The 115,343-nt window shown below is 38.5% G+C and carries 110 protein-coding genes, 3 tRNA genes, 2 pseudogenes and 3 riboswitches (1 of these 118 cut by a window edge); of the genes and pseudogenes, 32 read left to right on the top strand and 83 right to left on the bottom strand.

Annotated elements, in window-relative coordinates; all coding sequences use genetic code 11:
• Positions 1 to 135: 135 nt before the first annotated feature.
• The 6 genes from OXPF_RS02735 to OXPF_RS02710 all read right to left on the bottom strand — a co-directional run bounded on the left by OXPF_RS02735 (position 136) and on the right by OXPF_RS02710 (position 3,601).
• A complete protein-coding gene (locus OXPF_RS02735) occupies positions 136 to 546 on the bottom strand; it encodes an RNA polymerase sigma factor (RefSeq protein WP_083479663.1) in 411 nt (136 codons plus the stop codon).
• 292 nt (positions 547 to 838) lie between these two features.
• The gene (locus tag OXPF_RS02730; RefSeq protein WP_054873672.1) at positions 839 to 1,201 is read right to left on the bottom strand and encodes a hypothetical protein; all 363 of its coding nucleotides are present in this window, start codon (positions 1,199 to 1,201) and stop codon (positions 839 to 841) included.
• Positions 1,202 to 1,468: 267 nt separating this feature from the next.
• Positions 1,469 to 1,786 carry a hypothetical protein gene (locus tag OXPF_RS02725; protein ID WP_054873671.1) on the bottom strand — a complete coding sequence of 106 codons (318 nt, stop codon included), beginning with the start codon at positions 1,784 to 1,786 and terminating at the stop codon, positions 1,469 to 1,471.
• Between the two features lie 20 nt (positions 1,787 to 1,806).
• Positions 1,807 to 2,085 (bottom strand): RNA polymerase sigma factor, encoded by a 279-nt coding sequence (locus OXPF_RS02720; RefSeq protein WP_054873670.1) that lies wholly within the window; start codon positions 2,083 to 2,085, stop codon positions 1,807 to 1,809.
• Positions 2,086 to 3,039: 954 nt separating this feature from the next.
• Complete coding sequence (locus OXPF_RS02715; RefSeq protein WP_054873669.1) at positions 3,040 to 3,348, bottom strand: type II toxin-antitoxin system RelE/ParE family toxin; 309 nt, start codon at positions 3,346 to 3,348, stop codon at positions 3,040 to 3,042.
• A complete protein-coding gene (locus tag OXPF_RS02710) occupies positions 3,341 to 3,601 on the bottom strand; it encodes a type II toxin-antitoxin system prevent-host-death family antitoxin (RefSeq protein WP_054873668.1) in 261 nt (86 codons plus the stop codon). Before OXPF_RS02710 ends, OXPF_RS02715 begins: the two co-directional genes overlap by 8 nt.
• Positions 3,602 to 4,047: 446 nt before the next feature.
• Between OXPF_RS02710 and OXPF_RS02705 the strand changes: the two genes are divergently transcribed.
• Complete coding sequence (locus tag OXPF_RS02705; RefSeq protein ID WP_054873667.1) at positions 4,048 to 4,527, top strand: hypothetical protein; 480 nt, start codon at positions 4,048 to 4,050, stop codon at positions 4,525 to 4,527.
• 156 nt (positions 4,528 to 4,683) lie between these two features.
• Here the strand turns inward: OXPF_RS02705 and OXPF_RS02700 are convergent.
• The 10 genes from OXPF_RS02700 to OXPF_RS02655 form a co-directional block, all read right to left on the bottom strand.
• Positions 4,684 to 4,759: transfer RNA gene (locus OXPF_RS02700), tRNA-Ala, on the bottom strand.
• Positions 4,760 to 4,775: 16 nt separating this feature from the next.
• Positions 4,776 to 4,851: transfer RNA gene (locus OXPF_RS02695), tRNA-Val, on the bottom strand.
• A gap of 148 nt (positions 4,852 to 4,999) precedes the next feature.
• Complete coding sequence (locus OXPF_RS02690) at positions 5,000 to 6,391, bottom strand: glycine--tRNA ligase (protein ID WP_054873666.1); 1,392 nt, start codon at positions 6,389 to 6,391, stop codon at positions 5,000 to 5,002.
• Positions 6,392 to 6,740: 349 nt separating this feature from the next.
• A complete protein-coding gene (locus OXPF_RS02685) occupies positions 6,741 to 6,929 on the bottom strand; it encodes a CooT family nickel-binding protein (protein WP_054873665.1) in 189 nt (62 codons plus the stop codon).
• Positions 6,922 to 7,344 (bottom strand): DUF3842 family protein, encoded by a 423-nt coding sequence (locus OXPF_RS02680; RefSeq protein ID WP_054873664.1) that lies wholly within the window; start codon positions 7,342 to 7,344, stop codon positions 6,922 to 6,924. The genes OXPF_RS02685 and OXPF_RS02680 overlap by 8 nt, the downstream gene beginning before the upstream one ends.
• A gap of 71 nt (positions 7,345 to 7,415) precedes the next feature.
• Complete coding sequence (locus OXPF_RS02675) at positions 7,416 to 8,153, bottom strand: PEP-utilizing enzyme (protein ID WP_054873663.1); 738 nt, start codon at positions 8,151 to 8,153, stop codon at positions 7,416 to 7,418.
• A gap of 150 nt (positions 8,154 to 8,303) precedes the next feature.
• The gene (gene polX, locus OXPF_RS02670; protein WP_054873662.1) at positions 8,304 to 9,986 is read right to left on the bottom strand and encodes a DNA polymerase/3'-5' exonuclease PolX; all 1,683 of its coding nucleotides are present in this window, start codon (positions 9,984 to 9,986) and stop codon (positions 8,304 to 8,306) included.
• 130 nt (positions 9,987 to 10,116) lie between these two features.
• Positions 10,117 to 11,394: an ABC transporter substrate-binding protein gene (locus tag OXPF_RS02665; RefSeq protein ID WP_054873661.1), complete on the bottom strand. Its 1,278-nt coding sequence runs from the start codon at positions 11,392 to 11,394 to the stop codon at positions 10,117 to 10,119.
• Between the two features lie 110 nt (positions 11,395 to 11,504).
• Entirely contained in the window at positions 11,505 to 11,882 is a 378-nt protein-coding gene (locus OXPF_RS02660) for a hypothetical protein (protein ID WP_054873660.1), read from the bottom strand.
• An 80-nt stretch (positions 11,883 to 11,962) separates the two neighbouring features.
• Complete coding sequence (locus OXPF_RS02655; RefSeq protein ID WP_160317130.1) at positions 11,963 to 12,802, bottom strand: glycosyltransferase family 2 protein; 840 nt, start codon at positions 12,800 to 12,802, stop codon at positions 11,963 to 11,965.
• A 104-nt stretch (positions 12,803 to 12,906) separates the two neighbouring features.
• On the opposite strand from OXPF_RS02655, the gene OXPF_RS02650 reads away from it, so the two are divergent.
• Both OXPF_RS02650 and OXPF_RS02645 read left to right on the top strand, forming a co-directional pair.
• Positions 12,907 to 13,890: a hypothetical protein gene (locus OXPF_RS02650; protein ID WP_054873658.1), complete on the top strand. Its 984-nt coding sequence runs from the start codon at positions 12,907 to 12,909 to the stop codon at positions 13,888 to 13,890.
• Between the two features lie 89 nt (positions 13,891 to 13,979).
• Positions 13,980 to 14,540, top strand: coding sequence for a hypothetical protein (locus tag OXPF_RS02645; RefSeq protein ID WP_054873657.1), 561 nt, complete (start codon positions 13,980 to 13,982; stop codon positions 14,538 to 14,540).
• A 222-nt stretch (positions 14,541 to 14,762) separates the two neighbouring features.
• On the opposite strand, the gene OXPF_RS02640 is transcribed toward OXPF_RS02645, so the two are convergent.
• From OXPF_RS02640 to gdhA, 5 genes are all read right to left on the bottom strand, one after another.
• On the bottom strand, positions 14,763 to 15,737 hold the full coding sequence (locus OXPF_RS02640; RefSeq protein WP_054873656.1) for an acyl-CoA dehydratase activase: 975 nt from the start codon (positions 15,735 to 15,737) through the stop codon (positions 14,763 to 14,765).
• Entirely contained in the window at positions 15,734 to 16,822 is a 1,089-nt protein-coding gene (locus OXPF_RS02635; protein ID WP_054873655.1) for an acyl-CoA dehydratase activase-related protein, read from the bottom strand. The genes OXPF_RS02640 and OXPF_RS02635 overlap by 4 nt, the downstream gene beginning before the upstream one ends.
• The gene (locus OXPF_RS02630) at positions 16,764 to 17,771 is read right to left on the bottom strand and encodes an acyl-CoA dehydratase activase-related protein (RefSeq protein ID WP_054873654.1); all 1,008 of its coding nucleotides are present in this window, start codon (positions 17,769 to 17,771) and stop codon (positions 16,764 to 16,766) included. The genes OXPF_RS02635 and OXPF_RS02630 overlap by 59 nt, the downstream gene beginning before the upstream one ends.
• 169 nt (positions 17,772 to 17,940) lie before the next feature.
• A complete protein-coding gene (locus tag OXPF_RS02625) occupies positions 17,941 to 18,438 on the bottom strand; it encodes a hypothetical protein (protein ID WP_054873653.1) in 498 nt (165 codons plus the stop codon).
• Positions 18,439 to 18,668: 230 nt separating this feature from the next.
• Positions 18,669 to 20,003, bottom strand: coding sequence for an NADP-specific glutamate dehydrogenase (gene gdhA / locus OXPF_RS02620; protein ID WP_054873652.1), 1,335 nt, complete (start codon positions 20,001 to 20,003; stop codon positions 18,669 to 18,671).
• A gap of 439 nt (positions 20,004 to 20,442) precedes the next feature.
• On the opposite strand from gdhA, the gene OXPF_RS02615 reads away from it, so the two are divergent.
• Positions 20,443 to 20,889, top strand: a complete 447-nt coding sequence (locus OXPF_RS02615) for a bactofilin family protein (RefSeq protein WP_054873651.1) — start codon at positions 20,443 to 20,445, stop codon at positions 20,887 to 20,889.
• Between the two features lie 119 nt (positions 20,890 to 21,008).
• Here OXPF_RS02615 and OXPF_RS02610 read toward each other — a convergent pair whose 3' ends face one another.
• The 15 genes from OXPF_RS02610 to OXPF_RS02540 all read right to left on the bottom strand — a co-directional run bounded on the left by OXPF_RS02610 (position 21,009) and on the right by OXPF_RS02540 (position 37,451).
• Positions 21,009 to 21,380, bottom strand: a complete 372-nt coding sequence (locus tag OXPF_RS02610) for a hypothetical protein (protein WP_054873650.1) — start codon at positions 21,378 to 21,380, stop codon at positions 21,009 to 21,011.
• A 72-nt stretch (positions 21,381 to 21,452) separates the two neighbouring features.
• On the bottom strand, positions 21,453 to 21,875 hold the full coding sequence (locus tag OXPF_RS02605) for a hypothetical protein (RefSeq protein WP_054873649.1): 423 nt from the start codon (positions 21,873 to 21,875) through the stop codon (positions 21,453 to 21,455).
• A gap of 180 nt (positions 21,876 to 22,055) precedes the next feature.
• Positions 22,056 to 22,661: a ribosome biogenesis GTP-binding protein YihA/YsxC gene (yihA, locus tag OXPF_RS02600; protein ID WP_054873648.1), complete on the bottom strand. Its 606-nt coding sequence runs from the start codon at positions 22,659 to 22,661 to the stop codon at positions 22,056 to 22,058.
• Between the two features lie 7 nt (positions 22,662 to 22,668).
• Entirely contained in the window at positions 22,669 to 24,963 is a 2,295-nt protein-coding gene (lon, locus tag OXPF_RS02595) for an endopeptidase La (RefSeq protein ID WP_054873682.1), read from the bottom strand.
• Between the two features lie 195 nt (positions 24,964 to 25,158).
• Complete coding sequence (gene lonB, locus OXPF_RS02590; protein ID WP_054873681.1) at positions 25,159 to 26,817, bottom strand: ATP-dependent protease LonB; 1,659 nt, start codon at positions 26,815 to 26,817, stop codon at positions 25,159 to 25,161.
• A 125-nt stretch (positions 26,818 to 26,942) separates the two neighbouring features.
• Entirely contained in the window at positions 26,943 to 28,244 is a 1,302-nt protein-coding gene (clpX, locus tag OXPF_RS02585; protein WP_054873647.1) for an ATP-dependent Clp protease ATP-binding subunit ClpX, read from the bottom strand.
• A 26-nt stretch (positions 28,245 to 28,270) separates the two neighbouring features.
• Positions 28,271 to 28,855, bottom strand: a complete 585-nt coding sequence (gene clpP, locus OXPF_RS02580; protein WP_054873646.1) for an ATP-dependent Clp endopeptidase proteolytic subunit ClpP — start codon at positions 28,853 to 28,855, stop codon at positions 28,271 to 28,273.
• Positions 28,856 to 28,961: 106 nt separating this feature from the next.
• Positions 28,962 to 30,251 (bottom strand): trigger factor, encoded by a 1,290-nt coding sequence (gene tig / locus OXPF_RS02575; RefSeq protein WP_054873645.1) that lies wholly within the window; start codon positions 30,249 to 30,251, stop codon positions 28,962 to 28,964.
• A 197-nt stretch (positions 30,252 to 30,448) separates the two neighbouring features.
• Positions 30,449 to 31,339 (bottom strand): hypothetical protein, encoded by an 891-nt coding sequence (locus tag OXPF_RS02570; protein WP_054873644.1) that lies wholly within the window; start codon positions 31,337 to 31,339, stop codon positions 30,449 to 30,451.
• A gap of 164 nt (positions 31,340 to 31,503) precedes the next feature.
• Positions 31,504 to 32,298, bottom strand: a complete 795-nt coding sequence (locus OXPF_RS02565) for a sugar phosphate isomerase/epimerase family protein (protein ID WP_054873643.1) — start codon at positions 32,296 to 32,298, stop codon at positions 31,504 to 31,506.
• A 114-nt stretch (positions 32,299 to 32,412) separates the two neighbouring features.
• A complete protein-coding gene (locus OXPF_RS02560; RefSeq protein WP_054873642.1) occupies positions 32,413 to 33,750 on the bottom strand; it encodes a hypothetical protein in 1,338 nt (445 codons plus the stop codon).
• Between the two features lie 122 nt (positions 33,751 to 33,872).
• Complete coding sequence (locus OXPF_RS02555) at positions 33,873 to 34,772, bottom strand: hypothetical protein (RefSeq protein WP_054873641.1); 900 nt, start codon at positions 34,770 to 34,772, stop codon at positions 33,873 to 33,875.
• A 120-nt stretch (positions 34,773 to 34,892) separates the two neighbouring features.
• Positions 34,893 to 35,981 carry a hypothetical protein gene (locus OXPF_RS02550; protein ID WP_054873640.1) on the bottom strand — a complete coding sequence of 363 codons (1,089 nt, stop codon included), beginning with the start codon at positions 35,979 to 35,981 and terminating at the stop codon, positions 34,893 to 34,895.
• 11 nt (positions 35,982 to 35,992) lie between these two features.
• Positions 35,993 to 36,793 carry a TolB-like translocation protein gene (locus OXPF_RS02545; protein WP_054873639.1) on the bottom strand — a complete coding sequence of 267 codons (801 nt, stop codon included), beginning with the start codon at positions 36,791 to 36,793 and terminating at the stop codon, positions 35,993 to 35,995.
• Between the two features lie 133 nt (positions 36,794 to 36,926).
• The gene (locus OXPF_RS02540) at positions 36,927 to 37,451 is read right to left on the bottom strand and encodes a hypothetical protein (protein ID WP_054873638.1); all 525 of its coding nucleotides are present in this window, start codon (positions 37,449 to 37,451) and stop codon (positions 36,927 to 36,929) included.
• 175 nt (positions 37,452 to 37,626) lie between these two features.
• Here OXPF_RS02540 and OXPF_RS21575 point away from each other — a divergent pair.
• A pseudogene (locus tag OXPF_RS21575) lies at positions 37,627 to 37,770 on the top strand (MerR family DNA-binding transcriptional regulator); the annotation flags it as partial.
• Positions 37,771 to 37,800: 30 nt separating this feature from the next.
• Here OXPF_RS21575 and OXPF_RS22275 read toward each other — a convergent pair.
• The 15 genes and pseudogenes from OXPF_RS22275 to OXPF_RS02475 all read right to left on the bottom strand — a co-directional run bounded on the left by OXPF_RS22275 (position 37,801) and on the right by OXPF_RS02475 (position 49,532).
• Positions 37,801 to 37,992 carry a hypothetical protein gene (locus tag OXPF_RS22275; RefSeq protein ID WP_160317129.1) on the bottom strand — a complete coding sequence of 64 codons (192 nt, stop codon included), beginning with the start codon at positions 37,990 to 37,992 and terminating at the stop codon, positions 37,801 to 37,803.
• 101 nt (positions 37,993 to 38,093) lie between these two features.
• Positions 38,094 to 38,169 (bottom strand) — tRNA-Lys (locus tag OXPF_RS02535).
• 93 nt (positions 38,170 to 38,262) lie between these two features.
• On the bottom strand, positions 38,263 to 39,228 hold the full coding sequence (locus OXPF_RS02530) for a patatin-like phospholipase family protein (RefSeq protein ID WP_054873637.1): 966 nt from the start codon (positions 39,226 to 39,228) through the stop codon (positions 38,263 to 38,265).
• A gap of 144 nt (positions 39,229 to 39,372) precedes the next feature.
• Positions 39,373 to 39,759, bottom strand: a complete 387-nt coding sequence (locus tag OXPF_RS23275; protein ID WP_054873636.1) for a DUF8180 domain-containing protein — start codon at positions 39,757 to 39,759, stop codon at positions 39,373 to 39,375.
• Between the two features lie 34 nt (positions 39,760 to 39,793).
• Positions 39,794 to 40,648, bottom strand: a complete 855-nt coding sequence (locus tag OXPF_RS02520; RefSeq protein WP_054873635.1) for a bifunctional 5,10-methylenetetrahydrofolate dehydrogenase/5,10-methenyltetrahydrofolate cyclohydrolase — start codon at positions 40,646 to 40,648, stop codon at positions 39,794 to 39,796.
• A 22-nt stretch (positions 40,649 to 40,670) separates the two neighbouring features.
• Entirely contained in the window at positions 40,671 to 41,297 is a 627-nt protein-coding gene (locus OXPF_RS02515) for a cyclodeaminase/cyclohydrolase family protein (protein WP_054873634.1), read from the bottom strand.
• 26 nt (positions 41,298 to 41,323) lie between these two features.
• A complete protein-coding gene (locus OXPF_RS02510; RefSeq protein WP_054873633.1) occupies positions 41,324 to 43,000 on the bottom strand; it encodes a formate--tetrahydrofolate ligase in 1,677 nt (558 codons plus the stop codon).
• Positions 43,001 to 43,381: 381 nt separating this feature from the next.
• On the bottom strand, positions 43,382 to 45,421 hold the full coding sequence (locus OXPF_RS02505; RefSeq protein ID WP_054873632.1) for a thioredoxin domain-containing protein: 2,040 nt from the start codon (positions 45,419 to 45,421) through the stop codon (positions 43,382 to 43,384).
• 265 nt (positions 45,422 to 45,686) lie between these two features.
• Positions 45,687 to 46,088, bottom strand: a complete 402-nt coding sequence (locus OXPF_RS02500; protein WP_054873631.1) for a VOC family protein — start codon at positions 46,086 to 46,088, stop codon at positions 45,687 to 45,689.
• Between the two features lie 100 nt (positions 46,089 to 46,188).
• A pseudogene (locus OXPF_RS21565) lies at positions 46,189 to 46,336 on the bottom strand (DUF255 domain-containing protein); the annotation flags it as partial.
• Positions 46,337 to 46,408: 72 nt separating this feature from the next.
• Complete coding sequence (locus tag OXPF_RS22270; protein WP_054873630.1) at positions 46,409 to 46,876, bottom strand: hypothetical protein; 468 nt, start codon at positions 46,874 to 46,876, stop codon at positions 46,409 to 46,411.
• A 66-nt stretch (positions 46,877 to 46,942) separates the two neighbouring features.
• Positions 46,943 to 47,320, bottom strand: coding sequence for a hypothetical protein (locus OXPF_RS02490; protein ID WP_054873629.1), 378 nt, complete (start codon positions 47,318 to 47,320; stop codon positions 46,943 to 46,945).
• Between the two features lie 309 nt (positions 47,321 to 47,629).
• Positions 47,630 to 48,367: an ABC transporter permease gene (locus OXPF_RS02485; protein ID WP_054873628.1), complete on the bottom strand. Its 738-nt coding sequence runs from the start codon at positions 48,365 to 48,367 to the stop codon at positions 47,630 to 47,632.
• Positions 48,364 to 49,098: an ABC transporter ATP-binding protein gene (locus OXPF_RS02480; protein ID WP_054873627.1), complete on the bottom strand. Its 735-nt coding sequence runs from the start codon at positions 49,096 to 49,098 to the stop codon at positions 48,364 to 48,366. The genes OXPF_RS02485 and OXPF_RS02480 overlap by 4 nt, the downstream gene beginning before the upstream one ends.
• Entirely contained in the window at positions 49,095 to 49,532 is a 438-nt protein-coding gene (locus OXPF_RS02475) for a helix-turn-helix transcriptional regulator (RefSeq protein ID WP_054873680.1), read from the bottom strand. The genes OXPF_RS02480 and OXPF_RS02475 overlap by 4 nt, the downstream gene beginning before the upstream one ends.
• A gap of 405 nt (positions 49,533 to 49,937) precedes the next feature.
• On the opposite strand from OXPF_RS02475, the gene OXPF_RS02470 reads away from it, so the two are divergent.
• The gene (locus tag OXPF_RS02470; protein WP_242854300.1) at positions 49,938 to 50,327 is read left to right on the top strand and encodes a response regulator transcription factor; all 390 of its coding nucleotides are present in this window, start codon (positions 49,938 to 49,940) and stop codon (positions 50,325 to 50,327) included.
• Between the two features lie 198 nt (positions 50,328 to 50,525).
• On the opposite strand, the gene OXPF_RS02465 is transcribed toward OXPF_RS02470, so the two are convergent.
• From OXPF_RS02465 to OXPF_RS02415, 11 genes are all read right to left on the bottom strand, one after another.
• Positions 50,526 to 51,560, bottom strand: a complete 1,035-nt coding sequence (locus OXPF_RS02465; protein WP_054873626.1) for a uroporphyrinogen decarboxylase family protein — start codon at positions 51,558 to 51,560, stop codon at positions 50,526 to 50,528.
• A gap of 120 nt (positions 51,561 to 51,680) precedes the next feature.
• Positions 51,681 to 53,075, bottom strand: a complete 1,395-nt coding sequence (locus OXPF_RS02460; RefSeq protein WP_160317128.1) for an MFS transporter — start codon at positions 53,073 to 53,075, stop codon at positions 51,681 to 51,683.
• 729 nt (positions 53,076 to 53,804) lie between these two features.
• Entirely contained in the window at positions 53,805 to 54,464 is a 660-nt protein-coding gene (locus OXPF_RS02455) for a TetR/AcrR family transcriptional regulator (RefSeq protein WP_054873624.1), read from the bottom strand.
• Between the two features lie 198 nt (positions 54,465 to 54,662).
• Complete coding sequence (locus tag OXPF_RS02450) at positions 54,663 to 55,811, bottom strand: cysteine desulfurase family protein (protein WP_054873623.1); 1,149 nt, start codon at positions 55,809 to 55,811, stop codon at positions 54,663 to 54,665.
• Between the two features lie 104 nt (positions 55,812 to 55,915).
• Positions 55,916 to 57,058 (bottom strand): SpoIIE family protein phosphatase, encoded by a 1,143-nt coding sequence (locus OXPF_RS02445; RefSeq protein ID WP_054873622.1) that lies wholly within the window; start codon positions 57,056 to 57,058, stop codon positions 55,916 to 55,918.
• A 57-nt stretch (positions 57,059 to 57,115) separates the two neighbouring features.
• Positions 57,116 to 58,834: a [Fe-Fe] hydrogenase large subunit C-terminal domain-containing protein gene (locus OXPF_RS02440; RefSeq protein WP_054873621.1), complete on the bottom strand. Its 1,719-nt coding sequence runs from the start codon at positions 58,832 to 58,834 to the stop codon at positions 57,116 to 57,118.
• A gap of 104 nt (positions 58,835 to 58,938) precedes the next feature.
• A complete protein-coding gene (locus OXPF_RS02435) occupies positions 58,939 to 60,921 on the bottom strand; it encodes a [FeFe] hydrogenase, group A (RefSeq protein WP_054873620.1) in 1,983 nt (660 codons plus the stop codon).
• Positions 60,922 to 60,934: 13 nt separating this feature from the next.
• Positions 60,935 to 62,824 (bottom strand): NADH-quinone oxidoreductase subunit NuoF, encoded by a 1,890-nt coding sequence (locus OXPF_RS02430; RefSeq protein ID WP_054873619.1) that lies wholly within the window; start codon positions 62,822 to 62,824, stop codon positions 60,935 to 60,937.
• On the bottom strand, positions 62,814 to 63,311 hold the full coding sequence (gene nuoE, locus OXPF_RS02425; protein ID WP_152967677.1) for an NADH-quinone oxidoreductase subunit NuoE: 498 nt from the start codon (positions 63,309 to 63,311) through the stop codon (positions 62,814 to 62,816). Before nuoE ends, OXPF_RS02430 begins: the two co-directional genes overlap by 11 nt.
• A 270-nt stretch (positions 63,312 to 63,581) precedes the next feature.
• Entirely contained in the window at positions 63,582 to 64,238 is a 657-nt protein-coding gene (locus OXPF_RS02420; protein WP_054873617.1) for a redox-sensing transcriptional repressor Rex, read from the bottom strand.
• Positions 64,239 to 64,634: 396 nt separating this feature from the next.
• On the bottom strand, positions 64,635 to 65,549 hold the full coding sequence (locus tag OXPF_RS02415; RefSeq protein WP_054873616.1) for a 4Fe-4S double cluster binding domain-containing protein: 915 nt from the start codon (positions 65,547 to 65,549) through the stop codon (positions 64,635 to 64,637).
• A 110-nt stretch (positions 65,550 to 65,659) separates the two neighbouring features.
• On the opposite strand from OXPF_RS02415, the gene OXPF_RS02410 reads away from it, so the two are divergent.
• A complete protein-coding gene (locus OXPF_RS02410) occupies positions 65,660 to 66,202 on the top strand; it encodes a CGNR zinc finger domain-containing protein (protein ID WP_054873615.1) in 543 nt (180 codons plus the stop codon).
• Between the two features lie 55 nt (positions 66,203 to 66,257).
• Here OXPF_RS02410 and OXPF_RS02405 read toward each other — a convergent pair whose 3' ends face one another.
• Both OXPF_RS02405 and OXPF_RS02400 read right to left on the bottom strand, forming a co-directional pair.
• Positions 66,258 to 66,614 carry a DUF4363 family protein gene (locus tag OXPF_RS02405; protein WP_054873614.1) on the bottom strand — a complete coding sequence of 119 codons (357 nt, stop codon included), beginning with the start codon at positions 66,612 to 66,614 and terminating at the stop codon, positions 66,258 to 66,260.
• 17 nt (positions 66,615 to 66,631) lie between these two features.
• Positions 66,632 to 67,330 (bottom strand): DUF421 domain-containing protein, encoded by a 699-nt coding sequence (locus tag OXPF_RS02400; protein WP_160317127.1) that lies wholly within the window; start codon positions 67,328 to 67,330, stop codon positions 66,632 to 66,634.
• Positions 67,331 to 67,567: 237 nt separating this feature from the next.
• Between OXPF_RS02400 and OXPF_RS02395 the strand changes: the two genes are divergently transcribed.
• From OXPF_RS02395 to OXPF_RS02370, 6 genes are all read left to right on the top strand, one after another.
• Positions 67,568 to 67,774, top strand: a complete 207-nt coding sequence (locus OXPF_RS02395; protein ID WP_054873612.1) for a DUF1657 domain-containing protein — start codon at positions 67,568 to 67,570, stop codon at positions 67,772 to 67,774.
• Positions 67,775 to 67,787: 13 nt separating this feature from the next.
• The gene (locus OXPF_RS02390; protein WP_054873611.1) at positions 67,788 to 68,645 is read left to right on the top strand and encodes a DUF421 domain-containing protein; all 858 of its coding nucleotides are present in this window, start codon (positions 67,788 to 67,790) and stop codon (positions 68,643 to 68,645) included.
• An 11-nt stretch (positions 68,646 to 68,656) separates the two neighbouring features.
• Entirely contained in the window at positions 68,657 to 69,136 is a 480-nt protein-coding gene (spoVAC, locus tag OXPF_RS02385) for a stage V sporulation protein AC (protein ID WP_054873610.1), read from the top strand.
• Positions 69,137 to 70,141, top strand: a complete 1,005-nt coding sequence (gene spoVAD, locus OXPF_RS02380) for a stage V sporulation protein AD (RefSeq protein ID WP_054873609.1) — start codon at positions 69,137 to 69,139, stop codon at positions 70,139 to 70,141.
• 14 nt (positions 70,142 to 70,155) lie between these two features.
• A complete protein-coding gene (gene spoVAE / locus OXPF_RS02375; RefSeq protein ID WP_054873608.1) occupies positions 70,156 to 70,509 on the top strand; it encodes a stage V sporulation protein AE in 354 nt (117 codons plus the stop codon).
• 93 nt (positions 70,510 to 70,602) lie between these two features.
• Positions 70,603 to 70,809, top strand: coding sequence for a DUF1657 domain-containing protein (locus tag OXPF_RS02370; protein ID WP_054873607.1), 207 nt, complete (start codon positions 70,603 to 70,605; stop codon positions 70,807 to 70,809).
• A gap of 361 nt (positions 70,810 to 71,170) precedes the next feature.
• Here the strand turns inward: OXPF_RS02370 and OXPF_RS02365 are convergent, their stop codons facing one another.
• From OXPF_RS02365 to OXPF_RS02345, 5 genes are all read right to left on the bottom strand, one after another.
• Complete coding sequence (locus OXPF_RS02365) at positions 71,171 to 73,528, bottom strand: PEP/pyruvate-binding domain-containing protein (RefSeq protein ID WP_054873606.1); 2,358 nt, start codon at positions 73,526 to 73,528, stop codon at positions 71,171 to 71,173.
• The gene (locus tag OXPF_RS02360; protein WP_054873605.1) at positions 73,525 to 74,154 is read right to left on the bottom strand and encodes a TetR/AcrR family transcriptional regulator; all 630 of its coding nucleotides are present in this window, start codon (positions 74,152 to 74,154) and stop codon (positions 73,525 to 73,527) included. Before OXPF_RS02360 ends, OXPF_RS02365 begins: the two co-directional genes overlap by 4 nt.
• 249 nt (positions 74,155 to 74,403) lie before the next feature.
• On the bottom strand, positions 74,404 to 75,180 hold the full coding sequence (locus OXPF_RS02355) for an AraC family transcriptional regulator (protein ID WP_054873604.1): 777 nt from the start codon (positions 75,178 to 75,180) through the stop codon (positions 74,404 to 74,406).
• Positions 75,181 to 75,186: 6 nt separating this feature from the next.
• Positions 75,187 to 75,783, bottom strand: a complete 597-nt coding sequence (locus OXPF_RS02350; protein ID WP_054873603.1) for a LysE family translocator — start codon at positions 75,781 to 75,783, stop codon at positions 75,187 to 75,189.
• Positions 75,784 to 76,031: 248 nt separating this feature from the next.
• Complete coding sequence (locus OXPF_RS02345; RefSeq protein ID WP_083479656.1) at positions 76,032 to 77,744, bottom strand: collagen-like domain-containing protein; 1,713 nt, start codon at positions 77,742 to 77,744, stop codon at positions 76,032 to 76,034.
• 262 nt (positions 77,745 to 78,006) lie between these two features.
• On the opposite strand from OXPF_RS02345, the gene OXPF_RS02340 reads away from it, so the two are divergent.
• On the top strand, positions 78,007 to 78,780 hold the full coding sequence (locus tag OXPF_RS02340; protein WP_083479655.1) for an alkaline phosphatase: 774 nt from the start codon (positions 78,007 to 78,009) through the stop codon (positions 78,778 to 78,780).
• 236 nt (positions 78,781 to 79,016) lie between these two features.
• Positions 79,017 to 79,184: a hypothetical protein gene (locus OXPF_RS22265; protein ID WP_160317126.1), complete on the top strand. Its 168-nt coding sequence runs from the start codon at positions 79,017 to 79,019 to the stop codon at positions 79,182 to 79,184.
• Positions 79,185 to 79,226: 42 nt separating this feature from the next.
• Here the strand turns inward: OXPF_RS22265 and OXPF_RS02335 are convergent, their stop codons facing one another.
• Together OXPF_RS02335 and OXPF_RS02330 are read right to left on the bottom strand one after the other, a co-directional pair.
• Positions 79,227 to 81,059, bottom strand: a complete 1,833-nt coding sequence (locus tag OXPF_RS02335) for a UbiD family decarboxylase (RefSeq protein WP_054873601.1) — start codon at positions 81,057 to 81,059, stop codon at positions 79,227 to 79,229.
• 128 nt (positions 81,060 to 81,187) lie between these two features.
• Complete coding sequence (locus tag OXPF_RS02330; RefSeq protein ID WP_054873600.1) at positions 81,188 to 81,508, bottom strand: hypothetical protein; 321 nt, start codon at positions 81,506 to 81,508, stop codon at positions 81,188 to 81,190.
• A gap of 257 nt (positions 81,509 to 81,765) precedes the next feature.
• Between OXPF_RS02330 and OXPF_RS02325 the strand changes: the two genes are divergently transcribed.
• From OXPF_RS02325 to OXPF_RS02280, 11 genes are all read left to right on the top strand, one after another.
• Entirely contained in the window at positions 81,766 to 82,797 is a 1,032-nt protein-coding gene (locus OXPF_RS02325) for a rod shape-determining protein (protein ID WP_054873599.1), read from the top strand.
• Positions 82,798 to 83,263: 466 nt separating this feature from the next.
• Complete coding sequence (locus tag OXPF_RS02320; RefSeq protein ID WP_054873598.1) at positions 83,264 to 84,982, top strand: flavin monoamine oxidase family protein; 1,719 nt, start codon at positions 83,264 to 83,266, stop codon at positions 84,980 to 84,982.
• Positions 84,983 to 85,177: 195 nt separating this feature from the next.
• The gene (locus OXPF_RS02315; protein WP_054873597.1) at positions 85,178 to 85,495 is read left to right on the top strand and encodes a hypothetical protein; all 318 of its coding nucleotides are present in this window, start codon (positions 85,178 to 85,180) and stop codon (positions 85,493 to 85,495) included.
• 33 nt (positions 85,496 to 85,528) lie between these two features.
• Positions 85,529 to 85,954, top strand: a complete 426-nt coding sequence (locus tag OXPF_RS02310; protein ID WP_054873596.1) for a hypothetical protein — start codon at positions 85,529 to 85,531, stop codon at positions 85,952 to 85,954.
• 260 nt (positions 85,955 to 86,214) lie between these two features.
• On the top strand, positions 86,215 to 86,925 hold the full coding sequence (locus tag OXPF_RS02305) for a response regulator transcription factor (RefSeq protein WP_054873595.1): 711 nt from the start codon (positions 86,215 to 86,217) through the stop codon (positions 86,923 to 86,925).
• On the top strand, positions 86,922 to 88,493 hold the full coding sequence (locus OXPF_RS02300; protein WP_054873594.1) for a sensor histidine kinase: 1,572 nt from the start codon (positions 86,922 to 86,924) through the stop codon (positions 88,491 to 88,493). Before OXPF_RS02305 ends, OXPF_RS02300 begins: the two co-directional genes overlap by 4 nt.
• 154 nt (positions 88,494 to 88,647) lie before the next feature.
• On the top strand, positions 88,648 to 89,688 hold the full coding sequence (locus tag OXPF_RS02295) for a rod shape-determining protein (RefSeq protein WP_054873593.1): 1,041 nt from the start codon (positions 88,648 to 88,650) through the stop codon (positions 89,686 to 89,688).
• A gap of 340 nt (positions 89,689 to 90,028) precedes the next feature.
• Complete coding sequence (gene pgsB / locus OXPF_RS02290) at positions 90,029 to 91,216, top strand: poly-gamma-glutamate synthase PgsB (RefSeq protein ID WP_054873592.1); 1,188 nt, start codon at positions 90,029 to 90,031, stop codon at positions 91,214 to 91,216.
• A 24-nt stretch (positions 91,217 to 91,240) separates the two neighbouring features.
• On the top strand, positions 91,241 to 91,693 hold the full coding sequence (gene pgsC / locus OXPF_RS02285; RefSeq protein WP_054873591.1) for a poly-gamma-glutamate biosynthesis protein PgsC: 453 nt from the start codon (positions 91,241 to 91,243) through the stop codon (positions 91,691 to 91,693).
• Between the two features lie 14 nt (positions 91,694 to 91,707).
• The gene (locus OXPF_RS23270) at positions 91,708 to 91,833 is read left to right on the top strand and encodes a hypothetical protein (protein ID WP_278308334.1); all 126 of its coding nucleotides are present in this window, start codon (positions 91,708 to 91,710) and stop codon (positions 91,831 to 91,833) included.
• A gap of 68 nt (positions 91,834 to 91,901) precedes the next feature.
• On the top strand, positions 91,902 to 92,789 hold the full coding sequence (locus OXPF_RS02280) for a poly-gamma-glutamate hydrolase family protein (protein WP_054873590.1): 888 nt from the start codon (positions 91,902 to 91,904) through the stop codon (positions 92,787 to 92,789).
• 155 nt (positions 92,790 to 92,944) lie between these two features.
• Here OXPF_RS02280 and OXPF_RS02275 read toward each other — a convergent pair whose 3' ends face one another.
• The 6 genes from OXPF_RS02275 to gcvH all read right to left on the bottom strand — a co-directional run bounded on the left by OXPF_RS02275 (position 92,945) and on the right by gcvH (position 101,125).
• Positions 92,945 to 93,643 carry a poly-gamma-glutamate hydrolase family protein gene (locus tag OXPF_RS02275; RefSeq protein ID WP_054873589.1) on the bottom strand — a complete coding sequence of 233 codons (699 nt, stop codon included), beginning with the start codon at positions 93,641 to 93,643 and terminating at the stop codon, positions 92,945 to 92,947.
• A gap of 209 nt (positions 93,644 to 93,852) precedes the next feature.
• On the bottom strand, positions 93,853 to 96,501 hold the full coding sequence (gene gcvT, locus OXPF_RS02270; RefSeq protein WP_054873588.1) for a glycine cleavage system aminomethyltransferase GcvT: 2,649 nt from the start codon (positions 96,499 to 96,501) through the stop codon (positions 93,853 to 93,855).
• Between the two features lie 17 nt (positions 96,502 to 96,518).
• Positions 96,519 to 97,925 (bottom strand): dihydrolipoyl dehydrogenase, encoded by a 1,407-nt coding sequence (gene lpdA, locus OXPF_RS02265; protein WP_054873587.1) that lies wholly within the window; start codon positions 97,923 to 97,925, stop codon positions 96,519 to 96,521.
• Between the two features lie 6 nt (positions 97,926 to 97,931).
• Positions 97,932 to 99,380: an aminomethyl-transferring glycine dehydrogenase subunit GcvPB gene (gene gcvPB, locus OXPF_RS02260; RefSeq protein WP_054873586.1), complete on the bottom strand. Its 1,449-nt coding sequence runs from the start codon at positions 99,378 to 99,380 to the stop codon at positions 97,932 to 97,934.
• Between the two features lies 1 nt (position 99,381).
• A complete protein-coding gene (gene gcvPA / locus OXPF_RS02255; protein WP_054873585.1) occupies positions 99,382 to 100,740 on the bottom strand; it encodes an aminomethyl-transferring glycine dehydrogenase subunit GcvPA in 1,359 nt (452 codons plus the stop codon).
• 1 nt (position 100,741) lies between these two features.
• Positions 100,742 to 101,125, bottom strand: coding sequence for a glycine cleavage system protein GcvH (gcvH, locus tag OXPF_RS02250; RefSeq protein WP_054873584.1), 384 nt, complete (start codon positions 101,123 to 101,125; stop codon positions 100,742 to 100,744).
• Positions 101,126 to 101,188: 63 nt separating this feature from the next.
• A riboswitch (glycine riboswitch) is annotated at positions 101,189 to 101,263 on the bottom strand.
• A 3-nt stretch (positions 101,264 to 101,266) separates the two neighbouring features.
• Positions 101,267 to 101,369: riboswitch (glycine riboswitch) on the bottom strand.
• A gap of 142 nt (positions 101,370 to 101,511) precedes the next feature.
• Between gcvH and lplA the strand changes: the two genes are divergently transcribed.
• The 3 genes from lplA to OXPF_RS02235 all read left to right on the top strand — a co-directional run bounded on the left by lplA (position 101,512) and on the right by OXPF_RS02235 (position 106,104).
• Positions 101,512 to 102,498 carry a lipoate--protein ligase gene (gene lplA / locus OXPF_RS02245; protein WP_054873583.1) on the top strand — a complete coding sequence of 329 codons (987 nt, stop codon included), beginning with the start codon at positions 101,512 to 101,514 and terminating at the stop codon, positions 102,496 to 102,498.
• A 293-nt stretch (positions 102,499 to 102,791) separates the two neighbouring features.
• Entirely contained in the window at positions 102,792 to 104,357 is a 1,566-nt protein-coding gene (locus OXPF_RS02240) for a methylenetetrahydrofolate reductase C-terminal domain-containing protein (RefSeq protein WP_054873582.1), read from the top strand.
• A 178-nt stretch (positions 104,358 to 104,535) separates the two neighbouring features.
• The gene (locus tag OXPF_RS02235; RefSeq protein ID WP_054873581.1) at positions 104,536 to 106,104 is read left to right on the top strand and encodes a methylenetetrahydrofolate reductase C-terminal domain-containing protein; all 1,569 of its coding nucleotides are present in this window, start codon (positions 104,536 to 104,538) and stop codon (positions 106,102 to 106,104) included.
• A 12-nt stretch (positions 106,105 to 106,116) separates the two neighbouring features.
• On the opposite strand, the gene OXPF_RS02230 is transcribed toward OXPF_RS02235, so the two are convergent.
• Genes OXPF_RS02230 through OXPF_RS02215 form a run of 4 tightly spaced genes read right to left on the bottom strand, consistent with a single transcriptional unit; the run spans position 106,117 to position 109,439 of the window.
• Entirely contained in the window at positions 106,117 to 106,809 is a 693-nt protein-coding gene (locus OXPF_RS02230) for a heparan-alpha-glucosaminide N-acetyltransferase (RefSeq protein ID WP_054873580.1), read from the bottom strand.
• Between the two features lie 58 nt (positions 106,810 to 106,867).
• Positions 106,868 to 107,626: an exodeoxyribonuclease III gene (locus OXPF_RS02225; RefSeq protein ID WP_054873579.1), complete on the bottom strand. Its 759-nt coding sequence runs from the start codon at positions 107,624 to 107,626 to the stop codon at positions 106,868 to 106,870.
• Between the two features lie 18 nt (positions 107,627 to 107,644).
• On the bottom strand, positions 107,645 to 108,511 hold the full coding sequence (locus tag OXPF_RS02220; protein ID WP_054873578.1) for a DegV family protein: 867 nt from the start codon (positions 108,509 to 108,511) through the stop codon (positions 107,645 to 107,647).
• A gap of 28 nt (positions 108,512 to 108,539) precedes the next feature.
• Positions 108,540 to 109,439, bottom strand: coding sequence for an MBL fold metallo-hydrolase (locus tag OXPF_RS02215; protein WP_054873577.1), 900 nt, complete (start codon positions 109,437 to 109,439; stop codon positions 108,540 to 108,542).
• A gap of 268 nt (positions 109,440 to 109,707) precedes the next feature.
• Positions 109,708 to 109,890: riboswitch (Lysine riboswitch) on the top strand.
• Between the two features lie 293 nt (positions 109,891 to 110,183).
• Between OXPF_RS02215 and OXPF_RS02210 the strand changes: the two genes are divergently transcribed.
• The 3 genes from OXPF_RS02210 to dapB are packed head-to-tail and all read left to right on the top strand — an operon-like array spanning position 110,184 to position 112,860.
• Positions 110,184 to 111,173: an aspartate-semialdehyde dehydrogenase gene (locus OXPF_RS02210; RefSeq protein ID WP_054873576.1), complete on the top strand. Its 990-nt coding sequence runs from the start codon at positions 110,184 to 110,186 to the stop codon at positions 111,171 to 111,173.
• Between the two features lie 25 nt (positions 111,174 to 111,198).
• On the top strand, positions 111,199 to 112,086 hold the full coding sequence (dapA, locus tag OXPF_RS02205) for a 4-hydroxy-tetrahydrodipicolinate synthase (protein WP_054873575.1): 888 nt from the start codon (positions 111,199 to 111,201) through the stop codon (positions 112,084 to 112,086).
• 6 nt (positions 112,087 to 112,092) lie between these two features.
• On the top strand, positions 112,093 to 112,860 hold the full coding sequence (dapB, locus tag OXPF_RS02200; protein ID WP_054873574.1) for a 4-hydroxy-tetrahydrodipicolinate reductase: 768 nt from the start codon (positions 112,093 to 112,095) through the stop codon (positions 112,858 to 112,860).
• A 155-nt stretch (positions 112,861 to 113,015) separates the two neighbouring features.
• Here the strand turns inward: dapB and OXPF_RS02195 are convergent, their stop codons facing one another.
• Positions 113,016 to 113,693: a hypothetical protein gene (locus OXPF_RS02195; RefSeq protein WP_054873573.1), complete on the bottom strand. Its 678-nt coding sequence runs from the start codon at positions 113,691 to 113,693 to the stop codon at positions 113,016 to 113,018.
• Between the two features lie 341 nt (positions 113,694 to 114,034).
• A protein-coding gene (locus OXPF_RS02190; RefSeq protein WP_054873572.1) for a sodium:neurotransmitter symporter family protein crosses the window boundary here: on the bottom strand, positions 114,035 to 115,343 show its 3' portion. 269 nt of this gene lie beyond the right edge of the window; the window shows 1,309 of its 1,578 coding nt (coding positions 270-1,578); its start codon lies off the right edge, out of view; the stop codon is at positions 114,035 to 114,037.

Raw genomic sequence — 115,343 nt, 5'->3', positions numbered from 1 at the left:
TTCATTTAACTGATTACGCTGGCATTAAATTTCCCAGTCTTTTCGCCTACGGCATTCCATCATCTATAAACATAGCGTTCAGGTTTTCCTTGTTGAAAAGAACCGTTCAAACCAAGCCGTAAATTTTGCCTTTCTTTATTTGAAGGGAAACATCATTTGAGAAAATGACAGTTCTCCGAATACCCGTAAGGTAAAGACCTCTTTGTATGGCTCATTCAGATTATGAAGCAGAACGTGTAATCGACTTGCCGTTTCTTTATTAAAATAATCTCTTTCTAAGTCTGATGTTATATCCGGGAAATCCGCATCTATATCTGGAGCCATCCGTTTTTGTTTTTTAGAAAGCGAGAAGTAAGTATTTTTAGCAATCTGGCAAAGCCAGACATATAATTTGCAGCTTCCTTTAAACTGGTCTATATTCCGCATTGCTTTGAAAAAAGTTTCCTGGGCAACTTCTTCCGCAATGGCCTCGTTTCGGCATAGAGTCAGCACATATTTATATACATCGGAAAAGTGCTCCGTATATATTTCTCCGAAATCTGTCACTTTCTCACCTCCTGTCCATAAGACTTCGTTATTATGAAATCGTTTCAAAAATTTTTATCTTTTTCATCTTGCATTTCGGGATAGCTTCAATATAAAAATAAAAGCACATATAAAAAGGGAAGCGTAGTCGAGCTTTTATCTGCCATAAGCTCCCCTTTTTATACAGGCTTCTTGTTTCAAGATAAAGAAAGCTGACGGTAGTTGACGCCTGCTTACAAGATAGCATGGTCTGCTGCAAGGATGTAAGCAGACGGGACAGAACATCCCTGCATTAACTGTCATCTGGAATTGTTTACTCGATAGCTATATATTTTGAATATTGCTCTTGAGAAGTGTCCGAAAGTTTCACATAAATTACATTTGGGTCTGATTCGCTATAATAAATTTCACTACCCGCTGATAAAGTATTTGATACAAAATTCTCTCGTACCATTGGCTCGTTTTGTGGAACAACCTTTTCAACTGTTCCGATGTAAACCGCTTCGTCTGGTAAGATACTGATAACATCGGCAGTTCCACCGTATAAAGCATCTTGCACATAAATCATCGGCCTATAATCGGATAATTCATTCTTGGCTGTGCCTTTTTCAGAAAAGCAAGCTGAAATCATAAGAACCATACTTACACCTATAAGAAACAAAGCTATTTTTTTCATATTAACTCCTCCCACAAATGTCATTCCCAATTATCAACATTGGCTCATAAAAGCAGTGGAATCAGTTGTCTGCAAGGGCAGGATATGATTTTACTTTCGCAAGCTCTACGGTAAAAGCATCTTCTTTGTCCTGCTTAACTCGAAGTGTTACAACGGCCCGGACTTCTCTTTTATCGTCATAGGCTGTAATCGTCAGCTCTGTAACTGAATTGTCAGGGACCCAATAAATCGTATTTGATCCCAGTGACGGTTCCTTGAAGTCTGCTATCAGATAAGCGACTTCTTCATTTCCCTCTGAGCTATCCAGGCGGCCTCATCCTGCTCATTGGTTTTTGCCTGCAAACGTATAAAACTAAATTTCTTCAAAAAATCAAGGGTAAACGCATAGGCCATTTTTTTATTCCCTGGCGGCACCGGCATTAATGTCATCTCCACTTGATTACCTTCTTGTAGTATCACAGGAACAGGTTCATCATTTCCCATCGCATATGTTGTTATGGTCAGTCCGGCCAGCGCAATATCGGTCCCGCCATGATCGTTCGGTATGAGGATGGGTAAAAGACTCAGGCCAAATGCTACAACCAATATTATTGCACAGGCTGCTATTACAGGCTTCCTGCGCTGAATAAGAAACCTCTTATTTTTCTTCTCAATATGTCCCGGCAGCAGTTTCTGGCCGTAACAATGAACCATGCCTTCTCATGTTCACGATCACGGAATGTAACAATAGACCTTATGTATTTTAAGAATACGGTTTGAACGGCATCCTCTGTATCAGCATGGTTTTTCAGGTGCATATAGCATATTCGATACACCATATCCATATTGCGCTCATACAGCTCGGACAACTCTTTATCCGTACGCAATAAAGAATTGTTTTCCAATGGCTCACCCCTTTCAATCAGTAACACGATTGAGAAAGCTAAAAAGTCTTATTTTATAAAAAAATCTTTATAAAAATCATCCGACAGACTGTTTTCCTATTTTAGATGATGCGAAATAAATAAGCAAGTATGTCAGAATCCACAGCAGAAGGGCTGAAAAGACTCGAGAAAGGAGCTTCCGACAGCTTTGCTTGTACTCTGTCTGCTTTAGAAGGAGCATATCAGGTTGTTTCAAAACCGTTGTTTTTTTAAACGACGAAGACGATTTTTATTTAGTCTGTATGGTTCTATTTAGATAGTCAGTTACATCAAGGTCAATTGTCGCCTGTCTTTTGTTTCTCGGGAATCTGCCTTTTATAGCGTTTTGCCAATAAGCCAATAATGAAACACAAGGTAAAGGTTAACATCATGAATTCCATCGTTCAGGCTCAAATCATCTTCAATAAAAAGTATTTTGTTCGTTAATTTTCTCTCCCATCTACCATAAATAAGAGCTGTGCATCAATGCCACACAGCCTTTATTTAATCCTTAAACTCCTGTCGTTATTCCTTGTAAAGCAGTTCTACGTGCAACTTAGCCAAAAAATCTGTTGCTGTCCATTTTTGACTCCTCCTTTGCTTTTAAAAAATATAGGCCGTATATCAAAATTGGGAATACAGCCTTCAAGTTGCCGGTAAAAATATATGTCCATAATGAATTTATGAAAGAAATAAGAAAATACGCCCTCCTGTTTTTTTGTTATAACCAGGGGGCGCTACTTTTTATTAGTTTTGTTTGTACGAGTGTTCATGTCTCTCCAGATTGCCGAAAGAGGGAGCATTATAGTTAGTCCAAAAAATATGCCATGATCAATATCGTCTTTAATTATGTATTTAGAGTTGATTTTACGAATAACAGTAATAAATAGCAAAAGCTAACCATACACATACTTCAATTAAGAAAGCTAAATTTTTTTATATCAGTTTCACATAGTCCTGAGCGCCATAGAAAAAGCGGTAAATGATAACCACTCTAACCGGCTCATCAACCTTATAAACTAACACATAGTTTTTGATAGCCGCTTTGCGGTAGGCTTCTTTTTCCAAGTGAGCATCATGACACCGTTCATACATAAGCGGATTGCTTTTCAAATAGCCATAGCATTTTTCCACTTCGTTGAGGAAATTTGTAGCTGCCATAGGGTTCGCGAGCTGGACGGCAATGTATGAGACGATATTGTCCAAATCCTTATGGGCAATCTCCGATACAACCAGCTTATACATTGTATTTTTCTCTTATGCTTTTCAAAGAAGCATCTCCATCAAACACCTTTCCCTCGGCTATTTGCATCTCGGCCGCAGCAAGTTTGTTATATACATCCAACATAAACAATTTTTCCTCGTACATTTTTACGCTCATGATAACCATATCGCCATAGCCGTTTTTGGTAATATATATCGGCTCAGTTGCCTCCTGACACATTTGAGAGATTTCACTAGTATTTTTTAAGTCTCGAATCGGGATAATTTTTGGCATAACCGTCAGCTCCTTTCTGTGGTATTATTATACCACAATTATACCTTAGTATCAAAAATATAACTTAGTATAACTCAATTTATTTGGTTTTCTTCATAGTTAATTTTTTTATCTTAAAAAAATTCTAATTTGGTTGTATATAAAAATCGTTTTCTACTTGCAATTCTCATATTTGTGAAAGAGATACGAAGATAATCAAAAAATTTTGTTTCAACCTTATATTTATCAAACCTTTCAATGTTAATTCTATTTCATTTTAAGTTTTTATTTTCAAACATACGTTCTTATCATATAATAAAAATAGCATACATGCACATTCTGTAAAGCTTTTTAGTATAAGCCCTGAGGAAAAAAGAAAATACTTTAATACCGAATACATTGCAGGTATAGAGTATTTAAACATTGTTAAAGAGTTAGTAAGCATTGATTTTATTCTGAGTAATGAAGTGTTAAATTGGAAAGATTTCTTTAAATATAAAGCATTATACAACTTGTTTACAGAATCCGATACTTTCGAGATTGTTCTAACCTCTGACAATTATATCTACAAAATTGATAATACCGCTTCTTTTACTATTCCTAACTTTTCTATAGATATGCTGGGAATTGATATCGATTTCAAAGGTTCTAATATAAAGGAAAAAATAGCTGAACAAATTCTTAAACAATTACAAGATAATAGAGAAAATCGAAATTTGTTTGACTTCGACTACGATTATAAGCAAATTTCAGAAAAGTATGGAAAGGAGTATCTAAAATATTATCTCCAACCATTCCATGATATTCAAGACATAAAAAAAGATTATATAGACGACTTTTTAAATACCTTGTGCTATATTTACCCAGATTTCTTAGGTGAATACTATAGACAATATATAGACATTATCAAATTACGAGCCAGAGAGTATTTGAAAAATAAAAACTAATTAATATACCTCTTTCCACAGTGTCCGGGTCATATAGTGGCGAGTAAAACGAGTTGTATAATTCTATTCCTAAAACATTGTACCCTTCCAGACCTTGTCAAACCCTAAAAACGACAAAAGCTCTGAATCGTTGAATTCAGGGCTTTTGTCGTTTTGTGGTGGAGATAAGGGGATTCGAACCCCTGGCCCCTTGAATGCCATTCAAGTGCGATCCCAGCTTCGCCATACCCCCATATTTATGTTTTTGGTGGTGGGGCGTATAGGACTCGAACCTATGACTTTCACCACGTCAAGATGACACTCTACCAGCTGAGTTAACGCCCCAATAATACATGTATAGTTTTCCTTTGCCAAAGTGGCTGTATACATTATTCTATATAATATTCTGAAAAAAAGCAATACTTAAATTAATCTAAAAACACAAAAGATACCCCCGTTATGGAGGTATCTTGCATAATCTATATAGATTTATTTAAAACACCATTTTTTCTTCAAGGAATTTTTCCAGCTCATCAATGCTGATTCTCACCTGCTGCATAGTGTCTCTGTCCCTTACAGTGACAGAATTGTCATTTAAGGAGTCAAAATCAAAGGTTATGCAGAAAGGTGTTCCGGTTTCGTCCTGCCTTCTGTATCTTTTCCCTATACTTCCTGCTTCGTCGTATTCAACGTTGAATTTCTTCTGAAGCTTTTCATAGAGACTTAAAGCCCCTTCATTTAATTTCTTTGAAAGCGGTAAAACTGCTGCCTTAATTGGTGCCAATGCCGGGTGAAGTTTTAATACCACCCTTGAATCTCCGTCGCCTAGGTCTTCCTCGTTATATGCATCCAATAAGAAGGCAAGGGCAACCCTGTCTGCTCCTAATGATGGCTCAATACAATAAGGCACATATTTTTCGTTTGTGAAGGGGTCAAGATAGCTTAAATCTTCGCCTGAATGCTTTGCATGCTGCTTTAAGTCAAAGTCGGTCCTGTCAGCAATACCCCAAAGCTCTCCCCAGCCAAAGGGGAAAAGGTATTCTATATCGGTTGTTGCGTTGCTGTAGTGAGATAATTCCTCTTTGTTGTGGTCTCTTAAGCGCATGTTCTCCTGTATCATCCCTAAGCTTAACAGCCAGTTTTTGCAGTAATCCTTCCAGTATAGGAACCACTCCATATCTTCGCCGGGCTTGCAGAAGAATTCCAGTTCCATCTGCTCAAATTCCCTGGTTCTGAAAGTAAAGTTTCCGGGAGTGATTTCGTTTCTGAAGGACTTTCCTATCTGTCCTATTCCGAAAGGAACTTTCTTTCTTGTAGTCCTTTGAACGTTTTTGAAATTAACGAATATACCCTGTGCTGTTTCCGGCCTTAAAAATATTTCTGCCTTCGCATCTTCTGTTACACCCTGGAAGGTTTTAAACATAAGGTTGAATTTCCTTATATCTGTGAAATTTTGGGCTCCGCACTCAGGGCATTTTATATTGTTATCTTTAATGTACTGAAGCATCTTTTCATTGCTCCAGCCATCCACCAGCGCGTCTTTATTTCCTGTTTCAACGAAATGTTCTTCGATTAACTTATCCGCCCTGAATCTTGCCTTACATTCCTTGCAGTCCATTAAGGGATCGCTGAATCCGCCTACGTGGCCGGATGCAACCCAGGTTTGCGGGTTCATCAATATTGCACAGTCCACACCTACGTTATAGGGGGATTCCTGTATGAACTTTTTCCACCAGGCTTTTTTGATGTTGTTTTTAAACTCCACTCCCAGAGGGCCGTAATCCCAGGTATTAGCCAATCCGCCGTATATCTCCGAGCCCGGATATATAAATCCTCTGGCCTTGCATAGTGCTACTATTTTTTCCATTGTCTTTTCTGTTGCCATACTTTCAACTCCTATTCAATGTTAGGTAACACATCGCCTTTTATCATTTGCGAGCCTGAGGCAGGCGAATATGTCCCCAAATAAAATAAAAAAACCTTACATCCCGTAAGGGACGAAAGGTTACTTCCGCGGTTCCACCCTAATTGACACAAGGTCCTCTTGAATTCACGTGCTCAAAGGCTCCTAATCAAAAGCTATATGCTCCCGGGCTCCCACCAACACCTAGGTCTCTTAAAGCAGTGATAACTGATACTTTTCCCTGTCATTGCACATATGAACATTTATCTAATATCATATCAAAATGAATAATTTTGTCAAGCAAGTTGTCCTATACTTTATTTTATCCAGATTAATTTTTTTCAATAATTATTTTATGGTCTAAAAGTATTATTTCTTTTATTTTTCCTTTGACCATTTTTCTGTCACCGAATATGTCTTCAATAATCAGAATATCGCCATCGGGTGTTATTTTATTTACATCCTGCAAGAGCAATTCATCTTTATCGCCATTTCTTAGATATGCACTGGCTTCACACATTTTTATCATCCTCCATTATCTTTAATTCTTCAATTATATAATCCACAAGATGGGGAAGAGGCTCGTTTTTTACTCCTACTATCTCCACATTATTCCGATTTAATGGTATCAGTATCTTTCTAGCAGGTGATTTTGCCACAGCCTCCGCCATTTTTGGAGTCAGCTCCCCTAACATGGAATAAGCGAGTACGATTGCAATGGGGCCTATTATTATATCTACCTTGTCGCTGTTAAAAACTATTGCGCTCTCTCCTGTTGCTCCTTCGTTAGCACCTGCCTTCAACATGGCTGATGTGGCAAGGGCATTGGTACCAAGTGCAAGTATTTCATTTTCAATGCTCAGTTTGGACCTCAATTTTTCTATTATATGCTTGCCTATTCCTCCGCCTTGTCCATCGATAACGGCTATTCTCATGCTGCTTCTCCTTAAAATCATTAGTTTGTCTTCTTATCTTTATATTACCCTTAAAAGGTGTCGCAATCAATCTATAAATTGTCATATATTCTTATGCCATAAGATGTTAATTCCCTTTCATCGGGGTTTATTATAACTCTTCCCCTGTTTCCGTCGACTATGAGTATATCACCGTTTTTTATGCTTCTTCCTTCACGGCCTGTTCCTGTTACGGCAGGTATGTTCATACGCCTTGCCATTACCGAAGTGCTGGATGTAGGTCCGCCGTTTATGGTAACAATGCCTTTTACAAAGGTGGGATTCATATTCAGTACATCCCCCGGTGTAAGGTCTTCTGACACAACAATGCATTCTTCTGTAATCTCCGAAAAATCAATAAAATTATACCCGGTAATTTTATTTAAAAGGCGGCATTTTATTTCTTCTATGTCCTCCGACCTTTCGCTTAAATACTCGTCATCCAAGCCTTTGACTATTTTGTTTATGTCCTCCATCATGCTTGTAATCGCACATTCGGCACTTATCCCCTCTGCCGCAATTCTTTCCTTTATATCATTTACAAGATGGGGACTGTTTATTGCCGATATATATTTGGTAAGCACTTTATGAACGGAATCACTCTTTGCCTCACCTAAAGCCAAATAGATGGAGTTTAACTCTGCGCTTGTCTCTTTAATGCAGTAATCCACTTTATCAAGCTCTAAACTTACATTTACGGTATTATAGATGTTAAATTTCATCTGATTTTTTATAAATACTTTTGCCTTTGATACTCCTACTCCTAATGAAACCCCGGAAGCTATCAGCATAATTTTCACTCCACAGTATAAATTTTGTTAGTATAATTATACCACAAAAGCTTATATTATGTATAATTATGAATACATATAGCATGCTTTAATTATTATTCCCTATATACACTTATTAATTAATTGGGTATACAAAAACTCCGGTCTGGTTTATGACCGGAGTCTCTTGTTTTTAAACAACATATCTACCTTTGAAACATCCATTGTATTTATTAAATCCGAAGGCTCAAGCCCTCCTTTTCGTGCCATGTTAAGCCCAAATAATGTGTCGTAGATACCTTCAATACTGTGAGCATCGGGGTTTATAGCAAATTTGGCACCGTATTTTTTTGCCTCTTTAATCATCTTCCAATCCAAATCCATCCTGTGGGGATTTCCGTTTATTTCGAGAATTACACCATAATCTACCGAAGCCTTTATAATTTTTTCAAAATCCATTTTATAAGGTTTCCGAGATAAAAGCAGCCTGCCTGTAGGATGTCCCAATATGGTTACATATTTATTAGACATAGCTTTTATTATTCTATCCGTCATTTTTTCCTCACTCATGGAAAATCCGGAATGGACCGAAGCTACCACATAATCAAAAAGCTCTAATATACTATCATCATAATCCAAGGCGCCATCCTCCAGAATATTGCATTCAATTCCTTTGAATATCCTCATATCTTTGCTGCTATCATTTAAAAGACTTATTTCATAGAGCTGCTTTCTGACATCCGACTCACTTAACCCCCTGGCATAAAAGGAGGATTTGCTGTGGTCCCCAATGCCTATATAGAAATATCCCATCGCCTTTGCCATAGAAGCCATTTCTTCAATAGTATTTATTCCGTCGCTGTAATTTGTATGTACATGAAATATTCCCTTTATATCCTTTAGAGTGACCAGCTTGGGAAGCTTATTATTTTGGGACTTTTCTATTTCACCTTCATCTTCCCTTAATTCCGGCTCTATGTATTCCAACCCACAGCTTTTATATATTTCCGCTTCGCTTCCTGCATTTAAAATCATTTCCTGGGAAACTTGAGATTTAATTTTATTTACATGAGTATTGCAGCCGGTGGTTTCAAAGAGTTTATATATGTATTCATCCGGGGATGCCATATATATATTAAGCATTATTCCCTCATTTGTCATACCGCTTATTTTATCGGATTCCTCTTGAAAGGATGAATAGAAATTCAGCTCTTTTATCCGGTTTAAAAATTCCTTTTTATTCTCCGTACAGATAACTATATCAATTTCTGAAATCCATTCCCATTTCCTTCTCAAAGTCCCCGATAGCTCCATGGTCTTTACTGCATCAAGCTTTTTTATTTCATTCATAATATTATGGGCTATATCATAGGCATTGCTGTATAAAAATTTACCCTTGTTTTTATTCAGGGTTTTTAAGCCTTCCATTATTTTGCCCTGACTCTTTTCTCCAAAGCCCTTGTAATTTAATAATTTGTTTTCGACACAGGCATACTCCAGCTCACCTAATGTTTTAATGCCCATGTTATAATGAAGGTCTCTTATTTTTTTAGGCCCCAGTCCCGGTATTTTTAAAAATTCAAATATTTCTTTCGGGGTGTCGTTCACCAGATTGTTATAATATTGAATCTCCCCCGTATTTACATATTCGCTTATTTTATCGTTCAAGGCCTTTCCTATGCCCTTCATATCCTTTAATCTATCTTCCTTTACGAGGGTTATAATATCCTCATCCAGGTTTTCAATTATTTTTACGCCGTTATAGTAAGCTCTAACCTTGAATTCATTCTCACCCTTTATTTCAAGGAGCTCTCCAATATTCTTAAGAAGTTTCGCCACTTCCTTCTTATTCAAAGCATTTCCCCCCTATATACAACTACATCTAATTACAAAGAGCTTTCCGGCCGGAAAATCTTCCTGATTTTAACGGCGGCGCTCCTTTGTAATTAGATGTCTATATCTGGTTCGTATTATAACCAAATCACTATTCTGCAACAGACTCGTTTATAACTTGCTTCCACAAAGTATCAGCTTTAACGGATTGACCTTTAATGATTCGAAGAAGATTTGCTGCTGTTGATTCCATCATCTTTTTTGATATATCGTCAACGTACATTACCGAGTCTTCATTTGTCTTGTTAAGCTGCTCTATAGTTATTTTATCGAGCTGGCTCTTAGGATTTGTATTTACGGATTTTAAACCGGATATTACATTATAATCCCTGAATATCTCCTGAGCTTTGTCGCTTATTAAAAAGTCCATAAACTCCATTGCTTCCTTTTCATGCTTTGTTTTGGAGTTCACTGTTATAACCTGTATAGCTGTCGCACTGTATTGGGATACCGGGCTTTCCACAAATATCGGAGCAATGTCAAAGGCTTTATAGCTGAAGTTATCCGGCTTTGTTTTTTCAATTTTTTCAACAGCCCAGGAACCCATAGGCAGTATTGCGGCCTTGCCTTGTACAAAAGCTTCGATTGAATCATTGTAAGTGTAATCAGCTACCCTTTTATTTATAGCTCCCGACTTTACAAGCTGACTTACAATATCAATGGCATCAACATAGCCTTTTATGTTTGTAAAATCCTCCCTGCTATTGGCAATAACAGCCTTCGTCAATTGCCCATTTCCTGCAGTCTGGGCTGCAATCATGCCAAAGAAAGTATTGAGAGCCCAGGGGTCCTTTGCTCCTATGGCAATGGGAGTCTGGATATTTTTCTTTAACTTATTGCAGACATCTATAAGCTCATCGAGGGTTTTAGGCTCTTCTATTTTAGCCTTATCGAACATGTCCATATTATAATACCACTGGGTTACATAAGGAAGATCGCCTAAACCGTAATATTTATCATCAACTTTACCGTAGCCCAAATTAACACCGTAATAATTATCGCTTATATTATTTGAATTTACCCAATCTGTAATGTCCTTTAAATTTCCGGCTGAAGATAATTCCATGACCTTGCCTCGCTGCAGGCCTATTATATCCGGCGGTGTTTCGGAATTCAATGCATTTAAAACCTTTGTATCATAATTGGAGCCGCCGGCGTTTAAGATAACTTTAATATTTTCATGGCTTCGTTCAAATTCTTCTATTATTTCTTTATAGGCAACAGCCTGTTCATCTTTTTCATAGAAGGTATAAAAGCTTAAAGTAACGGGCTTTGAACCCACGATAGGTGAATTTTCTATTTTATTCATACAGGAAGTCAGCGTCATTAACGCTGCCACAAGTATGGATATTAACTTTATTTTTTTCATTTGCTCATCCTCTTTCCACAGTTCTTTAACCATTATAATATTTTGGATTTGGTTTTAAAAGTTTTTTCAAGCTATTTAATATATAATTTATATTTTTATCCTTTGAATGCTCATATAATTATGGCAAGGACAGAACCCATAAGCATGCCGAAAAGCACTGACGAACCTGCAATAAGCTTAACGCTGCCGGCGGATATGGAAACAAGAGAAAATATTCCGCAGATTATAAAAATAATCAATATAATGAATTTTACCGACTTCCATTTATCCTTGTACTTTAATGCCAGGCTTATGAAGAAGTATATGATTGACACAAATATTAAAAACAGGCTTATGGAGTAATCCCTTATATTGCTTTCGTTTACTTCATATAATGTTCCTTTTGGACAAATGGACAAACCTATAATTAAAATAACGATAAAAACAGCAGTGATTATAATATCGGGTTTTTTATTTTCCTCTGTGTCTTTATGATAATAAAGCCGCATTAAGCTCACCTCTTTATTGCATATATAATAATATATAGAGGCTCTATATGCTTTGTTACAAAAATAATATTAATTGTTTGTCACTTTTGCTTATTCGGGAGCAATACGGGTTTATTAATAGGCTTGGGCCTGTATTTTTTTGTGGTCCTTAATAGAAAAAAATATCTCCTTATGGTTTTTATAACCTTCATTTTGCTTTTGCCCATCTTTTGGTCATATCTTAATATCAGGGGAACCTCCTTTATTATTAAGCCTATGTGATTGAGCTTTATAAGTATTTCAGCCATACATGTAAAGCCGCTCTCTTCTATAAAGCTGTCGGAATAATATGCATAAGCTTTCTTTATGGCAGTTGCACTGTACATCCTGTAACCGCAGGTGTAATCCTTTACATTTTTTATATTAAAAAAAGCATTTAAAAGAGTATTTGCTCCAAAACTGAACATTCTTCTTAAAAGTGATAAGCCAATCTCTTCTCCCCCTTCTTCATACCTTGATGCTATGACCACATCGCAGCCGGATTTCATTTTATCAAGCATTGAGTCTATAATCATGGGGTTATGGGTGTTGTCAGCATCCATAACAACGGCATAATCACCGCTATTGCAGATATTCAAAAAATAAAACAGCCCTGTATGGACGGCTTCTCCTAAGCCTTTGTTCCCTTCATGATTAAGTATTTTTATATTCAGATCCCCTTGCCATTTTTTCGCTTCTGACAGGGTACCATCTGTGCTGCCGTCATTAATTATGACGATTTCATACTTTAATTTTCTTATCTTAAAATAATCATTCATTGAATTTAATAGTTTGGGAAGGGCCTCACCTTCATTATAGCAGGGCAGCAATGTATATAGCTTCAAATTTATCATCCTTTCTTTAAACTTCAATGCATTTAATATTATTTGTAAATTTTCCATCATATATTAATACCAGCAATTAAAAACAGCAGTTTAGCTTGAATTAAACAAACGCTTTTATCCTGCATCCATATTCAAAACTACTTTAAGGGAGGTATCAAACCATGTTTATATCCTACAGAAGATTGAGCTATTTCATACTATTGACCTTCTTTTGCCTGATGATAAGTTTTTTTTACGACTCCGTCCTGAGGCTTTCTGAAAGCAAAAGCCCCACTATATTTACAATGAGCAGCATTATAGATACATATAGGTCAATATCTATTGATACCAATGGAAACGGTAAAAAGGATATTATAAACATATATATAGATAATAAAAAAAAGGAGTATAGCATCGAGATATTGAATGATGACGGAACAAGGCACAATATATCCAAAAGTCCTGAAGCAAAGACCTTTGGGCATTACATATCCTGGTGGCCTCTTAAGGTGACGGTAGCCGACATAAACATTGATAATATGCCGGAAATTATATTCCAGCTGTCCGAGGCTAACGATTCAAACCTTTCATATATTTTCAGATGGGATGGCCGAAGATATTCAAATGTATTGTCCGGCTCCTTTATGGGTATTTATCTTTTGGATGTAAACAAGGACAGCATTCCCGAAGTGGTGACAGAAGAGAAAGCATCAGGCAGGGAAGATGCATACAGCGCTTATACCTGGTCCGCTGAAAATTACAGTAAGGTAAATACAGACCTTGACATCATTCCGCGAGGATATGATAAAGTAAAAGTCCTCATTGACATGTTAAATACTTCATATGATGATAAAACCTATGACTTAGAAGTTTTAAGAACCTGTTTTACCGACGATTGGCTTAATAATTCTAAAAATATTCTTTACTTAAAAAGCTTTGCGAAAGATATTTTAAGCATTCAACTTCAGGATTACATAGGTGAGGATAAAGTGCCGGACGTTAAAAATAATCCTAAAGCTGTCCGTTGGGAACTAAGATTAATAGTATTCAGAAAATCCGGAGCTGAAATAAAGGTTGAAAATTATATAGCTGAAATAGAGACGCAAGTAAGCATCTCTTCCGGTAATACACATAAAATTGATACTATAAAGTTCAAGGGGCAGTAATTGCCCCTTTTATTCTGTGCTTCTACAGGCTGTATAAAATAAATGGTCAAACCGCAAAATCCTTTGAAACTATTACATTTTTAGATGGAGTGGCAAGTAAAACCCATATCTTTGATGGTGATAAGTATCATGTATACTTTGAAGAAGAAAAGCAATCAGTAATTACACCAGCAGTAAAATATAGTGCAGAGGATTCAAAGTATATAAAGGCTAAAGATAGATATAATAAAGACATTAATGGAAACAAAACAATATTATTAAGGGTAGACCAGGCTCATATGGGAATAGCACAAAGAAGTTTATTTCCTCAAGATATAGCTGCTTCGTTTTTACAAGACTATAGTAAGTGGGATATTACAGGAGAAGAAAAATACCTCAATTATGACGTTTATAAGGTAGAGGGAACATTAGAGTCATATTTATCTGAAAAATTAGGCGGTAATAGATTTAAAATGTTAGTTGAAAAAAATACGGGCATACTTTTAAAATATGAAGTATTCGGTGAGGACAATATATTAAATACAACACTCGAAACAACTTTATTTAAACTTAATGCTGATATAGATGATAAAGATTTTGTAAAGGAAAATGCTGCAGAATATACAGCAAAGAAAATGCCTGAACCTTCAGCAAAAAATAATTACAGATAGTCATTATGTAGCAGTAATAATGAGATAAAATCAAGTATTTTAGGGGGTGACCTTAATCTGAAAAGCAGCCCCTTTGTTATATCTATATAATTTATAAGTTAATAACATACTATAATGACGGTTAAAAATAACATTAAAATGATGTGTATTTAAGCGTCACTAAGATACAGGTAGGAGACATCCATAAATGTGATTCCAGTATATCAATGGATGCCTCTTGAATTATGCTTCTATTTTTTCTTTTTCTGCTGCCTGGTTCCACTTGCCGCAGCGCCCGCCCCATCTTGCTCCTACACGGTCATTTATGTAAATCTCCACCACTTCGCAAAGGTTTGAACAACCGCTGCATTCAAAGCTTCTGGTTTTATAATCAAAATCTATCATGTTAAAGCCATAAAAGCTTGTGCTCTTTTTCTTGCTTGCATTGGATTTTGCAATAATAGCAGCACCAATGGCACCCATCACATCATGATTTTCAGGTATATAAATTTCCTGGCCCAATTCCTGTTCAAAGGCTTTTTTCATGCCCTTGTTAGCTGCTACGCCGCCCTGAAAGATAATGGGAGACAATATTTCCTTACCTTTGCCCACATTGTTAAGATAGTTTCTCACCAGTGCTTCACAAAGCCCGTTTATTATGTCCTCTTCACTGTAGCCCAACTGCTGTTTGTGTATCATGTCAGACTCAGCAAATACTGCGCACCTTCCTGCTATTCTTACGGAAGTTGTGGATTTTAGGGCTCTGTCACCGAATTCCTCTATAGGTATGTTAAGCCTTGAAGCCTGCCTGTCAAGAAAGGAACCGGTGCCTGCCGCACAGACGGTATTCATTGCGAAATCCACAATTACCCCGTCTCTTATAATTATTATCTTGGAATCCTGGCCTCCTATTTCAAATATGGTCTTAACGTCAGGGTTTATTTTTAATGCTGCCACTCCATGGGAAGTAATTTCATTCTTCGTAACATCGGCTCCTACCATGACCCCTGCCAGTTGTCTGCCGCTGCCTGTTGTGCCCACACCCTGTATGTTTATATCTCCCAGTCTTCTTTTAATCTCTGCCAGGCCCGATTTAACTGCATTTATGGGTTTGCCTGCCGTTTTTAAATAAAGCTTCTCTACCGCATTTTCATTTTCATCCAGAACTACGATATCGGTACTCACAGATCCTACATCCAAGCCTAAATAGTATTTCATAAACCAATCACCTCTTTTTTTCTGCCTATCATATCTATAAAAGCCTCCAGCCTTGTCACATATCCTGATTCTCCCGTCAATTCATCCACTACAAGAGTCATACAAGGTATATCTTCCTTCTTTGATAACGTGGGCAATATGCTGCTGGCTACAATTTCCGGCATGCAGGAGAAGGGTAAAAGCTGTATTACTCCGTCATAGCCTTGTTTTGAATATAAAACTGCATTGCCTATGCAAATTTGTGCATGGCCCCCTATCATGGCTGGAAGATATGGTTTTGCGGCATCTATTATGGCTTTTTCCTCATTAAAGCCTACAAGCTTGGCAAATAGATTGGTCTTGATCCAGCCGCTGACGGTCATGGACCGATCAACCTCCACCCCTAAATCCCCCAGCTTTTCTTCTATATAAAGATTTACAAAAGGCTCAATGACTGTGTAAATCTCGCCTATTATTCCTATTTTTACAACATCTCTTTCACTATCTACCTCTACTTTTTCAAGCCTGTTTTTAGTCTCTTTTATCAATTCAAGAATTCTTTTGCTTCCATGTACCTTGAATACTTCCCTTTCGTATTCGTTGAATATGCTTTTTACCTGGCCTTTTTTAATTTCCCGGGGCCTTAGATAATACATGAGTTTGTTCATATCGTCCAGCTCTTTTGCAATCTCGTAGCCTTTTAAAAGGGCTTTGACACTTTTGTAAAAGGAATTTCCGTTAGTAAGCTTTTTAATTCTCCTTTTAAATTCCTTCATGTCCTCCCCGGGAGGATCAAAAACTATGACATCCACATCATAGCCCATATCCTTTAAGATTTCTTTTTCCACAATTCCGTAATACCCAAACCTGCAGGGTCCGCAGCTCCCTGTTATGATAACGGTATCCGCTCCCATTTTTATGCTCTGTACATAATTGCCTATATTAACTTTCAGGGGCAGACAGGCGGATTCAGGAGAATTTTTGGTGCCTATCTCCAGTGTTTTTTTGTTGCAGGCAGGCGGAATGACTATATCCACTCCCAAATCTTCAAGAAAACCTTTTATTGCCGCATATGCTTCCCCCATATGGGGAAATGTTGCTTTCATAATCTTCCCTCCATTTTACCATATCCATAAAGGCTTCCAGCCTTGTATCCACTCCGGCTTCGCCGCTGTGCTCATCCAATGTGATTTTCATATAGGGTATTGATCTTTCTCTTCTTATATATCTTTCTATGTAATCTTCCATTAAAGAATCAATGCCGCAGCCAAAGGAGGATAAATATATTATTCCGTCTACGTTTTTTTCTTCGAGAAAGGTTAAGCCGGTGCCCAGGATTTTTCGTCCGAAGGTCCAAAAATGCCTTTTGGGCATTTTGGATGCATTTAAATTTATCTTATCTTCATTTACCATTTCAGGAGTTATGGGCATAAAGCCTTGAAAAATAAGCTTGTTTCTTATACCCATGTTAGCAAAATCATCATAAATATTATAAGGATGACCCAGGATACCTATTTTTCTCCTGTTATCCTTTGTTTTAATATTTAATTTGTCCAGCGACCTTTCAAAATCACCGGTGGATTTTAAATTTTCTTCAAATACTCTGTGTCGTAAAAGGGCATTATAGTATGCTCTCATAACCCTTGCCCTGTCTTTTGTTATAAGCCTTGCAGCGCTCATTAAAGAGCTTTCAATGGTACCGGTGGTTCTTCTTATGTCTATTGTTGTATCTATAATCACCGGCAGATTTGGCACTGAATTTTTTATCATCTCAGGCAAGCCGCAAAATTTAGGACAAATATATTCATTTTTTGATATGCTGACAATTCTGGGAATGAATATACAGTCTACCTTGTTTCTCAATTCCATGACATGACCATGAAAAATTTTAACAGGCAGACATGCTTCATCAACACAGGTCTTTACACCGTAATTCAATATACTTTTATTGGTGCCGCCGCTTATAACAACCTCTGCTCCTAAATCTTCAAAAAAAGTTTTCCACAGCAAGTAAAAGCTGTAATACAATAATCCGCATGGTATGCCTATCTTCATGTTAACCTCCGGAAGGTTTTTTAATTACCTTATAAGTGTTTTCATAAAAAACATTAGTATTCTTTACTTTGCAGATAAAAAATATACCTTGTTATTCTTTACAATGTTCAATAAAAAACCCCATATATAAATGGTACAACCATTAATATATGGGGAGATAAGTATACTTTTATCTTTTAACATTTATTACTTTCCAGGTATTATCAATCTTTTTAAATCTCACCGTTTCGGATAATCTCTTACCTTTTTTTGTGAATACCGCTTCTATTCCTACATCATCTTCGGAGACTTCCTTAAAATTAATCTCTTCTATGGATATATCCGCAGCAGTTAAAGACCTTATGCTTTTAAGAAGGGTGTTGTAATAATCCAAATCAGACAGTGAGGCCAATTTCTCAGCTTTTTTATTATGCTCTGCTGCAACAAATTCAGTGATGATGGCAGTTAAAGATACCATGTCATCTTCGGATAGGTTTTTCGTATTGCCTGCATTGCTTTCCCCCGTAAATCCTGAAAGCATGCTTTCATTTTCCCCAGAAGGATTTGTAAGCTTGTATGCCATATACTCACCGCTTTTAACCCCTATGAATACGGAAAGTATTGAAAGGCATATCAACAAAATAAACATCCTGAATTTATTCCTGCGTTTCTTTGTTTTTTTAGCCATTTTATTAACCCCTTATGTGCATTCGCTAATAAATCTTAAAAATTTACCCTGTATTACAAATTTCGAAAAATTCATGCTAAAGATAAGTATATCAGTTTTTGTACAAAGTTACAAAAAAATAGGGATGCACTTTGCATCCCTGGGATGGGGGGTTTATTACAAAAAGCTTTTAATTTATTTAAAAATATTATTAGCCAAAATTAATAAACTTATACGGATTTTATTAAAATTTATACTACACCCTGTTTGTACATGGCATCTGCTACCTTTAAGAATCCGGCGATGTTTGCTCCTACTGCCAAATTGTCACCGAAGCCGTAATCATTAGCTGCCTTTATGCAGTTTTTATAAATATTTTTCATAATTTCCTGAAGCTTAAAATCCACCTCTTCAAATGTCCAGGACATCCTCATGCTGTTCTGACTCATTTCCAGTGCTGATGTGGCAACTCCGCCGGCATTGGCAGCCTTTGCAGGTGCAAAAAGTATGTTGTTAGTCTGAAATACCTTAATAGCCTCCGGTGTACTTGGCATATTTGAACCTTCACCGACAGCAAAGCACCCATTCAAAGCCAGCTGCCTGGCCGAATTTTCGTCTATCTCATTTTGAGTTGCGCTGGGCAGGGCGATATCGCATTTGATATTCCATATGCCTCTATGGCCCTCATGATATTCGGCATGGGGGTGTTCCTTCACATACTCGGATATCCTCTTTCTTTCAACCTCTTTAAGTTTTTTAATGGTTGCAATATTTATGCCCTTTTCATCATATATATAACCGTTGGAATCACTCATGGCAATTACCTTTGCGTTAAACTCCTGAAGTTTTTGAACAGCATATATGGCAACATTGCCCGAACCCGATACTACGACCTTTTTATCCTTTAATTCATAGCCTTTGGCTTTTATCATTTCATTTACGAAATAGACCAGTCCATAGCCCGTTGCTTCTGTCCGAACTAAGCTTCCTCCAAAGCTAAGACCCTTTCCTGTGAGAACTCCTTCGTAAGAACCGGTGATTCTTTTGAATTGTCCGTACATATATCCTACTTCTCTGGCTCCGACACCAATATCCCCGGCAGGAACATCAACATCCGCACCTACATATTTATAAAGTTCCGTCATGAAACTCTGACAAAATCTCATAACCTCTCCGTCGGATTTACCTTTAGGGTCAAAATCCGAACCGCCTTTTCCTCCGCCTATGGGGAGGCCTGTTAAGGAATTTTTGAAAATTTGTTCAAAACCTAAAAATTTAATTATTCCTATGTAAACCGAAGGATGGAACCTTATGCCGCCTTTATAAGGTCCTATGGCGCTGTTAAACTGTACTCTGAAACCCCTGTTAACCCTGACAATTCCTTTATCATCCACCCAGGGCACCCTGAAAATTACCTGTCTTTCGGGTTCCACCATTCTTTCAAGAATTCCTGCATCTTTATATTCTGGGTGCATTTCGATAACTGGCTCCAATGATTCTAAAACCTCCTGAACAGCCTGCAGGAACTCAGGTTCATTCAGGTTTCTTTTTTTTACATTCATAAGGACATCACTAACAATTGCCATGGTCCTTCTCCCCTTTCATATGTCTTATAAAAACACACATTAATTGTCACAAAATTTATATTTTTTATAACAATTATACATCATTTATCTTTATTTTTACACTATGCAAAAACCTTGTGAAACATTTTCTTTGCATGGATTTTGCTTAATTGAAACTGAAAATTAATTTTCTTGAATATACTCTTATTGAATAGTATCTTAAAAGTTCAATTCTTTAATGCATATTCTTGCAATCTCAGAAAAGCATTGATTTTGCGTTAATATTTTAAAAAATCATTTACAATTATGGTTAAGAAAACTCTTTAGTATAGGACAAGATTTGTGATATTATATATTATGTACTCTTTATACATATACAGGAATTACATATAAGATCAACGAAATTTTGTCTTTATATTTGATATTAAGCTTAATATATAAATTTTTTAAGGAGGATACCATGTTTAACAATAAAAAGAACCCTCAGACTATTGTTGATATTAATCCCGGCAGCAGAGCCGACACAACTATAATAGGGGCAAATTCATCCTTTGAAGGAAAGCTTGTCTCAACCGGTATAATCAGAGTGGACGGACAAATCAACGGTGAATTAAGCGCCGATGAAAGCATAATCATAGGAGAAGGCGGCAGCGTAAAAGGAAACATAAAGTCCAAAAAAGTAACAATTGCCGGCAAGGTGGAAGGAAATGTTGTTTGCAGTGATAATTTAGAGCTTACTTCCAACGGGAAATTATACGGTGACGTGGAAGTCAAGTCAATAAACATAGAAGACGGAGCTGTTTTCCACGGAAAGTGTTCCATGATGGAGCCTTCATTAGCCATTGAATCCGGCAAGGTAAAGCTGCTTCCCGATGATCCCGCCAAGAACGACAATTCTTCAAAATAATTACTTAAACTGATAAGAGCTCCCAGAATAGGAGCTCTATAATTTTATGATTATTATTGAACAATAACAAGATTCTAAGGTACCGCTAGCAATCTCTGAGTGCTATGGTGATGGGACTCTTATTTTTTAAAACTTCTTACTAAGCTTGCTATGGTGTAGAGCTGGCCGATATTATCAATAAGACCGCTCCTTCTCTTGCTTAAAAAGGGTTTCATAGCCTGAAGGAGTTGAAGACGCGGATCCCTCGGTGCCGCCCTAGGTGGCTGGAATCCCATGGGCTGCCCTTGAGGAGCTCCCGGCGCCGGACCTTGCTGCCCTCCGGGGAATCCGCCCATCTGACCTCCCATCATTTGTGAAACCTGGGACATCAATTGATTTATGTCCAGTCCATTTAATAATTGCCCTAAATTATTCATATTAAAATCACCGCCTGGATTGACATTATTCATATTATTTTCAGGATGTACGTCTTTGCTCGTACGGCTGGTCAATCCCACGCCTCCTTCCCACCGCATATTATATATGTACAGATTGGGTGCAATTTTATACACCCAAATGGATATTTAACAGCATACATTTGCATTTATATTAGCAGCGTTGTTATTATCGTTTGCATTATCTTCACCTAACAGGAACAACAGACCTATTATTGCTATTATAAACCACCAGTCATTTCCGAAAAATCCGCCATAAGGGGAAGCAAAGCCTGAAAGCGGTGCTCCAGCACCCGGATATCCATATTGGCCATAACCGAAGGAGTAACCGTCATCGTGCCTTCTTCTGGATCTTTTGCTTTTAGGATCGATAAATCCATATGCCTGAAAGCCTTTAGCTGCCGGAGACCCTCCAAAGCCAAACATGCCTCTGCCATAACCAAAGCCGAATATTACAACGACGACAATTAATATAATAAGTATTGTCTTGTTGTTACCGAATAACCCATTATTACCGCTATTATTTGTTGAAAAAAAACTGCCCAGATTCATACAAGAATCCCCCCATTCTAGGAGTTATGTATCTTATAATTCCATACTATGTTGCTTCTTTTTTATTGTGACAAATGATTATACATATACTTTGCATTGTACTAATATAACATATGCAGAAAATTTAGCCTTGGTATCATTTTTGCAAAAGAAAAAAGGCTTAATAGCCTTTTTTCTTAATTATACTCTGAAGGGTTCATCTATGCCCAGCATATTATCAAACAAACCCCACAGCTCTTCACGCCCATATTTAGTTTCGGATGAAAATAAAATCAATGTATCCTCTGCATCCATTACAAGCTTCTTTTTGATGATTGAAATATGCTTCTGATACTGGCCCTTCGATATTTTGTCAGCCTTGGTGGCAACCACAACTACCTTTTTATCCCTGGCTTTAATCCAGTCATACATAATTTTGTCATCGTCAGTGGGTTCATGCCTTATATCCACCAAAAGCACCACGCAAAAAAGGTTGTTCCTGGTATATAAATAATCTTCTATTATTTTGGACCAGGATGCCTTCTCCGTTTTAGATACCCGGGCATAACCATATCCCGGCAAATCCACAAAATATAAAAAATCGTTTATGTTAAAAAAATTTATTGTCCTGGTCTTGCCCGGGTCAGAGCTGGTCCTTGCCAGCCCCTTCCTGTTTACCATACTGTTTATCAATGAAGATTTACCTACATTGGACCGGCCTACAAAGGCAAATTCCGGACGGTCATCCAAAGGGTACTGGGATTTAAGTACGGCTGTCAAAAAAAAATCAGCTTTTCTTATTATCATCCAACCTTTACCCCTTTAAAATAGTATTTTTAAGAACGGTATCTATATTGTCTGCCAGTATGAAGTTAAGCTTTTTCCTTACATTATCCGGAATATCCTGTATATCTCTTTCGTTATCCACGGGAATTATTATAGTGTTTATTCCAGCCCTTTTTGCAGCTAGAGCTTTTTCTTTAAGGCCTCCTATGGGAAGCACTCTGCCTGTTAGTGTAATCTCCCCTGTCATGGCAACGTCTCCCCTTACAGGGTTATTGGATAATGCCGATACCATGGCAGTAACCATGGTCACTCCGGCTGATGGGCCGTCCTTTGGTACGGCGCCTTCAGGAACGTGTATATGAAGATCGTAATTTTTATGGAATTCCTTATCGATGTTCAATATGTCCGTATGAGCCCTTATATAGCTGTAACCTGCCCTTGCGGATTCTTTCATAACATCGCCTAACTGTCCTGTAAGCTCCAACTTGCCGTTTCCGGCTGCTACACTTACCTCCACAGGCAGTGTATCTCCGCCGTAGGCAGTCCATGCAAGTCCTGTAACCACCCCTATTTTATCCTTCTTTTCGGATACATCATATCTGTATCTTGGAGTGCCTAAGAACTTCACAAGGTTTTTAGGATTAACCTTTATGCTGTTTTTGTTTTCTTCCACTATCATGGTGGCAGCTTTCCTGCATATGGTGGCTAACCTTCTCTCAAGAGTTCTGACTCCCGATTCCCTTGTATATTTGTTTATAATATCCCTCATGGCAGCTTCGGATATTTCTAAGTTTTCTTCCTTCATGCCATGTTCTTTTATCTGTTTAGGAAGCAAATGCTTTTGTGCTATGTTGAGCTTTTCTTCCTCAGTATATCCTGAAACCTCTATTAATTCCATCCTGTCTAAAAGAGGCCGCGGGATGGTATCGGCATTATTAGCAGTTGTAATAAACATAACCTTTGACAAATCAAAAGGAAGTTCAAGGTAATGGTCTCTGAAGGTATTGTTCTGTTCCGGATCTAATACTTCCAGCATAGCATCCGCAGGGTCCCCTCTGAAATCCGAGCTCATCTTATCTATTTCATCAAATAAGAATACGGGGTTTTTTGAGCCTGCATGCTTCATGCCGTTAATTATTCTTCCTGGTATGGCACCGACATAAGTCTTTCTGTGGCCTCTTATCTCGGCTTCATCCCTGACGCCTCCAAGTGACATCCTTACAAAGCTCCTGTTTAACGCCGTGGCTATGGACTTCACAATAGAGGTTTTTCCTACTCCCGGAGGTCCTATAAGGCATAAAATTGGGCCCTTCATTCCTTCATTCAGCTTTCTTATAGCTAAATATTCTATTATTCTTTCCTTTACGTCTTTTAATCCGTAATGCTCTGATTCCAATATATCCCTAGCATTTTTAATATCCAGATTATCCTTTGTTTCCTTGCTCCAGGGCAAATCCAATATCCAGTCAAGATAAGTCCTTATTACTCCGCTTTCGGCAGACATAAGGCCCATTTTTTCAAGTCTCCCCAATTCTGATAGCGCTTTTTCCTTTACCTCTTTAGGAAGCTTGGCTTTATCTATTTTTTTTCTGTACAGTTCAATTTCTGCCTGCTGTCCGTCCTTGTCGCCCAATTCTTCTTGGATGGCTTTCATCTGTTCTCTTAAATAATATTCCTTTTGAAGCCTGTCAATTTGTTTTTTAACTTTGACTCCGATTTTTCTTTCAATTCTTAACACATCAAGCTCGTATTGTATCATTCCATACAGCTTATTCAATCTGTCCTTGGGTGAAAAGGCCTCTAAAAGCTCCTGTTTCTGTGCCTGCTTTAAGAAGATATATGAACTGATGACATCTGCCATCATTCCCGGCTCTTCAATATCAGATACGGTTACAACAACTTCGGGAGATATTTGGTTGCTGAGCTTTACATAATCTTCAAAAGACTCCATAAGCTTTCTCATTAAAGCGTCGCTTTCTGCATCCTTTATAGATGTGTCCTCTCTTTCAAGCACATCTACCTGAAAATAGGGCTCATGTTGTGTTATTTCAATAATTTCAGCTCTGCTTATTCCTTCTACCAGCACTCTGATGGTGTCTCCGGGGAGTTTTAATATCTGTTTTATTTTAGAAACAGTACCCACATGATAGATATCCTCTTCAATAGGATTGTCTATTTTTGCATCCTTCTGGCTGACCAGAAAAATGAGCTGTTCATTTACCATGGATTGTTCAAGTGAAAGAATAGATTTTTCTCTTCCCACATCAAAATGCAAAACCATATGGGGGAATATAGAAAGTCCTCTCAGAGGCAATAAGGGCATAGTTTTTTTATTTATTAGTTCAAGTTCTTCCAATGTATCCTCTCCTCCTTCCGAATTCCATATTATTCATAATAATTTAAATTCGGGCTTTATATATTATAACTTTAAAACCATTATTTTTCAATTATATACATCATTGTATTCATGAACCAGACAAATCTTTCAATTTACTTAATGAAATATTGTTAAAATCCTCTATTGCTGCTCTGCCGATAAAACGTCAACGCCTTGTATAGGGGTATTTATATTGGATATAAAATTACCTCCGTTGACTATGGAATAATTTATTACCTCTTTTATATTCGTCACGGGAATTACTTCAATATCCATATCCTTAAAGCTCGCCTGGTAATTGTCCTTTGGAATTATTACTTTTTTAGCCCCTGCCTTTATTGCAGCCTCGATTTTTGCGCCTATGCCGCCTACAGGCTTTACCATGCCCCTTATGGAAATCTCGCCTGTCATAGCAACCTTGTTGTCTACGGCCTTGTTGGTTATGGCACTGTATATGGCAGTTGTTATGGATATTCCCGCTGAAGGTCCATCAATTGGGACACCTCCCGGAAAGTTGATATGAATGTCATAATTTCTCGGGTCTTCACCCAAATATTTTCTTATAACGGTAATTACGTTGTCAACAGAACCTTTGGCGGTGCTTTTCCTCCTGAATTTTCTGCCGTAGGAACCGGTTTCTTCCTCTTCCACAATTCCCGTAGTTATTATTTTTCCTTCCATATCATTGGCTTTAATAGCTGTGGCTTCTATTTCAATTAAAGTTCCCATATTTGTTCCATATACTGCCAGTCCGTTTACATATCCTATCTGGGGATTATCCTCAATTTTCTTTTCCGGTCTTCTGTTATACTGCCCGCTCTCAATTACCCATTCGATATCATCGGCGGTAATATCCTTGCGGCGGTCATTTAAGGCAATTCCTCCTGCATTCTGAACTATATTAACAGCTTCGCGTCCATTACTGGCATATTTTGAAATTATCTTTATACCTTCTTCTGATAAGTCAAAGCCGCCTTTTTTAGCAGCATTTTTAGCTATAACTTCAATCTCATCAGGTAATAAGGCTCTGAAATATACTTCAACGCTTCTTGACCTTATGGCCGGAGGTATGTCTTCCGACGTCTTTGTAGTAGCACCAACCAGGCGAAAGTCAGCCGGCAGCCCGTTATCAAATATGTCTTTTATATGCACAGGCATGTTTGGATCTTCAGTATTGTAATATACGCTGTCCAAAAACACCTTTCTGTCTTCCAAGACCTTTAAGAGCTTATTCATCTCAACAGGGTGCAATTCCCCTATTTCATCAATGAATAGAATCCCTCCATGAGCCTTGGTCACAGCACCTGCTTTAGGCTGAGGTATACCTGCTACTCCCATAGGTCCTGCCCCCTGATAAATTGGATCATGGACTGAGCCTATAAGGGGGTCTGCAATACCCCTGTCATCAAATCTCACGGTAGTAGCATCTATTTCTACGAATTTTGAATAGGATTTAAAAGGCGATAGGGGATTTTTCTTCGCTTCTTCCAATACCAGCCTTGCCGCTGCCGTCTTCCCCACACCCGGCGGTCCATATATTATAACATGCTGGGGATTTGGGCCGCATAGAGCAGCTTTTAATGCTTTGATACCCCTCTCCTGGCCTATGATCTCATCGAAAACTGAAGGCCGTGTTTTTTCTGCTAAAGGTTCCGATAGTGCTATAGCCCTCATGCGCCTTAATTTATCTATTTCCTTTCTGCTTTCCTTCTCAACAGAAATTTTAGTGGATTGCTGGCTTCTTAATAAGTTGAGAAAATACATTCCTATAACCACTGCAAAGAATAAATTAACTATCATATATATATTTCCTGCCAAAACTATACCCTCCAACCATTTAGTGATTATTCTTATTATGCTCAAGGAGGCTTAATTTATCCCTAAATTAAAAAACTCTTCCAATTTTTTTGGAAGAGTTTTCATCTTTATGATGCTGATTCTGTTCCTTTTTTAAGTTTACCCGTCTTCTTAACAGGCTTTTTAAGCGACTTTCTGGTTCCTTCACAGAATTTCAGTTCGGGAGACTGCAATTTTAGGACTGTATCCTTGGTTATAGTGCATTCTTCTATATCTTCTCTTGAAGGAATATCAAACATTACTTCAAGCATCAATTCCTCAAGTATCGCTCTTAAACCTCTGGCGCCCGTCTTTCTCTTCATCGCCTCATCAGCAATGGCATCCAAGGCCCCTTCGCCGAACTCCAGCTTAACATTATCAAGCTCAAAGAGTCTCTGGTACTGTTTAATAAGAGCATTTTTAGGCTCTGTCAGTATATTGATTAAAGCTACCTTATCTAAAGCTCCAAGTGTAACAACTATTGGAAGCCTTCCCACAAACTCCGGAATAAGGCCAAATTTAAGCAAATCTTCAGGAAGAATATCCTTTAATATCTCACCGATATCCTTTTCGGTTTTGCTCTTTATTTCAGCTCCAAAACCCATGGAGCTCTGAAGGGTCCTTCTCTCGATAATCTTTTCAATACCGTCAAAGGCTCCGCCGCAAATGAACAGAATATTAGTGGTGTCTATCTGGATAAATTCCTGGTGAGGATGTTTCCTGCCGCCCTGGGGAGGTACGCTGGCAACTGTGCCTTCAAGTATCTTTAACAGAGCTTGCTGGACACCTTCACCCGATACATCCCTCGTTATGGAAGGATTCTCGGATTTTCGGGCTATTTTATCCACTTCATCGATATATACAATGCCTTTTTCGGCTCTCTCAATATCGTAATCTGCATTTTGAATCAACTTAAGCAATATATTCTCAACGTCTTCACCGACATAACCAGCCTCGGTAAGAGAGGTTGCATCAGCTATTGCAAAAGGTACATTCAGCATTTTTGCAAGTGTCTGGGCAAGTAAGGTTTTACCCGAACCTGTTGGGCCAAGGAGAAGTATATTACTTTTCTGAAGTTCAATATCTTCGTCTTTTCCGCTTAAATTTATTCTCTTATAATGGTTGTAAACAGCAACAGCGAGGGAAATTTTAGCTCTATCCTGACCGATTACATACTGATCGAGATATTCTTTTATTTGCCTGGGCTTCGGAACATCTGTCAGATCTAATTCAACATCTTCTTCAAATTCCTCCGCAATAATCTCTGAACAAAGTTCAATACACTCGTCGCATATATATACTCCTGGCCCTGCAATCAGCCTTCTGACCTGATCCTGGCCTTTACCACAGAAAGAACACTTTAGCTGTTTTTTGTCATCAAACTTTGACATTTCAACACCTCTCTTGGCTTAATTTGCTATCTATTGGTTATTACCTTATCGATAATACCATATGCTTTTGCTTCTTCTGCAGACATAAAATAGTCTCTTTCAACGTCTCTTTCAATTTTCTCAAGAGGCTGACCTGTTCTCTCGCTCAATATGGAATTCAGGCGTTTTTTCATCCTGATTATATGTTCAGCATGTATAGCAATGTCCGTAGCCTGACCTTGAAGGCCGCTTAATATCGGCTGGTGGATCATTACTTCTGCATTCGGGAGGCAGTAACGTTTCCCCTTGGCACCTGCATTTAACAGGAATGCACCCATAGAAGCAGCCATACCCACGCATATGGTGGAGACATCAGGTTTTATATACTGCATTGTATCATAAATTGCAAATCCTGCAGTGATAGAACCACCAGGACTGTTTATATATAAGGATATGTCCTTATCTGGATCCTCTGCTTCAAGAAATAAAAGCTGGGCTACAATCAGACTGGCAGAAACATCATTTACATCTTCTCCCAGGAATATAATCCTATCCTTCAGAAGCCTTGAATAAATGTCATAGGACCTTTCTCCGCGGTTTGTTTGTTCAACAACAATAGGTACTAAACTCATTAGTAATCCCTCCTAATAACAATAAGGATTTTTATTACCCGGTCGTTATAACTATTTTAGCACTCTTTTTTAAATACTCAAATATTATTTTCTCTAATTTATCAATTTATGCAGCCGTTACAGCATTTTGAATAAGAAAATCTACTGTTTTATTAGCCGCAACATCACTCTTTATAATATTTCTTTCTCTTTCCTTGATGGTAGCCTTGAATTTATCGGCCTGCTGACCGTACTGCGCAGCCATTTTTTCAAGTTCAGCCTGTATTTCTTCTTCAGTAACATCGAAGTTTTCTATTTTGCTTATTTTTTCTATAACCAGGGCTGTCTTAACCTTATTAAAACATGTCTCTCTATATTCTTCCCTTATTTGCTCTTCCGTAGTATTCAAATACATAGCATACTGTTCAAGAGTAATGCCCTGATATCTTAACCTATATGATAATTCTTCTATCATATAATCTATTTCTTTTGTCACCATGACTTCGGGAATATCAGCCTTTGCATTTTCAACGACTTTTTTAATAACAGCATCCTCAAAATCCCTTTTTGCCTTTGCATCGTTGGTTTCCTGAAGCTTTTTCCTTATATCCGCCTTTAATTCATCTAAGGTTTCAAATTCTGAAACATCCTTTGCAAATTCATCATCCACCGGAAGAAGTTCCTTGTATTTTATTTCATTAATTTTTACTTTGAAAACAGAAGGCTTTCCTGCCAGGTTTTCCGCCCTGTAATCTTCAGGGAAAGAAACGTTAACCTCCACCTCTTCACCTGTCTTTTTTCCGATAAGCTGCTCTTCAAATCCGGGAATGAAAGTACCGCTTCCTATTTCTAAGGAATAGTTTTCACCCTTTCCGCCTTCGAAAGCCACATCATCAACGAAACCTTCAAAGTCAATGACAGCTGTATCGCCGTTTTCTGCAACACCATCCTCTTTTGTAATAATTCTGGCATTCTTTTGTCTCATGGCATCAATCTGCTTATCTATATCTTCATCTGTCACCGGATATTCCACTTTGGCTACTTCCACGCCTTTGTACTGTCCTAATTCAACTTCGGGCTTCACGGTAACAGTTGCTGTATATACAAAATCCTTTCCCTTGCCGATTTCCTTTACATCTACCTGTGGCCTGTCAACAGGTTCAATCTTGCTGTCATCAATTGCCACAGGGTAACTTTCTTCAACGGCAAGTTCCATGGCATCCTCATAAAATACTTCCTCACCGTACATCTTCTCAATTATTTCCTTTGGCACCTTGCCCTTTCTGAATCCGGGCACATTAAACTTCTGCACGTTCTTGCGATAAGATTTATCAACATATTTTTTAAAATCCTCGGAAGGTACAGTTATCTCCAGAGTAGCAGTATTATTTTCTAATTTTTGCATATTTACGCTCATTTGTTCTTCCTCCTTTACATAAGCGGGGTGGATTCTACTGGGTTTATAACTAGATAATTATATCATAATTATTGACAATTGCCAATTTATAATACAAAAAACAGCAGTAAACCGCTGGTTTCAGAAAATATAAGATAAAGGGAGTACAATAATTATATATGCTTGATGAAAGGCTTATATATTCATTTTTATTTTAATTAATCAATAGACATGCAAAAAACACTGTCCCTGTCTTTTTTGCCGTCAATCCATAATAAATGTCTTTTTGATGCTGTGGGAATAATTAAACTGCTGTAATCCTGCAGGGTTTTTATAGTTTTCATATTATTTATATCATAGATGTGGATATCAAACATATAAGTTTCATGGCCATCTTTTTTTACTGTCCACACCAGGGTATTATCTTTTCCCTTATATAATTCTATCCATTTATTGCTTTCATAAATCTTTATAAGCTGTCCATTTAATATATTATATGAATAAATATAGTGTTTATTATTTACGCAGCTTTGGTAAACTATATAACCGTCTGCCATAATGATTTTGTTTATATAACCTCTTGAGGTTATGACCAGCCTGTTGTTTTTCTTTATATCATAAATTACAATCAGGCATTTATCTCTGAATATCTGCAGCCAGCCGCAGTAGCCATATCCTATTACCGGAGTTCCGAAAATATGATGGTAGTTTCCGATTGACTTTTCCTTATTTTCATTTATATCAAACAGTATTATTTCGTAACCGCGCTTTAATACTATATTATTTTCCCATATTCCGCCCAGGATTACATTGGAGCTTGATAATTCTATCTCATCAAGTTCCATGGTGTTGGTATCCATTATCCCAATTCCTCTCTTGTTCCCTGAGTACTCAAAAACTATTTTGTTATCGTAGGAATGGACGTTAAAGCATATGAGGTTTTTCATATTCAATATTCTGGTTTTGTGCGTAATAACGTTATAAACTGTAATTTTACTGTTATTTAACGAGTTTTGAATAAATACCGCATTATCAGCCGATAGCACCGGCTCTTCGATTTCTTTCATAAGCCTTGCGGGAAGAATCCTGTTAAAGCTTAAGTTCCACATTTTTTCACCACCCATTAGCGTTATTAGCCCTCGGCATAAAATAACTTGTGTTTTCTCACTGCAATATATTCTATAAAAGTTTTACCTGTGAATTTAAGTTTTAGACAAAATAATAACCCCCTTGTAAAAACAAAGAGGTTAACCGAATATTCCCATATATTTTATTATAAGGCTTCGTAAGATAGGCGCAATAAATTTCCCGCATCCCTTAGTTCGGCATGATTTAAATAATTATTTCTATATACTTCAATTATGTAATTTCCGCTATACCCGTAACTTTCAACAGTTCTGAAGAAGTCCGCAAAATTCATGTCTCCATTGCCCGGCAAAAGACATGAATTTTCACTGTTGCTGTCGCTAATATGAATATTTATAAGCCTATCTTTATATATCTTTAGATAATCTTCAAAGTCAAAATTGCTTTTTCTGGCCTGTTTGACATCCAATGTAAACTTAAGATTATCCGATTTTATATGCTCTAAAACCCTGCCTATAAAGTCAGGATCATGGGAGCTGCACCAGGCCACATTCTCCCATGCAAGGATAATGCCGTAATCCTTCGCCGTCTCAGACAGCATATCCATATGTTCTGCTATTTTTTGGTAATCAGTTATTTCATCGGCAAACTGCCTTAATCCATGGAAAACATAGGATTTAGCCCCCAATATTTTTCCGGCATTGCATATACTTTTAAATATTTGGTACATATCATCTGCCCTTCGTTTATAGGCATCAAAAAGATGGGGCTCAAAGGTACCGGCAAAGGCATGAACGGAATTAACGCTTATATTATATTTATCGCACTTTTCCCTTAATGCCTTGCAATAATCTTCTTTATATTCATAGTAGGATTCCAGGAAAAATTCCATAATATCAAAGCCTAAGCTTTTGCATATTAAAACAGTATCTTCGGTAACTACTTCAGGATAAAAACATGCAGATGATATTCCTATATCCATAATTTTTCCTCCGATATTATATATAAATACTTCCATTTATATTCTTTTAAGCAATCCTTTATGCTAATTATAGTATTCTATATATAATACCATATCATTTTATTTACAATTTATCTATCTCATCCTGCTGAATACATATTCTTCGTCACCAAAAAACATATTGTTTATTCCCTCATCCATGCTGCATTGAAAAGCTAAAGCCGCCCAGCAAGAGGAGGATACGGATTCCAAATTAACAATATCTATTTTATTGTCCAGATTGGAGCTGTGGGGCACCCCCCGTGGCAGAAGACTTGTGGATACAGTATTTTGAAATTCCTCGATGTTTTTAAGTATTCCACCGGCTCTTTCTGCTTCATTGAATTTCAATAGAGCTATAGATGCTTTGCTGGTCCCCTGACCCCATATATAGCCTCCGTTTCCCTCAGAGTCATCTATTCTATATCCTTCTGTCGCACCTATGTCCTTATTTAACTTATCCAGAGCTTCAATTAACTGTGCCGCCTCATAGCTTATTTTATCACTTTGGTTTAAAGACAGCACCGTCATGGCGCCTAATAGTTGGGAGTCTAAGTTTAATCCGCTTAATTTTTCCTTCCCTGAGTAGCCCTTTATAAAGACTCCGTTATCATAGCAATTACTTATGATCCAATCCATTATATTATATGAAGCAAAAAGCTTTTCCCTGTATTCGTCGTAATTGGTATTGATATTGCAAAGGGCATAATCCCGCAGTGCAAAATATCCGTAAACGTTGGTCCTCATGGTGCGGGTTCCATCTTCTCCCACTATTGTATCATACAGGCCTTGACTTATATTATCCGTTTTTTTCAATATGTAATCTGCCGACTTTTTCATCGCATCTAAAAAACGTTCATCCTTATTTTTAATGGTATAATACGAATAGGCATATAAAATAAGAGAATTGTTGCCTGTATCAGTTGATATGTAATCCTCTCCGTTTACCTTCATTACTTTACCTGCGGTATCGTAAAAATCATACCAGGAACCGTCGCTGTTTTGAATTGAGGATAATCCCTCCAGAATACTTAAAGCTCCATTATTCGCTTCTTCAGTGCCATGATTAATTAATGTGATGGCCGCAATTGCATTATCTGTTGCGTAAGATCTTCCTTTTAATGCTCCTCCAATTGCATCGTCTACAACCCTGTAGCTTTCTATTAAGCTTCTCTCCTTTTTTTGATTTATAATAAAATTTATTATTTCATCGTAGGCTCCTCCCTCTTTTATTGCCGGTACCTCTTCATTATTTTCAGGAAATGTAACCGAGCTATTATCAGCTTCACTTTCATTTGAATCTGGGTTTATTATGCTGGAAACCTCTTTGTTCTCAATAAGCTGTGTAATAATTTCCTTGACGTTTATATCAAAGTAATAGCAAATACAGGCTATAAAAAAAATAACAATAAAAATCTTTGTCAGTGCTTTCATTTTTTCATCCCCCTTTTATTCTCATAGTATCTTATACTCGGTTTTGAAAAAAATATGACTGTTTTAAATTTTTTATACTGCTCCAAAAGCTTAAGCTCAAAGAAAAAGGTGCCAATGGCACCTTATTGAAGTTCGCTTAATGGCAGTGCAACATATTTGCTGCAGGCCTTATGCTGGTCAACTTTGATATTATTCTTTTGGCATTCTCCTTCGACATTGTCAAAGGTTTTAAAATAGGCACAGCTTTTACAGGTTCCATAAGCTATGGATTCGCCGGATAGCGTCGGCCTGTTTTCCAGATAAAACTTTAGATAATAAGTATAAGCGTTTTTATAATCTCCGCTTTTTTCACACTTTTTTCCTTCAAGGTAATCATTAGTTATTGGTATTCTTGATAAATACCTGAGTGCCGTTTTAATAAAAACAACAGCGTGTTTTATATCTTCCGTATTTCTGCACATATAGCTTGAATATTCAAAGCAATCTAAGAGGTATACATCCCTTATTGGCGTTTCACCTGTTGCAGGATAGGCTTTTTCATATAATTCATACCGGGACGTCATAACCTTGTCGATTATCTTTTCAAATTCACTTTTTCTTCCTTGGATAAGATATCCAAAGGCTCTTCTTAACCACAAATCCTCTATATAAGGTATTTTTGAAATTCCGGTATTATCGGCTAAGATTAAGTCTTTGGACCAGTATCTTTCTGCAATATCCAATGCCCTGTATGCTTTATTAAACTTTTCCTGTTCAATGTAAGTTTTGGAAAGTACATATAAATTCCAAACACCAATGCTGGTTTCCTTTATGTCCTCCTTGCTTAAATTGGCCTTTTCAGCTATATCCTCACTGATACGTACGCTTATATCAAAGCTTCCGCAGCTTCTGTGCAGCCCTCCTATAAATGAAATCATTTCCATGTTCTGCGGATCTTCCAGATATATATCTAATAAAACAGAAGGTACCTTGCCTCTTAGTGCAGTTATATCATAAAGTTTAAACCTTCTAGATGCCCCCAAATATATCACTCCTTCAAGAAATTAGATAAAAAGATTGTATATACTACTATAGTATTCAAAAGATACGAAAATGCGAAACCCTGCCTTAAATTTAGGCAGGGTTTATTTTTGAATTTTAAATTAATGAAACTCGACTGAAATCACATCATCACCTATATCCACTAAAACCGCATTGTCGGCAGTCCACTCCACATTGCTGTTTTCTGGAATGGATACTGCTGAATTGATTGGATAGCTCAGGGTTTCCACAGAATCTTCATGGAAATTTATGACTGCGATTATGTATTTCCCGTCAGATTGTGACCTTGCAATATATGCGTATTTTTCACTGTCCTGATACCATTGACCATAGCCTATATAGTTATAGCCGCTGAGCCTTGGTATTGACCGTATTCTTTTGCCTGTCCCATCCATAATATAAAGCCTGCTGTAATCGGGTTTACCATCGCTCGCCGTCTCAGTACACATTATTTTCGTTCCGTCAGGTGTCATACCTATTATGAAACTATTCTTTACTTCTATATTTTCATATGAGCCGTCGGCAGTATTAATGGCAGCCATAATATCTGCATCAAGTACCAATAACTTCCCGTCATCTCTGTTTCCCAATACCTTGAAATCTTCATTTAACGGGGTATATACCTTTGTCATTCTTCCTGTCTCAATCTCTATTTCCCATATGGATATTTTAGGATTGTTCGAAGCATCGGGTAAATTAGAAAAAAATCTTATTTTTCCATCGGAAGTAAACTCCGGTTTGTCAGCCCATATGTATACAGGATTATTTCCTGTAACAATGCTCTTATTAATTCCTTCATATACATCGGGAGTTATTTTACTGTTGGTGCCGTTGTTAAAAAACGCCCAGATATGGCCATCTTTGCCTATGTATGCGGCAGTAGTACCGCTTGACAGTATGTCATATTTGCTTTTATTGCTCACGGGGTGGATGGCGTATATTTTCACTATATCGCCGGTTTTTAAATATTCAACAGTTATATTGTCATCCCCCGGCAAAGTGAGGTTGTATTCTCCGAATCTGGTATCCTGGGAATTATTGACGGCGCTCTCACCATCTTCGCCAATTTCAGACAGTTCTTCACCATTATCATTCAATTTTGAAGGATTATATAAATTGCTTACATATACCATCCCTATTATTGCAATTAAAACCATGGTAACGGCAATTGCAATGGAAGACTTCTTCATATTATGCCCCCTTAGCTAATCTTTTGGATACCCCTTGTTTTGGCATTCAATATATACTTCTGTCCGCCAAATTCAATAATCAAATCCCCCTCAGGAGTAAAATCCCCGTAAGTCGCAGGTTCTTGCTCACCTTTTTGAAGAATCAATCTGTTGTTGCTGCCATCGCTGTTAACAACCCACAAATAATATGAGTTTACCTTCTTAAACCATGGCAGATTAGACTGGTATAAAATCCTGCCGTCCTTTAAAAATTTAGGCCGCGACGCCCAGCTGTAATTGTTGTACACAGCCATTATATCAGCTTTTTTGTATTCCCTGTAATTGTCTGGATTAAGTTTCAAATGCTTGCCGTCAACATGATATAACCAGATGTCGCTGGTTCTCGGATTTTCAAATACGATAGCTTTACCGTCCTCGCTTATGTCGTAATAAATTCCGATATTTACAGAGTTGATTTCTTTGAATTTGATATTATCCCCCAGTTTTTCATATATCAAAAATATGTGCTCTGTATCCGTCAATTGAAAAATAAATTCTCCCTGGGAAGTTTTAGGTTCTTCCGGTAAAACCTGCGGACTTTCCTCTAATTCCGTATCTTTATCTTGTTTTTTTTCCTCTGCATCATTTTCAACATCGGCTTTTGAGAATAAGTTAATATTGCTTACCATATTCTTAAAATTTGTAATGATAGATCTGTCATAAGTTACTATAATAATTACCAGAGCAACAAAAATAATACCTAACCGAAAAAACATCCTTCTTCGTCTCATTATCTTATGGTAATTATTATTAAAGATACTGGGCTTTCCCATTGTATTTCCTCCTGACTGTTATCGTTATAAAGTAAAGAGTACTAATTAAAAATATCCTTATTATATATTATACCTTAAATTAGCATAATCTCCTACTTCATTTAGCATAAGTGCCAGGAAATATATAGCAATTCTAATTGAAGCTCTTAAGCCCTATGTTTACCCTGCCTATATTATCTATATATAATGATGCATGTATTATACCTACGCCTCTTTTTATGCAAAAGCTGTTATCCTGATTGGATAAATCTTTAAGATGAAGAAGTATGCAATCGGGTATAACTCTGGTTCCGTTCTTAAAGGTATAATCGGAATTTACTATTTTAAATGTTCCGAAATTATTAGACCATTCAGTCCCTGTCACCACCGGGCCTTTAAGTATCTCACCATTTTGAACCTCCTGAAATTCCGCCATATCATTCAGTGAGCCTTCATGACCTTTACCCAATGCTATGACGGATAAATCAACATTGCTTTTTATTATCACCGTAGTTTTTAAATTATTAACCGACAGCCTTAAAAGATATATATTATTGTTTCGCTCCGTAATCTCCATTGTAACGTCGCCGCCCAATAAACTCATCAGCGTGCTCTGGGGCTTGTAAACCCATTTCCTTCCTACTTTAAGAGGTATAATATCCGAAATAAGGTTGTTCACCATTATTCCTCCCAAAAACATGATTATACTATCATAATATTTATGAATAATATTAATGCTACTTATATGAGCATAAAATATTTTATATGCATGGAAAAATTAAAACTCTCCATTATATCACCAGACCTTTATATTATGATATTATTTAGGAGCTGAATGGTGGTGATACGGTTAAATGAATATATATAAAACCTCAGAAATTTCGCACCGTATTGGAACTCATCCCAATACGGTGCGTCTTTATGAGAAGCTTGAACTTATTCCCAAACCTGAGAGGAAAGCAAACAGCTATCGCGTTTTTACAGATTTTCATATAAAATAGCTGACATATTACCACTTACACAGGGCATTAAACTTCTGAAGGGCGCTTCCTGGGTTTGCCTATGGATAGTGTTTTCATTCCCGCCATTGTTATGATTGCTCTTGCGGTGATACGTATAAGAATTTTCCTCGGCTTTTTCAAATGGAAATAACAAGTTACTTTCTCCGCCGGGGCTATATCAATGATATTCTTTCTGAATGACATTATATTCATTCTCAATTTGCAGAACAAATATTATTGCAATATCACAGACTTTTACCCGCCGGGCGCACCACCACATGAAAGGCGCCCATATTTTCCGCAGAAAATATGGGCGCCTTTGGTGGGCCATCAGGGACTCGAACCCGGGACACCCTGATTAAGAGTCAGGTGCTCTACCAACTGAGCTAATGGCCCAAATATTGAGACATATTATATTTTAATATAATTGCCCCATATTATCAATATCAATGATGAAATTATTTTTGAAATGTATTTGGTACATATACTTCATTTTGACCTGAATGCCTGTATATAGTTATTGAAATTCCATTTTTCAAAGAAGTGCTTTGCTGCCTTATAACCTGAATTATAAAGCTCTGATTCCTTTTCCTTGCTTAAATTAAAATCCGTGGTTTTTACTCCCAAGGTTGGTATAGCAATGGTCCTGTTAAAATTGCTGATTTCGATATATCTCTGATCGAAGGCTTCCATCATGGTGGATAATATGCTTAAAATATAATTGATTGTGCTTTTTCCCTCTTTATTTTCCTGCAATTCAGGGTCCACCAGCTTAAAACCAAAGGTAGGCCAGGATGGTATGCCTTCTTCATCAAAGAGCCACACCGGGAAATTGCTTAAAAGTCCGCCGTCCACAATAAAGCTTTTGCGATTTCTGTTTCCTTTTTTATAGCGAACTACTACAGGCTTATAATAAAGAGGTATACCCATGCTCATTCGAACTGCCTTTGCTATATCCAGTTCATCAGGATCAATACCATATAAGATTATATCCTGGGGCAGGACTAAAAGCCTTTTCTGGCTGATATCCGATGCTATTACCCTCAGTTTATATTTATACATATCATCCTCATCCTCTGTCCTTATATCCTTGAACTTCTCTTTGCCCTTTGCCTTATACTTCTCTCTAAGCCATTGCTCAATATAGTCCCCTTTGTATACTCCCCTTACGCTCATGATGGATAATATGGGTCCTATAATTGGTATATTGCTCAGCATTGTCTTATCATTAAACGCACTGAAGTTAAGCTCGCAGATTATATCCTTTATTTCCTTTGAATTATAGCCAACAGCAATGAGGGAAGCGACAATTGCTCCGGCTGAAGTCCCCGCCACATTAACCCATCTGTATCCTACCTCTTCTGCTGCAAGCAATGCACCGGCCAACGCTATTCCCTTTACTCCGCCGCCTTCGAAAACGGCATCGGCATTTGTAATTCTAACTGATACTGGCATAATCCACCCCATACATAATTAATAACAAATACATACTTTTACATTATATTATAATTCATACCTTTATGTGCTTTTCTGCAGCTTTTCAATGCAAAAAATTAAAGATGAGCCTGCTTAAAAATATTTATGCAGGCTCATCTTCTTTTATTCTAAACTGATTTGGGCGCTTTTCAGGGCTTCGTTAGCCTTACTGACCAATTCAACGGCTTCCATAATAAGCTGTGCCGTATCTTTTTTGTTCATAGCTTCAGCTTTTTTTGCCCAATCCTCATAGCTCTTCTGATGCTCCTGGTTGTGTTCTATCCAGTGAGGTAAGAGTATTTTGATTTTATCCAAATCGTTCTTTTCATCATTAGAATATGATTCACCGTGCTCATGCTCATGATTATCATCATGCACATGACTGTGATCATGGGTATGAATGTGGTCGTGATCATGATTATGGCTGTGGTCATGGTTATGTTCATGTTCATGCATATACTTGTGCTCATGTTCATGTGTATGGCCGTGATCGTTGCCGTGGTTTTCCATAGTGTCACTCCCATTCTTATTTTAAAGTTTGTTTTTAGAGGTTATTTAAAGCTTTGCAAGCTTTTATAACATGCTTAGCGAGTATGGAAGTAGTAACTGAACCAACACCGCCTGGAACAGGTGTTATTAATGAAGCCTTTTCAACGCAAGCTTCAGTATCAACATCTCCGCAGAGGTTACCGTTTTCATCTAAGTTAATGCCTACGTCCATAACTACAGCGCCTTCTTTAATGAAGTCTGCTTTTACCATCTTTGCTTTACCGATACCTGCAACGACGATATCTGCTTCGCTTACTACTTTAGGAAGGTCCTTTGTCCTTGAATGGCAGATTGTAACTGTAGCATTTTCGTTTAAGAGCAATAACGTTGCAGGTTTTCCAACAACCATTGATCTTCCGAGAACAACAGCTTTTTTGCCTTCCATTGGTACGTTATAATATTTTAAAATTTCGATAACAGCTGTAGGAGTGCAGGGCGGGAATCCGCTTTTATCCCCTTCGAGAAGCTTTGCAGCATTTACAGGGCTGAAGCAGTCAATATCCTTTTCCGGAGCAATTTCATATTTGATTACTTCTTCGCTTAATTGTTTTGGTAATGGTCTGAATATCAATATACCGTGTACATTTGAATCATTGTTGATTTTTCTTAATTCAGCGATAAAATCATCCTGAGTAATATCTAAGGGTAATTCTTTTACCTCAGTTGCAAGGCCAACTTTCTGGCATTTGCTTAAAGCACCCTTTTCATATGCCAAGTCATCAGGTCTTGCTCCAACTCTTACTATAGTAAGCTTTGGTGTAATTCCTTTTGCATTAAGGGCAGCAACCTCTGCTGTCAAATCATCGGTCATTTTATCTGCGACCGGTTTTCCTTTAATAATTTCGCCCATTTTTTACACCTCCAAAACTTAATTAAAGTATTTCTAATACTCTTTCATACACTTTATCAGCAATTTTTACGCCGTCATTTACCAACCTGTCCGTTTCTTCCTTTACTTTGCTTACGAATTCCTGGTCTTTTATCATATTAATATTGATTATTACATTTAACTGTCCGCTTATAATAGCTGCCCTTAAGCACTGTACTCCAACGCCTACGTCGCTTATGGCAAGCTTAGAGCCTTTCTCAACCAGTTCTTCATGAAGCTTTATTGCTTCATAGCATTTCCTTACTATTTTAATTGGTACTCCACAGGCATTTTTCAATGCTTCCTGCAATACCTTTTCTTTTTCAGCCTTTTCTGCATCGGTTTCTGCTGGAAGGCCGTATGCTTTTGAAAGGGGTAAAAATTCTTCAGCATCTTCATCAACCATATCAAGAAGCTCCTGCTGAAGAGTTAGGGATTCCTTCAATATTTTCTGTATATCTTCTTCGTATTGAGCATATTTTTTCTTGCCTGATGTTAGGTTGCACACCATGCCTGCAAGAGCAGTACCCATACTTCCAACTAAAGCTGCTGCCCCGCCTCCGCCGGGAACAGCAGCTTTAGAAGAAAGAACATCTACAAATTCCGTACAAGATTTATTTACTAATTTCAATGTCCTTCCTCCTAACTATTTATAGATTAGAACAATCCGGCAATTTTTCCGGCTGCATCAACGTCGATCTTTTCTGCAGATGGAACTTTCGGAAGTCCAGGCATTGTCATTATTTCTCCAGTGAGGGCAACTACGAAGCCAGCACCAGCGGATATCTTAACCTGTCTGACTGTGATAGTAAAGCCAGTAGGTCTTCCGAGTTTAGTCTGGTCGTCAGTAAGTGAATACTGAGTTTTTGCCATACATATTGGAGTTTTGTCAAATCCAAGATCAGTAAGAGTTTTAATTTCTTTTTCTGCAGCAGCTGTGAAGTTTACGCCGTCTGCACCGTATACTTTAGTAGCTATAGCTTTAATCTTATCTTTGATTGACATATTAACATCATAGCAGAACTGGAAGTTCTTTTCGCCTGATTCGATGAGTCTTAATACTTCGTTAGCAAGCTCTACTCCGCCTTCTCCGCCTTTTGCCCAAACTTCTGACAAAGCAACGTTTACGCCAAGTTCTTTGCACTTAGTTCTAACCAGTTCAAGCTCAGCTTCAGTATCAAGCGGGAATCTGTTTATTGCAACAACTGCAGGAAGTCCGAATACTTTTGTAATATTTTCAACATGCTTTAAGAGATTTGGAAGTCCTTTTTCAAGAGCTTCTAAGTTTTCATTTCCTAAATCAGCTTTTGGAACTCCGCCGTTGTATTTAAGTGCTCTTACTGTAGCAACTATAACAACTGCGTTTGGTTCTAAACCGGCCATTCTACACTTGATATCAAGGAATTTTTCTGCTCCGAGATCAGCGCCGAAACCAGCTTCTGTAACAACATAGTCAGCAAAATGCATAGCCATCTTTGTTGCAGTAACTGAGTTACAGCCGTGAGCTATATTAGCGAATGGTCCTCCATGGATAAATGCAGGAGTTCCTTCGAGAGTCTGAACGAGGTTTGGTTTTAATGCATCTTTTAAGAGTGCAGCCATAGCACCGTGTGCATTTAAATCTTTTGCAGTAATTGGCTTGCTGTCCCTAGTGTAAGCAACAATGATTCTTCCAAGTCTTTCTTTTAAGTCAATTATATCGCTTGCAAGGCAGAATACAGCCATAACTTCTGATGCAACAGTAATGTCGAAGCCGTCTTCTCTTGGGACACCGTTTGTAGAACCGCCAAGACCGTCAGTTATAAATCTTAACTGTCTGTCGTTCATGTCCATTGCTCTTCTCCAGGTGATCTTCCTTGTATCTATTCCAAGGGCATTTCCTTGATAAATGTGATTGTCCAACATAGCTGCAAGTAGGTTGTTTGCTGCTCCTATAGCATGGAAGTCACCTGTAAAATGAAGGTTTATATCTTCCATTGGAACAACCTGTGCATATCCGCCGCCTGCTGCTCCGCCTTTAACTCCGAAAACCGGTCCTAATGATGGTTCTCTTAAAGCAACCAACACATTCTTTCCAATTTTTGATAAAGCATCTGCAACACCTATTGTAGTAGTTGTTTTTCCTTCTCCTGCAGGAGTTGGGTTAATAGCTGTAACAAGTATTAATTTTGCTTTTTTACCAGTTTCCCTCTTAAGAAGGTTGTAGTCGACCTTTGCTTTGTATTTTCCGTAGAGTTCAAGGTCATCTTCTGACAGGCCCAATTTCTTACCTATCTCCCTGATGTCTTTCAACGTGGCTTCTTGAGCGATTTCAATATCGGATTTAAATCCCATGTATGTTACCTCCCTGGTATAAAATTATATTTATTTTTTATCTCCTCATTTGTAAATTTACACTTTATAAGGAGATTAAAATACTGCAGGATACTTAAAAAATACAACAATTATATTTTGTGCCAAGAACACACAAAAAATACTGAGTTAAATTGTTAACAAAACCCAGAAATAGATTTATCGTGCTGTTATACAAAAATTATGTACAAGGACTATGTATTGTATATTATAGCATAGATTATCAATGAATTCTTGTAAAAATTTTTAATTTGTTAAACACTTTCCACATAATTTTCATATAATAAATATATATGAAGATTTTTTTTAATTTTCAATGACACTTAATTAACAGGGTTATCCTTTCTATTTTCGACTAATTATTTAACTCAGCTGCTCCTTTAATTTATGAGCATCTGTTATAGGGCTTTTACAGGAGTAATCCTGGCATATATATACAGTAGTCTTTTCGTCCTTTTTTCCCATGGCCTTTAAGAATGGATTTATCTCTTCTAAATATGTACTTCCATCATTTAATACAACAGTAGCAAAGGGCAGAAACACATCATTTATTTCATTTAATATATGCTGAGTTTCGGCATCCTCCCTCTTTCCTGCTACAAGTATTTCTTTTGTTTCGCTGATTGAAAACATTACTCCTAGCATATAAAAGGTGTAATACATTGGGGTATCATTTACAATGCCGCCAAAAGATTTTATTATTTCATGGGCCTTTTCTTTCAAGCTTTCATTTCCTGAAAAATTATACAGCCTGAGCATATTGTATAAAGAAACGGAATTTCCCGAAGGCATAGCTCCGTCATATATTTCTTTAGGGCGGGTTATTAATTCCTCACTGTCAGTACCATATAAATATAGCCCTCCTGCTTCGTCGTCCCAAAATAATTTAATCATATCCTCATTCAATTTTAAAGCTTTTTTTAGATACAACGGGTCTAATAAAGCCTGATATAGCTCTATAAGCCCCCATATTAAAAAGGCATAATCATCAAGATATCCTAAATTGGCCGTTTCTCCCTCCCTATACCTTAAAAGAAGCCTTCCGTCTTTTCTTACAAGCTTTTCAAGTAAAAAATCAGCAGCCTTTTTTGATTCCATTATATATTCATCATTTTTAAATACCCGGCCGCCAAGGGATAGTGCGGCAATCATAAGGCCGTTCCAGGAGGTAAGTATTTTATCATCCTTTAAGGGATGAATCCTCTTTTCCCTGTAATCGAAGAGTTTTTTTCTGATTAAATCCAGTTTATGTTTTAGCTCATTATTACTTTCAATTTCATCAATATCGCTTTGTATAAGGTTAGGGATATTTTTACCTTCAAAATTACCTCTCTCAGTTATATCATAGTATTTTAAAAATAATTCTCCGCCTTCTCCTGCAGCTTCCATTACGTCTTCCGTTGTCCAAACATAAAATTTGCCCTCTTCACCTTCCGAATCAGCATCCTCAGCAGAGTAAAATCCCCCTTCTGGTGAAATCATATCCCTCATTACATAGGTAAAAATTTTTTGGGCAATTTCTTTGTAGATTGTTTTTCTGGTTATTTGATAAGCCTCCGTATAAGCTAATGCCATTAGAGCATTGTCATAAAGCATTTTTTCAAAATGAGGAACAAGCCATTTTCTGTCGGTGGAGTATCTGGAAAATCCATATCCTACATGGTCGAAAACTCCTCCCTTATACATAGATATCAAGGTGTTTTCGACAATATTAAGAGCCTTTTCATCTCCTTGGCTTTTATAATATCTCATGAGAAATAAAAGGTTGTGAGGAGTTGGAAATTTGGGCGAGTTGCCGAAGCCTCCATATAAAGTATCGTAGAAATTTTGCAGCCCCATAAAACATTCCTTCACTGTTTCTTTGCCTACAAAAGCATCGTCATAAACAATCGATGATGATTTTATTGCAGCTGTTATCTCATCACTGGATTTTATAAGCTCTTCTCTTTTTTCATCCCAGGATTTTTTTATTTCATTGAGTAATTCAACCAAACCTATCCTTCCGTACCTGTTTCTTTTAGAAAAATATGTGCCTGCATAAAAAGGCTTTTTATCCGGTGTCATAAATATTGTTAAAGGCCAGCCTCCGCTGCCGGTCAAGGACTGGCATACGGCCATATATATGCTGTCTACATCCGGTCGCTCTTCACGGTCTACTTTAATTGAAACAAAATGCTTATTTAAAATTTCCGCGACATCTTCATCTTCAAAGCTTTCCTTTTCCATGACATGACACCAGTGACAAGTAGAATAGCCGATGGAAAGAAAAATTGGTTTATCTTCCTGCCTTGCTTTTTCAAAGGCTTCTTCAGACCAGGGGTACCAATCCACTGGATTATGGGCATGCTGCAAAAGATAGGGGGATTTTTCGTTGATTAATTTATTTGATATTTTATTTTTCATTGTGTACCTCATTTTCCAATTTACTAATTTATGAGTAGTGTTTCCACTGGTATGTAAATAATACCGCTGATTTCCAATTAAGATCGGCATCTTCATTAATTGGCAAAAATTTGAGCATGGAGCTTCTCATTATTCTGTAGTAATACATTATCCCATTAAAGAAACAACCCATTAATTTTTAAATTAATGGGTTGTTTCTACATTAAGTGCATGTTTCTTGCACTAAACTAACGCAGAAAATGCATATACTCGGTATATGATAAAGTTAATATAAATATCCCCAAACGACAAAACAAAATGGATGCCCCACAGGGTCAATCATGACCGTCCACTCGTCGCAATACTGGGTGTCTGCTTTCGTTGCCCCGCATGAAATTGCGTGTTTCACAGCACGTTCCATATCTTCCTTACTTTGTATCGCAAAGTCGATGTGTAACATTTGCTGCTGCGCATTAGGTTCTTCTGGCCAAACAGGCGGAACATAGTCAGTGTTGGTTTGAAAAGCAATCCTAGCACCGCCCAGCGGAGAATGGATGGCTAGAAAATCCTCTTCCTCTGCAGAATCCTTTTCCCATCCAAGCATCCGAATATAAAAATCAGACAAAGCTTGAATATCGGGGCAATCAAGTACAATTGACTTCAATTTGATTGTAGGTATGTTATTCATTTACTTCTCCTTTCCACGATATAAAGCTTTCATTATAATTTCGCATTTTTCTATTTTTGTAAATCTAGTAATTTCAACGATTTCAAAGGTGCATTTTACGAACATGCCACCAATGACAAGTGGAATAGCCTATGGAAAGAAATATTGGTTTATCTTCAAATTTTGCTTTTGTAAAGGCTAGGGGTACCAGTCCATTATAGATATGCTGTAAAAGGGATTTCACTAATCACCTTATTGGGTATTCGAATCGAATTTGTAACAGGACATCACCTGCTTCTCATTAATAGGTAATAGGATTAGTATGATAATCCGAATGTTATTTATTCAATACCAATTTTAATATGATTGAGATTGCCGCCATTCTCAACTTCTTTTATATACCCCAGTATTTTTTGCCCAAATAAAGTGATATGGAACCGCTCTATATTATTTGGAGATGATGTCCCCGTTGTCATCATGAAATCCAGCTGTAAAACACCTAAACTCTCCAGTTTAAGAATTGATTTCGCCATATATGTCCACTTAAGTGAAGTAGCCCCCTGCTCATTGCTGCACTCATAATTCAATAATATCCCCATATATGGAACATCAAGTTTATTTGTTATGGTGAAGTCTAACCACATTATAGTATTCTCGCCATATAAAATATTCCTGTCGTACCACCTAGTGGGTCTATATCCTGATAAACTACCTTGCTTCTCTGATAACTTTTCTCGTTCTTGTTCTTCATGTGCCGCTTTTGCCTCGGCTATTTTTTTCGTATATTCAGTGCGTGGACCAGCTTTCAAATAGTTAATTACTTTTTTTAAAAGCTCAATATCATTTGCATTTAATTGCCTGATTATTTCACAAGCTTATTCTGTCATGGCTTGCTCTTCATTCATTATGTAATCAATCATGGCTAAATTAAACGTATCCACAGTTTCCGGCAATGCGGATAAGCATAGATGCTTTAAGTTGTTTCTAACAACATAAGTTCCATGCTCATCCAATCTGTTTAGTTTTAATTTAAAAATTTCTATTTCAATATTCTTTGCCTCTAATGCATCTTGCAGACTTTTAAGTCGCTTTTCTGTACTTTGAGAATCAAAATACGAAAACAATTCATTTGCCACTGAGGAAATAACAGGAATAGCAAGAAAAGCTGGATGAACTAATGCTAATACAGAAGCTATTGGTGATGCTACATTTGCAGCAGAAATAACTTTTTTATAAACCCTACCTTTTTTCATGTATTTCTTTAACCTCACTATATTTTAAAATTATTATTATCAATCCTCGGTATTAAATGCTTTTAAATTTGTCCTCTATAACTCAATTATATTTCCATATATGGCCAAATTCAACCTGTATGACTACGTATTTTCCTAAAATAGATAGAAGGAAGTGCATATTTATTTTATTTAAAATCAAGCTAATTTTTTTATGCCAAAATTATGCTAAGCATATTACTCAAATAAAATAAAGGATACTTACTTAAATCAAGAGTAGCATCCTTTTATTTTATCTGAATGTTATTTTAATTCTAATTTTATTATAAACTATTCTTTGTCGCCGCTCATCTTCTTTCTGAATACAATAACTGCAATAACCATTATAACAACGGCATATCCAATTACCCACCATAGATGCGGTAAAATCGAAGAATAGTCTCCGGAAAGGGCAGCTCTGCCCGCGTCCACAGCGTGAGCAAACGGAAGCATATATGCGATACTTTTGAACCAACCGCCAATCAGATTTAAGTCAAACCATGTTCCGCTCAACCATGCGCTTAAATTAGTCAATAGTGCTCCGCAGATGCTGCTCACCTGCTTTTCATTTAATACACTTCCTGCTAACAATCCGATTCCTATAAACAGCACGGCTGTTGGTATAAGCACAATAAGAGTAAGCAAAACATTGACACTTACCGACAGCCCTAAGAAAAATGCTGCAACAAAGCTTATGGCAATTTGAAGAATCGCCATGGGTAAAAGCGGAAGAGTGTATCCAATGATATAATCAGAGGCAGAAAGGGGAGTCGTGAACAACCGCATCAAAAATGAGGTGCCTCTGTCTATAGCTATCAACATTCCGGAGAATATCGAAACGAAAGAAAGACCAAAAACCGCTATTCCCGGGATAATTTTATCAATGACAAACATTTCAACAGGGATATTGGCTTGAATGGCAGATAACAGCAATAATACAGCCAATGGAAAACCTATGCCAAATACCATATTCAAAGGATCCCTGAGAATCTCTTTACGGTTACGTGCAGCAAATGCTAATGATTTCATACTCCTGCCTCCTTTTTTGCAGCCAGTGAAACAAAGGCATCTTCAAGTGTTCTGGATTTGGTCTCTGCGATCAATTCCCCTGCGGTTCCAATTGCCTTTAATTCTCCTTTCGCTATGACTCCTATTCTGTCCGAAAGTGCTTCTGCTTCCTCCATATAATGGGTTGTAAGAATTATAGTGATATTTCCTTTTAATTTCTCAATGGCAGTCCACAGCTCTCGTCTTGCGATAACATCAAGTCCCAGTGTAGGTTCATCAAGAAAAAGTATCTTCGGGTTGGAAATAAGTGCCATTGCAATACTAAGTCGTCTCTGGGTTCCTCCCGATAAAGTTTTTGCTTTATCTTTAGCCACTTCTGTAAGATTAAAAGTTGTAAGCATCTCCTCCACTTTTATTTCTATATCTTTCTTGCCAAATCCATATATCTGAGTGATCAGTTCAAGATTTTCCTTTACAGATAAATTGCGAGCTACAGCAGTTTCCTGGGGTGACACATTAATCTTTTCCTTTACTGCATGGGGATTTGAGACAATACTGTCTCCAAGCAAAGTTGCATCGCCGCTGGTAGGACTGCTAAGGCAAGTCAGCATCTTAATAGTTGTAGTCTTACCTGCACCATTCAATCCCAGCAAAGCAAAGAGTTCACCTTGTTCAATAGAAAGATTGAGAGTATTCACAGCGGTTTTCTCCTGGAACTTCTTTGTCAAATTCATTGTTTGTATTGCAATCATTCATCTTCCTCCTTATATTCCTGTACATTGAAGATTTCACGTGCAAACTGCAGGAAATTCTCGTTTTTAACGATTGCAATTCCCTGGGCTTCATCACCGAGAACCAATAAGCTGTCTCCGGGATAAATGTTAAATATCTCTCTTGCTTTTTTAGGAATTACGATTTGTCCTCGTTCTCCAACCTTTACTAATCCATATATGTGTTTCCCCTTCGGCGGAATACCTATCTTTTCTTTATCTTCAGAATAATTTACCAAATCATCCAATGTCACTCCATATAATTCTGCCAGTATCATGCAATTATTGATATCCGGAACTGTTTCCGCGTTTTCCCATTTCGCAACAGCTTGTCTTGAAACACCGATTTTATCAGCAACTTCTTCTTGTGTGTATCTACGCACTTTTCTCAATTTCCTCAAGTTCGTACTTATCATACTTTTCACATCCTTTATAATAATTATACAGTGCATTATCAAATACTCCACCAATCGAAGACAGCATACAATGTTATCTTCGGTTTGCATTTATTTTATGCTTTTATAAAGATCAACAATAATAAAGGATACTAAATTATTAGTACCCTTTATTTGAAAGTTATATCCTGCTTATCTTCAGCTTGAATGCTATAAAATTGACATTAGGATAAAAAGAATAAAATTTAAATTTAATATATGTATGCTTTAATATTTGATAAAACTACTTGGTAAATCCTAAGTAGTTTTTTGTATATCTTTTTATAACTTTGAAAATGTCCATTCCAATATCCTCCATGCTAAATTTACAACTCTATTACATCCCCTATTTACTATATATGATAAAATAAGAGCGGAGGTGGTCTTATGGCACACATCCTCATAGTCGAGGACGAAAAACCCATAAACGATCTTATTGCTATGAACCTCGAGCTTGTTGGCCATACCAGCTACCAGGCATACGAAGGCAATGAGGCGATTGAATATTTAAAACAGAATATATATTCACTTATTATAATGGACATAATGCTTCCGGGCATGGACGGTTTCTCCCTAATGCAGTATATCCCCGAAAATACACCGGTGATTTTCCTTACTGCCATGGGTAATCTTTCCGACAGAGTAAAAGGCCTTAAACTGGGTGCTGACGATTATATAGTTAAATCCTTTGAAACAGTTGAGCTGTTGGCGCGTATTGAAGCTGTGCTCAGGCGGATGAATAGGGCAGTAAACATTTTTTCTTGTGAAAATTATTAAAAATATAAAGACAATGATAAAGTAAATTTGGGGTAACTAAATTTTTATGAGATTATATTTTATGAATTATACAATGTTGATTATATATAGCTATATATGAAAAAGGGTGCATAATGCACCCTTTTGCTTGTCGGAAAAATCATATGACTTTGACTTTTTCAAACAATTAATACTGACTTTTCAGCAGTATGTTTTAAACTATCTTGATTTCTTATAAAAATCTTTTCCATATTTGATCATTTCGTCTTTGACCCATGTATCCACCATCGGCATTACAGGATCACCGTATTCACCGAGGGGATTTGCTGCTACGGCGTATCCACCGCCTGGTGCGTAACGGTCGATGGTATCTCTGATGCTCTGCCTTACTTCTTCTTCATTGACAACTGGCCAAGCAGATGGAATTTTCCAATCCCAGCAGCCGCACAATGCTATCTTACCTTTATATTTTTCTTTTACAGCAAGAATATCATTTGATGTTTGTGCTGGATCCCAATATTTAACGCCGAAATCCATCATATCTTCAACAAAGTCTTCGCAGCGCCCGCAGTTATGGAATTGAATCGGTATACCCCTGTCGTTAGCAGGTTTCGCCAGTCTTTGATAGATTGGTTTTAATAGGTCTCGGTACATTTCAAGCGAAACAAATGGGTTTTGTTTCGCCGCAGTATCATCCCCCATATTATAAATATCCGGTTTATAATAATCTAAAGTCTTTTCTATTATAGGAAGATAAAAGTCTGCCATATAATTGAACAATTCTTTAACGGCTTCCGGTTCTTCGAACATTGCTATCAAACCCTCATTAAACCCCATAAATGACATCAATGACTGAAATGGCGCAAATTGAGATTGGGACAGCATTGCCGTTTGAGTCCGGTCAATTTTTGCTGCTTCGATATCCTTTTTAGCCATAGCTTCCCAGTCAATACTATCGGGAATTTTAGGCGCCTTTATTACTCTATCCCACTTTGTGACATCTTCGAGGATAAAGTTATTGGGTTCAGGCAGCGCCTGATAGCCGGTTGATTTGCTTGATACATATTTGACGCCCCAAATATTGGTCCCCCCCTCAGGTCCGCTGAAATTAACATTAAATATGTTCGGACTTACGGACTTCGTCGTCAGCATTCCATTGAATGGAATACCATAAATCATATAAATAGGTACGTAATCAGGCATTTCGCCCTTTGCCAGTCTTAAATAATTTTCTTTTGGCGTTAATTCTCTCATATTTACTCTCCCTTCATAACCAATTCTTTAGGCATTATTGCTGCAGCTGTCAGCGCCTCTTTTTGTGCTTAAAAACACTTTTGTATTTCACCAGTTGTGAAACCAACAAAAACATAATTATTAAGCAATGCTTTTAGCCGCTATTTCTTCACGGTATTGCTTAATTTTTTCGGCGGTAAGGCGGTATCCCAACAGGAATATTAAGGCTCCCGCGACCATCAATGCGCCCGGAATTCCAATGAACATATTTCCGATAGCAGCCTTGAGCCCTGGACTTGCCAGTTTTGGTTCGAGAGCTGCACTGTATCCTCCGACGGCGAGCATTCCGGTGATTATCAGATTTTTAATGAGCCCCGATGCTCTAAGGGGTACCTGCATGAGACCCATAATCCAGCCGGAAGCGTTTTTACCCATCTTCCATTCGCTGTAGATGACGGCATCGGCATAAAGTACAGGAATCGTAGTGTAAGCAATTCCGAGAAACAGCTGAGCCAGTATTAAAAAGGTCATTACAAGCATAGTATTGAGGTAGAATGCTCGGGCAAAACAAAGGAATATACCAAGCCCGAAAAATGCGACTATTCCAGTGTTTCTTGACCCGATTTTTTGAACGAAGAATTTCATTATGTAAGCACCGACAATAGCACATAGGTTAGCAACAAAAAGGTAAGTAGTCTGAAGAGCCATGTTTTGAGCAACATATTGGAAGAAGTAAATTGTAGCGGACTGCATTGTGAAGGAAACTATCCATCTGGCAATGTCCATAAACATCATTGCAAGAAGGTGTGGATTTTGTATGAGGGAAGACCATAGCTGTTTGCCGCTGGTTTTAGCCTGCCTTTCTTTCGGTTTCGCAAGTTCCTGGGCGCCGGTTTCTTCGTATCCGGCTGTCATCTTGAAGTGTGCATAGAAGCCGAGGGCACACAGAACACAAAAAGTAAATTGTACTGCTCTATAAGCAAGTGTTTCGTTATTAAGCAAAAGTGTCATGAGGGCTACGAATGGGGTCCCTACATAAGCCCACATAACCTTTGAAAGATTATTATACATTCCTCTTGTAGCGGACATCTGTGCCTTTTCTTCCGGTGTGCTCGCAATTACGGCAATCAACGACGCGTTGGTAACATACATAAAGTTGGTTGCCAGGCTTCCTATGAATGCAAATACCACACAAAGAGTAGGCGCGAGAATATCTCCGCCAATCTTAGACCACTGCATACTAAAGAATATAAGCATTATCGGTATAGGAACAATCAGCCAGGAACGATAGCGCCCCCATTTCATAGGTTTGATACTGTTTATGATAGCACCGAATAAAGGTGAAATTGGTATGCCGATTATTGATGGAAGTGTAGTCATAAGCAAGATAGTAGAAAGTGAAAATTTATTAACATTTGTCAGGAAGTATATCCAAAAATATCCTCCGCAGTTTGTCATAAGCGTGAAACCCAGATCACCTATACCATAAAAGTACTTAATGGTTTTTGAAATTGGCTTTTTCTGAAATGTTTCCATTTTTTCATTATATGACCCATTCATGTTGAATAATATCATATTCCCCTTTCTTCATTAAAATTGAACTGATTCATTTTAATAAATACACAGGCCGGCCTATAATTGCTTATGACTGTTTTAGCAATGCATGTTTATTCGCAAATTTTACTATTTAATTTATATACAACTAAACATATAAAATTAAGCCTTAAAAAAGTAAATATCCAGAAATGCGCTAGCAACATTTCTTAGGACATCCTGCATTGCCTTAAAATTAAGCATGTGCAATTCGATTTGATATTAACATAGCGTTAAAATCATGTCAATATAAATTTAATAAATATATTAATTTAACAACTATATTATATTGTGCTTATATACGTAGATTTGTTGATACTTTTCGTCGTATGTTATACTTTAAACGCAAACATTTATATACATTTAAAATATAATGTAGAATTAAAATTTATATCAATGTATCTTTAATCTAAACTCCAATTAATTAATAATAGTATGTATAAAAAGGAAATTTGAACGTGGAAATCATTAGATTATTGGAATTTGACACAGGAACATAAAGAGCATAAACATAAAGAAAGGAAAAAATTTTGAAAGAAGTAAATGAGAGGTGGGTAAAGCAATATAACAGTCTGACTATAATGAGATATATTTATAGAACAGCCGCAATAAAAGAGTATACTATTGAAGCTGCCCTATAACCGTAAGCTATGGCCGGTATAGGGCAGCTTTTTATGATAGGTTCATAGAGTTATCGCAAGTAATTTCAATATTGGAAGAAATTTCGGTTGTGGTCTGGATATGTTTATTTATGAAATCTTCGGTTTGTCCGAGGGTTTTCAGAATATATCTGACATGGAAATCGCAGACCTCGTGTGGATTCAGCTGAACTTTTTCCGAAAAGAAGAAGTCTGGCACTGTAAATTGAAAAGGTGTGATTATTGATTCATAAAGTATTTTCTGCTTTAAATCAAGATTTAACGATAATTCTTTATCATACATATTCATAATAAGACTTTCAGCAGATTTGTGCTGTACTTTATAATATACATCGCGATAAAAACGGTAGTACTTTGGATATGCTGCGTAGAGTTCCATTTTTTTGCGGTATTCAACACCGTTTAATATCATCTCGGCAAAATTATTGTTCGGATACTGTATGTTAATTTTCTCTTTTATTAATAGCTTCCTGTCTTTAGATAGATGATTTTTAATTTCTAACATAAGATTATCGAATGATTTAAAGTGGTATACGATTGAGCTAATGTCCACATTAGCTTTTTTTGCTATTTGTGCATATGTGGTACTCTCCACTCCCTTTGAATAAAAAAGCTTCTTTGCAGCATTTTCAATTTTAAATTTTGTTTCTATTCCGGTTCTGTAAGTTGCCATTAAATTCCCTCTATATATAAAATCTATACCTATATTAAATTAAGCGTATTATATCACTATAGAGTCACACAAACAAGAGTTAAATTCTTAATATTTTAACCGTAACACATCTTCCATACAAGTCCGTACATTCAGAGAGCAGAGTATTTTTCATGCCCGCGCTTGGGGAGAATATCGGTAAGATGAAACTAATAAAGATTATTCTCCGATTCGCAGCTTTGAAATAACTAAAGGAACAACTTCCAGCAAATAGTCAATATCCTCTTCACTGTTGTGCTCATTAAGTGTAATCCGCAGGGTGCCATATGCAAGGGATTCCGTAGCCCCTGTTGCAAGCAGTATCCTCGAAGGCTTTATCGAGCCTGCGCTGCATGCGCTTGCCGAACTTGCAAATATGCCCTCTTTACTTAAGGCCGTAGTGATAGGTTTTTTATCCATCCCGTCAAAAGCAAAGGAAGCGTTTCCCGGAAGGCGGTTTTCGGGATCCCCTGTTAAATAGGATCCGGGAATTTTCAATATACCCTGGATAAGCTTATTCCTCATTGAAATAATTTTTCTGCTGTTGTCCTCCATATGTGCCACAGCTTCCTCGATTGCAGCAGCCATACCCACTGCGCCAGGCACATTCTCAGTTCCTGACCTTGAACCTCTTTCCTGACCTCCTCCATATATAATGGGAGGGATTGGACAGCCTATTTTTACATACAGCGCACCTATACCCTTGGGGCCTTGAAATTTGTGTGCGGACATGGAAAGCATGTCGACTCCCAGCTCCCTGACATTGATCTTAATGTGTCCAACTGCCTGCACCGCATCTGTATGGAAAAGCACTTTCCTTTTGTGTGCAACGTTACACAGCTCTTTTATGGGCAAGATGGTACCGATTTCGTTGTTGGCCATCATAATACTTATCAGGACCGTGTCCTCCCTTATAGCGTCTGAAAGCTGCTCAGGCGTTATCATTCCATGTTTGTCGACAGGCAGGTAGGTTACCCCATATCCTTGTTTTTCAAGGACTTCAGCCGTCTTTATTACAGCATTATGCTCAATAGAGGTAGTAATTATGTGCTTCCCTTTCGATGAGCGCAGTTCTGCTGCTCCCCGCAGCGCCCAGTTGTCCGATTCTGTTCCTCCGGAGGTAAAGAAAATTTCGTTATTTCTAGCTCCTATTGCCTTTGCAACAATCCTTCTAGACCGTTCAAGGGCAGCTCTTGCATCCAGTCCATACTCATGTATTGCTGAAGGATTGGCATAGCAATTGCTAAAATAAGGAAGCATGGCATTAAACGCCCTATCGGAAAGCGCAGTGGTGGCTGCGTTGTCAACGTATACTTTTCTTTTTTCCATGATTATCACTCTCTTAATTATAAGTATTTTATAATAGCACTTCATTCAAAGGGCCTTGATCAGCGCGAAAACATCAGCTACCTAAAAGTCCAATCCATATCACATCAATAAAATTTATTTACAACAAGCTTGCCCTTTTCCTTGAGTTTTTCTGCAATAAGCCTTATTGTTGTCTCTCTGGGGCGTATTCCAAGCTGCTTAAAAATAAGGTCCGAATGGGCATAGTTCATAGCCCGGCCCACCATAAAAGTAACCACATCAGCTTTGAGCATTAAAGAACATAGCCGCTCCACAGGAGAATCATAGCTGAAGGCACCAGGATTTTCATCAAGAATATTGTTAATCTGATTGAGTATAACTACGCCCTCGGTGATCATATCAATTCCCTCCATGAAATATTCCGGAGGGCTCCCAAAGGAAGTGCCGGCGTTTTTAAGCTTTATATCCCGTTTAAGCTCCCGGGATAATATTTCGGCTGTGGTTGAACCGCATACCACACGGGTTCCGGGATATGTCATGAATTCATCTATAAAATCCCTGTCTTTGGATTTAATAATAGGAGGCCCGGACAGCACGGTAATCTGCTGGGATTCACGGCAGTTAAGTATTGCAACAGTGGTGTCGTCCTCATACCGCCCGCTGGATACCAGGGATGTCATTTTCAGTATCCTCTCAGGAAGCTCTTTTAAGGCGCATCCCCTGCTCAAACAGTGATTGATAAAATCAACAAGGCCTGATGAACCTATTCCCAGGTCCAAGCCATGGCTTAAGCCCGCCTGAGTGACACCGTCAGAACATATGACAAGGCTGTCTCCTACTGATAACATACCCGAACATTCTCCAATAACCTCATAGCTTGCCGTATGAAAATGCTGCTTAAGAATACTTGCCGTACCATCTCTTATCAGAATAGGCTCAGGAGCTTCGTATGTGAATACGGTAAACTGACCATCGTGAAGAATCCTGACAGCAGAAAAGGCTGAAAAAGGGATATCCTCTTTTCTTGCCCTGTGCATAGAATCAGCCACCATTTCACATACCGAGCGAAGAGTTATGCCTGCCTTGAACAGTTCGATGATACGGCTGGCACAGGATATCGCTGCAATATTGGCATAAACACCGGAACCAATACCGTCACAAAGAACGAACTCGGTTATATCCAGTGTGCGCTCACGCAAAAAGACATCTCCGCACACAAGCTTTCCCATTTTTTTAGCCTGTCCCACAAAATCCTCAAAAAACTTCAAACTGTTTCACCTCAACTTAGATAGAATTTATTCCACGCAATCTTATTGCTCGGAATGCTATTCCTCGAACAAATCCATAATACGCATGACCAGCTCTTCGCTTCGCGCCGTGCTCTTTCCGAGGTAGTGAGCCATCTCCTGCGAAAACTTAATCTGATGATCAAGAAGTTCTTTTGCCTGTTCCAGAGTCTGATTTTTTATAAGATCAATCTGACTGTCGTCGAATTTTATTTTAGTAACGTCGGTATACAGCCCTACATACTGGGATTCATCAGGAAGAGCATACAAAAGCTCATGATACTTTTTACCGTTTTTGCTTTTTATAGCCTCATAAAGTTTCACCGATCCCGACGCAAGCTTTTCATAGCCATTGGTATCAAGAAGGTAGGAAATGTGCCGCCCCAGTATTCCGTTATTGCATATAAACATCTTTTGAAAGGCCGGATTCATATGCATTATTTGCAATTCATTGTTTAAGATTATCACTCCGTTTGGAGTAGTTTCAATGATTCTGTCGCTATGCTGCTTTGCAAGCCTGCGCATGTACGGAATACACATTTCAGGCTCAGCCATTCCTTTAACAACAGCAATTGCGTTATCTCTGCACGACTCATAGCCGCAGGCTCCGCAGTTCAATTGAAGCTTGGGATCACTTTTGCCCGTTGCTTCAAACACCTGATTTATTCTGTTTTCATCTACCTCGTAAGCAGAAAGGCTAATGTTCTCGTTTTCGAATAAGGCTCTTGATGAAATCGCTCTGTCAATGTCCCTATCTGATATCGTAGATTTTTCAGCATAGGAAATAACATTCTGCTTTCTTATGAAAATATTTTTATCTGTGGAAATACCTGGGCCGTTTATGCATCCTCCCGAACAGAACAAGGGCTCCACAACGGAGTACTTCCAGTCTGAAGGCGGGATTTCAAAGAGTCCTATGACATCATTAGCCCCGCTAATATGCATCACGTCGGCATTTGTGCCGTCACAATCTATGCTGCCGGTTTTTAGAAGACCGCCTTGCAGTGGAAAAAGGCGCGCTTTATCTATATTGCCGTAACTTTCAAAATTCCCTTCGGGACAAGCGGCAAGGTCTATTCTCTCTTCGTTAAGCCATTGAATAAGTTCGGTAAAGGTAAGAACGGCATCAATGGCATCGGCGTTTTCAGGACGTACTGCCTCCAGCTTCTTTGCTGCGCAAGGTCCTATGAAAACCACGGCACAATCCTTGCCGTGACGTTTCTTCAGGAGTTTCCCATGGGCAACCATTGGAGAAACTACCGGAATAAGCATATCAGTATACTCAGGACGATACTTTTCTATATAGTTAACAACAGCGGGGCAGGCAGTACAAATAGTTCCTTTATTTTTATTTTTCAATGTTTCTTCCGTAACCAGCAAAGCCCCCTCGGCTGTTTCCGAAACATATTTAAACCCAAGTTTGTGCAATGCATAAGGAAGCCGGGTTGCACGCCATCCGTCAAAAATTGCTGCAAAGGAGGGAGCAACGCTTACAGCCACAGGTCTTTTGGAAGATAACAAATCCTTAACCAAATCAAGGCTCGAGCGGATGGTTTTGGCATGCTGAGGACACTCTCTGACACATGTTCCGCATTTTATACAAAAATTGTCCTCAATTCTTGCCTGTCCATTGCGCACGCTTATGGCTTTCACAGGGCATACCCTGACACAGCGGTAGCAATCCTGGCAGTTTGCGGTAACCGTGTATACTGTTTTCTGATGGTTATTGAGCGGATTAATATTTGTTGCTGATGGCATAAAAATCCACCTCCACTTTTGATATTAAAGCATTGCGAAATACGTTTGCAACATATTTCGCAATGCTTTGATTATTTACAGCAGATTCATGATTTAGGTATATTTTATATTATCTCTTCTATTTCTTTTACAGCCATTTCAAAAGTGCATTGGTTAATTGATTTGCCATTAACTTTTATAACAGGTCCTTTTTTACACTGCTCACTGCAAAACGAGATTATAATTTCTGTCTGGTCCTCAATACCTCTTTGACGGACATATTCCATAAGCATTCTGTATAAATCCTGAGACCCCCGGATAAAGCAGCTTGTTCCGAAGCATATTTTAAGCTGAAGCTTTTTATCTGTTCCTGCTTCTGTGATCATAATATCTTCTCCGGAAATTCTCTTCCTGTTTTTATAAACGGTATGCAGCAATTCATGGGCTTTATGTTCATCCAGATCCGCATCATAAACCTTCTGAAGATAAGGATTTTCCTGAGAGCTGTGTACCTGAAGCATTACGTCATTGTCGTACAAACCCTTGGCACGGGCTTTTACTCCATTGCTTGAATCTGTCACCGGCTGTCCGCCGCCGTTTACGCAGCCGCCGCAGCATGCCATTACCTCAACAAGGTCAAAGTATTCTTCACCGCGGCGTATTTTATCTATAAGCTTGCGGGTATTGCCAAGACCGCTGACAATAGCTAAGCGGAGAACTTTGCCTCCAACGTTGACTTCGGTAATCTTTAGATTGGAATCCACGCGAAGCTGCTTATAATCGGTAAAAGAATTATTCGTAACTTTATCAACCGCATATCTTAAAACTGCCTCGCTTACGCCTCCGGAGGTACCGAAAATTACAGATGCGCCTGATTTAAAGCCAAAGGGCATATCAAAGGAACCAGGCTCAAGACTGCTAAATTCTATACCGCGTTCTTTAATCATGAGGGCCAGTTCCTGGGTGGTAAGAACAAAATCTACATCCTTATTTCCGTTTACCCGGAATTCCTCCCTGTTCGCCTCGTATTTCTTGGCCGTACAGGGCATTATTGAGACTACAACCAAGTCTTCTCTCTTGATGTTTGCTTCTTTTGTCAATTTATCCTTGCAAAGTGACCCGAACATCTGTTGAGGGGAACGGCAGGAGGAGATGTTCGGCAGCATGTCGGGATAATACTGCTCTGCAAATTTCACCCATCCTGGACAGCATGAAGTAAACTGAGGAAGATTATCGCCCTTTTCAAGGCGCTTTAAAAACTCGTTGCCTTCCTCAATAACGGTCAGGTCGGCTGCAAAGCATGTGTCATATACTTTATTGAAGCCCATCATACGTAGAGCGGAAACAATCTGCCCCGTTGTTACTGTCCCGGGCTCAAATCCGAAATACTCACCCAGGGCTACACGGACTGCCGGCGCAATTTGTACGACAACAGTCTTTAATTTATCATGTATGGCATTCCAGACGTCGTTTATCTGGTATTTAGGAGTTAGCGCCCCTACAGGACATGCCTTTATACATTGCCCGCAGTTTACGCATTCAACTTCTCCGATTCCTTTTTTAAAGCTTGGAGTAACAACGGAATTGGCACCGCGGCCGGCAAAGTCAAGGACACCCACTGATTGGATTTCCCTGCAAACACGTACGCAGTCCCCGCACAGCACACATTTTGCAGGATCGCGAAGAATTGCATCAGAAGACAGGTCCATTTGAGGGAATGCTTCAGTTTGCTTGAAACGGACTGTTGAAATACCCATCTGATGAGCAATTTTCTGGAGCCTGCAATCGCCGCTCTTTGGACAGGTTGTACAATTTTGATCGTGATTTGCAAGCATAAGCTCAACAATCATTTTACGCATGTCTCTTATTTGCTTTGTATTGGTACTGATAACCATACCATCGCTTACAGGAGTGGAACAGGCCGGCACAATACCTCTGCCGCTAACCTCAACCATGCACATACGGCAGGCTCCATAAATGCTTATGTCGGAATGATAGCAGAAAGTCGGCAGTTCGATGTGAGCTTTTTTAATAAGCTCCAGAAGATTGCGCTCGTCTTCTATTTGCACCTCGATATTATCTATAACAGCACTTAGTGTTTTAATCATTTTCATACCCCTCCTACTCAATGGCTATTGCGCTAAACTTGCAGGTTTGCATACAGGCGCCGCATTTTATACATTTATCCTTGTCGATGATATAAGGAACGCCTTTTTCACCTGAAATAGCGCTTACCGGACATTTTTTTGAACAAGCTCCGCAGCTTTTGCATTTTTCCGAATTAATGGCATACTTTTTAAAAGCTTCACATCTGTCTGCCGGACAACGCTTTTCAAAAACATGGGCGTTATATTCATCCCTGAAATATCTTAAAGTGGACAGAACCGGATTGGGGGCAGTCTTGCCCAAACCGCACAGCGAACCGATCTTCACAGTGTTTGCAAGCTCTTCAAGTAGATTGAGAGTCTCACCTGTTGCTCTCCCCTGAATGATATCATCAAGAAGCGCCAGCATTTGCTTTGTACCTTCTCTGCAGGGTACACACTTTCCGCAGGATTCATTTTGAGTAAATTGCATGAAGAACCTGGCTATCTGGACGATACAGGTTTGATTGTTCATGACAACAAGTCCGCCGGATCCCACCATAGCGCCTACCGCTCCAAGGTTTTCATAATCAAGTGGCATGTCCAAGTGTTCTTTAGTCAGACATCCGCCGGAGGGGCCGCCTATTTGAACAGCTTTAAAATCACTGCCGCAGATTGTTCCGTCATCATTTACAGCTCCGCCGCCGATATCATCCACAATCTGCCTTAGTGTTGTACCGAAGGGAACCTCAATAAGGCCGGTATTTGCAACATGTCCTGTAAGGGCAAAGGTTTTTGTGCCTTTTGATTTTTCCGTTCCTATTGATGAATATTGACCTGAGCCCATCTGCATTACAATAGGCACTGAGGCAAGGGTTTCAACATTATTTATGACTGTCGGCTTTCCAAATAAACCGCTTTCTGCAGGGAAAGGAGGCTTGGGAACCGGCATGCCCCGCTTGCCTTCAATGGAAGCAATGAGCGCTGTTTCTTCGCCACATACGAAAGCGCCGGCACCTTCCATAACATGAATATCAAATTCCATATGGCTTCCGAAAATGTTTTTTCCCAAAATACCTGCTGCTCTTGCATCGTCTATAGCTATCCTCAGCCTTTCAACAGCCAGAGGATACTCCGTTCTTACATATATATAGCCTTCTGTACCGCCAATGGCTTTAGCTGCAATAATCATACCCTCAAGCACGCTGTGAGGGTTGCCTTCCATAACACAGCGGTCCATAAAGGCACCGGGATCTCCTTCATCACCGTTGCAGATGACATATTTGACATCGCTTTTATGAATCCGCGTCAAATCCCATTTTCTCCCTGTAGGGAAGCCGGCGCCGCCACGTCCGCGAAGGCCTGATTCCAGCATTGTGTCGCAAATTTCTTTGTCAGACATTTCACAAATAGCCTTGCGGGCCATTGCATATCCGCCGTTTGCAATATATTCTTCTATATCCTGAGCATCTATATATCCGCAGAGCTTAAGTACTGTGCGCTGCTGCAGCTTATAAAAAGGAATATGCTGTATATCGGCATTTGCTGTGCCATCATTGGGAGAGTGATAAAAAAGGCGTGTTATAAGCTTCCCTTTAACAAGTGTTTCATCCACAATTTCCTCCACATCTTCAGGCTTTACTTTAGTATATAGTACGCCCTGAGGATATAAAGTAACGAGGGGGCCCATCTGGCAGAAACCCTGGCAACCGCTTTCGGAAATGATATAATCTGCCTTTTCTTTCCTCGTGGTAACAGCAACCGAAAGTCCTTTTTCCTTTATCACTTCCAGGAATTTTGCATACACCTCAAGAGAACCGTTTGCCACACAGCCCGTTCCGGCACATATGATAATTCTGGCTTTATATTGACTCATGCATTCATCAAAAATCTGTTTTCTCTCTTCAAGAGTAATATTATTGGACATTATCTAATTCCTCCTTTTTAATACTGTCTAAGAGCGCAAGGGTTTTTTCAGGAGTCATGAGTCCGTGGACCTTTTCATCTACTACTACGGCCGGCGCGAGCCCGCAGGCGCCAAGACATGCGACGGTTTCAAGGGTAAACATCATATCTTTTGTAGTTTTATTATTCTTGTTTAATCCGAGATCCTTTTCAAGAGCATTGAGGATTCCTTCCGACTTCTTTACATGACATGCCGTTCCGTCACATATCTTAATAACATGCTTGCCTTTCGGTTCAAGAGTAAAGTGCGCATAAAATGTCGCAACTCCATAAACTGTCGAAGGAGATATATCAAGGGCGACAGATATAAAAGTCATTATCTCCTCGGGAAGATACTTGTACTCTGCCTGTATGTCCTGGAGAATCGGGATAAGTTTGCTTGGACTGCGGTCATATTTGTCCAGAATGATACAGGCACGGTCAAATTTAGATGAAATACTGTTTGCCATTAATTTAACCTCCAATTATTAAAACAAGTTATAAATAATATTTTTGGCTGAGTTTTGTACTCAAATTAAGGATAAGAGATTCTGGAATTGTACATCCTGACTTAAAGACATTTATTATAAGTTATTTATTTAACACAGTTGCTTACAGTAATACCTGAAGTATAGTGGCTTATATAAATCAATCTTCTGTGTTTATGAAATAAAATGATAGTATTCATAATGGTTTGTTTGTACAAATTTTTGGTATGTACCGTTTGGTGTGCTTAAAGTCTATTTTCTGACTTTTGACTTTTTCTTCAGATGCTTTGAAAGTACGGCAAGTGAGGAAGCAATATTTTCATTTTGAACGATAATGCCGTCAGGTACGTTAAGCTGAATTGAAGTAAAATTCCAGATTGCTTGGATGCCGGCTTCCAAAAGCAAATCACATACCTCCTGGGCGCTTTCCCCTGTAACTGTTATTATTCCGATATTTATGTGAAGTCTTTGACAAAGGTCTTTAAGCTTTGAAATCGGAAATATGCGCTTACCGTTTATTTCCGTTCCTATTACAGACTCATCAACATCAAAACCAACGAGTATTTTCATTCCGTAGTTCTCAAAGCCATTATACTTAAGAAGTGAACAGCCTAAGCAGCCTACCCCTACAAGTACGGCCTCGTTCATATTGCCATATCCAAGATACTCCTCAAGGCTTATAATAAGTTTTTCAAGAAGATATCCTGTCTTTGGCCTGCCGCCGCTTTTTATCGAAGCAAGATCCTTTCTTACCTGTACTTCATTCAGATTTAAAGCTTTAGCTATTATGGGTGAGGATATGATCTTAATTTCATCCTTATCAAGAGATTTGAGATATCCAAGATATAAGGGAAGGCGTTTTAGTGTCTGAATTGAAATGGGCGGGTTTATTTTTTCATTATCAGTCATGCCACTATTCCTCTCAAATTTAATCGATAACAGTATATCGATAAACTTTTATCGATTTAAATTATACTGATTTTTATTTATTTATGCAATAAAAAAAACTACGTTTTTTGCAGTTATATGTTATACATCTTATTTTCTTTGTGTTATAGTATACATAAAAAATGCACCTCCAAGTATTAGCCGTTTCTGGCTAGCATTTGAGGTGCATATCTTGAATTGCCACCTTGATCTCAATCTCAAAGGAATAATTCTCTATTCTATTCATCCAAAGTCTCAATTATAAAATCCACGCTCCTGTTTAAAGCCATTCCTTCAACGGTATCATTATCGGCGCCGGAAACGCTTATCCAGACTGTTCTTTTGTTATTTTTTAAATAAAAATGTTACAATAATAATTTATTTAATAAGCCCCTTAATCAAGCGGATATTTCTTGGAAGAATATGCAAATAAGATTCCATTCCCATGAAAGATATCTTATTTCTCATTTCCTCGGGAAGACTTTCAAAATCTTTTCCGTCAAGTATCATTTCTGTCTCTTTTTCAGAAAAGCAAATCCTGTCCTCTACCAGATTAATTCTATCTTTATTATGAGGACAGACATCCTGGCATCTCATGCATCCTACAACAGCATTATGCCAGTCAGCATTTACCCATTCAGGTATTGGTTCATCGCTCTCGTTAAAATTTGTCAGGCAATGATGAGCCCGAATCACAAACCTGCTTTTATCAATTGCACCGGTAGGGCAATTATCAATGCACAGAGAGCAGCTGCTGCAGCTTTTAATTGCCTTAACCTCACCCCAGCTGTCCTCCTCAAATTCATAGTCGGTAACAAAAGCCGACAATCTGAAAAAACTTCCAAACTCTGATACATAACAAATATTATTCCGCCCATACTGTCCCAATCCGCTTCTGACGGCTAATAATTTAAATGGCAGGCGGACTCTTACAAAGTCATGCCCATTTTCTGCGAAAACGCGATTTAATATCCCTGTTACCCGGTTATCAATGGTTGGATATATATATGTAGGAGGAACGACCATATCAAAGGATTTTCCCTTAAATTGAAATTCAGCAAGGCTTTTACCTTGTGGAGAGGCAATTACCATCACTGATTTTGCATCAGGTAATATACTTATGTAGTCATAGTTAAAATCTGCAAGGTTATTTCTATAGAAACTTTTATCTATTAATCCCTGTTCTGCAAATGTTTTAAAGTCTCTGCTGATTTCTTTTAAGTGTTCAGCTTTAAAAACTTTGATTTTGAAACCCGCAGCTTCAATTTCTGAATATAAACTGTCCTCTATCATATTTTCCTCCTTTTTATGTAACCTGTATTTTGACATTTTTTAGTTACATTATTATAATAATATTAATTCAAAGCTTTGTAACTGTCAACAATTAAATTGGAGGTTACGTCATGGATTTTTTATGCCTTGAGTTTGTAAACAGCAGTTGGTACATTACACATAAATTATTTAATGATCCCTTAAGAAACAATGACTGGCTGTTAAGCTTCGCTGACAAGTGGAATATTAAATCATTATCAGCTCCCACAGAAGCAGAGTTAAAAAGACTGATAGATATGAGAAAACATTTAGCAGAAATTTTTGCGAAGATAGCCGGAGGAGAAAAACTGCTTAATGATGATATAGAGTTTATCAATGGTTATATGTCATGTGTAAGTTTTTTTAGAGTGCTTAATGTAGATAAAGAAAACAGAAAATTATATGAAGAGCCATTAGTCCACGGCTGGAAATGGTTTATGGCTGAAATTGCTGCGTCTTTTTCCAGGCTTTATTCCTCACAATATGTTAACAATCTGAGAATATGCCAGAATCCTGAATGCGGGTGGTTTTTTATTGATGAAAGCAAGAAAAAGAACAGAAAGTGGTGCGATGACACCTGCGCCAGCCTTATGAAGGTTAGGAGATTCAGGCAAAGACAGAAAGAAAAAATATAAATATTTTTTGAAAGGATTGTTCGGTTTAGCACTTTATTGAATATTATAATCATTTTTACATGGAGCCGATATTTTTCCAATCTTCCTGAATCATAAGGATCAAAGCAAGTGAATCTGATTTTTCTTTGTTTTCTATATAAGCTCTTAATTGTGTAAAATTATTTTCTATGCTATTTACGTAATCATGGTCTATATCAATTTGTAGAATAGGTTTTATACTTTTCCATGCTTTATCAGCACTCTCTAAGCTCGCTCTGGCATTTTGCCAATCTTCGGTCCGAATGTGGTTTTCAGCTTCTTTAAGGTAACTGGAAAATCCGGTTTTATTGTCCATAGGCCTTCTTATAGGCCCACAGGCACATAATAATAGAAAAATACCAAGCACTATTAATAATGAAATATATTTTTTCAATTCTATACCTCCCTTACTCAATTTTGGGTAGAAATAACATAAGATTGTTTATCTCCCATTAAATCCACATACAGGTTTCCCTTTGTATCCAGTTGAGCTATAGAAACTTCGCTGATATTGATAATATTCTGTTTACCCAGTTGATGCTGGAGCCATGCATTGGACAGCTTCAGCGAGTATAAGGCATCAGTCAGCAAAACTCCGTCTGATATAAGCACAGTGGGCAGCCCTTCATACTGGGTTTGTATATTTAAATCGCCTGGTGTAACGGGCTGTTTTTGAGATTTTTTTAATATACTTAACTTGCCATTGGCCTCAAATAAAGCAAACTCTACATCAGCGATGCTAAATACGCCCTGGTTTCTGAGCTGGGATATAAGATCATCAATAGAAAGATGTAATTTTTTTAGATTCTTTTCTAATATATTGCTATTTTCTATAACAACAGTGGCTTCCCCTTCAACAACTTTTCTGACCCATACATTATGAACGCTTAAAACTGCAAGCAGTATAGGCAGTATTGTCCAGACACCCATACCTGCCAGAGTCGCCGTCGTATTTTGATTAACCTGCACCGAGAGTGTTGAGGCTATGGAACCAATTGTGATGCCTACAACATAGTCAAAGAATGTAAGCTGCGCCATCTGCTGTTTACCCATAAGCCGTACAAGAATCAGCAGGGAAAAGAATGAAATAAAGGACCGTATAATTACCACAAAAATAATATTCAAATTGATATCACTTCTTTCCTGTAGCCCATGTCAGTTTCTATTTCAGTTATTCTTTAGTTTTAGGGAATCTAAAAATAGTATGCATACAAAGCTTTAATATTTTACATGCTGCTTTCACTTTATTTTAACTCTATTTAATTATGTAATGTATTCCACATGATATTTAGGAGGATAAAACAAGAAAAGAAGAAAAAAATAGTATTGTAAGGCAGGTGATTTAATGTGACGGTAGCATCCCAGTTAAAGCAGACAATAGCCACCCTAAAGGGTGTCGAAAGTACATTGAAGGTTTACCGGCTGCAATCTCAGGATGAAGATACCAAGTCAGCATATCAGGAAGCTATAGATACTGCAAATGAAGTTATTAATGATCTTGAAAACAGGTCAAAAACTTTGGAGTTCGAGGAACCACAATATAAAGGATATTAAGTGAGGGAAGTATATGAAGGACTGGGTTGAAATATTGATTAGGTCAGTATCCTTATTTCTAATAGTCTTGTTTTTTACAAGGATAATGGGTAAAGGGAGCCTGTCAAGAATGTCGCCATTTAAGCTGATAAACTTGACTGTAATGGCTATAATTGCCTCCTTTTTATCATTGAAGCTCACAACCCTTACATTTGGGTCTATTGCCCTGAGTGTCTGGGTACTACTAACCATTGCTTTGGAATATCTGTCCATAAAAAGTAAATGGGTGCACGATCTTGTATTTGGAAAAGAGACAGTGCTTATAAAACAAGGGAAAGTTATGGAAGAGAACCTTTTACAGGTAAGATTAACCGGCGAAGAGCTTTTAAGAGAATTACGGTCTAAAAATGCTTTTAACCTGGCTGATGTTGAATTTGCTGTAATGGAGACCACAGGAGAAATAAGCGTACTTTTAAAATCAGATAAAAAACCTATAACTCCCCATGATTTTGGTCAGAAAGTAGCACCCCAGTCTGAATCCCAGACAGTGATACTTGATGGCAACATACTCGACGAGCCCTTAAGCAACATGGGGTTAAACCGGAGATGGCTAATTACACAGCTTTCTGGTTTAGGAATAGCCCTTGAAAATGTGTTCATAGGGCAGGTGGACTCTTCAGGTGACCTGTACGTGGATTTGTTTGACGACAGTATACAGACTCCGCAGCCTAAGGTAAAGGAACTTCTTTATGCAAATCTCGAAAGAACTCATGCTGATCTTCTGAAGTTTGCATTACAGACAGAGAATGCTGAAGCTAAGGATGTTTACTCAAAAGACGCTGCTAAGCTTGATGCGGTATTAAATAAATTAAAACCATATTTATTACATTAGAAGGTGATAAAATGTCCAATATGAAAAAGAAAAAGCTTACCCCCACCCAGCAGGAATATCAAAAATTTGCTAAGGACAGAGAACCAAAACGTTCCGTTTTATTCAACTGCTTTAAGGCATTTTTAGTCGGAGGCATTATCTGTACTATAGGCCAAGGCATACAGATGATTTTTATACAATATTTCAACTTTACTGAAAAGACAGCCGGAAACCCAACCACTGCAGTGCTTATTATAGTTTCTGTGCTGCTTACAGGTCTTGGTGTATATGACCATATAGGACAGTGGGCCGGAGCAGGAAGTATTATCCCGGTTACAGGCTTTGCAAACACAATGGCTTCGGCAGCAATTGAACACCGGAGTGAAGGGTATGTACTCGGAGTGGGCGGAAATATGTTTAAAATTTCCGGACCGGTCATCACTTACGGTGTTTTTTCTGCCTTTGTGGTTGCTATTATAAAACTTACTATACAATGGTTAGGTGGGATATAAATGCTTTACGGGCATCAAACATGGGTTTTTAATTCCAAACCTGTTATTATTTCATCTGCTGCAGTTGGAGGTCCCTTTGAAGCAAACGGAAACCTGTCAGAGGATTTCGATATCCTGCACGAAGATATGTGGCTGGGCCAGGAAAGCTTTGAAAAAGCAGAAAAGAAGCTTTTAGAGCAGGCGGCAGAACTTGCAATAGATAAAGCTAATATAAAGAAAGAAGACGTGACCTTTTTTACAAGCGGAGATTTGATGAATCAAATTATCTCAAGCAGCTTTGCTGCCCGTACCCTTGGAATTCCATTTTTAGGCGTCTACGGTGCATGCTCAAGCTCCATGGAAGGGCTGGCACTGGCTTCTTTGATTATAGACAGCAAAAACGCAAATTACATAGTTGCAGCTGCGTCCAGTCACAATGGATCGTCGGAAAAGCAGTACAGATACCCTACGGAATACGGAGGCCAAAAACCCCCCTATGCCCAATGGACTGTGACTGGCGCAGGTGCAGCTTTGGTAGCACAGGAAGGTTCAGGGCCCAAAGTTAAATGCGCAACTATAGGGCGTGTTATTGATATGGGACTTTCCGACCCTTTTAATATGGGTGCTGCCATGGCTCCTGCTGCTGTTGATACCATAGAAGCACACTTTAGGGATTTACACATAAAGCCATCTCATTATGATGTTATCGCAACAGGGGATCTCGGAAGCGTAGGTCACCAAATCGCAGGGGATCTGTTAAATAAACACGGACTTGAAATACCTCCCGAAATATTTACAGACTGCGGTATACTTATATACAAAAAAGACCAGCCGGTATTCGCCGGAGGCAGCGGATGCGCATGTTCTGCTACAGTAACTTACGGCCATTTCATGAACCGTATGAAAAAGGGAGAGATAAAAAGGATGTTAATTGTAGCAACAGGTGCTTTGCTATCCCCCCTTTCATATCAGCAGAAGGAAAGTATACCTTGTATTGCCCATGCAGTATCCATAGAAATGGAATAAGGTGGTGATTGATTTTGGAGAAGTTTATATGGGCTTTTGTTGTGGGAGGCGCAATATGTGTTATAGGCCAGCTTATGCTGGATGTGCTTAAGCTTACCCCTGCGCATGTTACGGTTACTCTGGTAGTTACAGGTGCCATCCTAGGAGGACTTGGATGGTATGAACCCTTGATTAAATTTGCAGGAGCAGGAGCATCTGTACCTATTAGCAGCTTTGGAAACTCCATAGTAAAAGGAGCATTAAAGGAGGCTAAAGGGTCGGGCATAATTGGAGTTCTTACCGGAATCTTCGATATTACAAGCGCAGGTATTTCCGCAGCCATAATATTTGCATTTATTGCATCATTAATTTTTAAGCCAAAAGGATAGAAAAATACATGGGACATATCTTCGCCTACTTCATATTTCATTGCTTTAAAAAAGAAGATGTGTCCCTAACATTAGTTTGAAGGAGGTGATAACATGACTGTAGCAACTCAATTGCAGCAGGTAATAGCCAGCGTCGAAAGCGCCGCCTCAAGCATGAAGACTTTTGCTCTGGAAACTCAGGATAAACAGGCTAAGCAAACCTTCCAGCAGCTCGCTCAGACTTTTGACGGTGCAGTGCAGACACTAAAGGGAAGGCAGCAGTATATAGAGCAGCAAGAACCACAATACAAGCAGCAGTAATTTTGCAAATAATAGCTGGAAAGTAATTGACTTTTCAGCTTTTATATTTATTTAAATAAAATACCACGAAATTCAAAAATCTGTTATAATCTGAATAAATTCACCCGAATGTTAAATAGCAGAACACGGATATTCCCAATTTTTCTTGTTTTCAAAGTATGTCCCTTTTCCTTTACCTGTAATGCTATAATACCTTCTTTGTCCGCCCTGAATCTCATCACCACAATATGAAAAATACATTGTAACTATTACTATTTTATGAAGCGTCAAATACCTATGGCAAATAAAAAACCAGCAGGTCAATTTTTAACCTGGTTTATTATCATTATTTAAAAGTTATACAGCCGCTTTTTTATAGACATTATTTTAGTATATGCACAACTCCCTGCCCGCCGTCAACCAGAACTTTATCCCCAGTTTTAAGTCTTATTGTGGCATTTCCGCATCCCACGACAGCTGGAACGCCAAGCTCTCGAGCCACAATAGCAGCATGTGACAAAGGTGCACCTACATCAGTTATTACCGCTGCAACCTTAGGGAAAATGGGAGTCCAGCCTACATTAGTGGTTGTGGCAACCAAAATTTCTCCCGGCTGAATTTTTTCTCCTTCTTCCGGGGTTAACAGGATGCGTACTGTTCCTTCTACTCTGCCAGCTGCTCCTGCAAAACCCTTCAGAGTCTCAGAATAAGATGCGATCGCAATTGGCACGGTTGAATTATAGAAGTCCATTCTTTTATTGGTATCCTTCACCCATTCGAAAGGGTTGAATCGCCCTCGAATAACTGATGGAAACGGCGGCAGAGTTTTATATCTTTCATGGTTTTCTTTTCTTGCCGGAATATACTTTATTTTCGCATCCCTATCAGACAGGAGATCTTCTACTTCATTCATGTAGAGGAAAAAAACATCATCGCCTATTCCTGTAATTTCACCAGTCTTTAATGCAAAGGCACGAATAACTCTGAATACCCTTACAAACTCCGAGCGGGCCGCTTCTCTGACACGAGCCCCATTCGACGCTTTTGCTATTTGCTTCTCAAGCCATTTTACTTTGTTAGGAAAACGTTTCTGAAATTTCTTCCATGCAGCCTCATATTGAGTATGCTGCTTCTGTAAAAGTCCTTCTACATCGATATTCGACTCTTTAAATTCTTCAATCTGTCTTTCCAGCCAGTTTACATTTTCAGAGGGGTCCGGTATGGATAGCTCAAACTCATGGGGACCTCTATGACCATTTTGCTTAAAATATTCCTCACGGCTCATTTCTCCTTTGATAATCTTGGAGATACCTACGACCGGTCCAAGGCTTGCCAACTCTGAGTTTCCCCTGAGGTTGGACAAAAGGGTATTCGCATCTTCGGTCCCCACCAGCTTTGTAAGTTTCTTTCCCAATGCCAAAGCAATTACGGCGTTGCTCCCGCTGACTATTAACCCCCACCATGCCTTGGTATTATAGGGTTTAAGCTCATGCTTCCATAAGGCAATCAGCTCTTCCTTGGTATTTACTTTTTTAATCTTTTCTATTGTCATTCCGCACCAATTCGGTGTTCTTTCTATGTGCTGAGACATTTCTTTTGAAATTTCCCTATACTTTTTAAAGTAATACTTGATTCCCAGTACCATAGCTTTTATTACATTCATTCTGGTAAATGGATAGACTGGAATAGTTAAACCCTCCGGTATTTGACCAAAAACTTCACCAAGGATTTTTAAACCTAATTTTGAATTTCCATATAATGCGGTAATAGCTGATAACCTTTGACTGATATTTGAATATATCCTTCCGCATATGTTGCCAGACCATAGATAATACCCCGGGACAAAACCGGATTCTATATCCAGAGTCCTGACTATACTCCAGGTAAGTGGTGTGACAACATCTGGGATTGCTTCTCCCACATTGGTATTTACCCAAAGAGCATCCCCTGCCAAGCTTTCGTTTATTTGATAGGTATCCAAATTACCTATTGTTAAAGTAGTTATAGGTCTTGCCTGTAAAATGTATAATTTCCCTCTTGCCACAGCCCATTCAATATCCTGGGGATTTCCTAATTCCTTCTCAAGCCTTGCCGCATATTTATAGAGGTTGCTGGCATACTTCTTAAACTCATCAGGACCGTCATATTTTCCCTTCGGCCTATTTAATTTGAAGTCATGTGCATTTACTTCTCCGGAAACAAGCTGTTCTCCCAACCCATGTATATAATTACCTATCATGTTTGCAAAACTGCCTGTTATAGGGTCAGCGGTAAATAATACCCCTGAAATTTCAGAAGGCACCATCAACTGCACAACTACGGCAATTTGATGAGATTGCTCAATACCTTGAACAGAGCTGTATACCTTTACCCTCTTTGACTGTCTTGATCTGAAAACTGTATAGATGGCTTCCATAACCTTTTCATCTGTCTCTACATTGAGTACGGTCTCAAATTCACCTGCAAAAGAGGCTTGAGTTGAATCTTCGCTTAAAGCAGATGACCGCACTGCAAACAGCGCCCCTTTATTGCCCTTTCTGATTGTGTTAAGGAAAATAAGTATCTCGTCCCAAGCTTCTTTATTCAGCTTTTCTTCCTCGAAAGCTGATGGCAAAACAACAAAACCTTCCGGTACCGGATATCCGCTCTGAAACATTTTGGCCAGCATACTGCCTTTCCCGCCTGCAAAAGCCTGGAATTCAGGAGTCAAATCCTTAAATCTTTTTACTATATTTGTCATGAAAGTTCCTCCTTTTGCTTTTCAATTCCAAATCGAATCATAGAAAGAAAATTTTTCCTTTCTTCAAGAAAATTTCGAAGATACGCTTCTTCCAAGTCATGGTTATTATCTAATTCTAATAAAAACTTGTCATCAAAATAATCCAGTGTGAGCATAACCAGTCTGAAAGCCTGCTCACGGTCCACGCCTTTTCTAAGTGGGACCTTTTTAAATAATCGTTTCCATTCTTTTTCATTATTTGCAAGAAGCACTCCATACTTATCTTGAATCTCCATTTTAAGTTCATCCGGCGTCGCATAAAAAGCTTCTTGCATAATTCTCATCAGGCCGGAATTTTTTTTGTAATAATGGAATTTGATGACGCTGAATTTTTCTTTTGCCTCAAAAAAATCCTGATGTTCCAACAGTGTATCAAAACCCATTTCAATCCTTCCTTTTTCGATGCATCTGTCCAAGACACTGAGATACAATTCTTTCTTGCTCTTAAAATGGTGAAAGATTAGTGCCTTGGATATGCCAGCCGCCTCCGCCAGCATCGTGGTCGAGGTATTAACATATCCATGACGGGAAAACACATCAAAGCAAGCGTCTAAGATTTTTTCTTTATCATAAAGCTGTAAAGGCATGAGTTTTACCTCCTTATTGTTATATTGACCAGCGGTTAGCATGATAATAACATTTTAGTGACCAGTGGTCAATATATTTTTTATTTTTATATATACTTTGAACAGATTATCTATATAATTTAAATACTTTTAGAATTTAACCGAAACAAAAAAAGGTTGAGCCATTTAAAGCTAACCGGCTCAACTTCTTGCAAAAATTTATTTTATTATTCATTCCAAATATATAGATATAAAAATCATGTTAACGCTTCATCTAATGTCTGACATATATTCAAATGCTGTTATACCATATATGCTTTTAAAATGCCTGTTTAAATGGGTTAAATCTACAAATCCGCATTCGGTCACTGCAAAATATATGTCTTTGTTTTTTTCTATTAATTGCTTGGCATGTTCAACTTTACAGTTTAAAAAAAATTGGTATGGAGAAATCCCTGTGTTAGCTTTAAAGGCCCTGATGAACTGGAATTTTGACATATCTAATTCTCTGCAAATGTCATCAATCCTTAACACATTTCCTAAATTGAAGTATATCATTTCTTTTGCTTTTTTGATAAGAATATTATTTTTTTTAAACCATTTACTGATTTCTGTTTGAGAAAAATTATCCACAAGAGTTAAAAGTAACTCGCTGCACATAGATTCATCTTCGTCTCTGAATATGGCATTTATCAGGTTTAATATGCTTTGCTCAAGCCTGTAATTATATACGATAGGAGATGAAAACCTTACTAAATCCCTTTTTCCAAGTATCTCCAAAAACAACTTAGGGTTGATATAAGCCATTACATAATCAACACCAGACTTATCCTGCGAGCTTCCATCATGTACCTGTTCCGGATTAAAGAGCATAACCCCATCCTGATATGATGATTGTAAACTTCCATCCATGTTATACTGCTGAACGCCGCGCAATGTTACACCAAGAGCATATTCTTCATGGCAGTGCTTTTTATATTTGAAATCGGCAAAACTTGCAGATAATGCAGTAATCCCTGCCGACTTTTTATATACAAATTTCTCCATATGAATTCACCTTCTAATTATCTCAACTATTCCTGATACCTCTATCGCTGAATAAATTAATAATATCGCTAATGTTATATTAACGGGCTTTTGATATTTTTGCAAAAATTTCTTGAAAACCGTGCCGAAAAATGCCCACGTTGCAAGGGCTGAAAGGGCAATAGTTGTTATAGCTAAAACAAATATCAATAACATATGCAACGATTTATAATATGGCATAACATAGCTCGGAATAACAGTCATTGTAAATACCCAAACTTTAGGGTTTACAAATTGCATTAAAAATCCGGACATAAATGTAGCGGTTTGTTTGGTGATATCCCCTGCCACATCCATTTTGGATACTTGATACGCAAGGTAGAGCATATAAAGACTTCCTATTATCTGCATCACAATCAGAATTTTCGGCACAATCACTGCAAGTACACTGTTCAGAATAACAGAAGCAGCAAGCAGTGTACCCAAGGCAGCTGCTGCTCCCAATACATATTGAAATGCTTTATTAATCTTGAAATTATGTGCTATGGATAAGATGGCAATATTCGTAGGCCCAGGTGTAAATGTTACTATAACACAGTATATTAGAAAAGCTATAACGTTCATGAGAACCCCCCTTGATTGTATTTTTTATGAATTATACTTTTTAATTAGCATGAGGTATAGTATGATATTGCAGGATTGTTGTTAAGAAGGGATTCTACAAACATTTTATTTTAAAGACATTTGGTATATTGGCCGACATTATTTTAGATTTAAAGCTAAATGAAAAGGATACTTTATAAAAGCATCCTTTTTTATACAAGCTGAATTTCATATAAATTCTATCATCACCTGAAAATAGATTAACAGGCTTATCTCTGGTCTTCAATTGATGCATCGCTGTTATTCGCTGAAAGCTCAGTTATAGGGTCATAAGGCGGGCCGACCGGCACACTTGGCAGCAAAGCTATATCCGTCGCATTTTCCGGACTGCCCCATGAGTTTCCTGAAAAAACAAAGATTGCGCCGTCAACAACAAACCCACGAGTATTATAAACTACATTACTATATATATATCCTGTTGTATTGGGATTTAAATATGCCGACTGCCGCATTGAATAAAAAATATTATTCTCAACTATTAAATTAGTCATATTGTTTGACTGAGAAACAAAACCCCTGTTAACTATCCAGCCTGTTGACGGACCTGCCTGGGGCGGACCGAAAATTACATTGTTGCTCAGTTTATGATTCGTACCTCCCAATTGTATAAACTCAACAGCATAGGGATTATTGCTGGTAATTGTCAAACCGTCAATGGTTACACCATTTCCGACAACGGTAAAAACAATAACCGCAGCTTGGGACTGTATGACTGTATTTGGATAGCCCTTTATTGTCACTCCCGCTTTATTAACTAACATGTTGGCGGTAATGGGATACAGCCCGCCCAGTATATGGACGGTCCCTGTCGGTGATACTGCAGTCAATCCCTGCTGTATTGTTCCGAATGGATTAGCATGTGTACCGTCACCTCCTACGGCACCTGCCTGAACATATACTTCAAATGTATCAGGCAGAACTGTTCCCGTCGGACCTGTTGGCCCGGTAGCTCCCGTGGCTCCGGTAGCTCCCGTGGGGCCTGTGGCACCCGTATCGCCGGTGGCTCCCGTGGCACCAGTAGATCCTGTTGCTCCTGTATCTCCTGTGGCCCCTGTCGGTCCGGTAGGCCCTTCCGATGGACCTGTTGGGCCTGTCGGTCCGGTGGGCCCGGTAGGTCCGTCTGGTGGACCCGTTGGGCCGGTAGCTCCCGTGGCACCCGTATCACCTGTCGGGCCTGTGGCACCAGTAGATCCTGGGGCACCCGTATCGCCTGTGGCTCCCGTGGTACCAGTAGATCCTGTTGCCCCTGTTACTCCAGTGTCTCCGGTGGGTCCAGTAGATCCCATATCACCTGTCGGGCCTGTGGCTCCAGTATTACCCGTTGGACCTGTGACACCTGTAGGTCCAATAGATCCCGTATCTCCTGTTGGGCCTGTGGCTCCCGTGGCTCCAGTATTACCCGTTGGACCTGTGACTCCCGTAGGTCCAGTAGATCCCGTATCTCCTGTTGGGCCTGTGGCTCCCGTGGCTCCAGTAGGTCCCGTATCACCCGTCGGGCCTGTTGGGCCGGTACTTTCAATATCATCCTCAATCACAACGAGTACCGCCTTTACCGGAACGATTGCCGAATAATAAAATGAAGCCGAAGATGAATTTATCAAGGAAACTTCCACAGGAGCGGTATCAACATCAATAATTCCTATGCCAGTCACCTGCCCTGTCCTAATTGGAGAATCGCCTACCAAAAAATCTCCCTGGGATGAAGATAATGCAAATACAGCTCCGTTGTTTGATGCAGAAGTTTGAGTCGCAACCCACCAGTTTATTGCATATCTGCCGGCTTCATTAAATGTTATAATACCTGTCGCACTGTTATAACCCACATTTCCCTCTGAATATACGATAGTATCAAAGAGTATATTGGCTGCAGGCTCCACAATTCCGGAGGCCAGCAGCTCAAGCTGCAATGCTATATTACTCATCAAACTCCTCCAAATTTTATTTTATATCGAAAAAATCCTATATAACTGCATATATAACTTATACATTATAGTCTTTCTACATTACTTTATGTTTTTAGACACATGAATGCAACCATGAATCGATATTAATATTTATAAATCACCATTAATTGCACTCTGAAAATCGCAAAAGTATTTTCCATAAATTAACATTGGTTAATTCAAATTTTACTATCCATTAACCTTCTTAATATAATTTGTTCATATTCCCCAGCGCTCAAATATGGTAGAAATCTCAAATCAGATGTTCAATACCCCGCAACGCCCCGACGTAATTTTAGGCGGTGGAGCTCAATGGTTCTGGCCTAAATCGGTACCCGGTTCAAAACGTACGGATGAAAGAGACTTGATAGGCGACTTTGAAAAAGAAGGATACGAATTTGTAGGAAACGCACAGGAATTAAAAAATGTGGACACTTCCAAAACCAATCAGTTATTAGGGCTTTTCCATAACACCACCATAAACGTTTATATAGATAAAGCTATTGAAAAAAGCCCGGATGTATTAAAGAATTATCCCGATCAACCCATGCTGTGGGATATGACCAAGAAATCCCTCGATATATTAAGTAAAAACGAAAACAGCTTCTTCCTCATGGTTGAAGGAGCTTCCATTGATAAACAGGAACATGTAATGGATTGTGAACGTGCAGTATGGGAGATTAATAGCGGCAAAGACGCTCAGGCTGCCTTTCCCGGGGCAGTAATGGCAAATATATTTGATATGCTTGGACAAAGTGAAGACGTACTGGCAGTTGTTTCATATATAGTATTGGCTATTGCAATAATTACAATAGTAATATCTCTAAGCTGGTCCATTCTTTTGCGGTCCAGAGAAAATGCAATTTTAAGGGCTATTGGGGCCGGAAGCTCGGACATATTTAAAATTGTGATTATAGAAAGCTCTATAATTATCATGATATCGGTTATTTCAGGCTTTATTTTCGGACATTTGTTATCTTTAGGAATTGCTATGTATATGCAAAACAATACATAACTTTATGCGCCTGTGACCTTTTCAGCAAAAGAACCTGTCATTATAATTACAGCAGCCCTAATTGGGATGGCGGCCTCCCTCCTTCCCGCAATTAATGCATATCGCACGGATGCTGCAAGTAATTTGATGTTAAAATAGAATTTAATTTATTTTTCTATATATGACTGATTGTTAATTTTGTGTTATAATAATTAATATATTAACAATATTATTTTAGGGAAAAGGAGAATGATATTATGGTTAATGAAAATTCACAAGCACCTTCCAATGTACCTGTTCAAAAGACACCAATTAAATACAGCAGGGAATTATTATTACATCAATTATCCATAGAATGTACAGGCAAAGTTGATTGTCCTAAATGTCTAGAAATAAAAGATAAATTAAACGCAACATCAAGATAATTTTTTTAACATGGAAAGAACCGGTATTGTCCGGTTCTTATTTTATATCTCTATTTTGGTTAAGCTGCCTTCCTTGGTAAAGAAACGCTGAATATTCCTTTCAACATTGGGGTCGGGAATTAAGTTTGGAGCATGGTGGGTCTTGGTGCGTGCATCTATGATCATGTTATCGCATGCCCAGTGCTTGTTTTCATAATAGCTGTTAACTCCGTAAATATCATGGGAGGGATTGCTTCTTGTGAATGTCTCCCAAAAGAAATTGTTAAGTTCACTGCTTAAATTCAAGCTGTCATCACACAGTATTATAACCGGGCATTGAGGAATTGGCCCTCCGTCTAAAATCTCCCTGCATAAATTATCAATCTCGGTTTGCGCTTCACTATAGCCAGTAAATTCCAACCCATCAATGGCTACTATTCCCGGCATTATCATATGTGGGTTTTTAAACTGCGATAAGTTTTGAAGCTGCTCAGGCACATCCTTACACAGCTCTCTTTTTTTATCTCCATAAGCCGCCAGCACAACCTTGCTCCCCGAATTCAATCCCATACCCGAATAATCCAGCGTATCTATTGTGGTATTGGTGTGAAAATGGACGTCACGGTGAAGATCAATACGCTCCAGTATATAAGTCAGAAACTCCACTTCATTTCGGGTATTAAGTTCCTTTTCCTCTTCAGCTGTAATAAACAAATATTTAGCAAGGCTTACATGCCCTGTGCCCAAAATTCTGTTGGCAATGGTTAGAAGCTCCGCCGGCTGCTTTATTTTCATAAAAGGTGTATATCTTTCACTTCCTATGGCAAATAATAGGGGGTGCACCCCTGCTGCATCAACGGCATGGACTTCCTTAACCCCCGGAATTTCATATTTTATGGCATGGCCGGTCAGTTCATGTACCAAATCTCCAAAGGAGGTATCCTCCTGAGGAGGGCGTCCTACGACTGTAAACGGCCAGATTGCATTTTCCTTGGCATATACCTTATGAATTTTCATTACAGGGAAATCGTGGACCAGGCTGTAATATCCTATATGATCACCGAAGGGTCCCTCAGGCTTGGTTTCATCGGGATAAATTTCACCCGTTATAACAAAATCCGCATCCAGGCTTATTAGATATCCGTCTTTATAGCAGTAGCGAAAATTTCGTCCTGATAATAAACCGGCAAAAGTCATCTCACTTAAACCCTCAGGCAGGGGCATTATGGCAGCTAAAGTATGGGCAGGGGGCCCTCCTACAAATACGCTGACCTTAAGAGTGCTCCCCATTTTCTTAGCTTTATGGTGATGAATGCCTATGCCGCGGTGAGTTTGATAATGAAGCCCGACTTCCTTGTTTATGACATAATCATTTCCTGTCATCTGAACCCTGTACATACCTAAATTGCTGTTCATTATTCCCGGTTTTTCCGGATCCTCGGAATAGACCTGAGGCAGTGTGACAAATGCCCCTCCATCTTTAGGCCAATGATGGATTAGAGGAAGGTCTGAGATTTGAATTTCCCTGAATCCGGAAAGCTTATTATTAAAACTCTTTATAGGAAGAGCCTTTGAGGCTGACAAACCAGTTCCTATATATCTGAAAGGATTTTTAAATACGCTCATAGGATTATTGCGTACTGCGATAACATCCTTAGTGGCCTCTAATGTATGTCTGAATATGAATTTGCTTCTTTCCAGGGTGCCGAATAAATTGGATACCGCCCTGTATTTTGAACCTTTTACATTTTCAAATAAAAGTGCCGGACCCTTAGCTTTATTAACCTTTAAATGTATAGCAGCCATCTCAAGGTATGGGTCTACTTTCTCATGAATCCTTATCAATTGACCGGTTTTTTCAAGGTCAATAATACATTCTTCTAAAGTACGATGCATATAAAGTCCCCGTTTCTTCATTTGATTTTGCTATATAAAATTAATGAGGCTATTTTTATAGTTTATCCTTTGCAATTAATATTCTATATCCTGTTTTTATAAAAGGTCAATAAAGAATATATAACAGATCATTCTTTTGATAAGTATATAGTAACATCCTTGCCTTTCGATAAAAAGATAATTGTTTTCTCACTTTTATAACCATCAGCTTGTGCAGTAATCAAAACCGGCATGGGAACAACGGGTTTATATAGATATGGTCCTACATCGGCTGTACCCGGCTGCCCTTCCAAAGAAATATTAGGTACCAATGTAATTTCAGGTTCTGCAATATATTCCTTTGTTATTACATCCTTAACTCCAATGGTGGCATATCTTTCATCTCTTATGCTGTAAAATATACCGAAGACAAGCAATAAGAGCAGCATCAGCATCATTTTTTTATTCATATGGAAACCCCCTGTCCCTTTTGTAAATAGTTCTATTATTTTATTATAATTCCTTTAATTTAGTAATGCTATTTATACACATCCAAGAAAAATTTGTCAGAAGAAAAACTCAAACTGCCGCATATTCTATCCCTTCAATACAAGCAAAGATACCGTATATAATAGATAGGAAATATACTCACAAAAACAGACAAATTCGACAAAATAACTACTACAGAAAGGAGAAATATACTTAATTCACAGAAAGGGGAAAAATAATGCTCAATTTATCAAGAGACATGGGAATAGATTTAGGTACTGCAAATACTTTGATATATGAAAAAGGCAGAGGCATAACTTTCAGAGAGCCTTCTGTCGTTGCTATAAAGAATGATTCTTCAAAACGTCCTCTGGCTGTAGGTTCCGAAGCGAAGCAGATGATTGGAAAAACCCCTGGAGATATTGTAGCCATAAGGCCTTTAAGGGCGGGTGTTATAGCTGATTTTGATGTAACACAAATAATGATGAAACACTTTATTAATAAATCCTTCAAAAGAAATTTCTTTACGAGGCCAAGGATTACTGCCTGCTATCCTTCAAGCGTGACTTCTGTGGAGATGAAAGCCATCGAGGAGGCCATATATCTGGCAGGAGCTAAAAATGTATTTCTCCTTCCGGAGCCAATGGCAGCAGCAATAGGCGCAGGTTTACCCGTCGAAGACCCTTCAGGCAGCATGATAGTAGATATTGGCGGCGGCACCACCGACGTAGCCATAATATCCTTAGGAGGGATAGTTGCAAACAAGTCCCTTCAGATTGCCGGAGATGAACTGGATTCGTCCATAGTTTCGTACATAAGAAAAGAATACAATCTTATGATAGGCGATAGGACTGCAGAACAGGTTAAAATTGAAATAGGCTCCGCCTACTGCACAGGCGATGATAAATCCATGAAAATCAAAGGCAGGGATTTAGTTACAGGCCTTCCGAAAATACTTCCGGTTACCTCGGCAGAAATCCGTGAAGCCATCAGTGAGCCTGTAAACTCCATAATAGATGCCATTAAAACCATTTTAGAACAAACTCCTCCGGAGTTAGCATCGGATATTATGGATAAAGGCATTACACTTACCGGCGGAGGAGCGCTGCTTCATGGCTTGGATATGCTTATTAGAAAAGAGACGGATTTAAAAGTTACAATTGCTGAAACCCCCTTAGACTGCGTTGCGATAGGTGCGGGAATGGTTCTTGAAAATCTGGATAAGCCGGGATATATAAATGCCCTGTCATTTTCAAAGAAAATGAAATAGATATCCTTAAAATAAATATATCTAAATAATCAAGGAGCTGTCTAACCAGCAGCATCATAAAAATGGCGTGTCGTTCTATGTTTTCCAATAAACGTTTTTCGACACGCTCTTGTAATATTTATTAATACTTTCAAAAAAATTTTAAACTCTTGCAAAAATCCGTTAATATTTCTCCGGCGCAATTGTCTTTGAAAGATCGATTCATTCAAAATAAATCCACCGCTTTACCCCTTCACTTCCCTACCACATTGCCAGCATTTATAAAAAAGCCTTCCCCATTTGTGATAGGTTGGTGACAGGAATTAATCTTGCTATACCAACAATATTAGTTTTGTATCATGCTGAATAATTATCTAAAAAAGCTAAAAACAGCATGCTTATTAAAGAATAAATATGTAAAATAGTCACATTTACCTCTTATTAGCTTATAATAATATGCAAGTATTTTTGAAGGATATTAAATGTAATGCGTACATCTCCTAAAACTCCAACCCAATTCCCCGACTTACCTCCGAAAAACCCAACCGATTCTCAAAGGCATAAGATGCTCTTAGATTCCCTTACTAAAGTTGATAGGCCTGAAGATTATGAAAACATTGTACGGCTATTAGGTCCGCCTCAAAAAATAACAAGCTATGGAAATCCTGGAGAATTTAAAGGTAAGAAGGTAGGTATAATTGGCGGTGGCCTTGCAGGAATGTCGACAGCCTTTGAACTCCGGAAGCTTGGGTATGATATTACTGTTTTTGAACCGCATACTGAAAGAATCGGAGGGAGAATATACACACATTACTTTGATAAAGATAAAAAATTATATGCTGAATTTGGGGCAGGGAGAATACCTGCCTCCCATGAAATAGTATGGCACTACATTAACCTTTTCAAATTAAATACAGAGCCTGTAATTACGTCGAACTCTAATGCCTTTATCTATGTCAAGGATGTAAGGGTCAGAACCGACCCAAAAGGTGAAAATGTACTTCATCAAATCTACCCTAAGTTTGATTTGACCATAAAGGAAGCAAATACACCATGGCCAGAGCTTTATGATCAAGTAGTTAAATATTACCTGTCAACTTTGCCGCCTGAAGTAAGAAAACAGTTTCTGATGATATTGCCAAGGTATGACTATAGATTTGAAGCTTTACAAGATATTAATACTCGCCAGGCTCTTGAGGAGTATGGATTGACCAGTGAAGCAATCAATCTAATCACAAGTGTTATGCCTGCAATAGGATCAATAATTACTAATAGTTACGAAGCAGAGCTGCATAGTGAATATACTGTAGACTATCAGAATTTATACCTAATCCCCGGTGGGATGGTTAATCTTCCACTTGCATTTTATAAATCCCTGACTTCACCAAATCCTGTAGAATACCACGATATACCACAGAATGCTCTCGGGAAAGTTACCTGGAAGGGTGGATTTGTTGTAAACGGGATTTTGAAATCACATGTAGATGGAAAAGTCACTTTACGTTATAGAAATGTATATGCTACCGATGATTTTTTTGAAGACTTTAATTATGTTATCGTTGCTGTACCTTTTACAACATTAAGAGCAATGGATATTGACCCGGCTTTTAGCTCAAGGAAAATGCAGGCAATTAAAGAGGTATCTTACCGGGATGCTCAAAAGACATTTTTCCTCTGCAAGCAACGATTCTGGGAAAAGCAAGAAATTTTCGGCGGCTCGTCTTATACTGATGAAATTATTGGAACAATATCATACCCTCATGATCATGCACACTGCATACAAAATGCTGCTGATTGCTCTTCTGATGAACCTGGTGTCCTTATGGCTTCATACACTATAGGCGGAGATGCTTCTGCACTGGGTAACTTAGTTTCACCAGGACAATATCTAACTATAAGAAGCAAAGTAGAAAAAGTCCATGGACTTCCAAGATGGTATTTAGATGAAAATAAGACAGTTATTGACTTTAAAACTGTTGATTGGGTTAGGGAGCCATGGTTTCATGGTGGATTTCAGATGTTCCTCCCGGGACAGAAGAGAGAATTCTTGTATGTTTCTAATATTCCCGAATATGATAACAGGGTGTTTTTTGCAGGAGAACACACTTCAACGAAGAACGGCTGGATACAGGGTGCACTGCAAAGCGGTATGGCTGCCGCCAACGATGTTGCATATTATTCTGTAATCCATAAGCATCAGAGATAAAATTGTTTAAGATTGTTCACCAAGAATATTATAAAATGTAAACATAGTACCGCTTAATATCACAAGGATGCTTATGCAAGATTCGCATGGGCATCCTTGTAACATTTATTAACACTTTCGAAAAAAAATTTTAAACTCTGGCAAAAATCGGTTAATATTTCTCCAGTACAATTATCTTTGAAAGGAGGTAAAATGATGAACAAGCATTTGCTCGTACGTTTGCTGAAGTTTTTTTTGGAGGAGAAATTAGGAGGAAAAGCAAAGCTACTGACCTTTAAAGAGGCAGGAATGCTAGCAAGTAACGATGGGTTAGTCGTTAGGTTTGACAATGAAGATGAATTTCAGATTACATTAGTTCAATCCAAAATCGGCAAGGAGGATGAACAAGGGAAAAATGAAGAGTCAAGAGATTCAAAAAATCAAAAAGGAAAAATGGACTATCCCCAAAATACAGGCAAAAAATTACTATATTATAGACAGGAAAGTGGTTCACAGCAAAAGACACATGATTAAGAATAAGATAGGTTCAGGAAAGGAGAAACAAATATGACTAAAAGCAAGAATCTTATAGTTATGCTGGCTGTTTTAATGTTGAGCGCTGTTTTATTTATCGGCTGCAGTCCTTCTGGCGGAGCAGAAACATCTCCAGATGACCAAACTGAAGGTCAAACACTTGAGGATATAACTACTGGCCAAAATGAAATTGACCAAGATGAAGCTGACCAAGATGAAACTCAGTCTGAATCTACCATCAGCGGCACGTTAAAATCAGTAGATGCTGCTTCCGGTATGATTACCATCACTACTCAAAACGGTGATGAACTGGCATTTAAAGCTACCAGTGAAAGCAAATTTTTTGTAGGTGAATCTTCATTAACCATTACTGAATTAGCCGACAAGACTGATTTAAAGGTTAATATAGAATATGATTCTGAAACGAAAGATTTGATATCCATCAGTATACAAGGCTAGAACATTGTAAATTCTCAAAATGTAAAATTAAAAATAGAGGAACTTTTCAAACTGAATATCCGACAAAATAAAGAAGTAAATATAATAAAGAGCTGGGAAGCAATTGCTTCTCAGCCTTTCTGGCTGTTTTAGAAAACTTTCCATTACTGCTTGCAATTAAAAAATGCCGGATGAACAATGGAAATTTTTAAATTTTCCTGTCTCCTGCTAATATGGTAAAATCGATATAAGGCTGTTGAGGGATACAAGGAGGTGAAGCAATGCCGTATTTAGGCAAGGTTTTGATAGTCGATGATGACCAAAATGTACTGGAACTGGTAAAGTTATACTGTGAAAGAGAAGGTTTTGAAGTCATTGCCCTAAGTGACGGTGAGCTTGTGCTGCCCACATTCGGCCGTGAAAATCCCGATGCGGTAATACTGGATATCATGCTTCCAGGTAAAGACGGGCTTACTCTGTGCCGCAGTTTAAGGGAGGTACGTATGGTCCCCATTATCATGCTTACAGCCAAGGGCGAGGAAGCCGATCGAGTTTTGGGACTGGAAATGGGAGCTGATGACTATGTTTCCAAACCCTTTAGCCCCAGAGAATTAGTAGCCAGAATCAAAGCGGTGCTTCGCCGCACTCAAACCATTGGTGAGGTGACAAGTTGGAAATTGAAATACCCCTGTTTGGAAATTCAGGCCGATACCAGAAGAGTTTTTGTTGATGGCAAAGAAACAGAAGTTACCCCCAAAGAATTCGATTTACTTTATCATCTGGCCCAAAACCCTCGACGGGTTTTCACCAGAGATGAGCTGCTGGCAACGGTCTGGGGATATGATTATTTTGGCGATCAACGTACAGTGGATGTCCATATCCGCAGGCTGAGGGCAAAGTTATCTCCCTTGTCCCACGAATATCTAGCAACCGTTTGGGGTGTAGGATACCAGTTTACACCTCCTGCACAGGGAGGAGAAAGTACGACATGAATAACTATATAAGACAATGCAATGAAAAACTCCAGTGGGTAATTCACTCTATATACAAATTCTTAGCTTTTATAAAGCATTTGCTGCAGGAGCAATTCAATAAAAATATTTATACCAGAATATTGTTTACCAATGTAACAGCCTTTGTTGCCGGCCTTATTGCTGTAACAATGTTTTCTACCTATGTGGTAAAACAGGTAGCTTATGATCAGTCCCAGCAGGACTTATTGCGCAAAGCCAAAAGAGTGAACTATGCCTTACTCCAGCAGACGGGCCAGTCGTGGGTGCCGGCACCTGACGAACAAGCAAATAATCAGGGTCAGGGGGGCCAGGAATTTTTAAAATTTCTGGCCGATACATTTGATGTTAAAATTACTATTTATAATAAAGAAGGAAACATTATAGGCACCTCGGAGGATCAGGAAGTGGTACCCGGCAGCAAGGTGGAGACAAAATTCATTGAAATACTCACTAAAGGTGAAACAATTATTACAAAGGCTCAGGATAGTGAAACAGGCCAGCCTACCTTAATCGCCTTTGTACCCATGGGTAACAACATGAGCACCATTCAAAACGGTATTTTGCTGGAAACAAAGCCTTCCAATGTGGAACTTGCCTTAAACAAAATGCGTTTATACCTTATTATCGGTGGAATGATCATACTTGTGATTTTTATTTTCATTTCTGTTCATCTGGCCATGTACATCTCAAGGCCCATTTCCCGCCTGTCTACCACCGTGTCGGAAATCAGCAGGGGCAGCGATGTTTTAAGCGTTGAGGATCAGCCACTGGATGAGATCAATATCCTTGCCGGCCAACTAAACAAACTGGCGGTAAGGCTGCAAAAGATACAGGCTGAAAGCAGCAGAATGGAAGAAGAAAGAGCCCGGCTGTTTGGTGAGATATCCCATGAATTGCGTACTCCGCTGACGTCTGTCCAGGGGTTTGTTGAGGCCATCCGCGATGGAATAGTGCAAGATGAAGCTTTAATGGAGCGATATCTGGATACCATTTATATCCAGACTCTTCATATTACCAGACTGGTAGATGACCTGCTGGCATTAAGCCGGCTGGAAAGCGGTAATATTACTGTAGAAAAGCTTCCTGTAAACCTGATAGCCCTGGCCCAAGGTGTGGTCATGTCCATGGAGGATGCGGCCAAAAGCAGAAGTACCTCCATCCTGTTTGAGAAGAAAACAGAAAACGCAGTAGTTATAGGGGATGTTGACAGGATGGAACAGATTATAAGAAATCTTCTCAAGAATGCTATCAGGGCTACGGAAAATGGCACCGTCAGAGTCGGCGTGGAAACCCGGCAAAGTGAAATTGTACTTTCCATTGAAGATGATGGTATTGGCATAGCGAGTGAGGACTTACCTCACATTTGGGACAGATTTTATAGGGTAAAGAACCAGCGCGAAAACCCCATGCAGGAAAATGGAAGCGGTCTTGGCCTGGTGATTGTAAAAAAGCTGGTTCAGTTACAAGGAGGCAGTATAGATGTTGCCAGCCAATTAGGAAAGGGTACAACCTTTAGCATAAGTTTTCCATCTTTTGACCAGAAATAATCCTGAAAAACCTGATAATACTCTTTCTGGTTCTTGACGTCTGGCATGGAAAGCAGGTTATCATGCCGGGCGTCTCAATTCTACAATCTAATAGGACAGGCTTCTTTAAGCATTGTTTAATTCTATATTATGTTAGCAAAAGGGGATGTAATAGATGTTTAATTTGTCAAGAGATATGGGGATAGATTTAGGTACCGCTAATACTTTGATATATGTTAAAGGAAAAGGTATCATATTTCGGGAGCCATCTGTCGTTGCTATAAAAGATGATTCTACGAGGCAGCCCCTTGCTGTAGGTGCTGAAGCAAAACAGATGATAGGCAAAACTCCTGGAAATATTGTAGCAATAAAGCCTTTAAAGGATGGAGTTATTGCAAATTTTGATATAACTCAAACAATGATGAAGTACTTTATCAGGAAATCCTTTAGCAAAAGTTCTTTCGTAAAGCCAAGGATTATGGCATGTTATCCTTCGAGTGTAACTCAAGTAGAAAGAAAAGCTATTGAAGAAGCAATATATCAGGCTGGTGCAAAAAATGTATATTTGTTTCCTGAACCAATGGCGGCAGCCATAGGAGCCGGGTTGCCCGTTGAAGAGCCCACAGGCAGCATGATTGTAGACATCGGTGGCGGAACCACCGATGTGGCAATAATTTCTTTAGGGGGTATAGTAACGAACAAGTCACTGCGGATTGCAGGCAATAAATTAGATCTGGACATAATTTCTTACATAAGGAAAGAATATAGCCTTATGATTGGTGAAAGAATGGCAGAACAGATTAAAATTGAAATAGGCTCGGCTTTCTCCGATGAAGTAGAAAAGACAATGGAAATTAGAGGCAGAGACCTTATTACCGGCCTTCCAAAGGTACTTACGATAACTTCAGCAGGAATCCATGAAGCCCTCAGTGAGTCTGTAAGCTCAATAGTTGATGCTATTAAGTCTACATTGGAAAAAGCCCCTCCCGAATTGTCAGCAGATATTATGGATAAAGGTATTATGCTTACCGGAGGCGGAGCTTTACTTTATGGGCTTGATAAATTAATAAGTAAAGAAACGGATTTAACGGTAAACATTGCTGATGAACCTTTAGATTGTGTTGCAATAGGGACAGGAAAAGTACTTGATAATATTGATAAAGCAGGTTATATGAGTTCCATGTCTCTATCAGGGAAAAAAAGATATATCGGTTAATACATACCTGCCTATAGGTGCTTAAAGATACTGAACACTCCCGATTTTCCTGACGACTTACCTTATTCACAAGACGAGCCACTTAAAGCTCGTCTTTTTTAATTGCTTTTCTATTTCATCGCTCAGCCTCTCTATTAGAATATCCTCGGTTTTTCTAAAATATATAATTTTGTAGCAATTGTTAATAAATCTGCAATAAATGTTAAAGAATTTGAAAATACTGGATAACAATATATAAATATAATTATTCCAGTGCCGCTGTTTCAAGTTGACGGTTAAGTTTGAAATATCAGGCATTTAAACTTTCGAATATGCCATAAGGCAAACAGGAGGGATAAATTTGTTTTTAGTAATTTTTTTGGTTGCCGGGGTGATATTGCTTGGAGTTGTTGAGCAGGTGAACCATAACAAAAACTTATCCAGCATAAATACCCGTGTTAATGTAAATGGGACAAGGGGTAAATCCACAGTTACAAGGTTGATAACCGGAATATTAAAAGAATCAGGAGTCAAAGTTGTGGGTAAAACCACAGGCACAAGTGCAAGAATACTATATTGGGATAAAGATGAGGAAAAGCCAATAGTAAGAGGCCCTTTAGGACCAAACATCATTGAGCAAAAATCAGTTGTCAGAGAAGCTGCAATGCTGGGGGCAGAAGCCTTTGTAACCGAATGTATGGCAGTTAATCCGGATTATCAAATTACTTTCCAGGAAAAATTGGTACAAGCTAATATCGGTGTAATTGTGAATGTAAGGGAAGACCATCTTGACTTATGTGGTCCTACATTAGATTTCATAGCTGAATCCTTTACAGCCACAATTCCCAAGAATGGATTTTTAATTATTTCAGACAGCGAATATAATGACTATTTTACAAAAATGGCAGAAAAGCGGAACTCTAAAACCATTATTGCAGATAACTCCAAAATCCCTGATGGCTATTTAGACAAATTCGGTTATGTAATTTTTCCTGAAAACGTCTCTATTGCTCTGGCTGTGGCTGAAGCATTGAATATCGACAGGGATGTTGCCCTAAGAGGTATGTTAAATGCCGAGCCGGATCCTGGCGCGTTAAAAATATATACCATAGGACAAAAGAATAAGGGCTATTTCGTCAATGGCTTTGCAGCAAATGATCCAAATTCTACCTTATTTATATGGAACCATATTAAAACTATGGGATATCCCACAGACAAAAATCTGATTCTTGTAAACTGCCGGCCTGACAGGGTTGACAGGACAATACAATTTGCAGAAGACGTATTGCCCAATATGGACATAGATATACTGGCAGTTATGGGCCAGAGCACTAAGCCAATAACTGAAGCCTTAAATAAGAAAAAAATAAGGGCAAAACGGTATATGAATTTAGAAGGATTGACTGCTATTGAAGTTTTTCGTGAAATAGAAAAATATTTTTCTGAACGTGTGGTATATGGAGTTGGAAACATACATGGCGGTGGCGATGAACTTGTTGATTTAATAACTGAAGACTCAATTGTTTTTTACAAATATAAAAGCGCTTAACAAACGCTTCAGGGGGTATGAGATTTGATTACAACAAATACATATACGGCAATAATCATAGGAATTATTCTAAGCCTGCTATTTACCGAGCTTACGGGAGTTCTGCCGGCAGGATTGGTAGTGCCGGGATATTTATCATTAACCATGGACAAGCCACAAACACTATTAATAATATTTCTGATAAGCCTGGTGACTTATTTAATAGTTACATACGGTATCGGAAAAATCACAATTTTGTATGGCAAAAGAAAAATTACAGCAATGATAGCCATAGCAATAATTATTAAATATATGCTCAGCTTTATAATTCCGGACGCATATATTGGTTTAATAGGGCTGGCGGCCATGGGTGCCGTTGTCCCAGGATTAATAGCGAATACAATTCAAAGGCAGGGATTTATTCCTACTATTGCAAGTACAAGCTTACTGACTGTTTTAACCTACGCAGCAACACTATCGGTAGGGTTTATTGGTTAAAGGAGGTGAGAAAAATGAAGGCTTTGACACTTAAGGAAAAATACTTATACTTTGTTAAAACCAGCAAGAAAAATACAAACCCTCAAGTCGTTGTTGCCTTTTCACTTGGCATAGCTTTTATGCTATTAAGGTTTACTTAGTAATTAAAAGAAAAATGTAATATGCAACCGGAAGTTTTTTACAACCCTTATGAATTGGAGGAATAAAAATGAAGAGAAAAACTTTTGTTGTTTTAACCGCTTGTTTGCTTTGCCTTACCTTACTTGGAGGTATTGCTTACGCTTCATTTTCACTGGGAATTTACCGTAATTTTGCAGACTTAAGTGAAAATGAAACAGTAGATGTCGACTATAGAATAACAAGCAATGACAAGAATAGCGGTACGACAATATTCACCGTACACGGCGGCGGTATTGCAAAAGGTACATCTGAACTGGCTGCTGCGCTGGCTGATAGAGGAGGATTTAATCTCTATCTGTTTGAGGGTATAAAACCAGCTGATAATCTAAACCTGCACATAACTTCAACACAATTTGATGAGCCAGCAGCCATAAACATGATCGAAAACTCAAATACAGCAGTCTCCTTCATTGGAACAAAAGAAGAAACTGCAATGCTAACATACGTTGGAGGCCAGAACCAGCTGCTGGCCAGATTAATAAAACTGCATCTGCAGGCAGCAGGCTTTAACGTTCAGGATGCCCCTTATATTCCAACGAATATAGCAGGAACTCTCAGCAGTAATATTGTTAACAAAAACAAGCTATTGTTTGACACATATAAACTGGGAGGAGTACAGATAGCAGTATCCAAAGGCATGAGAGATGCGCTTTTAAAGGATGACGCATACTTTCAATCATACGTCACAAACATAAATAATGCACTTAGCAGCAGCTGGCCTTTAGCGGTTGAAACTTTAAAGCCTCATCCCAACAATGCATCTCCGTCTTCTATGGCTAGGCAAAACGCCAATGAAAATGCTGCATTCAATAGATCCGATACTGATATAGATAAGACCATTAAAGAAGTTTTACAATACGACTTCAATTCACCGAAAGAATTAATAGACAAGCTTAAAGAAGAAACAAAAAAATAGCAGACCAAATTCTTAACTGTCACTATGCTAGGCATAAGGAAACCATATTTTTTCAGCAAGGTTACTGCTGAAGTTTAGTAGAAATCATCAAAAGCCACTTTCTTTTCCATAAGAAAGTGGCTTTTGATAGTAAAAATAGACTATAAATTCATAGTCTATTTTTGCAAGGTTTCCTGGTTATCAATAGTATTTAGAGCCTCTAATAAAGCATTTATATATCTATCAAATACTTCCCTTTGGCCATGGGGTTTTAGAAAGTGATCCCTTAAACCTGCCGATATTTCCAACTGGACTCCCTTATTTCTTGCATTGAGGTTAATGACATTTGACTTGTATATGCCGGCTAAATGCTGGGGAGGGTCCAAAACAGTAAATCCATGGGCTTTAAGAGAAACCCTGATTTTTTCGGCCAGCTCTTTATCCAGTCCGCCAATATAGGTAAATTCATCTTTGCCGGCACATCCATGTACAGATAATGTTGTATCTGATTTAGATATCATATCAAGGGCAGTTGGCTCATCAAAATTGTTGGAAGTAATGTGGAGAGACAGGTTACCCTCCTTTTTTATTCCTTCAAAAGAATAATAATTAAAATTGCCCTGGGAAGCCAATTCATAAGCTAATTCGCTGCTGCCCTTTTCTATATTGCCGCCATGGATTGCAATAACGGCAATATTTGAATTGGAATATGATCGGGTAATTTTATAATCCGTATCTAACTTTTCATTAAGGCTTAATTCCCTAAAATTATTGTATTTATCTGCAGCGGCAAATGAATTAACCCCTGATAAAATTGTCATAATCATAAGTGATAAACTAAAAGCTAGAATAAACCTTGCTGCGCCATTTTCCATATGTAAGCCTCCGTTCTAAAACTAATATTCAAGTAAACGAAATAAAACCAACTGTTAAAGCGGATAGAAACTATATGTATAATAGCATAGAACCATGAAATTTACAAAACTCCACCTTAGGATCTCATACTTTCCCAGACGTATCAGCCTTCTTTTATTGTTTATAATCTGCATGCCATTATTCCATTTCATGAAATAGAAAATCATTCTTATTTAAAAATTTTACTGCCTAGCTTATTTATACAGTTCTCAATTTCCCTGTCAGTAAAGCAATACTTCATATCTATATATGAGCTCCTTAATTTTTTAACCTCTTCTTTTACATCCTTATTCATTAAAATGACGTCGGCCATCAATTCTGCTAATTTATCAAATTCATTTTGTCCAAAGCCAAACCTGACCATTTCAGAAACACCAATCCTTAGCGCTCCTGAAGCTGTAAAGCCTTCTTCTTCAGGAGTTGCCTGATAGTTTACTATGATGTTGTTATCTTCCAGCCTTCTTGCTATCAAAGGACCTGTGCCATAGCCCACCCTCACAATAACCTGATGGGTTTCGGTAAAGGAAATCGAAGGATCTCCCGCTACATCAAGGCCGTCATTTTTCAAGGCTTTTGCAAAATACTTTGCATTGTCAACTATGTTTTTCTGATATTCATCTTTAAAATGATTCATTTCATAGGCCGCCATTAAAAGTCCCAGCATGGTTCCCAAATGATGATTGCTTACACTTCCGGGGAAAGCTCTGTTTTCTATGGTTTCCCACAGTTCCCACTTTAGTTCTTCTTCCCTGTAGTTTGCTGCAATAACGCCTCTTTGAGTTCCGAAAAAGGTCTTGTGGGTTGATCCGGTTACAATTTCAGCGCCCTCTTTAAAGGGATTCTGAAAGTAATCCCCTACTAACCCTAAAACATGTGCCATATCATACATTATAACGGTATTTATGTTTTGCTCATCTATGAACCTTCTTATTTCCGAAACAGGTTCCTTGTGCAAAATCATGCTCTTGCCGAAGATTATGAGCTCCGGTTTGTATCTGTCAATAAGCTTTTTAGTTTCTCCGGCATCTATTTTAAAGGTATTGTCCTTTAAAACCGGGAAATTGACTATAGCTGCCTTTTCGGTAACAGGGTCTATGGCAATATAGTCATGCAACGCACCCATGGGCTGGGCGCTCAAATGCCCTCCCCTTATTATATGGTTGTTCATCACATAGCCCAGCCTTTTTGCATCGCGCTTTCTGTTGGCACGGTTTTTAAAATCCATCAAGGCACTGAAAACCGCTGTATTTGCCATCTGTCCGCTTATTAGCCTGCTTTCCACAAGGGAACAATTGAAATATTTCTTAAGCTCATATGCCAGTAAATGTTCCACCTCATCTATGAAGTTTGTACCCTGATAGTAGAATATATCATAATCATAAAAGGACTTGGTCTTTTTATGCTCGGCATATCGGAAGGACGGATCCGTTACGGATAACAACCTGACGGCATTGGAATGGGTTTGCTCCGAAGGTATTAAATTAATACATTCCTCCTGCCTCCATAAATGGTTATTAAGGCTTTTTTCAATTAAATTAAGAGTTTTAGTTTTATAATCTCCTGAAGTGTCACTTGTATATTCTTCAGTAACACCATAAAGTATGGGACGGGCAAAGGGAGGTGCATCTCCTCTTAAATGATAAGGCACAATCACTGCCTTTGATTTATTGCTACGGATTTCTACCTCTATTTCATCATCAATCAATATATCGCTGTTTACAAGGGCTAAACCTATTGACCTCATGGCCTTTTCCTCTTTTATTTTAGTGCTTAGGCCCTGGCCTTCGGTTTTAAGATAAGGAATCATGGTGCCGCTGGTAACGTAACCGGCTTCACTTCCCTCCTTGAAAATCTTAAATCCAGCCCTTGCAATTCCTTTGTCAATTAAAGCAAAGGGTTTAACTATTTTAGGCAAGTCTTTTATATCCGAAAAATCTCTTTTTAATATTTTTTGAAAGGCTTCAAATTGTTTTAATAAAGCCTCTCTTCCTATATAATTGCCTTTAACATTTGCAAAGCTTACGGCAAATTTAGCCAGGGGGCAGGAAAAGATTGGTATCTCAATTCCTTCAACATCCAGTCCTAGCTCATGACCATATAGTGGCAATCCTGCTTCCAGCCTCAAGGTATCCCTTGCGCCTAAACCTGCCGGCATGGCCCCCTTTTCCATTAAAAGCTTCCACATTGGAACGGCATCATCTGACTTTACAAAGAGCTCGAAACCTATGGGTTCTCCCGTATATCCGGTTTTGGCAACTAATACTTCTTTGCCGTCAAGCTCTAATATATTGAGAGCATTTTTTACAGGCTCTGTAAGGTAAGGGTCATTGGATATGCCAATTATTATATCCTTCGATAAAGGCCCTTGAACTGAAATCATAGCAATGCTGTTTGATTCATCGGTCATTTGACAATCAAATTTTTTAATTTCTTCCGTTAAATGAGCCCAGTCCTTTTGCGCATTTGATGCGTTGACAACAAGCAGAAATTCATCCTCATAAAAGCGGTAAAGATAAGCATCATCTAATGCCCCACCCTTTTCATTGGGAATCATTGTGTATTGGGATTGCAATAAATCCAGTGCTAATACATTGTTTGTCAGAACATGCTGAAGGTATGGCACCGCCTCCCTGCCCACAATTTTAAATCTCCCCATGTGAGATATGTCAAAAAGTCCGGCTTTTTTTCTTGTATATAAATGCTCTTCCACAATTCCGGCAGGATAATTTACCGGCATATCCCATCCACCGAAGTCTACCATGGAAGCTTTAAGAGACAAATGTTCTTCATAAAGTACTGTTCTTTTTAAAGTATTCATAATCCCGGCCTTCCTCCTTATAAATTCTTTTTTACCGGTACCGAGTGAATAGATACACCTTTAATTCCCATGACGGCTTCCAAAAAAGTCTCTCCTAATGTCGGATGAGGGTGCACTATACCCATGATATCCTCTGCTTTTAGCTTCATACCAATGGCAAGGATACCTTCATTTATCAAATCCGATGCATGGGGTCCCATAATATGCACGCCTAAGAGCACATCCATATCATCGCAAATTACCTTTATAAAGCCCTCTCCTTCGCCTAATATCAAGGCCTTTCCGTTAGCGCCGAACATGAACCTGCTTGTTTTATATACAATTCCCTTTGATTTAGCTTCATCTTCCGTCATGCCTGCATAGGCTATTTCGGGAAAAGTAAAGACACAAGCCGGGACCACATTATTTTCATTAGGCTTTAAACCGGCGATATGCTCAACAGCAGCAATCCCCTGATGAGCTGCGGCATGGGCCAGCATTATACCGCCTGTCACATCGCCTATGGCATATATATGAGGAACATTCGTGACGCCAAAACTGTTCGTAAATATGCCCTTTTTATGGTATTCAACTTTAGCATTATCAAGTTTCAAGGCTTCAAGATCAGGCTGGCGTCCAGTTGACAGCAAAACATAATCTGCTTCTATATTGACTTCACCTTTTTTTGTTGAAACCAAAAGTTCCAACTTATGTTTTTTCTCTATTTTCAGCACCCTGGAGCCTGTCAATATTTCAATGCCCTTTTTCTTATATATAGGCATAAGCCTCTTTACCATATCGCTGTCCAATTGTGCCAATATATTCGGCAAAAATTCAACTACCGTGACCTTGCTTCCTAAGGCATTGAATATGGCGCCAAACTCCATTCCAATTACACCTCCGCCAATAATTGCGAGGCTTTCAGGGATATGGTCAATTGATAAAAGTGAACTGCTGTCTAATACCCCCGGAAGGTCGGCATCCTCAATTGGAGGTCTAGATGCTTTTGAACCTGTGGCAATTATTATTCTGTCTGCAGAAATCCGATTTTTTTCTGGGCTTTCACCCTTTATTAGCACTCTGTTTTTATCGACAAATTCCGCCTCACCATTTATAATGGTGATATTATTAGCTTCAATGAGCTTTAGAATTCCCTCCTTAAGCTTTTGGGTAATACCTGTTTTTCTTTGCTGTACCAGCTCCCAGTTTATAGATATATGATGGCTTAAAATACCGAATTCTTCACTTTTCTTAACTGAATTATAGACTTCTGCACTCTTATATAAAGCTTTTGTCGGGATACATCCCGTATTTAAGCAGGTACCTCCTATATTTTGTTTTTCTACCAAGCATACCTTAAAGCCTAATTGGGCTCCTCTTATGGCGGCTGTATATCCTCCCGGGCCTCCACCTATAACCATTAAATTATAATCATGCTTTTCCATAATTTTTTAAGGCTGCCATTTAAGCACCGGCGTTCTTGCTGCCTTAACCTCATCCAGCCTTCTTACTCCTCTCGTTATAGGTGCTTCCTTAAGCTTTTCCGGCTCATTCTTTGCCTCACCTGCAATTTGTATCATGGCATCGATAAATGCATCAAGAGTTTCTATGCTTTCAGTTTCTGTAGGCTCAATCATCATGGCATTTTCAACTATGAGAGGAAAATAAATTGTAGGAGGATGATAGCCTAAGTCCAACAACCTCTTAGCCACATCAAGAGTTGCTACTCCAGGAGCATTTTTTCCGAGGCCGGCTAAAACAAATTCATGCATGCATATACGGTCATAAGGAAGTTCATAGTATTTCTTTAGCTTTTCCCTCAGATAATTTGCATTCAATACTGCAACACAGGAAGCTTCTTTTAAACCGTTAGCTCCCATGGTCAGAATGTAGCAGTAAGCTCTTAAGAGTATTCCAAAGCTTCCGTAAAAGCTCCTTATCTTTCCTATAGATAAGGGGCTGTCAATCTTTAAGTAATAATTGTCCTCCTGTTTTTCCACCATAGGATAGGGCAAAAAGCCCACGAGCCCTTTTGCTACTCCTACAGGCCCTGCACCCGGACCGCCGCCGCCATGGGGAGTGGAAAAGGTTTTATGCAGATTAAGGTGTATTACATCAAAGCCCATGTCCCCCGGCCGTGTTATACCCATGATGGCATTCATGTTGGCGCCGTCATAGTATAAAAGACCTCCGGCCTGGTGTGTAAGCCTTGCGATTTCTTCGATATTGGTTTCAAATAATCCAAGAGTATTTGGGTTTGTAAGCATAAGGCCTGCTACTTCATCATTTAACGCTGCTTTTAAGGCTTCTATGTCTACGGTGCCGTCAGGTGCCGATTTTATCTCAACGACCTCAAATCCTGCCTGTGCCGCACTGGCAGGATTAGTGCCGTGGGAGGAATCGGGTACTATAACTTTTTTACGTTTAAAATCCTTGCGGCTTTCATGATATGCCTTGAAAATCATAAGACCCGCCAGCTCGCCATGGGCTCCTGCTGCCGGCTGAAGGCTGAATTTTGCCATACCGGTTATTTCAGAGAGCATACAAGATAGCTCATACATGAGCTCCAAAGCCCCTTGAACTGTTTCTTTAGGCTGATAAGGATGTAAGTCTGCAAAGCCCTTTAATCTTGCCATATCTTCATTAATCTTGGGGTTGTATTTCATGGTGCAGGAGCCTAAGGGATAAAATCCTCCGTCCAAACCGTAATTTTTCATGGAAAGCTGAGTATAATGCCTTACAACCTCAGGTTCACTTACCTCAGGCAGAATAAGTTCATCCTTTCTCCTTAAATTCTCCGGTATGGCATCATCATAGTCTTCCTTTTCTTCCCAGGCCGGAATATTATATGCAGCCCTGTCAATAGAGGAGAGTTCAAAAATCAATTTATCGTAACCCAATTTATTTACCCTCCTTATAGAGTATTGAAACAAGCTTATCTATCTCATCCTTTGTACGCTTTTCAGTCACACAAATTAATAGTCCGCTTTTGCCTTTATATTCATTCCCAAGTTCTTTTTCACCCAGAACATACCCGCCCAATATTCCTTCTTTTAAAAGCCTCTCGTTAACAGCAATCGGATCCTTGTTTAAGGAAACAGCAAATTCATTGAAGAAGGGCTTTTCAAATATAAGATTAAATCCTGCCGCCTTAAGCTTGCCGTGAAGATAGTGAGCTTTTTTCATGCTCTGCTGTGCTGCTTCTTTAAAACCGCATTTGCCCATATAAGAAAGATAGATTGTAGCACAAAGGGCATTTAAAGACTGGTTTGAACAAATATTCGATGTTGCCTTCTCCCTTCTTATATGCTGCTCTCTTGCCTGAAGCGTCAATACAAATGCCCTTTTCCCTTCAATATCCGTAGTCTGGCCTACAATCCTTCCCGGAAGCTTTCTCATTAGCTTGGAAGTTGTAGCCATAAACCCAAGGTAAGGCCCTCCAAAGCTTAAATTAACTCCGAAGGACTGGCCTTCCCCCACAACGATATCTGCCTTTATTTCTCCCGGGCTTTTAATTAAGCTTAAAGATAAAGGATTGGAAACATTCACAATCATAAGGGATTTGTTATTATGGATGGGCTGCTCTATAGCCTCAAAATCCTCGATTATTCCAAAGAAGTTGGGGTTCTGAAGAACCACTGCCGCAGTGTCAGCCGATAATAAGGAATTCAGCTTTTCTTTATCTGTCACCCCATATTTGCTGTCAATTTCTAAAAGTTCCATTCCGTTGAAGCGCACATAGGAGGAGAGAACTTCCCTTACCTCAGGATGCACTGTCTTAGATACTAAAACCTGTCTTCTCTTGGATGCATCTGCTGCCATCAATGCTGCTTCACCGCAGGCCGATGCTCCGTCATACATGGAAGCATTTGCCACCTCCATCCCCGTAAGGTTGGCAATCATGGTCTGGAATTCAAAGATGGCCTGAAGGGTTCCCTGGCTTATCTCAGGCTGATAAGGCGTGTAAGCTGTGTAAAATTCCGAACGGGAGATTAAATGATCAATAACGGATGGGATATACCTGTCATAAGCACCGGCGCCTAAAAAGCATGTCAATTCTTCCGTACCCCTATTCTTGTAGGCCAATGCCTTCATATGGCTCAGCAGCTCAAGCTCTGATATACCGCTATTGAGATTCAAATGGCCTTTTAAGCGGATACTCTCAGGAATGGCATTAAATAAGTCCTCTGTGGATTTAAGATTTAAGGTGTCAAGCATCCTTTGGCGGTCATTTGGGGTATTTGGTATAAACCTACTCATTTTATTCCTCCCGGTTGCAGAATTCCTCATATGCAGCTGCATCCATCAAATTTTCAAGCTCGGACAGGTCCCTTATATCAAATGAAATCATCCAGTTTTCAAAGGCGTCCTGATTAACCAGAGAAGGGTCATCAACTACTGCGTCGTTTGCTTCAGTAATTGTACCGGATACAGGCATAAATATATCCGATGCAGCTTTTACAGATTCGACAGCACCAAATGCCTCATCCTGCTTTAGATCTGTTCCTGTTTCTGGCAATTCCACATATACGATATCTCCCAATTCATGCTGGGCATAATCTGTTATACCGGCATATGCCTTTGTTGCCGATACCTTTAACCATTCATGATTCTTAGTGTAATACAAGCCTTCAATAATCTTCATTTTTATTACTCCTTTCCAATATTTTTATAAATAAAAAAGAATGCAAAGCTAAAGCCTTACATTCTCTGTTTCCTTTACCTGAGAGTGTCGCCAAACTTCATGGCTTCCTCCTTCGGTGCCCATATGGTCTTTTCAGAGCCCCATCAGACAACGATACTTTTGCCTGAAAGTTTCTGCAGGTATCCCGGCAGATACCGCATTTCTTCTTCGGCCATCATAAATTGATGTCTCCCATTGCCTTCATCTGGCATTATTTTCTTTTTCTAATCATAGCACCCTGTTAAAACCCTTGTCAATGGATTTTGAATAACCCAAAATATTAAAGCTATTGTTGCCCAAATAAATTTTTGCTATTCTATAATAAAATGTATACAAGGGGTGATATTTTGCTTTACATCTACAACGATTCCATCAACCCATATTTTAATCTGGCCTGCGAAGAATACGTACTTAAGAATTTTGAAGATGATTGCTTTATGTTGTGGAGAAACGGTCCCAGTATAATAATAGGCAAGAATCAAAATACATTATCTGAAATAAATCTTGAATACGTCAGAAACAACAACATACCTGTTGTCAGAAGGCTGTCAGGCGGAGGTGCTGTTTTTCATGATTTGGGAAACTTAAACTTCACATTTACCTCCGGCAGCAAAGATAAAAATTTTAATGACTTTAAAAAATTCACCCTTCCTATAATAGAAGTTTTAAATAACCTTTCCGTAAATGCTGAATTTTCCGGAAGAAACGATATTACAATTGAAGGTAAAAAAATATCCGGCAATGCCCAATACAGCATAGGAAATAGAATGCTTCATCATGGAACCCTTTTATTTGCTTCTCAAATTGCAGATATTTCAGCTGCTCTTAAAGTAAAGGAGGCAAAATTTGAAGGAAAAAGCGTAAAATCTGTTTCAAGCCGTGTAACTAATATAAGCAGCCATTTAAAGACACCTCTGGATATTATGAAATTTACACAATTGATAATGGAACATGTGAAAAACACGGACAATGAAGGTACAATATATGATTTAACAAATGAAGACATTTCAAACATACAGAAGCTTGCCGACGAAAAATATTCTACCTGGGAATGGAATTTCGGAGGCTCTCCCAAATACACATTCCACAATGAGAAGAAGCTTCCCGGCGGCCTTGTAGAAGCCTATTTGGATGTTAAAGGCGGCATTATTACTTCAGCTAAAATATATGGGGATTTTTTCGGCATGGAGGATATTTCGGCATTGGAAGGAGTTCTTTTAGGCATAAAGCATGATGAAGGACAATTAGCGAAGGCATTATCTTCAATTGATATTACAAAGTTCATATCTGGTATAAGTGTTGATGATCTGGTTTTCGTCCTTTGGGGGATATAAGCCTAGGGGGAACCTGTACCCCGCGTCCTTTATTGACCTGCCTTTTATGGTACTTTGTGTAAGTAGTTGATTTTATATTAAATTTAATTATATAATTAATGGGGTGTTAAAGCTATACTTATTATATTATGGTACAGATATAATTTGTATATTTTTTTGCACTATTTTGTCATGTATAGTTCAAATACTTTATAAATTTTTAAATATAAAGTAAGATAAAATATAGACAAACTATATATGTTCATATCAATTATATGTTCGTATTAAAATATAAGAAAAGGGTGAGGCGCGCCATGGAAACAAAAATTAATAAGTTTAAAGAATCCCTTTTAGACAAGGATACTTTATCTGTAACATGGGAGCTTGTTCCTGGAAGAGGAGCTCATGAAAAGGCTCAGGAAGAAGCAATCGAATATGCTGAACAGGCAGCAAAAGGCGGCAGAGTGCATGCTCTTACATTGACCGACATGCCCGGCGGTAATCCCGCAATCGCAGCCGAAAGCCTGGCAGCAGAAATTGTCAAATTAGGGATTGAACCTTTGGTTCATTTTACCTGTAAGGACAAAAACAGAAACCAGATTGAAGGTCTGCTTTATGCCCTTGACCGTGCGGAAGCAAGAAACCTTCTTATTATGACCGGTGACTATGTATATACCGGTTACACAGGAAGGCCAAAGCCTGTATTCGACCTTGATCCTATGCATGTTTTATCATTAGTTAATGAAATGAACGACGGTTTGGAATACAAAGGCATGAGGGGTACTATCAAGCATAAACCCAGCGATTTCTTTGCAGGAGCTGTTAGTTCACCGTTTAAAAAGACAGAAGCTGAGCAGATGGCACAATACTACAAATTAAAAATGAAAGTTGCTTCCGGTGCTCAGTTCATAATAAGCCAGATTGGTTTTGATGCAAGAAAAATTCATGAACTTATTCATTTTATTAAATCCAACGGCTGGGATATACCTGTAGTTGGCAATATTTATGTGCTGTCTTACGGCACAGCCAAGCTTATGAATAATAACAAAATTCCGGGCTGCGTAGTAACAGACAAAATGTTAAAAGAATTAGAAGAAGAAAGCAAAGCACCGGATAAGGGTAAAGCTGCAAGAATGTTAAGAGCTGCAAAAATGTATGCCCTGTTTAAAGGTATAGGATACGCCGGAGTTCAAATCGGCGGCCATGGAATAAAATATGAAGATGTTGAATACATCATCGACAAAGGTGAAGAGCTCAGCAAAGATTGGATGAGCCTTATACCCGAATTTAATTATCCTATTCCTGACGGTTTCTACTACTATGAGAAAGATGAAAAGACCGGCTTAAATATAGACAAGTTTACCGAGAGAAAAGGAAGGCCATTGGATACAAAAGTAGAACTTGTTTATCCATTGTCTACCTTTACTCACGCATTGATGCTTGAGCCCGGAACCCCATTATGGGGCCCAATGAAATTTGTCTGTAAAAATATAGAGGGAACCAAGCTGGAAAAAGCATTCCACTTCGTGGAGCACATGGCAAAAACTGCTCTTTATGATTGTAAAGACTGCGGAGACTGTGCACTTCCTGACGTAGGTTATGTTTGTCCTATGTCACAATGCCCCAAGAACCAGAGAAACGGAGCTTGCGGCGGAAGCTATGACGGATGGTGCGAGGTATATCCCGGAAAGAAAAAATGCGCTTATGTACGTGCTTACTCAAGACTTAAGAAAAAAGGCCACGAACACGAGCTGGATCACGATGTAAATACACCGTTAAATTATGATACTTACCAGCACTCTTCATGGATTAACATGTATCTTGGAAGAGATCATAACGCTGCTAAGTACGGTGTTGAAAGAATAGAAAAGAAAAAATAATAATCTTTATAATAAAATATCCCGGATTTAATCCGGGATATTTTATTATAAAGTAACAAGGTTTTCTGGACCTGCTAACAATTTTTGATTTTAGCGGGTTCAGGAGCTCTTATTCTGCATAATTAATGAAAATTATAGAATGCTAAAAACAGATAGATTAATTTAAAAGGATGATTATATGGACTCAGACATAAATAAATTTAAAGAATCTCTTTTTGATAAAAGTAAAATGTCTGTTACCTGGGAGCTGGTTCCCGGAAGAGGAGCAAATGAAAAGACCCAGGAAGCTGTAATTGAAAATGCAAAATTAGCGGCCAAAGGCCAAAGAATTCATGCCTTAACCTTAACGGATAACCCGGGAGGGGTGCCTGCAATCACACCCGAAGGCTTAGCCTCTGAAGTAATAAAGCTCGGTATAGAACCTTTGGTTCATTTTACCTGCAAGGACAAGAACAGAAATGAATTGGAAGGCCTTTTGTATTCGCTGGACCGCACAAAGGTCAGGAACATACTTGTTATGACCGGTGATTATGTATATGCAGGATTCCTCGGCAGGCCAAAGCCGGTATTTGATTTAGAGCCCATGCATGTTCTGATGCTTTTAGAAGAGATGAATAAAGGCTTAGAATACAAAGGGATAAGAGGAATCATAAAACATAACCCAAGCGATTTCTTCGCAGGTGCCGTATGTTCCCCCTTCAAGCAGACCGAGGCAGAAACCATGGTTCAGTATTATAAGCTCAAAATGAAAATCAGCTCCGGTGCCAAATATATTGTCAGCCAGATTGGCTACGATGCGAGAAAAATCCATGAATTGCTTCTTTTTATTAACAGCCTTAATTTGAATATTCCTGTTATAGGCAATATTTATGTGCTGTCTCACGGCACAGCCAAGCTTATGAATAAAAACAGAATTCCCGGTGTCATCGTAACAGATAAATTGCTGTCGGAAATTGAAAATGAAAGCTATTCACCTGATAAAGGAGCAGAAGCAAAGCTTTTAAGGTGTGCAAAGCTTTATGCTATTATGAAGGGAATGGGATATGCCGGGGTACATATAGGCGGCCATGGCATAAGATATGAGGATGTTGAGTATATCATAGACAAAGGAGAGGAATTGTCAGGTACATGGATGGACTTTTTACCTCAATTTGACTACCCCATACGGGACGGGTTTTATTATTTCGAAAAAGATGAAAAGACGGGCCTTAATAGGGACGCAGTTTCTGAAAGAAGAGAAAGGCCATTGGACACCAAAGTGGAATTGGTTTACCCCATGTCAAAAATAGTTCACAGCCTTATGCTGGAGCCGGGTACTCCTTTGTGGAAGCCCATGAGGGCTATATGCAAGGCCATTGAAGACACTCCATTGGAAGAGCCTTTTCATTTTGTTGAACATATTTCAAAAACCGTACTTTATCATTGCAAGGATTGCGGCGACTGCGCTCTTCCGGACGTGGCATATGTCTGCCCCATGTCCCAATGCCCGAAGCAAATAAGAAACGGTATTTGCGGAGGAAGCTACCTCGGCTGGTGTGAGGTATATCCTTTTAAGAAAAAATGCGAATGGGTAAGAGCTTATGCCCGGCTAAAAAACAGCGGCAAAACCCGGGAGCTGGACCATGATGTGATACCGCCCTGTAATTATCATTTGACTCAGACTTCATCCTGGATAAATCTATATTTGGGAAGAGATCATAATGCTAAAAAATACGGTGTTGAGCCTGTTCATAAAAAAATACACTGATTTTATTTAGGCTTACTTTTTCATCACTACATTTAGTATAAATAAAATAACAGGCTGGTGCAAAAGATACACAATCAACGAATGCCTCCCTAAGAAGTTGATGGGGTTATCGGGTATGGTGAAATTAAATATGCTCCTCTTTTCCTTATATAAGAATTTTCCTATGGCAATACCGTATAAAAATATGCCGAACCAGGGGAATATGGGGTAGTAATCCGACGAAAAAAAGCTTGATGATATAAGCCCAATAGGAAAAAGATATGGAGATACTACAGTCATGTTTGAAAAAATATTGCCTATTACTATAATCACCGTCCCTGTTATAAGCAGCAAATACTTATTTAAATCCTTGAAAATACCATAAAGCATCATGCTTATACCAAAATAATGAAGTATACCGAATTTTATAATAAGACGGGGGTCGAAAATATATGTTGCCAGAGTTATAAACATGGCTATTGAAAATATTTTTAACCCTCTTTTAAAATTATTGCGGCTAAATGAGCTGCTTATACCTGATATAAGCATAAATAATATTGCCGAAAACTTGCCTTCATAATAGAAAAAGCCTTTTGCATAATCTATTGGTATATTATATAAATCCCTAAGGTCAAAGACTATATGAAATATTATCATGCATATTAATGCTATTCCCCTTAAAAAATCTATTTCCCATGCCCTTATTTTAAAATTTGCTTTTTCCATAAAAAACTCCCCTTAAAAAATTACGGATGCAATTTTGTGCAATCCGTAACTTTCACAACTATATTTCAATAAATATGGGACAGTGGTCTGACCCCTGTATATCATTTAGCATATCGCAGCTTTTAATCCTCGAATAGAAGTCCTGGTTTACAAAGAAATAATCAATTCTCCAACCTATATTTCTTGCCCGGGCGCTGAATCTGTAGCTCCACCAGGAGTACTTGACTGTATCAGGATACATTGTCCTGTAAACATCCACATATCCATGAGAAATAAGCTTGTCAATCCACTGGCGTTCAATAGGTAAAAAACCTGAATAATTTTCATTGGATTTTGGATTTTTCAAGTCAACTTCTCTGTGTGCCGTGTTATAGTCTCCGCAGATTATCACATTCTTTCCTGCGTCCCTTAAGCTGTCAAAATATTTTAGAGCCTCATCATAAAACTCCAATTTGTAATTAAGTCTGTCCTCTCCCATTTGGCCGTTGGGAAAATATATGTTAAAAAGGGTAAAATCCTCGAATTCAGTGATTATTATTCTTCCTTCATTATTGAATTTCTCTGTTTCAAAGCCATATTTTACTGATAAAGACTTCATTTTAGAGAAGGTTGCCACTCCGCTGTATCCCTTCTTTTCGGCTGCATTCCAAAATATCTCATAGCCTTCATCCCTGATTGCACTTAAATCAATCTGGTCCTCTGCTGCTTTGGTTTCCTGCAGGCATAATATGTCAGGCTTTTCGCTATTCACCCATTCCACGAAGCCTTTTCCCATAATGGCCCTTATTCCGTTAACATTCCATGAATATATTTTCATTATGTATCCCCTTTACTTCTATCTCTTATCTCCCATAAAGAACGCTGTCAATGTTCCCGGACCTGAATGAGAGCCTACAACGGGTCCTACATAATTTATCACTACATCCTTTACCTTTACTTCTTCAAGTACCAGTCTTTTTAAATATTCAGCTTCTTCAAGGCAGTCTCCGTGATTTATGAAAATAACCTGTTCCTCCGGGCTCACTATCATTTCCTTCAGCTTATCTGCCAAAGCCTTTATGGATTTTTTCCTTCCTTTTACCTTCGTTATGGGGATGAGCTTTCCTTCATCATTAACCTGAAGAATAGGCTTTATATCCAATATGGTGCCTACAAAAGCAGCAGTGCTTGATACCCTTCCTCCCCTTTTTAAATGATTTAAATCTTCAACGGTGAACCAATGAATGACCTTAAGCTTGTTCTTTTCTGCCCAGTCTGCAATTTCATCCTTTGAATGGCCTTTTTTCAGCATTTCAACGGCGTGATATACAAGAAGGCCTTCTCCGCCTGATGCACACAAGCTGTCTACTACTGTTATATCCGCACCAGGAATTTCCTCCATAACTGTTTCCCTGGCTATCTTGGCACTATTAACGCTTCCGCTCAATGCAGATGAAAAGCCTATGTACAATACTGATTTACTTTCATTGACATATTTTTTAAATATCTCAACAAAAGTAAATACATTAATCTGAGATGTGGAGGACATCTCACCTGCCCTAAGATTATCATAAAATTCTTTATAGCTTAATGTCTTGCCGAAATCATCTATATGCTCCTGACCTTTAAAATTGTATGCCATTCCTATGACGTGAATGTTGTTTTCTTCTACATAGCTTAATGGAAGGTCGCTGCAGGAATCTGTCAATATTACTGTCTGCATTTGAATCACACTCCTTTCATATCTTACATTATACTAAAAAATAATATAGTTTACCATTTTCTATTTCATATGAGATGGTATCCTTATCGTACAGATATGCTAAAAATGCCGACATAGAGGATAAGCACAAGTGAAAGCTTCTGTAACTTATCTTCATGTTGTTTAAAATGCATATCTCACCAAAAAGCTCTTCCTTTGTCAGGGGCTGATTAAGAAGCTCCTTTATATCGGTCAGATGCTTTTCTATATTCAGTTTATTCTTTATGGCCAAATCCTTCATTTCCCCGTTGCTGTATGCTTTTGAACCATGGCCTAAGATATAATAATCATATTCCAAATTACCTATACATTCAATGGTCTTAAGCTGTTCTTCTATATCAAAGAGAAAAGGGAAGGAATATTTAGAAATAATATCTTCACTGAAAATGCTGTCCCCTAAAAAGCATACCTTATCCGGAGTGCATATTCCTATCTGCCCTTGTGAATGGCCTTTAAGGCTTATTATCTCAAACTTTTCATCATTTATTTTATTTACACCCCAATCCAAGATATTATCGATATAACTTCCTTTGGATTTGGCATTCCTTTTATGAAGCTCTTTATTAGGATAGGCGCCGTATATATATGAGTGAAACATGTAATCATTTTCTATAAAAAGCTTTTCATCCTCTGATGTGTAAAAAATTGTGCCGGGATGATGTTCCCTGAAATATGCATTGCCTCCGGAATGGTCCGGGTGGTTGTGAGTGTTTACAATATATTTTGGTTTTATTCCGTTGTTTGATAATATCTGGTCAATTTTAGAAGCAACGTTATTATTTAATCCAGTATCAATCATGAGACAGTATTTGTTTTTATATATGTACAGGCCTACATTTGTGGGATTATCGATATAATATGTATTGCCGTTTATTTTAATCAATTCCATTTTTATTCACCAATTTCTTTCCTTAGTAGATTATATACTTTTATGACGAAATCTATATATATTCTATCATCAATGTATCATTCATATAATACTTCTTTTGTTTTTTGGTGAGAAGTCAAAATAAATGGAACTATTTTAATTGGCCAGGGTAGCATTTACTATGCAGCTTAGTGCCTTTGTTTTTTGTGGTATATTTGTCAAAGTAGGTTGACATGCCTTGTATGCTTTTGTTATAATAACATAAACTTAATAAGTACCTCATCATAGATGGTGGGGTAGAGGCGCGGAAAATATGAGTAATATAATGGAGGCCGGCAGCCGTTGAAATTATATGAAAGGATAACCGCCGAAGCATTCAGAATGCCTGTCTGTATGCTGGGCCTGTATCAAAGAGGTACGGGACTGTCACATATGGTTTCCCTTAAATTATATGTGGAGAGCTATCTTGCTTTAGGGATATGAGGTGCATATATTCATAGCATTTATACGGCAGCTATGGGTGTATTGTACACCTTTAGTTGTCTTTTATTTTAGAAACTTATTATAAAGACATTCGAACCGCTGCAAGTCCTAGTACCTGTAGAACCAGGGCATAAGTCATAACTCGCTGACGCTCAAACAATGACTTATGCTTACCTGCCCCTTCGTTAACAGGTACACAGACTTTCCGCAATGTTCTACTGTCTTTAAAATAAGTTCACTGGATCAATATTTCGTTATTATATAGAGGAGGTAAGGAAGAAAATGAAAAAAGCTAATGTTGCCGTAGTAGGAGCAACAGGAATGGTAGGAAGAAAGATGCTTCAGGTTTTGGAGGAAAGGGATTTCCCCATAGAAAATCTGTACATGTTTTCATCAAAGAAATCTGCCGGTCAGAAAATAGTATACTGCGGCAAGGAATACACAGTGGAGGAATTAACCGAGACCTCCTTTGACAGAGGTATTGATATAGCACTGTTTTCTGCAGGCGGCTCCACAAGCCTTCAGTTTGCGCCCATTGCTGCTTCAAAGGGAACTGTAGTAATAGATAACAGCAGTGCCTGGAGGATGGATGAAAGTGTTCCTTTGGTAGTTCCCGAAGTAAACCCAGAGGATATAAACTGGAACAAGGGAATAATAGCAAACCCCAACTGCTCGACAATACAGGCAGTTGTGGCATTAAAACCCCTTCACGATGCCTACGGAATAAAAAGGATTGTTTATTCAACATATCAGTCAGTATCAGGTGCCGGAGTTTCGGGATATTCTGATTTAGAGGGCGGCTACAAAGGCGATGCGCCAAAGAAATTCTTGTATCCAATAGCAGGAAACTGCCTGCCTCATATAGACAGCTTCTTAGAAAACGGATATACAAAAGAAGAAATGAAAATGGTAAATGAAACCAAGAAAATCCTTCACGATGATAGCTTAAGGATAACGGCAACAACTGTAAGGGTTCCTGTATTCTATAGCCACAGCGAATCCATAAACGTTGAATTCAATAAAGACTTTTCAGTTAATGAAGTTAAAGAGCTTTTAAAGAGGAGTCCTGGAATTGTTCTTCAGGATGACCCTGAAAAGAATGAATACCCAATGCCTTTATACACTGCAGATAAAGACGAAGTATATGTGGGCAGGATTAGAAGGGATGAAAGCTTAGACTACGGTTTGAACATGTGGGTAGTTGCAGACAACATAAGAAAAGGAGCTGCAACAAACGCAGTTCAGATAGCCCAGCTTTTCTTAAATAAATAGATATAAATTGAAAGGATGGATAATTATGAGTCTTTTTACAGGCTCCGGAGTAGCCATAATAACCCCTTTTACCGAAGATGGAGTTGACTTTAAAAAATTAGAAGAGCTTTTGGAATGGCATGTAGCCGAGAAGACTGACGCCATAATAGTATGCGGTACTACAGGCGAAGCCTCCACCATGAGCTTGGATGAAAGAAAAGCAGCAATAAAATTCACAATAGATGTTATAAATAAAAGAATACCTGTTATTGCAGGTACCGGCACAAACAACACAAAAGCTTCCGTTGAAATGAGCAAATGGGCGGACGAAAATGGTGCGGACGGGCTTTTGGTCATAACCCCCTACTACAACAAGACAACTCAGCGAGGCTGTATTGAACACTTCAAAGCAATAGCAAAGGAAGTTACAAAGCCCATAATAATATACAATGTTCCTTCCCGTACGGGCTTGAACATACTTCCGGAGACATTGTATGAACTTACAAAAGTTCCAAATATAGCTGCCGTAAAGGAAGCCAGCTCCGATATAGTTCAGATAACAAGAATTGCACAGCTTTGCGGCGATAAGCTTGACATATATTCGGGAAACGATGACCAGATTGTGCCCATACTTTCTATCGGAGGAAAGGGCGTAATATCCGTAGTTGCAAATATCCTGCCAAAAGACACTCATGATATGGTGGCAAAATACTTCGAAGGTGACTTAAAAGGCTCATTAGACTTACAGCTTAAGATGTTTGATGTTATTAAGGCATTGTTCATAGAAACAAACCCCATACCGGTAAAAGAGGCACTTAACCTCATGGGTAAAAATGTAGGTGAATTAAGACTTCCCCTTGTAAATATGTCGGAAAAGAATCTTGAAATATTAAAGAAGGAAATGATAGCTTACGGAATCAGCATCCAGGGGTGATTATAAATGATAAGGATATTATTGAACGGGTGTAACGGAAGAATGGGCCAGGTGGTATCAGGGATGGTTAAAGATGATGAGGGTATAACCATAGCTGCAGGTGTGGATACCACTCCTGACAAGTTTATTAACGATTATCTCGTTTATCCCACCTTAAATGCGGTAAATGAAAAAACAGATGTAATAGTGGATTTTTCAAATCCAAAGGGCTTGCCTATACTATTGGCATACGGAATGGAAAATAGAATTCCAATGGTAATATGCACAACGGGTCACAGCCCTGAAGATAAGGAAAACATTAAATCAGCATCGGAAAAAGTGGCTATATTGACTTCCGCCAATATGTCCCTTGGTGTAAATCTTTTGTTAAGCCTGGTTAAGCAGGCTGCAAAGGCTTTAGAGGAAAACTTTGACATAGAGATAATAGAGAAGCACCATAATCAAAAGATGGATTCTCCCAGCGGTACGGCTTTAGCCATTGCAGATTCCATCAACAGTGCCTTGAAGGAGAAAAAGGAATATGTATATGGCAGGCATTCAAAGACTGGTAAAAGAACTTTTCAGGAACTGGGGATACATGCCATTAGAGGCGGAAATATCGTAGGAGACCATTCGGTGATATTTGCCGGTGCGGGAGAAGTTATTGAAATAAACCACTCGGCACTATCCCGGGATGTATTTGCCGTTGGTGCCATAAGAGCGGTAAAATTCCTATACGATAAAGACCCCGGATTATATAACATGAGCGATGTAGTTTCAAATGCTACAGCCTGAAATTAACTTCAGGCTGTTTTTCATTACGAAGTAACAAGGTTCCCGGGACCCGCCAGCAATCTATGTTGCTATATGATGATGGGTTCTTATTGTGTAACACAAGGTTCCCGGGACCCGCCAGCAATCTATGATTGCTACGGCGGGTGGGGTTCTTATTATATGAACATTCTTCTGTGCTTTGTTCCTATTGTAATAGTAAATATTGAGCTTATAAGCATAATGATACTTAAAAGTATTACAGCAATCATCAAGTTTTGAGTAAACTCAAATGACCTTCCTATATCCTGGGCGCGGGATAATATATGACCTCCTAAATCCCTGTGATGGTCCATGACTTCGAATTTCAGAACCATAACCGAAGTTAAAAGGGCCATGGGCATTGCAGACAATCCATACATAAGTCCTGTCTTGCTTCTTCTTTTTATCCCCTTTAATCCCATGTAAATAGGAACAAGAAGTATTAGAGGTACCGCCGGTCCAAGATACTGGGGAGAAAGAGCGACAAATAATGCACAGGATAAAAGATATCCTCTTACCAGCCAATTCAAAGGCTTCAGATTTCCCCTTAAGTCATAAAGCGCGGCATGTAAATAATTAAGATAATATCGCAGTTTTTTTGCATCCTTTAAACTTCCTCCCCTTATAAGCTCCTTACCCTTTTTTACCATGCTGTCATATATTTCTTTATGATGCTCCGATATATCCGTATTAGAATATTCATTCTTCAGAAAAGCTATTTCATCTTTCAGTGTTGCCTTTGGCATCTTGCTGTTTTCTGTCTTTTCAAGCTTTCCTAATATATCATCCAATATTAAGATTAAGCTTTTATTCATATATACACCTCCGAAAATGGGGCTGTCACATTTGAAACACTGCATTCGCTATGCTCGAGTTCTGCAAGCTCTAAGGTTCCCTGCCTTGAAAATACAAGAATTTTGATAACTCACTTCGTTCAAACAATCTAAAATTCTAAGTATTTTCTGCGGCAGAGTCACCAAGAACTTGCAGAGAACTCTTACAAATACTCATTTACGTTGTTTCAAATGCGACAGCCCCATTACATCTACTTAGAATGCTTAACCAATGATGAAAGAGTAAAAATTGATGCACCTATTATCAATACCCATGCAAAGGCCATAAAGCCTACAGCTCCCGCTGACATACAATTCCCTCCTTATGCTCTGACAACAATTTTTCCTGTCGCCAGCTCCTGGCCATATTTTCTTTTTATGGTGCTATAGGCCTGGATAAATCCGATTATGAATATAAAAATTATAACCAACCTTGCTCCCTGAACCCAGGGTATCAGTATTGGAGTGCTTTCAACAAAGCTGGGCACTAATTTAAAGTATCCGGCATTTATATAATCTTTAGTTGAGAATATCAAAAGTATTATGATTGAAACCGGCGTAAGGAATTGTACAAATACCTTGAAGAACCAAGAAGGTACCTTCCAGTAGCTTCCCTTGTTCATCTCATCATACGCCTTGCCTCTCATGAACCATCCGGCTGCTATAGCTTCAATCAAACCTAATACTACCAAAAGATAAGTTCCCACCCAGTTGTCTATTTCAGTGAAATAAGCCAGATCTGCAGTCTTGGTAAGTATAGGCTCCAATCCTACCGGAAGCCCCACAACGAAATAGAGGGCGAAGACCACAAAAGATGCCTTGTTTCTTACTATTCCCATTTCCTCTTCCAAAAGCGCAACAAGATAATTGTACATGGCTATTGCAGATGTAAATCCTGCAAAGAAGAGTATAAAGAACCATAAAGCACCGAAGAACTGGCCTCCTGCCATGGACTTAAATATATTTGGAAGAGCTATAAAGGAAAGTCCTACTCCTGATTTCAAGCCCTCGGTGCCTAAAAATGTATATGCTATAGGGACTGCTATGGTACCTCCCAAAATTACTTCGGCAAACTCATTTAAAGAAACAGTGGTTATACCCGATAAAATTATATCATCATCAGGTTTAAGATAAGATGCATAATTTGCGATTATACCCATGCCCAATGATAATGTAAAAAATATTTGCCCTGCTGCCGCAAGGGCTCCTGTCCAGCTCAATTCAGACCATCTTGGGGTCCAGATAAAGTTCAAGCCTGCAATTGGATTCCAGTCTGGCTTTACCGGTGCACCAAGGGTTAATGTCCTTATAATAAGTATGAATCCGAATAAATAGATTATAGGCATCATTATTTTGGCCCATGCCTCAATTCCCTTCTGGATGCCCTTCATAACGGCAAAAGCAAGGAAGGCAACAGATAGCAGCCAGAATATAAATATGTATCCCGGATTTTGTATATAGCTTGCAAAGAATGCTCCGGTATCCCCTGCATTCATATAACCTCCCGTAATGGAAAGGACCGCATATCCTAAAGTCCAGCCTATAACATGGTTATAATAAGAATTTACCAAAATAGTAACGGCAAAAGCCATCATTCCGGCAAGGGCTCCCATTAAAGCTGCCGCCTTGGGG

The sequence above is a fragment of the Oxobacter pfennigii genome, from assembly GCF_001317355.1.
GTDB classification, from domain to species: Bacteria; Bacillota; Clostridia; order Clostridiales; family Oxobacteraceae; genus Oxobacter; species Oxobacter pfennigii.
This window is presented reverse-complemented; position numbering and strand designations above follow the sequence as displayed.

What these genes read in the sequence shown, in the direction of transcription:
- OXPF_RS02730 (WP_054873672.1), bottom strand. Translation starts at nt 1,201, where the DNA reads ATGAAAAAAATAGCTTTGTTTCTTATAGGTGTAAGTATGGTTCTTATG.
- OXPF_RS02715 (WP_054873669.1), bottom strand. Translation starts at nt 3,348, where the DNA reads ATGTATAAGCTGGTTGTATCGGAGATTGCCCATAAGGATTTGGACAAT.
- OXPF_RS02710 (WP_054873668.1), bottom strand. Translation starts at nt 3,601, where the DNA reads ATGCCAAAAATTATCCCGATTCGAGACTTAAAAAATACTAGTGAAATC.
- OXPF_RS02690 (WP_054873666.1), bottom strand. Translation starts at nt 6,391, where the DNA reads ATGGCAACAGAAAAGACAATGGAAAAAATAGTAGCACTATGCAAGGCC.
- OXPF_RS02685 (WP_054873665.1), bottom strand. Translation starts at nt 6,929, where the DNA reads ATGTGTGAAGCCAGTGCATATCTAAGAAATGGCGATAAAGATGAATTG.
- OXPF_RS02680 (WP_054873664.1), bottom strand. Translation starts at nt 7,344, where the DNA reads ATGAGAATAGCCGTTATCGATGGACAAGGCGGAGGAATAGGCAAGCAT.
- OXPF_RS02675 (WP_054873663.1), bottom strand. Translation starts at nt 8,153, where the DNA reads ATGCTGATAGCTTCCGGGGTTTCATTAGGAGTAGGAGTATCAAAGGCA.
- OXPF_RS02665 (WP_054873661.1), bottom strand. Translation starts at nt 11,394, where the DNA reads ATGAAAAAAATAAAGTTAATATCCATACTTGTGGCAGCGTTAATGACG.
- OXPF_RS02660 (WP_054873660.1), bottom strand. Translation starts at nt 11,882, where the DNA reads ATGCGGCTTTATTATCATAAAGACACAGAGGAAAATAAAAAACCCGAT.
- OXPF_RS02655 (WP_160317130.1), bottom strand. Translation starts at nt 12,802, where the DNA reads ATGGAAAATTTACAAATAATATTAAATGCATTGAAGTTTAAAGAAAGG.
- OXPF_RS02650 (WP_054873658.1), top strand. Translation starts at nt 12,907, where the DNA reads ATGTTTATATCCTACAGAAGATTGAGCTATTTCATACTATTGACCTTC.
- OXPF_RS02640 (WP_054873656.1), bottom strand. Translation starts at nt 15,737, where the DNA reads ATGAAATACTATTTAGGCTTGGATGTAGGATCTGTGAGTACCGATATC.
- OXPF_RS02635 (WP_054873655.1), bottom strand. Translation starts at nt 16,822, where the DNA reads ATGAAAGCAACATTTCCCCATATGGGGGAAGCATATGCGGCAATAAAA.
- OXPF_RS02630 (WP_054873654.1), bottom strand. Translation starts at nt 17,771, where the DNA reads ATGAAGATAGGCATACCATGCGGATTATTGTATTACAGCTTTTACTTG.
- OXPF_RS02625 (WP_054873653.1), bottom strand. Translation starts at nt 18,438, where the DNA reads ATGGCTAAAAAAACAAAGAAACGCAGGAATAAATTCAGGATGTTTATT.
- gdhA (WP_054873652.1), bottom strand. Translation starts at nt 20,003, where the DNA reads ATGGCAATTGTTAGTGATGTCCTTATGAATGTAAAAAAAAGAAACCTG.
- OXPF_RS02615 (WP_054873651.1), top strand. Translation starts at nt 20,443, where the DNA reads ATGTTTAACAATAAAAAGAACCCTCAGACTATTGTTGATATTAATCCC.
- OXPF_RS02605 (WP_054873649.1), bottom strand. Translation starts at nt 21,875, where the DNA reads ATGAATCTGGGCAGTTTTTTTTCAACAAATAATAGCGGTAATAATGGG.
- yihA (WP_054873648.1), bottom strand. Translation starts at nt 22,661, where the DNA reads ATGATAATAAGAAAAGCTGATTTTTTTTTGACAGCCGTACTTAAATCC.
- lon (WP_054873682.1), bottom strand. Translation starts at nt 24,963, where the DNA reads ATGCCCTTATTGCCTCTGAGAGGACTTTCTATATTCCCCCATATGGTT.
- lonB (WP_054873681.1), bottom strand. Translation starts at nt 26,817, where the DNA reads ATGATAGTTAATTTATTCTTTGCAGTGGTTATAGGAATGTATTTTCTC.
- clpX (WP_054873647.1), bottom strand. Translation starts at nt 28,244, where the DNA reads ATGTCAAAGTTTGATGACAAAAAACAGCTAAAGTGTTCTTTCTGTGGT.
- clpP (WP_054873646.1), bottom strand. Translation starts at nt 28,855, where the DNA reads ATGAGTTTAGTACCTATTGTTGTTGAACAAACAAACCGCGGAGAAAGG.
- tig (WP_054873645.1), bottom strand. Translation starts at nt 30,251, where the DNA reads ATGAGCGTAAATATGCAAAAATTAGAAAATAATACTGCTACTCTGGAG.
- OXPF_RS02570 (WP_054873644.1), bottom strand. Translation starts at nt 31,339, where the DNA reads ATGTGGAACTTAAGCTTTAACAGGATTCTTCCCGCAAGGCTTATGAAA.
- OXPF_RS02565 (WP_054873643.1), bottom strand. Translation starts at nt 32,298, where the DNA reads ATGGATATAGGAATATCATCTGCATGTTTTTATCCTGAAGTAGTTACC.
- OXPF_RS02560 (WP_054873642.1), bottom strand. Translation starts at nt 33,750, where the DNA reads ATGAAAGCACTGACAAAGATTTTTATTGTTATTTTTTTTATAGCCTGT.
- OXPF_RS02550 (WP_054873640.1), bottom strand. Translation starts at nt 35,981, where the DNA reads ATGAAGAAGTCTTCCATTGCAATTGCCGTTACCATGGTTTTAATTGCA.
- OXPF_RS02545 (WP_054873639.1), bottom strand. Translation starts at nt 36,793, where the DNA reads ATGGGAAAGCCCAGTATCTTTAATAATAATTACCATAAGATAATGAGA.
- OXPF_RS02530 (WP_054873637.1), bottom strand. Translation starts at nt 39,228, where the DNA reads ATGCCAGTATCAGTTAGAATTACAAATGCCGATGCCGTTTTCGAAGGC.
- OXPF_RS23275 (WP_054873636.1), bottom strand. Translation starts at nt 39,759, where the DNA reads ATGGAAAACCACGGCAACGATCACGGCCATACACATGAACATGAGCAC.
- OXPF_RS02520 (WP_054873635.1), bottom strand. Translation starts at nt 40,648, where the DNA reads ATGGGCGAAATTATTAAAGGAAAACCGGTCGCAGATAAAATGACCGAT.
- OXPF_RS02510 (WP_054873633.1), bottom strand. Translation starts at nt 43,000, where the DNA reads ATGGGATTTAAATCCGATATTGAAATCGCTCAAGAAGCCACGTTGAAA.
- OXPF_RS02505 (WP_054873632.1), bottom strand. Translation starts at nt 45,421, where the DNA reads ATGAAAAATAAAATATCAAATAAATTAATCAACGAAAAATCCCCCTAT.
- OXPF_RS02500 (WP_054873631.1), bottom strand. Translation starts at nt 46,088, where the DNA reads ATGAATAACATACCTACAATCAAATTGAAGTCAATTGTACTTGATTGC.
- OXPF_RS02490 (WP_054873629.1), bottom strand. Translation starts at nt 47,320, where the DNA reads ATGAAAAAAGGTAGGGTTTATAAAAAAGTTATTTCTGCTGCAAATGTA.
- OXPF_RS02485 (WP_054873628.1), bottom strand. Translation starts at nt 48,367, where the DNA reads ATGAAATCATTAGCATTTGCTGCACGTAACCGTAAAGAGATTCTCAGG.
- OXPF_RS02480 (WP_054873627.1), bottom strand. Translation starts at nt 49,098, where the DNA reads ATGATTGCAATACAAACAATGAATTTGACAAAGAAGTTCCAGGAGAAA.
- OXPF_RS02475 (WP_054873680.1), bottom strand. Translation starts at nt 49,532, where the DNA reads ATGATAAGTACGAACTTGAGGAAATTGAGAAAAGTGCGTAGATACACA.
- OXPF_RS02470 (WP_242854300.1), top strand. Translation starts at nt 49,938, where the DNA reads ATGGCACACATCCTCATAGTCGAGGACGAAAAACCCATAAACGATCTT.
- OXPF_RS02465 (WP_054873626.1), bottom strand. Translation starts at nt 51,560, where the DNA reads ATGAGAGAATTAACGCCAAAAGAAAATTATTTAAGACTGGCAAAGGGC.
- OXPF_RS02460 (WP_160317128.1), bottom strand. Translation starts at nt 53,075, where the DNA reads ATGGAAACATTTCAGAAAAAGCCAATTTCAAAAACCATTAAGTACTTT.
- OXPF_RS02455 (WP_054873624.1), bottom strand. Translation starts at nt 54,464, where the DNA reads ATGGCAACTTACAGAACCGGAATAGAAACAAAATTTAAAATTGAAAAT.
- OXPF_RS02450 (WP_054873623.1), bottom strand. Translation starts at nt 55,811, where the DNA reads ATGGAAAAAAGAAAAGTATACGTTGACAACGCAGCCACCACTGCGCTT.
- OXPF_RS02440 (WP_054873621.1), bottom strand. Translation starts at nt 58,834, where the DNA reads ATGCCATCAGCAACAAATATTAATCCGCTCAATAACCATCAGAAAACA.
- OXPF_RS02435 (WP_054873620.1), bottom strand. Translation starts at nt 60,921, where the DNA reads ATGATTAAAACACTAAGTGCTGTTATAGATAATATCGAGGTGCAAATA.
- OXPF_RS02430 (WP_054873619.1), bottom strand. Translation starts at nt 62,824, where the DNA reads ATGTCCAATAATATTACTCTTGAAGAGAGAAAACAGATTTTTGATGAA.
- nuoE (WP_152967677.1), bottom strand. Translation starts at nt 63,311, where the DNA reads ATGGCAAACAGTATTTCATCTAAATTTGACCGTGCCTGTATCATTCTG.
- OXPF_RS02420 (WP_054873617.1), bottom strand. Translation starts at nt 64,238, where the DNA reads ATGACTGATAATGAAAAAATAAACCCGCCCATTTCAATTCAGACACTA.
- OXPF_RS02415 (WP_054873616.1), bottom strand. Translation starts at nt 65,549, where the DNA reads ATGATAGAGGACAGTTTATATTCAGAAATTGAAGCTGCGGGTTTCAAA.
- OXPF_RS02410 (WP_054873615.1), top strand. Translation starts at nt 65,660, where the DNA reads ATGGATTTTTTATGCCTTGAGTTTGTAAACAGCAGTTGGTACATTACA.
- OXPF_RS02390 (WP_054873611.1), top strand. Translation starts at nt 67,788, where the DNA reads ATGAAGGACTGGGTTGAAATATTGATTAGGTCAGTATCCTTATTTCTA.
- spoVAC (WP_054873610.1), top strand. Translation starts at nt 68,657, where the DNA reads ATGTCCAATATGAAAAAGAAAAAGCTTACCCCCACCCAGCAGGAATAT.
- spoVAD (WP_054873609.1), top strand. Translation starts at nt 69,137, where the DNA reads ATGCTTTACGGGCATCAAACATGGGTTTTTAATTCCAAACCTGTTATT.
- OXPF_RS02370 (WP_054873607.1), top strand. Translation starts at nt 70,603, where the DNA reads ATGACTGTAGCAACTCAATTGCAGCAGGTAATAGCCAGCGTCGAAAGC.
- OXPF_RS02365 (WP_054873606.1), bottom strand. Translation starts at nt 73,528, where the DNA reads ATGACAAATATAGTAAAAAGATTTAAGGATTTGACTCCTGAATTCCAG.
- OXPF_RS02360 (WP_054873605.1), bottom strand. Translation starts at nt 74,154, where the DNA reads ATGCCTTTACAGCTTTATGATAAAGAAAAAATCTTAGACGCTTGCTTT.
- OXPF_RS02355 (WP_054873604.1), bottom strand. Translation starts at nt 75,180, where the DNA reads ATGGAGAAATTTGTATATAAAAAGTCGGCAGGGATTACTGCATTATCT.
- OXPF_RS02350 (WP_054873603.1), bottom strand. Translation starts at nt 75,783, where the DNA reads ATGAACGTTATAGCTTTTCTAATATACTGTGTTATAGTAACATTTACA.
- OXPF_RS02345 (WP_083479656.1), bottom strand. Translation starts at nt 77,744, where the DNA reads ATGAGTAATATAGCATTGCAGCTTGAGCTGCTGGCCTCCGGAATTGTG.
- OXPF_RS02340 (WP_083479655.1), top strand. Translation starts at nt 78,007, where the DNA reads ATGGTAGAAATCTCAAATCAGATGTTCAATACCCCGCAACGCCCCGAC.
- OXPF_RS22265 (WP_160317126.1), top strand. Translation starts at nt 79,017, where the DNA reads ATGGTTAATGAAAATTCACAAGCACCTTCCAATGTACCTGTTCAAAAG.
- OXPF_RS02335 (WP_054873601.1), bottom strand. Translation starts at nt 81,059, where the DNA reads ATGCATCGTACTTTAGAAGAATGTATTATTGACCTTGAAAAAACCGGT.
- OXPF_RS02330 (WP_054873600.1), bottom strand. Translation starts at nt 81,508, where the DNA reads ATGAATAAAAAAATGATGCTGATGCTGCTCTTATTGCTTGTCTTCGGT.
- OXPF_RS02325 (WP_054873599.1), top strand. Translation starts at nt 81,766, where the DNA reads ATGCTCAATTTATCAAGAGACATGGGAATAGATTTAGGTACTGCAAAT.
- OXPF_RS02320 (WP_054873598.1), top strand. Translation starts at nt 83,264, where the DNA reads ATGCGTACATCTCCTAAAACTCCAACCCAATTCCCCGACTTACCTCCG.
- OXPF_RS02315 (WP_054873597.1), top strand. Translation starts at nt 85,178, where the DNA reads ATGAACAAGCATTTGCTCGTACGTTTGCTGAAGTTTTTTTTGGAGGAG.
- OXPF_RS02310 (WP_054873596.1), top strand. Translation starts at nt 85,529, where the DNA reads ATGACTAAAAGCAAGAATCTTATAGTTATGCTGGCTGTTTTAATGTTG.
- OXPF_RS02305 (WP_054873595.1), top strand. Translation starts at nt 86,215, where the DNA reads ATGCCGTATTTAGGCAAGGTTTTGATAGTCGATGATGACCAAAATGTA.
- OXPF_RS02300 (WP_054873594.1), top strand. Translation starts at nt 86,922, where the DNA reads ATGAATAACTATATAAGACAATGCAATGAAAAACTCCAGTGGGTAATT.
- OXPF_RS02295 (WP_054873593.1), top strand. Translation starts at nt 88,648, where the DNA reads ATGTTTAATTTGTCAAGAGATATGGGGATAGATTTAGGTACCGCTAAT.
- OXPF_RS23270 (WP_278308334.1), top strand. Translation starts at nt 91,708, where the DNA reads ATGAAGGCTTTGACACTTAAGGAAAAATACTTATACTTTGTTAAAACC.
- OXPF_RS02280 (WP_054873590.1), top strand. Translation starts at nt 91,902, where the DNA reads ATGAAGAGAAAAACTTTTGTTGTTTTAACCGCTTGTTTGCTTTGCCTT.
- OXPF_RS02275 (WP_054873589.1), bottom strand. Translation starts at nt 93,643, where the DNA reads ATGGAAAATGGCGCAGCAAGGTTTATTCTAGCTTTTAGTTTATCACTT.
- gcvT (WP_054873588.1), bottom strand. Translation starts at nt 96,501, where the DNA reads ATGAATACTTTAAAAAGAACAGTACTTTATGAAGAACATTTGTCTCTT.
- lpdA (WP_054873587.1), bottom strand. Translation starts at nt 97,925, where the DNA reads ATGGAAAAGCATGATTATAATTTAATGGTTATAGGTGGAGGCCCGGGA.
- gcvPA (WP_054873585.1), bottom strand. Translation starts at nt 100,740, where the DNA reads ATGAGTAGGTTTATACCAAATACCCCAAATGACCGCCAAAGGATGCTT.
- gcvH (WP_054873584.1), bottom strand. Translation starts at nt 101,125, where the DNA reads ATGAAGATTATTGAAGGCTTGTATTACACTAAGAATCATGAATGGTTA.
- OXPF_RS02240 (WP_054873582.1), top strand. Translation starts at nt 102,792, where the DNA reads ATGGAAACAAAAATTAATAAGTTTAAAGAATCCCTTTTAGACAAGGAT.
- OXPF_RS02235 (WP_054873581.1), top strand. Translation starts at nt 104,536, where the DNA reads ATGGACTCAGACATAAATAAATTTAAAGAATCTCTTTTTGATAAAAGT.
- OXPF_RS02230 (WP_054873580.1), bottom strand. Translation starts at nt 106,809, where the DNA reads ATGGAAAAAGCAAATTTTAAAATAAGGGCATGGGAAATAGATTTTTTA.
- OXPF_RS02225 (WP_054873579.1), bottom strand. Translation starts at nt 107,626, where the DNA reads ATGAAAATATATTCATGGAATGTTAACGGAATAAGGGCCATTATGGGA.
- OXPF_RS02220 (WP_054873578.1), bottom strand. Translation starts at nt 108,511, where the DNA reads ATGCAGACAGTAATATTGACAGATTCCTGCAGCGACCTTCCATTAAGC.
- OXPF_RS02215 (WP_054873577.1), bottom strand. Translation starts at nt 109,439, where the DNA reads ATGGAATTGATTAAAATAAACGGCAATACATATTATATCGATAATCCC.
- OXPF_RS02210 (WP_054873576.1), top strand. Translation starts at nt 110,184, where the DNA reads ATGAAAAAAGCTAATGTTGCCGTAGTAGGAGCAACAGGAATGGTAGGA.
- dapA (WP_054873575.1), top strand. Translation starts at nt 111,199, where the DNA reads ATGAGTCTTTTTACAGGCTCCGGAGTAGCCATAATAACCCCTTTTACC.
- dapB (WP_054873574.1), top strand. Translation starts at nt 112,093, where the DNA reads ATGATAAGGATATTATTGAACGGGTGTAACGGAAGAATGGGCCAGGTG.
- OXPF_RS02195 (WP_054873573.1), bottom strand. Translation starts at nt 113,693, where the DNA reads ATGAATAAAAGCTTAATCTTAATATTGGATGATATATTAGGAAAGCTT.